Here is a 115,343-nt window from a genome sequence, read left to right as displayed (position 1 = left end):
TTAAAGGTACTTCTATTTTTAATAAAACTTATCCAAATAGCCAAAACTGCTAAATCACAATTCTTAAAACCAAAAGGCAAATTTATGCGTTATCGTTAGTTATATTTTTTTACGAAGGCGATAATGCAAAGTTTTACAAATAATTTTCTTTCTTTTTTAAAAGTAATAAAGAGTTGAAAACTACTTTTTTGAATATTACCCATTATAAGGTATCGAAGTCAATTGACCAGTTTAAATCTGGATTATACCACAACTGCCCTTGGGTAACTTCTAACGGGCAATCAAAATTATTGGTGTACAATGCTCCTGTTCCTAATCCTTGTGGCATCGTATTATTTTGTAAAAAAGTCCATTGTGCAATTGCATTAAGTCCAATATTGCTCTCTAAAGCTGACGTAATCCACCAACCAATATTATATTTTTCTGCCAATGTTATCCATTCCTGAGTACCACGAAAACCTCCTATAAAACTCGGCTTCAAAATGATGTATTGCGGTTTTATCTTTTGTATGATTTTTTCTTTATCCTCTAAAGTAAAAACTCCTATTAACTCTTCGTCTAATGCTATAGGAAATGGCGTTTTTTTGCATAAACCAGCCATAGCCTCAATATTATTTTGTTTTATTGGCTGTTCTATACTATGTAATTCATATTTATCTAGTTGACTTAACTTATCTAAAGCTGAATCTAAACTAAAAGCTCCATTGGCATCTACTCTAATTTCGACTTGTTCTGGGCTAAAATGACTACGAATAAAAGCTAATAATTCAAGTTCTTTCTCAAAATCGATAGCACCAATTTTAAGCTTTATACATCTAAAACCAGTAGCTAATTTCTCTTCTATCTGTTGCTTCATAAACTCTGGCTCTCCCATCCAGACCAAACCATTTATTGCTATCGATTTTTCTCCAGTTGTAAAGCTTGAAGGAAACAGTAAAAAAGGAGTTTCACTATCCAAAGAACGGAAAGCCATTTCTACTCCAAATTGTATTGAAGGAAATGCTAATAAGGCTTCCCAAAGCACTTTTTCACCAAGATGTATGTTACTACATGTCCATTGTAATTTTTCTTCATAATCATCACGATCATCTGCGCTTAAACCTCTAAGGATCCCACATTCTCCTATTCCTTTTTTATTATCTTTTTCAATTATAATAAACCAGGTTTCTTTTTCATTCATTACGCCCCGTGAAGTTCCCGATGGGCGTTTAAAATTGAGTGTGTATTTATGATAAGTTGCTTTCAATGTGATTTTTTTTTAAAACATATAATCATAATTTACTTCTTAAACATAAAAGTTATTTAAGTAAATTAAGCTATTGTCTTATCCATAAATGATTAATTAAAAAGGTCTAAAACTCTATCGAAGTTAGCAGATGGTAAATTTGCTTTTTTAAAAACCGCAAAATCAAGCTTTACTTTTTCTATCCAACTTAAACTATCGGTTACATTTTGTGTCTGATATTTTTTATAAATAGCTTTAGCATCTTTATAATCACCATTTACCAAATAGGCATGAGCTAAATTGAGTTTTAGCTGCAATTCTGTCTCATCTAATTTTTCACCTTCTTTCAAAAACTTAAGTGCCTTTTCGTATTGCTTGGTTATAATATAACAATATCCAATTGAACTATAATCTAGCGCTGTAGCTTTCTTGTCTGTAATTATTGTATGAAGTAAAGCTATTGCTTCACCATATTTTTGGCTTTTAATAAGTTTAGAGGCCTGACTTCTTAAATCACTATAAATATTTTTTGAAATATTAGTATCACTATAACAGGAACTTCCATAATCTTTATAGGCTTTGATTTTTTCCATTGCCAATAATTTATCAAACTCTGTATAACGATATTGCTTTTGGATTTTTTCAAGAATACAAACACAAAAATCATCTGAATTAGCCATTTTTTGTGCCAAATTTGAGGTTTTACATTGGCTAATGATTTCTTTCTTATTCTCCTGATTCCAACCACGGCTTAGTTTTACATCAACCCAAGGCACCACTTCTAGAACTACTTTTTGTTTTAAAAGCCAATTTTTGCTCTCGAATCCAAACCAAATTACATTTGTGTTTGACTTCAAACAACCTAACTTGTCTAACGATAACCGTTTTGCATCTTTACTTATTGGTTCTTCTTGGGCATAACATGCCTTATCTGTTTTACCGCTTTGAACATAACTTTTAGCTGTTGCCTGATCGGTAAAAAGTGCATACTTACACTTATCATCACCTGATATCTTGGACATTAAAAATACTGCTCCAGCTGAACCTTGACTAATTCCCGTAGGATCTGGAATCGATTTTAATACCGACACTAAACTACTTGTTAATTGTTGGTTTTCATCCAATAGCGTTATTCTATAAACCACTTCGGTTGTTCCTAAAGGTAAATCTTCGGTTGAAATAATTATTCTGTCGCGGGCTGGAACGATTATTTCTTTAGTGGTTGATCGTTCTTTATCCCAATAGCCTTCTTTTTGAGCAAAAGCTGAATAAAATGAGCTTATTAAAAGTACTAAAACTAGAATTCTAGAATTCTTTCTTGCCATAATTTTTAATACCATATTACTTAATTAATATGTTTTCTGTAAATTTAATCCAATCATAATCAGGAATAGTCTTATCTATATAATAATCTGGCTGAATCCCTTTTCTATCAATTTGCATATCTGGAATTCTTAGACTTTTTGAGAGTGAATATCCGAGTTTTAAATCTTTGCATGGAGAATCAACAAAATACATATTAGAAATATCCAATACTCCTTCTGTTGTTGTCCCGAAAAGCTTAACTTTTTTACTTTGTTTTGCTGCTAATAGAAATTCCTCTGCTGTACTTCCATTATTTTTATTAATAATGATTGCAACATTTTTTGGGTTATCATAAACACGATCTAATTTATACTCATCAACTGTATTTTCTTGTAAACTAACATATTTACCAATGTTAGCATTCAGTTTTTCTAACCCTTTCCTAGCCCATTCTTTATCCCCTGCTGACCAATCTGGGTCTGCCATAAAATCTTCCATTCGTTTATTATTCTGCACAGTAGATAAAAATTCAACACCAACTGTTCTAATAGGATTCGTATATAAATATGGAATTATTTTTTGGAAACTGGCATCTGAACCACCTCCGTTATTTCTTATATCAATTATTAAATTTTCTCTTGAAAGAATTAAACTATTGTTAGCAATAAGTATGCTATCAATCATTTTTTTATTAGAATAATTAAATGTTGGAATTCGCAATAAAATAGTTTGTTTCGAGATCTCTTTGAGGTAAGGTTTTTGAGTAGTTAGCGATTCTATATAATCATTTATTAATGGAGTATCTTCTAAGTTATTTGGGAAGGTTCTTACTAATGAAATAAAACCAATTTTCAATAAATTTTTTCCAATAAGTTGTACATCATTAAATTTTTGAACAGAGTAATCTCCCATATAATATACAGCATTATATGTTTTATCTAAATTCTCTTTAATCTTAAATTTTACTTGATACTGCTTCCATTTTGTTCCTTCTGAATTTAAAATGTAACCAATATATTCATCATTTCTTTTTACAACTCCAATAGTATAAGCTCCAGAAACCCATATTCCCTCAAAGCTAGGCTGTACAACTCTTAATAAATTATCCTTTAATACATCTTCCTTTATTTCTACTTTTTCCCAATTTTTCCCAACCTCTGGATCAACCTTACTAACTGTTTTTTTAATATTTTCCTGATTTACAGATAGTGATAAATGTCCCGGTCTAAAAAAGAGTAACCAATCAGAAAGTACTTTTCTACAATCATCCAGCTCTTTTATTTTTTTTACTTTCTTGACAAAAATACTATTGTGATTTTTATATTCTGTCAATCCTTTTTCATCAATGACGTACTGAAAACCAGCGTCGTTTTCTTCAAACGTTTTCTTTAGCCAATAAAAATTATCTTCACAAGAACATTTTTGTGCATATGAGCCATATGAAACAATAATCAAAATAAATAAAAGTACTTTTCTAGAATTCATGCTTTATTGATTAAATATATATTTTTAGCTATATCCTTAATAACTATTAGAGACTACTATATCTTTTCCTAACTTCTTTAGCTAAGAAAGAGATAAAGCATATAAGCTGGTTACTAATAAAATGAACCAACGAAGTGAACAACTTCTATCCCTTAAATTACATCAGGATAACAAATACCATTCCGTTTATAATTCAATAGATTCTCCTATCTCAAGAAGCATTAAGTCTTTTCCTTTATCAAAAAACTTACGAATTGCTTCATCATGATTAATTTTAATATATCCAAAAGTATCAAAATGATACCCTAAAATTTTATCACATTCTATAAAATCTGATGCTATAATTGCATCTTCAACATCCATGGTAAAGTTATCTCCTATTGGCAAAATAGCTAAATCTAGCTTGGTACGCATCGGGATTAACTTCATATCCATTGTAAGTGCAGTATCTCCTGCTATATAGATGTTTTTGTGTTCGCCTTCAATTACAAATCCTCCTGGGTTTCCTCCGTTACTACCATCTGGAAATGAACTTGAATGTATCGCATTTACATATTTTACTCTCCCAAAATCAAATTGCCAGCTTCCTCCGTGATTCATTGGGTGAGCATTCAGTTCTCTTTGAGCAAAATAACTCGCAATTTCAGCATTAGAAACGATTACTGCTCCAGTACGTTTAGCAATTGCTTCAGCATCAAGGATATGATCTCCATGGGCATGCGTTAACAAGATATAATCGGCTTTTAATGTGTTACTATCGATATGTGAAGCCATTGGATTCCCCGAAATAAAAGGATCTACCAGAATGTGCTTTCCTCCTACTTCGATTCCTAATGAGGCATGACCGTAAAATGTAATTTTCATATGGATATAAATTTTAAGTTTAACATATTTATCTTCCTCCTAAGAAGAGATTTACAATAATGTCTGAAATTAATGAAATCATACACAAAGTCAATAATACTGAAAGTAAAAATGTACTTAGTGCTACTCTTTTTAATTCGGGATCTAATAACTTAGGTTCTTTATTTTTAGAAACTACCATTAAATGTTTTGTTAAAGGTATATAGGCTAACAAAAATAAGTATTGATCAAAATGATAATCGCTTAAAATAGCAAATACTACTACCGAAACCATTGCTCCAATAATTAAAAAATAATGGTATTTTTTAGCAGCCTGACCTCCCATTTTTACCACAATTGTGTTCTTTCCTGATTTTCTATCTGAGGCTTCGTCGCGCATATTATTTAGGTTTAAAACCCCTACACTCAATAATCCTATTGCTACTGCTGGTAAGATTAAAAGTGGATCTACTTCTTTTGAATATAAAAAATTCACTCCTAATGTACTTACTAATCCGAAGAATACAAATACAAATAAATCACCAAATCCTTTATATCCATAAGCTGAATTTCCTACTGTATAACGAATTGCTGAAATAATTGCTGCAATTCCTAACAATAAGAAAAAGATTGAATACACAAAGTTTGTTTCGCCAAAAGCAAAATAAATCAATGTTATTGCTGACAACAAAGTCAACATAGCAGTAATTATTATAGCTTTTTTCATGGCTTGTGGTGTTATTACACCGCTTTGTATGGCACGTTTAGGTCCTATTCTGTCTTGGTTATCGGTTCCTTTTACTCCATCACCATAATCATTGGCAAAATTGGATAAAACCTGTAATCCAAGGGTTGTTAACAGCGCAAAACCAAAGATTTTCCAATTAAAAACCTCTGTTGGCGTATAAACGTTTTCTGTGGGATTTGCCAAAGCATACATACTACCGACAATAATCCCTGAGACTGATAAAGGTAATGTTCTTAATCTAGCGGCTTCAATCCAATGTTTCATTCTGATTTTTTATTTAGTTTGTTTCAGGTTTCATGTTACACGTTTCAAGTTCAGAACCTGGAACCTGAAACCTAAAACATTTTTTAAACTTTTTTATTTATGGTAACCATTTGTTTTCGCCAAAATTAGGCTTTCTTTTTTCTAGGAAGGCATTTCTACCTTCTTTTGCTTCTTCAGTCATATAAGCCAAACGAGTTGCTTCTCCTGCAAAAACCTGTTGCCCAACCATACCATCATCTGTAAGGTTCATAGCAAATTTTAGCATTTTTATAGATGTTGGAGATTTTTGCAATATCTCTTGTGCCCACTCATAAGCTGTATCTTCTAGTTCATCATGAGGAATTACTGCATTTACCATTCCCATATCCATTGCTTCCTGAGCTGAGTAGTTGCGTCCTAAGAAGAAAATTTCACGTGCTTTTTTCTGCCCTACCATTTTGGCTAGATAAGCTGATCCATATCCACCATCAAAGCTAGTTACATCAGCATCTGTTTGCTTAAAAATGGCATGTTCTTTACTTGCCAATGTCATATCACAAACTACATGCAAACTATGTCCGCCACCTACTGCCCAACCTGGAACTACTGCAATAACAACTTTTGGCATAAAGCGAATTAAACGTTGTACCTCTAGAATATTTAAGCGGTGTTGCCCATCCTCTCCCACATATCCTTGATGTCCTCTTGCGTTTTGATCTCCTCCACTACAAAAAGAATACACTCCATCTTTAGTCGAAGGTCCTTCGGCTGACAATAAAACTACTCCTATCGAAGTGTCTTCTTGTGCATCGTAGAACGCTTGATATAATTCGGATGTTGTTTTTGGGCGAAATGCGTTGCGAACATTAGGTCTATTAAAGGCTATTCTTGCAACTCCATTACATTTTTTATAGGTTATATCTTCAAATTCTCTGACAGTAATCCAATCCATTAGATGCTATTTTTAATTAATTATAGTGTAAAAATAAATCATTTTTTACACTTTAGGCTATACATTTTTAATGAAGTCATTCCTTAAACAATTTTACTCAAATGTTAAAACTTGTTTTAAAATAAAAAACGATATTGTTTTATAGTGTATTTTGTTTTTTATTTTTATCTTTACAATCTATTAATCAATGCGATACACTATTTTCAGTACGCATTTAAGATTGATTTTCTTTCACTGATTTATTAACCTAAAAAATGATTTTTTGAGAAAATTTAAAAAATTTGTCGCTCATTTTTCTATGGTTTTAAATTTAAAAACCCTAGACCATGAGCAAATGAGAATAGCATTTGTCGAAATTGCAAAAAAGAGATAGTAACACCTACGGTTAACGAGGAAGATTTATTAAGCTACTCTAAGAATGAGTGTACATTATAGTTTAATCATCTTTTAAAATATTAAAAAATAAACCAAAGGTTCTGCCGTGAAATTAATTTTAGCATATACGTATTTGTTATCCTTATTTCCAGACAAACCCATCTGAAAAAGTAATAAATCACACGCAAGAAGAGTTAGTACAGTATTTATATTGTGTGATTCTATTCACTTTTCGCGATGACAGTAGATTTATTTTTATTTTTGTTTTTTTTAATTACAATTTTTTTTAAAACTAGAATAAAAAGAGAAAGGCTAATCATTACGATTAGCCTTTCTTGTTGTATTATTCTTTAACTAAATAGATTCCGTCTTCTTTAATCTCGATTAGTTTCTCTCTATAAAGTGCTCCAATAGCTTTTTTGAATGTTTTCTTACTCATTTTAAGCACCGTTTTAATATCTTCAGGATGTGAATTATCTGTAAGTCTTAAAAAACCACGACTCGCTCTTAATTCATCCAAAATCTTATCAGCATTTGGCTCGATACTTTGGTATCCTTGCACTTGCAATGAAACATCAATTTTATTGTCGGGTCTTATGTTTTTAATATAACCACGCATACGGTCTCCTGTACGAATAGCATCATCATAAACCTCATCTTTATAAAGTAACCCTTTATGTTTCTCATTGATGATTACATTGATTCCTATTTCAGTAATATGCGAAACAATTAAATCTACCTCTTCTCCTTTTTCAACTGTTAGGTTATCATTATTCAAGAATTGGTTTGTTTTACTAGAAGCTACTAAACGATTGGTTTTTTCGTCCATGTATAAATAAACCAAATAACGCTTTCCTTTTTCCATAGGACGCGCCTGTTCTTTAAATGGAACTAGAATATCTTTTTCCATTCCCCAATCCATAAAAGCACCAATCTGATTGATGTAGTTTACTCGTAAAAGTGCAAACTCATTTAGTAAAATATATGGTTCTAATGTTGTAGCAACCGGACGCTCTTCGTGATCTAAATAAACAAAAACAATAAGTTCTTCGCCTATTTCAAATTCATTTGGAACATATTTGTTTGGTAATAGTATGTCATGAATTCCTTCTGGATCTTTTTCTGGGTTACCCAAAAACAATCCTACTTTGGTATCACGTAATATAGTTAGTGTATTGTATTTTCCTATTTCAATCATCTTCTTTAAAGTTCTGTATTGCTATCTAAGCAAGTTTCTAAGTTGCAAAGGTACGAAGTTTGAATCTACCAAGGAAAAGTATTTATGAAGGATTCTTTATGTTAACTTTTCTAATCGTTTTGTTTTTTAATTAAACTTGAGATTATATTAATAAACTACAAATAAATGAAACCATAATCTCTTATTTATATCTTTACATTACTATTTCTTTCCCCTTTTATACAATCTCAAACAAATAATAACGATCCTGAAGCAAACGATGACGATTCTGGAGTTGTTGCAATAGACCTCAATTAACTTTCATTAAAAAAGCGCCTTTTGGGCGCTTTTATTATTTTATAATGAGATACTATTTATAAACACTTTCTTTTTTAAAGTGTTTCGTTAACAAATAATACACAACTGCTCTATATTTATTCTTGTTTGAGCGTCCATATTGTTCTAATACAGCATCGATTCCAGCATCTAAAGCTGGTGTATCTGGCAAGCCTAATTTCTTGATTAAAAAATTATTCTTTACGGTATCCAATTCCGATTTTTGCGTTCCTGCAACCGTTGCTGCATCTGCATTATATATTGACGGGCCACAACCAATAGTCACTTTTGTCAATAAATCCATATCTGGAGTTACACCACATTTGTCTTTTAAATCAGCAGCATACTTTACAATTAATTCGTCTCTTGCACTCATAAATAAAATTTTAATAGTTGATTAATAGTTGGTTTATACTCTCAAATTTAAGCTTTTATTCTATATATCGTGTTTATTTAAGACAAAAATAAGTTTACAATAATTCTTTAAAAAACTGAAGCAATATTTTGTCGTTTTCAAATGTTGGTGTGAAAATTTCTAGAATTGCTGGTGCTCCGTTTGTATTGTACAATGATTTTAATCCCAATTGTAATGCATTTTCATCATCAGCCTTTATATAAGTCATTTTAAACATTCTTGCCATATACTCGGCCGTTAAATGATGTGATGTTTCAAAAAAGGTATTAAACACTGGTTGCTCCTGATGTCCTGGCAAAATACGGAAGATTCCTCCTCCCCCATTGTTTACGATTATAATTTTAAAATCATTCGGAATATAACTATTCCATAAAGCATTACTATCATACAAGAAACTAATGTCTCCTGTAATAAAAACTGCTGGCTTAGGATTGCCTACTGCGGCTCCTATAGCTGTTGATGTACTACCATCGATACCACTCGTACCACGATTACAGAAAACATCTATCGATGAGTCTATGTCGATTAATTGTGCATATCGAATAGCCGAACTATTACTTATTTGTAATTGACTGTTTTTTGGCAATGATTCAATTACTTTTTCGAAGACCTTAAAATCTGAAAATGGAATCTTTCCTAAATATTCCTGTGCTCTTACTTTTCTTAAATCATTTATTTTTTCAATTTTTGAAAAGTAATCACTTTCAATAGATTCCGTTTGAGGCAAAAATGCTTCGAAGAAATCATTTGGATTTGTTTTTATATGATTTGGTGAAGCTCCAAATGTATCATACGCTCTTAACGTATCTATATGCCAATGTTGCTTTGGTTTGTACTTTCGTAGAAATGCTTTGATGCGTTTAGAAACTATCATTCCTCCAAAAGTGATTAAAATTTCTGGTTGGAAATCTTCAAAATCTGCTGGTGTAAACGGCGTAATTAAAGTATCGATACTATTTACAAAACTCGGATGATGCAAGTTAGATGTTGTTTCGGTTAAAACAACTACTGATTCATCATTGGCTAATCTTTCAATTATTTTTTGATTAATAGTATGTGGCTCATTTACTCCTACAAGTACCATCTTACGAGTCGATTTATTCCAATCAGCAACCATATTAGCTATAGCTGCTATTGCTTCTGACTGGTTTTCTTTTACGTAAGTGTCTATTATTGGGCTAACAGTAAGTTCTGAAACTGTTTCGTATAGCGGTTCTTCGAATGGTGCATTAATATGTACTGGCCCTTTTTGTATTCTGGCTGTATCTATTGCTTCGTTGATTTTCTTATCATTTTCTGGCGAGACATCTTCATGCAAATTAGCATTATACAAGGAGTGATTGCTATATACATTTTCTTGTCGAATGGTTTGCCCATCACCTATATCTATTTTACTTTGCGGACGATCTGCTGAGATTACAATTAACGGTATCTGGCTATAAAATGCTTCTGCAAAAGCGGGATAATAATTTAGCAATGCTGAGCCAGAAGTACAAACCAAAGCTGTTGGCTGATGGGTTTGCTGAGCAATTCCTAATGCAAAAAATGCAGCACATCTTTCGTCTGCAATACTATAACACTGAAAGGCTGGGTTACTAACAAATCCTATGGTTAAAGGTGCATTTCGCGACCCAGGAGATATAATTATATTGGTGATTCCTTTTTCTAAACAAATTTGAATGATACTCTGTGCAAGTGGTATTTTGGGGTAAATCATTTTTTCGAAATTATAAAACACAAAGTTAATGAGTTCAGACATGATTTAGGGTATAAATAACAATATATTACCATCTACTTATAGAAAAAGGAAATATATTTGTAAAAATTGTCTTTAATAAAACTGAAGAATTATGCGCTTTATTTATCTATCGTTACTCCTACTTTTTATACATACAGGAAATGCTCAAAATCAATTCATTCATGATGACATTTCATACAAAGATGCTTTAGTAAAGGCGAAACAAGAAAGCAAACCTGTATTTATTATGCTTTATGCTAATTGGTGCCCGCATTGCAATGCTATGAAGAATGGTACTTTAAAAGATGCTACAGTAATGGCTTTTTTAAAAGACAATTACATTTGTGTTTGGAAAGATATTGATAAAGAAGAAGGGCTTGCTTTAAAAACTAAGTTTGACACTAAATCATTACCTAGTTTTTTAATTGTTGATTCTAATGAAACTGTTTTATATAATTTGAAAGGCGAAATAAAAACTGTTGCATTCTTAAACGAAATCAAAAACGCTTTAAATCCTAAAATGCAATTGCCTTATTTGGAGTCTGTATTCATGGCTGACCCAAGTAATCCTAATAAATGTTTGGCATACTTGACTACATTGAGAAAAGGTCGTGAAAGAGTCGATTTATCCAAAGCCACTCATACCTATCTTGCCACACAATCGGATGCTCAATTACTTACTGAAATAAACTGGCGTATTATTGCTAATGGCGTAAGTGATATCAAATCACATGAATTTCAATATGTATTGCAACATCAAAAGGAATTTGGAAATGTTGTTTCTCCAGATCGTGTAGAGAAAAAGATAATTAATATTGTAACTGAATTACTTCGTCCTTATACTGAAAGTCTTGATACCATTAACTATTACAAACAAAGAGAAATTGCCAAAACGATCCGTCTTCAAAAAACTGATTCTCTTATTTTCTCTTATGATTTAACAATTGCTGAAAGAAGTACCAATTGGAAGTATTATAACAAAACTGCTTTAGATGGAACTCAAAAATATGTATGGAATAGTCCAAATACTCTTAAAGAAATTGGACAAGTTTACCTAAAAAACATCACTGATACTGAAAGCCTTAAAAAATCTATCGAATGGGTAAAACGTTCATTAGAACTAAATGATGCTTACGATGGTAATTTATTATTAGCGCGTCTTTATATTAAAGTTAAAGACAAAAAATCAGCTTTAGTTTATGCTAAAAAGGCTAAAGCTATTTGCAAAGAAATGGATTGGGACTCGAAAGATGCTGATGTTTTATTAGCCGAACTTAAATAAAACTACAAATAATACAACTCAATATGTCTGTTACAATTCGACCAGCAACTTCTCAGGATTTAGTAAAGATCCTTGATATTGTTAACTATTCTATTTTACATACCACTGCAAATTACAGCTACGAAACTCAGACGATCGAAGTTCAGAAAAAATGGTTTGAAGATAAAAACTCTAAAAACTTACCTGTTATTGTTGCTGAGCTGGATGGTGAAGTTATTGGTTTTGGCAGTTATGGTCCGTTTAGAGAAAAAATTGGATATCAATACACTATAGAGCATTCTGTTTATGTAACTGATAATATAATTGGGAAAGGTATTGGCTCTAAATTATTGACTGAATTAATTCGCCTAGCCAAAGAGCAAAATTATCATGTTATGATTGGTGCAATTGACGCTGATAATGCCGGAAGCATTAAGTTTCATGAAAAATTTGGTTTTGTAGCAACTGGAACTATCCGTGAAGTAGGTTACAAATTTGATCATTGGCTTGATCTGATTTTCATGCAGTTAATACTTAAATAAAAATTTACATTTAATAATACGGTGCCTAATTAATGTAAGCGTCTGAATAAGTATGAAGTGCCATTTGAAAGTTATTTATTAATTCTTCTCGTGAAGCAGAAATATCCAATAAACTAATATCATCAATATTTTTAAATTTGCACAATACTTCTTTATTAAAACTACAGACTACAATAGGCACCCCTTTTCTTTGCAATTTAATAAAGTCAAATAAGTCCTCTCCTGAATAAACAATGAAAAAAATAAACGAATATTCCTCTTGTATATTGTCAAAATTATCTTCTGGACTAAACTTTTTATAGACTTTAAAATTAATATCTTTTCCAAATTGCTTTTTCAAAAATCTGGAAAAACCATGTTGATTATCATATACTAATACCTCTTTTGTCTCCATTTTATTTACTTACTATTCCCCATTTTGCAATTAATTCACTTGCTCTTTATTCCCTTTTAGAAAAGATACAAAATAACCGATTTCTTTTAGGAGAATATGTTTAAAAAACAACAAATTAAGACATATTTTAACCGTTAAGTGATTTTTCAACAAACAACAGTCGGAAAAAATCAAAATAAATACGAATTATTCATTAGCATAATACAATTTAAAAAGTAGCCTTAATGAAATCATCAGAAGGTTTTCTTCCGAATTGCTGAAAATACATTGAAGTAAAATAACTTAATTTGTCATAATTTAATTCATGTGAAATATCTATGAGGGAATCAAACTTTCCGCTTTTAAGCAGTTCATTGGCAAGAATCATTTTTTCTCTTAAAAAGAAATGATTTGGAGTACTAATAAACATTTTTTTGAACAAAGACATATATTTTGAGACTGACATTCCTGCCATATCAGCTAAAAATTCGATTCCAGGAAATCCTTTATATAGATTTTCTAATAAATAATCTTTTGTAGTATTTAAAACTTCAGCTTCTTTTTCTGGCACATAATGAAGCATGGGTAATGGATTTGAATAACGATCAATAAATGTTGCCAATAGCCTAAGTGCAACTCCCCGCAAATATATTTCGAAAGCTGGATCTAGGAAAGACTTATTTTTTATAGCATGCATAATAACCTTGCTTTTACTATCAATATGATCATAAAAGAAAAGCGTATTTTTTCCACTTTTTATTTTACGCTTATTTGAATCTCTTATAACGCCATTTGCAACTGTAAATTTCAATAAGTCTTTGGCTACCAATAATCGCATAGCAAAAACCCGTTCTCCTACAACAGGCTGAAAAACATTATCAATAGCGTTGTCAAACACACCCAAACCTAAATTAGCTTTATATCCAATTTTATGCTTTATCCCCTGAACATGAATCAAATTCATTTTATCACTAAAATCATAATGAATTATATATAAGTCATCTTCTGATTTGATTCTTTTTATCAGAATGGGTTCTTTAAATATTAAATCCCAAATTACAACCGAAAGCCCAGGCATAACTTCTGTATAATAAAAACCGCCATCAGCAACATCTTTAGGCATCTGTAAAAACTTATCTTCAATTAGCGCTGCTCCTAACCTCTCAATAAGTTGTTTTGCAAGTTCTTTTTGCCATACAGATGTTAAAGTATATGTGTGACTAATTTCTATCATTACTGTAATTGTTTAATAAACTCTTTTGGTGACATCCCATAAAAATCTCTAAATTTTGCTGTAAAATAGGAATTGTTAGTAAAATTTAATTCGTTCGAAACTTGGGTAATCGTCAACTGTTTCTCTATCAAAAGACGTTTAGCTTCAATAAGTTTATTATTAAGAAAAAAAGAATTTGGAGTCATTCCGGTAATCTTTTTAAATAATTTTTTATATTTAGTCTCTGACATATTTGCCTCTTGCGCTAAAAAAACAATACTTGGAAAAATCTGATTTAAATTTTCAATTAAATAGGCTTGAGATTTTATAATTCCTTCTAAATCTTTTTCATTAACTCTATCAACTACAATTTCATCAAGGACCATCTTTTCAATATATTCAGCCAAAAGATTTTGTACAACTCCTTTAAGATGAAGAGCAAAAGACTCCCCTTCTAACTTTTGAGAGCGCAAATTCATCAGAAGATTATAACTTTCATTACTCATTCTGGTAAATTTGACGATCGTATTTAATTTAGAATCTAAAATTTCTTCCGCATGCATTTTTATTGATGGGTTATTTTCTAAATATCCTTTTATTACTTCTTTTTTAATAAAAATATTTAGGGCAAATGTCTTACTTCCTGGTTTAACAATATAATCAGAACTTAATGTACTATCAATAATAACTAAATTATAATTCCATCTACCAATTGGATTCTCTCCATCGCCTAATAATAAAACAGCCTCTCCTTCAGTAAGATTATAATACATCCCTATAAAGTCATCTGTTTTGTTTTCTTGTCTGAAGTGAATTTCTGAATGGTATAAAACATCTATATAAAGTACTGAAATTCCAAAGTCACAACTCAAGAAATACCTTTCTCCTGTATGAATATAATCTGGAACTATGATAAAATTACTATCAACTCTTCCTTCCAATTGTATCGCTAGAGGTTCTACCCAATCTAACTCCACTCCATAATGATGTATAATTTTTTTCATAAATATTGTTTACAAGCTTTTTACATAATACAAAACAAAATTATCATGTATTAAAGTAATCAAAAAAAACTGTTCAATTAATGGTAGTAGTATTGTTTTTTGCTTTTATTCTCTAGAAAATTTTAGAGTGCAAAATGAAACAATATTTATGGTTTAATACGTTAAAAAAATATCAGATTAAGACATTTCTTAAACACATAACAAATCTTTATTAGCCATAAATTAAGTTATGTTTCGTAAATGTATAAATTATCTATATACGTATTACAAAAAATGAATATACTAATACAGGTTATGTTTCAGAAGGTATTTTATTAATAAAAAAAGCGATTTCCAATATCCTGAAAATCGCTTTTGAATTAGTTTTTTTGATGAATTAACTTTTAATCCAATTGATTATCTCTGGATCTGTTGGTACCGTTTTAGGATGAATTACTTTTACCAATTCTCCTTTTTCATTAATTAGATATTTCTGGAAGTTCCACTCTACTTCTGAGTCTTGCAATCCATTTTTAGATTTTTGAGTCAAAAATTGATATACTTCGTTCATATCATCCCCTTTTACTGAGATTTTGTCCATCATAGGAAAAGTTACACCATAGTTTTGCTGACAAAAAGCACCAATCTCTTCATTTGTTCCTGGTTCTTGTGATGCAAAATTATTTGCAGGAAACCCAACAATTACAAAACCTTTATCTTTATATTCTTTGTAAATAGCTTCTAAATCTTTGTATTGTGGTGTTAATCCACATTTTGAAGCTGTATTTACAATCATTATTTTTTTCCCTTTTAAAGAAGCAAAATCAAATGGATTCCCTGATAAATCTTCTACTTTAAACTGATAAATAGTTTGCTTTTCCATAGTGCTTTCACTTTTGTTATTTTTATTTTTCTTTGTTTGCGCTTGATTCTGACAACTGAATAAAATCATAGCACCGCAGAATAGAAACAATAATCTTTTCATAATTAAATTTTTTATAAAATTAATCAAAATTGATTTACCTGATTTCATTCTTCACTTTATTTTATGATTGAACAATTGTTAATTAACCAAAGAAGCCTGATGCATATAAACATCAGGCTTCCTTAACAAACAAATTAAATTATTATCATTAAAACTTTCTTTTACAAAGGAGCCTTTAGCTATATACTCCTTTTGCAAAACCATAAAATTAGGAAAGAGGCTTCCAAATTCGTTCCTTCATCTTTTACCTCTAGAAGCAGGCTAAATATTATCCCCCATATTTGCCTTTATTGTTCTAAAATCTCATTAGAATGGAAACCTATCTCCCTATTCAATCAATTATTCAAGTCTAAATTATCCCCCATTCAGACTATCATAATGTACATATACGAGATTAGTTTACGCATGGTTTTAAAAAACATAAAAAAAGTTAATATATTATACTTTATATACTTATAAAAGCATTCTGATTATAAATAAATTACTATTTCTTTAAATTTTTAAATTATATTTATACCAGCTTTAACAATATTTATAGTTTTTTAAAATAAAAAAGACAAATTTGTTCACCCTAAATCTACAAAATATGAGTCAAGACGAATTATTGGTATTAATTTATAAGAAAGATGAAAAAGCTTTTACCTATCTATACGATATGTATTCTAAAAGTTTATTTGCCGTTATCAATGTTCTTATAAAAAACAGAGAAGAAGCTGAAGATGTACTTCAGGAAGTATTTGTGAAAATCTGGAAAAACATCGATACTTACCACGAAAGCAAAGGTCGATTTTATACTTGGATCCTTAATATTGCTCGAAATTCGTCTATTGACAAACTTCGTTCTAAAAACTTTAATAACAGTCAAAAAAACCTTTCATCAGATAATTTCGTACATCTATTAGACGACAGTAATAAACTCGTCAACAAAATCGATACTATTGGAATTCATGAGTTTGTAAAAAAACTCAAACCAAAATGTATTGCGATAATTGATTTATTATTCTTTAAAGGATATACCCAACAAGAAGCTTCAGAAGAGTTGGCGATACCTTTAGGAACTATAAAAACGCAAAACAGAAACTGTATTAATGACTTACGAATTTATTTGAAATTATAATGGAAACAAAAGAATATATAGAATCCGGTATTTTAGAGCTTTATGTTTATGGATTACTTAGCGAATCTGAAAGTATGGAAGTAGCTGCTATGGCAAAAAAACATGTCGAAATTAACAATGAAATTATAGCCATCGAAAAAGCAATTGTAGCACTATCTTCTAGCTTTTCACCTTTTCATTCGGTAGCTAATTTTGAAAAAATTAAAGCGAAACTAGAACTTAAACATGGTAAAGTTGTCGATATGAAGCCAGCTTCTACTTGGTCACAATATGTAGGTTGGGCCGCTGCTGTACTCTTCTTACTAGGTTTTGCTTACCAGTATGTACAACTCACTCAAACCAAGCAAGCAATAGCGATTGTTGGGAGTGAAAAAGACAAATTGAAAAATGATTATGCACTTTTAGATCAAGAAAATAAAGTTACTGCGCAAAGCTTGGCCATTGTAAGAGACATAAAAAACACTGGAGTTACCCTAGGTGGACAAGCTGTAGCACCTCAATCATATGCTAAAGCCTATTGGAATAAAGATACCAAAGTAACCTATATTGATGCTGCTGGTTTACCAAAACCTCCAAAAGGAAAAGTATATCAAGTATGGGCACTTAAACTTAGTCCAGTACTTACACCTACAAGCATTGGTTTATTAAGTGATTTTGATTCTAATAGTCAAAAATTATTCAAAGTAGAAGATACTGGCTATGCTGAAGCTTTTGGAATTACTCTTGAACCTGAAGGCGGAAGCCCAAGTCCTACAATGGATCAATTGTACACTTTAGGAAAGGTATAAAAAATAACCTATCACAAAATTAAAACGCATATTTAAATAAATTAATATGCGTTTTTTATTATTTTAAAATTCCATTCAACCAATACTAAACCAATTCAATTTATGAACAGTACTTTAATTTTAAGAATTGCCGTAGCTATTATTCTACTTACTCACAGTGTTTTTGGAATATTTGATAATGGCATTAATGATTTTGGAAACCTCTATTTAAACCAAATTGGGTTCGCTCCTCTTGGTGTATTCCTCGCCTGGTCGATAAAGCTATCACATATTGTTGCAGCTGTTCTTCTGCTTGCTAATAAGTACATCAACTTTGCTGCAATTATTACTATTTTAGTACTTATTATGGGAATTATTTTAGTTCATTTTCAAGAAGGCTGGTTTGTTGTAGGTGGTGGCAGAAACGGAATGGAATATAACTTTTTATTGATTTGCGTATTATTAGCAATTATGTTTCCAAATGGAATCATTAAAGGTTCTGAGAAATAAAGTCTTCTTCTTAAGGTACAAAGAGGCAAAGTTCCGATAGGTATCAGAACTTTGTAACTTAGTACCTCAGAACCTTTAAGAAAACCTTAGTAACTTAAAAAAAATATAAAATTCTTTTTTTATAAAAATCTATATCGTAATATTGCAATATAAAAATATAACCATGGGAGCTACTAAAACAGATTTCTTTACTGACAATCAAAACGAACTGGCTATTCTGGCAAAAGCACTAGGACATCCTGCAAGAATTGCCATTATAGAATATTTATTAAAGGTAAATGCATGCATTTGCGGTGATATTGTAAACGAATTACCACTTTCCCAGCCTACCATTTCTCAACATCTTAAAGAGCTTAAAAATGCTAATTTGATAAAAGGAAGTATCGAGGGAAACGCAATTTGCTATTGTATTAACGAATCTGGATTTGAAAAAATCAAGGTCTTTTTCCAACATGTTACAGCACATTTGGAGAAAAGAAATAATGAATGCTGTTAAATATTAAAAATAAAAACTATGAAACTTTCAGAAATTAAAAACATTTTAAAAACTGTTGAAGCTATTAATTTTCAGCTTCCAAATGGGAATTATGTACCCGAGTATTTTCACGTTACCGAAGTTGGTTTGATAACCAAGAATTTTATAGATTGTGGAGGAACGGTACGTAAAGAAACGGTTGTAAACTTTCAGCTTTGGGATGCTAATGATTACGAGCATAGATTAAAACCTCAAAAACTGGTTCATATTATCGAACTTTCAGAAAAGGTTTTGATTCCGACAGCTATCGGAATGGAAGATTTTGAAATTGAAGTCGAATATCAAGATACTACTATCGGCAAATACGATTTAGACTTTAACGGTAAAGATTTTCTTTTATTAAATAAACAAACGGCTTGCCTTGCTATGGATCAATGTGGAATTCCATCGGAAAAACAAAAAGTAAATCTTTCGGATATATCAAATCAATCTAAATCTTGTACTCCGGGCGGAGGCTGTTGCTAATTTTTTAAATATCTTAAATATGCGCACACTCTTTCCTGAAATCGAAAACACAATTGGTTCTTTTGATTTTAAAAATATTCCTCCTGAGCGTAAAAGTATTTTGCTTCCTTTGATTGTCTTTATACAAAACAGAGTGAATACGCTACAAGAAATTAGACTTCATTTTATTTGCACTCACAATTCGAGAAGAAGTCATTTGGCACAAGTTTGGGCTCAGACCGCTGCGGCATATTTTGATATAAAAAATGTTTCTTGTTATTCAGGAGGGACTGAAGCAACTGCTTTATTTCCTGTGGTAGCTAAAACGCTAAAAGAATCGGGTTTTAAAATAGAAATTATTTCGGAAGGCAAAAATTCCATCTACTCAATAAAATTTGCTTCGAATAAACATCCCATTATTGGTTTTTCTAAAACCTATGATGCTAGTTTCAATCCTGAGAATGAATTTGCAGCTATAATGACGTGTTCGCAGGCCGATGATGACTGTCCGTTTATTGCTGGTGCTGAAAAACGTATTCCAATTACGTATGATGATCCGAAAGCATTTGATAATACACCTCAACAATTCGAAAAATACCAGGAACGCAGTGCACAAATTGCTACCGAAATGTTTTATGTTTTCTCACAAATAAACAAATAATATGTCTGCTAACACTTGCGTCCCAACAGCCGAAAGAAAAAAGCTTGGTTTTCTAGACCGTTTTTTAACACTTTGGATTTTTCTTGCCATGGCTATAGGAGTTTCCATTGGTTATTTTATTCCTTCTAGCGGAGATTTTATTAATTCTTTTTCTAGCGGAACGACCAATATACCCCTCGCAATTGGATTAATATTAATGATGTATCCTCCATTGGCAAAAGTTAAGTACGAACTCATGGGTGAAGTTTTTAAAAACATTCGCATACTGGGTGCTTCTCTATTTCTTAATTGGATTGTAGGCCCTTTTTTAATGTTTGGCTTGGCTTTATTATTCTTAAATGGTTATCCTGAATATATGATTGGTTTAATCCTAATAGGATTAGCCAGATGTATTGCGATGGTTGTAGTATGGAATGACCTCGCTGATGGAAATCGTGAATACGCAGCAGGTTTAATCGCACTTAACAGTATTTTTCAAGTTTTACTTTATAGTGTTTATGCTTGGTTTTTTATTACTGTTTTACCTCCTTATTTTGGTTATACTGGTTTTAATATAAACATCTCAATTCTTCAAATTGCCGAAAGCGTTAGTATTTATTTAGGCATTCCTTTTGCACTTGGTATTGGCAGTCGCTATATCCTTATTAAGCTAAAAGGAATCGTTTGGTTTGAAACTAAATATATTCCCAAAATTTCACCTATTACGCTAATTGCATTATTGTTCACCATCTTAATCATGTTCAGTCTAAAAGGAGAATTAATTGTACAAATTCCAATGGATGTAATACGAATTGCTATTCCACTGATTCTTTATTTTGTAATAATGTTTGTATTTAGCTTTTTTACTGGCAAGTATTTTGGTGCTGACTATTCTAAAGCTACTGCAATTGCATTTACTGCTACTGGAAACAATTTTGAACTTGCAATTGCTGTCGCCATTGGTGTTTTCGGTATTAATAGTGGACAGGCTTTTGCTGGCGTAATCGGACCTCTTGTTGAAGTCCCTGCCTTAATTGCTTTGGTTAATGTTGCTTTTTGGTTTAAAAAAGTTTCTTTTAAAAACTCAGAGGTTTAAAGTAACAAAGGCATCTTTTAAAGTGCTGAGGTACTAAGCTACAACGTTCCGATAGCTATCGGAACAAAGGCTGTTTAGCTGGTGTGTATAACTCTTTGCAATAATGCTTTCTAAACTTTGCGTTTAATTTCACATTTAAAAGCAGACACAATCTTATCATCCTAACACAGAAAAGATCTCCCATTGATACGATACAGTTTGGAGAGCCATTACTACATCAATTTACTATTTTCGAACTTTCGTTTCTCAATAACTGCTACAGATTTATATTGATTGTTTAATCATGAAAACGAATACCCTAGCCCTGATGGAAACGGCATCCTTTTTATTTTTTCTTTAAAAATAAAAAGATATAGTGTACAGCAGGAAGTAGCTACTAATTCAAAATCTTAATTTACAACAAGATTCATATAACCATACTGTTACTAAAACTTATAAAACCTACTTAGGAGGGAAAAAGTTAAATAAAAAAAGGTTCAACTTTTTACAGTTGAACCTTTTTATGTGAACTAATAATTTATTATTTTTTATAATACTTGCGGTATTTTGGATAAGTTACAGCTCCTATCAGTGTAATTGTCCCCAATGAATACCATATCCAATCTAATGAATGTGCTTCTCCACTTGCATAAGAGTGTAATCCTACCAGGTGGAAGTTTACTCCATAATAAGTAAATAAGATTGAAACAAATGCAAACATACTCATTAGGTTAAAAAACCATTTTCCGCGTAAAGCTGGTACAAAACGAGCGTGAATTACAAATGCATAAACCATAATACTAATTAATGCCCAAGTTTCTTTTGGATCCCATCCCCAGTAACGTCCCCAACTTTCATTGGCCCATTGTCCTCCTAAGAAGTTTCCTATACTTAGCATAATCAAACCAATAGTTAACGCCATTTCGTTGATGTATGTAATTTCTTGAATATTTAAATCCATCTTGGCTTTGTTGTTCTTGTTGGTAAAGAAAATCAATAACAACGATACAAAACCTAATATCATTCCTAGTGCAAATGGTCCATAACTAGCAACAATTACTGCTACGTGTATCATTAACCAGTATGAGTTAAGAACAGGCTGTAAATTAGCTATTTCTGGATCAATCCAGTTCATGTAAGCAGCCATTAAAATCATTGCAGTTACAAATGCAGATGACGCAACGGTTAATTTTGATTTTCTATCAAAAGCCAAACCAAAGAACATTGTTGCCCAGGCCACATAAACAATAGATTCATACGCATTACTCCATGGTGCATGTTCTGCAATATACCAACGTGCTATTAATCCTACTGTATGTAGACCAAATAGAATCCCAATTATTACATGGAAAACATTTATCGTAATGCGCAACGATTTTTTCTCAAAGAATATATTTACAATAGTAAAAATGAACATTAAAATAGAAGCCGTTATATACCAATACGGAAGCTTCTTGAAAACATCGTATTTGTTATACAATAACTCTGATGTAATTTTCTCTTCGCTTGGTCGAACTTTACTTCCAAATTTCTTTTGGAATCCGTTGATACTTTCCAGCAATTCATCAGCTTGTTTAAAATCTTTTGTAATCGAAGCATTATTTAAAGCTGCAAAATACATTGGTAAAATTTGCTTCACATACGTTTCGTCCATTCCTTTTAAACCAGCATTGCTAATCTCTAAGTATGAAATCCATTTATTGCCTGGATCATTTGGTATAGGGAATATTTTTAATATACTTCCGCTTAAAGCCGATTCCATTAGGTTTACCTTTTTATCAGTTTCTATAAAATCTTTCTCAAACTGATTCGGGTTTGCCGCTTTATAAGCCGCATCTAAATAAGGTGATAATTTATAGTTCCCTTTCTCGTCAAAGAATTTAATAAATGGAGCGAAGCCTGCATCTTTATCGATTCCGATAATTTTACGAATACTATCATTTCCTGACTTAATGTATATAATCGGAATTTCTATCCAAACCTGAGCGTATTGTGTCATTGACAAAAATACCTGATCAGAATTCATTCCGTTATACGTATCATCATGACTTACTTTTCTCAATAATTCTGATGAGAAAGTATTAATAGGCTTCATTCTTCCACCTGCATCCTGAATAATCAAACGACCAAATTTGGCGGCATGTTCTTTTGGTGCTTTATAGATATTAATTAATGAATCAAGTTGTTTTTGACTTGGTGGTCTCGTAACATGATTTGCATGATTCTTTGGATCCTTTGTTTCTGCTGCATGATTGTGGTCATGGTCTTTTGCATGGTCATGATTAGGATCAGTACTATGTGCTGCATGATCATGGTCGTGGTCGTGATCGTGGTCATGTTGCTCTTGTGCAAATCCGTTGAAGCTCAACATTAAAACTAAAATAGTAATAAATTTTGCTTTTTTATTTTTTACTTTTTCTAGTTTGCGCTTTAAGTCAGCAAAACGAGAATGTTTAGTAAACATAATTGCCATTAGACCAAAATACAATAAATAATAACCGAAATAAGTAATGTTAGTTCCCCAGAAATCGTGGTTTACTGATAAAACTGTTCCTTTTTCATCTGGATCAAATGAAGATTGGAAGAATCTATATCCTCTATAATCTAATACGTTGTTCATATAAATTCTAGCATCAAATGTTTTAGTTGAATCTATAACAGTAACTTTACTTTCAAAAGAAGAATAACTTTTCTCTGTTCCTGGATATTTTTGAGCTATAAAGTCATTCAATTTAACCTTGAATGGCAGTATATAAGCTTTACTTCCATAGAAGAAAGTATAATCAATTTTTCCAATTTTAACTGTTTTAAAATCTCCAATTCTACCTTTTGATCCTAATAACGTTACTTCTTTTTCCTGACCTTCAGCTTTTAATGTTACTGTCAAAGCATCTTCATGTGTTTTAGCTTTGTAATCATTATTAGATTCATAAGCAATAACTCCTTTTACAGCTGGATCTGGAAAAACAATACGGATATCTCCGATGCTATATAATGAACGCATCATTAATGGCTGTACATTATCCTTGGTTACTTTTCCTTTGAATTTATCAGCCATACGCATAAAATCTCCTTCAAAAGGGGTCTGAATCGTATAAGCTTCACCAGTTGTATTAATATTAATAGCTCCTTCTGTGGGTTTGTTTAATGCAAATAAAACATTATGTATGTTTTGCACTTCGCCATCTTTAAGGAAATGTTCTTCACGTCCACCTTCACCAGCTTCAACTAATTTTAAATATAAAATTCCGTTAGCATCTGGTTTTATAACTTCTTTGGCTCCCATAATATAGTCCTTATATTCAACCTCAAATGGAGTTTCATCAAATTTACCTGAAATACTAAAATCGTTATTAGCTACTGGAGATAATAGTAAATTTTTCTCAAAAACACGGCGTTTCATTTCGCCCTTAAACTCCCCATCTGCAAAAACAGTAAGAAATGTTTTGTCTGAATATACCTGATTTTCGGTAGCGCCTTCACGAATTGGCATCATTCCTTCATAACTAATATAACGTGTTATAAAAGCTCCTAAAAGGATGAAAATGAAAGCCAAATGCAATAGTAAAGTTGCCCATTTTTCTTTTTTATGTAATTGATATCTTTTAATATTTCCAAAGAAATTAATTAAGAAGAAAACCATTATGACCTCGAACCACCATGAGTTGTATATAAAAATTCTGGCTGTGTCGGTATTGTACTTACTTTCTATAAAGGTCCCGACCCCCATTGCAATTGCAAATGTTAAAAAAAGGACAGCCATTAATCGTGTAGAAAACAAAAAGGAGAATATTTTTTTATCCATTACTAAGGAATTACATTTTATAAAGTGGCACAAAAGTACTTAAAATTGTTGACTCAAATATTCGTGTTTTTGTTAATTAAATCCAAAATAAAGCACTTCTACCAAACCTAAAGAATTATTTTTCTTACTAAATTCATTTTATCAACGAACTTGGCTACTTACTGGAGTCCTTTAAAAAAAATTGCTAATTTTGCAATATGATTAAAATAACACTTATTGGATCTGGAAATGTATCGCAACATTTAATAAATGCTTTCGCAAAAAACAGTGCGATTGAACTTATCGAAGTATATTCCAGAACCAAAAAAGAAATAGCTCCACTACTCGATTCTAATAAAATTGTAACTGATCTTGCTCTTTTAAAAGAAGCCGATTTGTATATTATTGCCGTTTCTGATGATGCAATATCGATAGTTTCTGAACAATTGCCTTTTAAAAACAAACTAGTAGCTCACACTTCTGGAACTGCTTCATTACAGGCAATTAATACAAAAAACAGAAGTGCTGTCTTTTATCCTTTACAAACATTTACAAAGAATAAAGAAGTCGATTTTAAAGTGATTCCGCTTTGTTTAGAAGCCGAAAATAACACCGACTATTTGGTACTTGAAACAGTTGCTAAAAGCATTTCGGATGCGGTATATTCCATCAATTCGGAACAACGCAAAGCATTGCATGTTGCAGCTGTATTTGTAAATAATTTCACTAATCATTTATATCAAATCGGACAGGAAATATGCGAAGAACATCAGGTTTCATTTGATATATTAAAACCTTTAATCGCCGAAACTGCCAATAAAATTAATACGCTTTCGCCTATTGAAGCTCAAACGGGTCCTGCAAAACGCAATGACATTACAACAATCGAATCACATTTGAGTTATTTATCAAATGAAAATCAAAAAAAAATATACACATTACTAACAAAATCTATACAAAATAATGGCAAAAAGTTATAAAGAAATAATGAACGACATCACTACTTTTATTTTTGATGTTGACGGAGTACTTACTGATAGTTCTGTTTTTGTAACCAATGAAGGAGAAATTCTTCGTACGATGAATATCCGTGATGGTTATGCTATGAAAGCAGCTGTAGAAAGTGGGTATAATGTATGCATTATCTCTGGCGGAAGCAATGAAGGCGTGCGTGTACGATTACGTAATTTAGGAATTACAGATATCCACTTAGGAACTCCAGATAAAGTAGCAACCTTTAAAGAATATACTGAGAAATACAATATTAATCCTGAGCAAGTTTTATACATGGGTGACGATATTCCTGATTATCATGTAATGAAATTAGTAGGATTACCAACTTGTCCTCAAGACGCGAGTCCTGAAATAAAAACAATTAGTCGTTATATCTCACACGTAAAAGGAGGAAAAGGCTCAGCGCGTGATGTAATCGAACAAGTTATGAAAGTACAAGGAAAATGGATGGAACACTTTAATGGGAAACACGATTAATTTAATTGTTGATTGTGAATTGTTGATTGTGAAATGTTAGATGAAAAGATTTAAGATAATCTTTTATATAAAATATCGCCTTTCTAAAATCTTTACTATCTAGAACCTTAACCACTTAGTACCTCAGCACCTAGTAAAAAAAATGAAATACCTCAAACTCATTCGTTACCAAAACCTATTGATGCTTGCTTTTATGCAACTATTATTCCGTTATGGATTCTTAAAATTGCAAAATATCCCTTTGGCACTAGCCCATTGGCAATATGCGTTATTGGTTTTAAGTACTGTTTTAATTGCAGCCGCTGGATATGTGATTAATAATATTTTTGATCAGGAAACCGACTTAATCAATAAACCCGCTGATGTTGTAGTTGGTAAAAGCATTTCTGAAACTGCAGCCTATAATATATACGTTGCTCTTAATATTAGTGGCGTTGCTATTGGTTTTTACTTATCGAATGTAATTATGAGACCTGGTTTTGCAACAATTTTTATTCTGGTCGCGGCTAGTCTTTATTTTTATGCTACAACCCTAAAGCAAATTATGATTTTAGGCAACATTATTGTTGCCCTATTATTGTCTTTTAGTGTTATAATAATTGGTGTTTTTGATATATTCCCTGCTACTGATGCTGAAAACAGAGCACAAATGGCAAGTATGTTCTCTATCCTTTTTGATTATGCTGTTTTTGCTTTTATGATTAATTTTATGCGAGAGATTGTAAAAGACATCGAAGATGTAAACGGAGATTATAACCAAGGTATGAATACATTGCCTATTGCAATTGGCACTAGCCGAACAGCCAAAATTGTTTTTGCACTTTCAATTATTCCAGTTGTTTTTTTATTAATCTATATCAATAACTATTTTGTAGCCTACAATCTTTATATCGCTACGTTATATGCCTTTATATTTGTACTTGCTCCACTATTATATTTCATTGCTAAAATAACAACTGCAAAAACAAAAAAAGAGTTTCATAATTTGAGCTCTATTTTAAAATGGATTTTATTCTTCGGAATTCTATCAATTTTAATCATCAATCTTAATATTAAATACAATGCTTAAGCAAAAATTAGAAAAATATACTTTAATACTAGCTTCCGGTTCTCCAAGACGTCAGCAATTTTTTAAAGACTTAGATTTAGATTTCGAAATCCGATTAAAAGATGTTGAAGAAATATATCCTCTGGAATTAAAAGGAGCTGAAATCACCGATTATCTAGCCGAGTTAAAAGCAAATGCGTTTGAAGGGCAATTAAACCCAAACGAAATCCTAATTACAAGCGATACTATTGTTTGGTATAATGATAAAGCTTTAGGTAAGCCAAAAGATGAAGAAGATGCTTTTAATATATTAAAATCACTATCAAATACGACTCATGATGTAATCACTTCTGTGTGTTTTAAAACCAATGACAAATCAGTAATTATAAACGATACTACAAAAGTTACCTTTACTGTATTAAGTGATGAAGCTATTTTATATTATCTAAAAAATTACAAACCATATGATAAAGCTGGAGCATATGGCATTCAGGAATGGATTGGTTTTGTAGGCGTTGCAAAAGTAGAAGGCTCTTATACCAATGTTATGGGCTTACCTACACACAAAGTTTACGAATATTTAAGTACATTAGATTAAAATAATAAATTACTATGATGTCTTTCTTCACCGATTATGCCAAAGAGATATTTGCAACAGGAATTCTTATTGCAGTAACAATTTCTACAAGAGTCATTGTTACTCAAATAGTTCGAAAATATGCTAGAAAAGAACATTTTTTAGAACATCGAACCATTTTAATAATTAAGTATATTCATTTACTCACCAATATTTTATTTATAATAGGGTTATTTATTGTTTGGGGAGTCAAAACTGATGATATTTTCCTTACTGTATCTTCTATAGCAACTGTTATTGGTGTGGCAATGTTTGCACAATGGTCTATTTTAAGTAACATTACCTCAGGAGTTATTTTGTTTTTTTCTTTTCCATTTAAAATCGGAGATTCTATCAAAATTCATGATAAGGATTTTCCAATCGAGGCCGAAATTGAAGACATAAATGCTTTTCACGTAAGTTTAAAAACTAAAGAAGGAGAAAAAATAATTTACCCTAATAATTTACTTTTACAGAAAGGAATCTCAATTATACCAGCTCGTTTTGAGGATAAAGAGTTTTTTGACTAAAAACGAAATATGTTAAGTCATTTAAGCGAAGAGTTTCAAAACTTATATTTATTTAAATGGCTTATATGTCTGTACTTTTATGGGAATTTTATAAGCTAATCTTAAAAATGTAGAACGTAAAAAAGTAAATAAACATAACATTTGTTTAACTTAGTTTTTATTAGTCGTAATAAAAGCTTTTAATCTCAATAAATTAGTTATGGAAACAGTTAAATTACCTTTTTACGTAAGACTAATGTGTGTTTTAATAAGCATAATTTGTATTGGCTTTATATTTTTTATTGGTAAAGATATTCTAACATCAATACTATTAGCTTTTCTATTTTCGGTACTATTACTACCATTATTCACATTATTAAATATTAAGTTGCGCTTCCCCCATTTTCTAGCATCTATAGTCACCGTTATCATTTTTGTATTGATTATAATTGGAATACTTACTTTTATATCTTATCAGATTAGTGATATTGCCAATGACTTTTCTGTAATTAAGAAAAATGCCATTTCAGTTTTTAATGATTTTCAAAACTTTATTAAAGCAAATTTTAATATTAGTACTGGCGAACAAAAAAAGTACATTGAAAATGTCACTTCTGATTCAGTAAAAAATGGTGGCGAAAAAATAAGTACTGCTTTGGGCTCTCTCTCCGATGTTCTTTTAGATTGCACTATAATCCCTATTTTTATTTTTCTGTTCTTACTATATAAGAAACATTTTATTCTATTTTTAGCAAAATTATTCAAGAAAGAACATCATAATAAACTAAAGGAAATTCTAACTCAAATAAAAGTATCCATAAACAATTATATTGTTGGCCTCATTATAGAAATGCTTGTTGTTGCTGTATTAACTAGTTTAGGACTTTATATTATTGGTGTAAAATATTTTATTTTGTTAGGTCTTATCACAGGTATTTTAAACATGATTCCATACATCGGAATCTTTATAGCAGGTGTATTAACAGTTTTAGCATCATTAACTGGGACTCCTGGAATATCAATTATTTTAGGAATTCTTATAGTAAATATAATTGTTCAACTAATCGATAATAATATTCTCGTACCTTTAATTATAAATACTAAAGTAGAAATAAATGCGCTCTTCTCTATTGTTGGAATCATTGTAGGTGGCGGAGTTGCAGGTATATCTGGAATGTTTTTAGCAATACCATTATTGGCTATTCTTAAAATAATATTTGACAGAATTGAGTCTCTTGAGCCTTGGGGATATCTGATCGGTAATGATTTGCCAAAAAAATTTAACTGGAAAATCAAAAAGACAAAATTAAAAGAATAGAATACCGTTTTATGTACTATCTAAATGAATTTATAAACATTACACTTTGATAATAAAACTATTTCAATATAAAACATTACTGTTACTTATTATGGTATGCTTTTGCTATACAAGCTCATTTTCGCAAGTAAAAGAAACTAAAAAAGACAGTACTGAAATGTATTCTAAAATTAAGTCCTATACTAAAAAACATAAATTCACAAATTTCTTTCATCGCCTTGTATTTAGATCTACACGTCCAAGAAAAAATGACGAACAGATCAAAAAAGTAGATACAACAAATTACAATGGAAAGATTATACGCAAAATTAATATTATAGTACTAGATCCTTTTGGATACTCCGAAAGCGATTCGACTATTACACCTAGAAATTGGGGAGAAAGAACTGGAAACAAGCTTCACCTGAAAACAAAAAAATTCGCAATCCGCAATTTATTATTATTTAAAAAAAATACTCCCTACGATGCCTACAAAGTACAGGAATCTGAGCGTATAATTCGATCTCAGAGATATGTCAATACAGTAAGTATCAAAGAGCAATTAACAAGCGTAGCATCAGACTCAGTAGATGTTACCATCCGTGTGCTAGATTCTTGGAGTTACATTCCAAAATTTTCGATTTCGAGTAGTCAGTTTGGCATAGGACTAAAAGATAAAAACTTTTTTGGAACAGGTCAACAATTAGAATATAAGTTTATCAATCGGATTAGCGATGGAAAAAATGCAAACAATTTTACCTACACAGTTCCTAATATTAGAAATAGCTTCATTAATGCAACTGCAAAGTATAATATCGATTTAGATAACAACTATAATAAAAGCATAGCTATAGAGCGTCCTTTCTACTCTCCTTTAACCAAATGGGCAGGAGGAGTTTATTTCGGGCAACAATTTAGAAAAGACACCTTACAAGGTCCTGATTTAAAATATGCCTTTCAGAATTTTAAATTCAATTCACAGGATATCTGGCTCGCAAAAGCATTTCCTATTTTTAAAGAAAAAGAAAGAAAAACGAACTTAATTGTATCTGGTCGCTTATTAAATGTAGATTATACCGAAACTCCCACTCCAGAATATGATCCGGTAAGTTTTTATTCGGATGAGAAGTTATTACTTACCGGAATAGGAATCAATACCCGAGAGTTTGTTAAAGACAATTATATATTTAGAAATGGAGCTACTGAAGATGTAGCAACCGGTAGAATCTTTGGGATAACAGCTGGCTACCAATACAAAAACACATTTTGGCGTTCTTATGTAGGCGCACAAGCCTCATTTGGAGATTACCATAAATGGGGATATCTGAGTGCTGATTTTGAGTTTGGAACCTTCTTTCATCAATCCAAAACATACCAAAGTGCATTTGTATTTGAAGCCAATTATTTTACCAATCTTGTAAAGATTGGAAATTGGAAATTAAGACAATTTGTTAAGCCTGCATTAATTATTGGTGCCAATCGAGAAAATTCTATTGGTGATAAACTTAATATAAATGGAGACAATGGTTTACAAGGCTTTAACAGTGCACTATATGGTACTAGCAAAATGGTATTATCATTGCAAACACAAACTTATGCTCCACATGCGTTATGGGGATTTCGTGTGAATCCGTTTTTTAATTATACTGCAGCAATATTAGGAGGACCCGGAGATGCAATGATGAGAAACAAGGTTTATTCTAAAGTAACTCTGGGGCTTTTGATAAGTAACGATTATTTAGTTTTTAGTTCATTCCAGCTTTCAATCTCTTATTATCCATCAATCCCTTTTGAAGGAGATCGAGTTTTTAAAACAAATACATTTGAAACTACCGATTTTGGATTACAGAATTTCGAATTGGCTAAACCTAGATTAGTTGATTATAAATAAAGAACAGAATATTCTCATATCTTATATTTTTTTTACAAAAAAACAATACATCATAATCTACTACATATCAAGGCTTTTAGCTCTAATCCATTAAATTTCACCTTTTGTTGCTATTCAAAAATCGTATTGTGGCACAACTTTTGGTTTTTACAAATCAGATGTCGAGATAATCAATCATTTCAACATTTAGAATAAGAATAAGAATCCCAAAACCCCAGAAAAAATGAAAACGCTAAAAATTATTACTTTCGGAATATTTCTTTTTATTTCAAGTACCATTCATTCTCAAGTTTCAATAAACGTAAATATTGGTTCTCCACCACAATGGGGACCTGTAGGATATACTGAAATGGAATACTATTATTTGCCAGACATTGAAGCATATTATGATGTTCGTGCTACACAATTTATTTATTTTGGTGGAGGAAAATGGATTAGATCTAGCCGTTTGCCTAGACAATATAGAAACTATGATTTATACGGAGGATACAAAGTAGTTCTAAATGATTATCACGGTAGAACACCATATGTTTATTTTGACAGACATAAAGGTAAATATCACAAAGGATATCATGGTAAACCTCAAAAAACTTATGGCTATTACAAAAAAGATCGTCACGATCATTACAAAAAAGATCGCCATGACAAGCACGATAAACATGATAGAGATGACCATGATAGAGACGATCATGATAGAGGGCATGGTAACGGACATAGAAGACATTAAACATCATTTTATAACTTAGAGAGAGTGCCTTTAATTAGGCACTCTCTTTTTTTATTAAAATATTTAACATCTTTACAACTCGTTAACAACTACTGGTTTCTATTATTACTATTTTTGAAAATAATCCTTAAATTAAATAATTCTCAGATGCACGAACTTCGTTTAAAAATTATTCTTTTATTTCTTATCAGCTTTCAAGCTAGTTTTGCACAAAAGCCACAAAAACCTAATTCTGTTGAGATTTACAATCAAATAAAGAAAGTAAATTTCTTAGGCTCGGTACTTTACATAGCTGCACACCCCGATGATGAAAACACTAGACTAATTTCTTATTTATCTAACGAAGTAAATGCGAGAACAGGATATTTGTCTTTAACTCGAGGCGATGGTGGCCAAAATTTAATTGGTCCCCAATTAAGAGAATTATTAGGTGTAATTAGAACCCAAGAACTTATTGAGGCTAGAAAAATTGATGGTGGCGAACAATTTTTTTCACGTGCCAATGATTTTGGTTACTCCAAAACTCCAGATGAAACATTGACTATATGGGATAAAGAAAAAGTTCTAGCAGATATAATATGGAATATTAGAAAATTTCAGCCCGATGTAATCATCAATCGCTTTGATCATCGTACTCCTGGTACCACTCACGGACATCATACAGCATCCGCTATGCTAAGTGTTGAAAGCTTTAATTTAACCAACAATCCTAGTATATATCCTGAACAATTAAAATACGTAACCCCTTGGCAACCTAAACGTCAATATTTTAATACCTCATGGTGGTTTTATGGCAGTCAGGAAAAATTTGAAGCCGCTAATAAATCAAAATTCACAACATTAGAAACAGGTGTTTATTATACAGGAATAGGGAAATCTAATCAGGAAATTGCTGCATTGAGTCGTAGTCGCCATCAATCTCAGGGATTTGGTAGTACAGGAAGCCGCGGTCAGGATACCGAATATTTAGAACTCATTAATGGCGATGCTCCAAAAGATTCAGCTACTATTTTTGATGGAATTGATACCACTTGGAACCGTATTAAGGGCGGAAAACCTATTGGGGAATTAATTAGTACAATTTTATCACAATATAATTTTAACAACCCTTCAGCAAGTATTCCTGACTTGATAAAAGCATACACAATGATTCAATCGTTGGACGAAAAACATTGGAAGCTCATAAAATCAGAAGAAATTAAAAAAATTATAGCCGCTAGTTCTGGCTTATATCTAGAAGCAGTTGCACAACAACAAGAAACTATACCAGGAGGCACTGTAAACCTTAAATTAGAAGCTATTAATCGTAGCACTGTTCCTATGCAATTAGTAAATGTAACAACTTTACCAGATCACAAAAGCACACCACAAAACATAGATTTAATCAATAATAAAGATCAAAAATTTGATTTAAAAATACAATTACCAAGCACAATTCCCTTTACTCAACCGTATTGGTTAGCTGAAAAAGCAACTACAGGGATGTATACCGTTTCAAATCAAGAAAATATTGGAATTCCAGATATTATTCGTGATGTGAAGGTTGTTTTTAACATCAAAGTAAACAATGTTGAGATTCCGTTTGAACGCACTGTGGTTTATAAATATAATGATGATGTAAAAGGAGAAATGTATGATTTCCTAGATATTGTTCCAGAAGTAACTACTACAATCCTTGAAAAAGTATTGCTATTTAAAGATACTCAAACAAAAACTGTCGCAGTAAAGATTAAAGCTGGAAAAGATGCTGCAAATGGTAATTTACAATTAGAGTTGCCCAAAAGTTGGATGATATCGCCAAAACAAATTCCTTTTAGCTTAGCAAAAAAAGGAATGGAGCAAACTGTTTATTTCGAAGTTACTCCACCTGTTAATCCTGAAAATGCTACACTAAAAAGTGTTGCAATCATGAACAACAAACGCTATGATAAAGACCAAATAATAATTGATTATAACCATATTGCTAAGCAGCAAGTTTTATCTACATCTGAAGCCAAAGCAATACGATTAGACTTAAAAACAAATGGTGATTCAATTGCTTATATCATGGGAGCTGGTGACGAAGTACCAAATAGTCTGGCACAAATGGGCTATAAAGTTACCATCTTAAAGCCTGAAGAAATTACTCCTACACGACTTGACGATTTTGATGTAGTAATTACAGGAGTTCGCGCCTATAATACTATTCAGGCACTTTCTAATAAACAAGTTGTACTTTTTGATTTTGTTAAAAATGGAAAAACAATGATTGTACAATACAATACCGCAGGTGATGTTGTAACTGATAGTATTGCACCATATCCTTTAAAAATATCGACAGATAGAGTAACCGAAGAAAATGCTCAAGTTACCTTTTTAGCGCCAAATCATCCAGTTTTAAGTACGCCAAATAAAATTACGACTAAAGATTTTGAAGGCTGGAAACAAGAGCAGGGATTGTATTATCCAAATCAATACGACAAAGCTTTCACTCCTATCCTATCCTCACATGATAAAGGAGAATCGCCCAAAAAGGGCGCTTTATTAGTCGCTCCATACGGAAAAGGATATTATATTTACACTGGTTTAAGTTTTTTCAGAGAATTACCAGAAGGAGTTCCTGGAGCCTATCGATTATTCTCAAACATAATCTCATTAAAACAACCAGTACAAATCCCAAATAAAGAAATTAAGAATTAAAGCTTTTTAATATGGCAACGAAAAAAATAAAAACATGGAAAAAAAGCTACACCTATGTGCTAGTAGCCAACGCCATTTATATTCTAGTTTTTTACTTAATAATGCAATTATACTCATAACATATGCAACTATTTGATTGGGTTATACTCATCGTTACACTTTTATTTATTGTTGGTTACGGCTCATGGAAAACCAAAGGCAGTAAGAATGTTGAAGAATTTATTTTAGGAAATAACGAAACTCCTTGGTACACTGTTGGACTTTCGGTAATGGCAACACAAGCAAGTGCCATTACATTTTTATCGACTCCAGGACAAGCTTACCATGACGGGATGGGTTTTGTACAGTTCTATTTTGGATTGCCAATTGCGATGATTGTTATTTGCGTCACCTTCATACCATTATATCATAAATTCAAAGTCTATACTGCTTATGAATTTTTAGAGAAACGATTCGATTTAAAAACTCGCTCTCTTGCAGCAATCTTATTCTTGGTTCAACGAGGTTTAGGAACTGGATTAACCATTTATGCCCCTGCAATTATATTATCGGCACTATTAGGATGGAATCTTACTTTAATGAATGTGATGATTGGAGTATTAGTAATTATCTATACATTTTCAGGAGGAACAAAAGCAGTAAACGTTACCCAAAAACAACAGATGTTTGTCATCATGTCGGGAATGTTTATTACCTTTTTCCTAATATTACATTACCTGCCAAATGATATGACTTTTACCAATGCTATGCATATTGCTGGAGCAAATGATAAAATGAATATCGTGGATTTCTCATTTAATCCTGAAGAAAAATATACCTTCTGGAGCGGAATTACCGGTGGGTTCTTTCTTGCCCTCGCCTATTTTGGAACGGATCAATCGCAAGTAGGTCGTTATTTATCTGGGAAGTCAGTTAAGGAAAGCCAAATGGGATTAATCATGAATGGACTTTTAAAAGTCCCTATGCAATTTTTCATTCTACTTACTGGAATAATGGTTTTTGTATTCTTTCAGTTTAACCCAGTTCCATTAAATTTTAATCCGAACAACAAAGCTATAATCGAAAAATCTGCGTACAAAGACGAATACCAATCTTTAGAAAAAAAGCTTACTGTTCTTTCTGAAGATAAAAAAGTGATTAACTTATTATACATCGATCAGTTAAATCAAGATTACGACAATCCAATTCTACGAAAAGAATTAGTAACACTTTCCAATAAAGAAAGAGACTTACGCGAAAGAGCGAAAGAAATCATCTTAAAAGCCGACAGCAATAGCGAAACAAATGATAAAGATTATGTTTTCTTCCATTTTATTCTAAACTATTTACCAAAAGGATTAATCGGATTGTTATTAGCAGTAATACTTTCGGCAGCTATGTCATCTACCGCTTCGGGACTAAATGCTTTGGCATCGACAACAGCAATCGATATTTACAAGCGTAATCTTAAAACCGAAAAATCAGACAAGCATTACCTCTATGCAACTAAATTTTTTACTTTATTCTGGGGAATAATTGCTATCCTATTTGCATGTATAGGAACTTTATTCGAAAATTTAATTCAACTGGTAAACATTATTGGTTCTATATTTTACGGAACTGTTTTAGGGATATTTCTGGTTGGTTTTTATATCAGACGTGTGCAATCAAAAGCAGTGTTCTATAGTGCACTTATTAGCCAGATTACCATTTTTATAATTTTTTATTATGCCATCTGGATTTACCCAAGTGGCCAAGAAAAACTAGGTTATTTATGGCTTAACTTTATTGGTGCTATGTTAACCATTTTCTTGTCCACGTTAATGCAGCTTACTATCTTCAGAAAACAAAAAGGAATAGTAGCTTAACAAATATCAAATTACTACAAACGCTGTAAGACATAAGTTTTACAGCGTTTTTTTATTTTCATCATTATAAACTAAACATACAAAAGAGCAGAAATAACCATTATTAATAAATTCTATTTAGAATAACATTAACTACTTAAGTACAATTATTTTCTGACACAGAAACATAGTTAACCAATATCTAAAAAAGACGTTTAGCATAAAATAAATCATATAAGGCTATATGATATATTTTTTTGGATTCCTTGTCTGATTATCAATATTAAATGTTTTTATATACGTTGAATACCATTTTTACATATGCCACTTAGAAGCTTAAAATAGAATTAAAAGATTGTTAGGCTCTGAAAAAGACATAAAAAAAACCATTTTGAAATAGTATCAAAATGGTTTTTTTAGTAATCGAATAAAATATTATTTACTCCATTCAGAAATACTGTCTTTATTCATTTTTACGTAATCCTGATTTTTAGCAGCTTCTGAAGCAACAAGCGAAATTTTAGCTGTTTCGATAGCTCCTTTTTTGTCTCCTTGTTTTGCTTGGATTAATGATTTAAGTCTGTAGAAGTAGAAAGGTTTATCTGCACTTAATTCAATTGCTTTATCAACATATTCTCTTGCTTTAGCAATATCTCCGCCTTTTGCTTGAAAAGTGTATTGTGCAGCTGCAAAATAATCATTTGATGATGGTCCAGCCAATACTTTTTTGATACTTTCTGAAGCTAATTTATCTGTAGGAACTTCAAACTTTACTGATACAGAAGAATTTTCCCAAGCAATATCAAGAGTACCTGAATTAAAGTCTAAATTATTAATTCCAATTGTGAATGTTTGAACTGCTTTATTTAAAGCATCTTCTTTTACAGTAGTTTTTAAAGCTACATCAGCATCATTCCAATTTTCTGGTAATCCCCAGTTGTCTGTTTTTGAATAGAAAATAACATCCCAGCTTTCAATTCTTGGAACAGTAAAGATAGCATATTTCCCTTTTTTCAACGTTTTACCATCAATTACAACATCATCGCTAAATGATATTACTGAATTTTCGTTTGCTCCCGTTCTCCATAATTTACCAAACGGAACCAAATTTCCAAATACTGCTCTACCTCTAGCGCCTGGTCTTGAGTAAGTAACTTCTACATCTGTTAAACCAACAATCTGGTTTACAACCGCTTTTGGACTCGCTTGAGGAGTTTTTATTTGTGCTTCTGCAACAAATGGAGCAATAACAATTGCTAAGGCAATAAGTACTTTTTTCATTATTTATAGTTTTTTTTGTTTTCCCAAAATTACGAATTCGTTCAATTCAAAATGTTAATAATTACCTAATAGGAGCCTTAATTTGCACTATTTTCTCAAAGTTTAACTCATCAAAATGATTAATAACAATATCAGCATCTGATAAGTCCTGCATTTTTGAATGTTCGCTATTGTATCCCACACAAAATATTCCCGCAGCTTTTGCAGCTTTGACACCATTGGTACTATCTTCTATTATAATACAATCCTCTTTTGGTGCTTTAGACAATGAAGCTGCATGCAAGAATATAGCTGGATTAGGCTTAGATTGAGGAAAGTCTTCTCCGCTAACAATATCAGTAAAATATTGATGTAAATTAAAACGTGTAAAAACACGCTCAATAGTCACTTTTGAAGCTGACGACGCCAAAATTAATTGCATGCCATTGGCATATAAATCCTTAATTAAATCCTCAACACCTTCTAGCAACAATAAATCTTCTTTAGTATCAAAAGCATCATTAAAAATAGTTCTTTTTCTCTGAATCAAATCTTCTACATCTTGCTCTATAGTTGGAAAAATATTCTTTAGAGTTTGAAAAGTATTCCGTGTCGAAAATCCAGTAAACGATGCATAAATCTCATCGGTTACATGAATACCTAATTCCGAAAATTGTTTGTGATATGCATAATAATGCACGGGTTCTGTATCTACAATTACACCGTCCATATCGAAAATTACTGTTTTAATCATTTCTTTCTTTTTAAGGTACTAAGATTCTGAGGCTCTAAGAGGCAAAGGTTCTAAGTTTTTTTTATATTGTGAAAATACTTTGTATTTAGATTATATACTATACGCATTCTTAATACTGGTACTCTAAACGGTGACTGAATACTATTTCTTTAGCAGATAACGAATTACCGTTTCGGCAGCATATAAACCAAATAATCCTGGCATATAGCTATTTGTTCCATAAAATGATTTTTTAAAATTAGATCCATCAGTCATTTTTAAACTTGCCTCATCCTGAATCTCTGAAGAAAAAACCACTTTTAGTTTATCTATTTTAGCTTCTTTTAACCTTTTACGAATTGTTTTAGCAAAATAGCAATTTACAGTATTAGATATATCAGTAACTTTTACTTTTGCAGCTTCCATTTTTCCTCCAGCTCCCATGCTACTAATTATTTTAATATGCTTACGCTTAGCCGCAATAATCAAATTTAATTTTGGAGTAACACTATCGATACAGTCCAAAACATAATCAAATTCTTCGGTAACTATCTCAAATGCACGCTCTGGTGAAAGAAACTCCTGAACACGTATTAATTTTAATTCTGGATTAATATCCATCAAACGATCGCCTACGATTGTAACTTTTGGCTGTCCAACAGTCGAGTGTAAAGCTGGTAATTGTCTGTTTATATTGGTAATATCTACTACATCTCCATCTACGATTGTCATAGTTCCTACTCCTGCTCTTGCCAAAAACTCAGCAGCAAAAGATCCTACTCCACCTAATCCAACAACAAGAACATGTGAATTTTTAAGATTATCTAATCCTTCTTTTTTAAATAATAATTCGGCTCTTTCAGTCCACTCTGCCATATAATTTTGTTTAAAGTTTAATGTTATTAAGGTTTTAAAAATCTGAACCTTTTTTATTTATTAAATACTGTTTTATAATTACTAGCAAGTAATTGCTGTAATTCATCAACTGTACTATTTTTATATTTTGCTGCTATCGCATACACTATAGCTATAGATTCATCGACTGTATCCGTTTCTAGAAAAAAACGGTTATTAGGAATACTTTTAAAAATAGTTTCTAAATGAGGATTCCTGATTAAATGTTTTCCAAAAGAAAGATAAAATCCATTGTCTAAAAGTTGTTTCGCTACTTGCTCATTTTTAGAAAAACCATGAATAATCATAGGAACTGTAATTCCTAATCTTTTCTTCAAAGCAATCACTTCCTGAAATGCTGCTACACAATGTACCACAACAGGTTTTTGGTGTTTTTCTGCCAAAAGTAATTGCCTTTCAAAAACAGCTACTTGTAATTCAAACGGAACTTCTGTTCGTTTGTCTAAACCACATTCGCCAAGAGCCAAACAATTTTCGGCAGTCATTTTTTGATTTATAATTTCCAGATCAGCTTCAATTCGTTCCTTTACAATATACCAAGGGTGTATTCCGATAGAGTAAAAAGCTACGCTTTCGTCAAACTCATTAGGATATTGATTGACTATATCCAAAACATCTGGACGATTTGCTGATTTATGTGTATGGAAATTTAAAAATTGCATTAATCATGAAACTTTTTAACACCTGCTTCTATTGCCACGTTTAAATCGTTCTCTAAAGGTACAATTGGGCAAGAATATTTATGGTTATAAGCGCAATACGGATTATATGCCTGGTTAAAATCAATTACAATTGTATTTCCTTTTGGGATTTTTAAATCAATGTACCTTCCTCCTATATAAGTTTCTTTTCCAGAAGTTAAATCCGAAAAAGGTAAAAATAGATGATCTTTGTATTCTTCTTTTTTAGAAAGGTCAATATTTCGATATACATTTAATTGTAAATCAACTCCATCAATAGTAAAATATACCGTTCCATATTTTATATACATTGGCTTTCTTGCTGTAGAAGTTTTCATCTCAAAAGGTTTCTCTTTTTTGGCTTTTACAAATTTAGCCACGACAGCATATTTTTCATTTATTGGATAAAAATCTAATGTCTGGAAAGTTTTTAAATCTTCAGGAAGCAACGGACTTGTTTTTGCATCTGCATATTCGCTATTAATTGTCTTTTGAAAATTTTCGGCAGCAACACGATCAAATTTTTCTTGAGCAAAGCCAAAGTTAAATACTAAAAGGGCTAAAAACAGAATTAGGTTTTTCATCTTATAAATTTTAGCAAAAATAGTTTAAAAGTAACAAAGCAACAAAGACTGTAAGTTACAAAGTTTTATAACTTTGCACATATAACCCATTTATAATGCTAATCAACGCCTTTCAACGCTATATAAACAATTTTAGAGGATTTTCTAGAGAAATTTGGATACTTACACTTGTCACGTTTATTAATCGTGCTGGAACAATGGTTCTACCGTTTTTATCGAAATACTTAAAAGAAGACCTTCAATTTTCATACAATGAAGTAGGCTGGATTATGGTCGCTTTTGGGTTAGGCTCTATGTTGGGTTCTTGGCTTGGTGGTAAGCTATCAGATAAAATAGGCTTTTACAAAATAATGGTATTTAGTTTATTTACCAGCGGGGTCTCTTTATTCTTTTTACAATACATAACGACTTTCTGGGCATTGTGCTTTGCAATGTTTAGTATTATGGTCATCGCCGATATGTTTCGTCCTGCAATGTATGTTTCGTTAAGTGCTTATGCCAAACCCGAAAACAGAACTCGTGCCTTAACATTGGTACGCCTTGCAGTAAATCTCGGTTTTGCTGCTGGTCCAGCATTAGGAGGTTTAATTATTATGGGAATTGGTTATAAAGGATTATTTTGGGTGGATGGTGCTTCTTGTATTGTAGCAATTTCAATTTTTGCATTACTGGTAAAAGAAAAGAAAAAACCAGTTCATGACAGTAGTCACGATATAATAAGCGAACCTAAATCAGTGTTTAAGGACAAAATATTTTGGGCGTTTTTATTTGTAAGTTTTGCAACTGCTATAATTTTCTTTCAGCTTTTTACAACGCTACCATTATATCACAATGAAAAGTTTGGCTTAAGCGAATTGCAAACAGGATTATTAATGACACTAAATGGACTTATGATATTTTCACTCGAAATGCCAATTGTGAGCTACTTAGAGCGAAATGCTATTCATAAAATAAAGATAATTATCTATGGTACTATATTAATGGCTTCAAGCTTCTATTTATTATTAATTAATGTTTGGGCTGGAATACTTGTATTTGCAATGATTATAGTTTCTCTTGGCGAAATATTAGCCTTCCCTTTTTCTAATGCTTTTGCTTTAAGCAGAGCGCCACGAGGTCAAGAAGGACGCTATATGGCTTTATATACTATGAGTTTTAGCTTGGCACATATTATTAGCTCCAAAGTAGGTTTTGAATTTATTACCCGATTAGGATATCAATATAATTGGTTCATAATGGGAACTATTGGGCTAGCTGCAACCATATGTTGTTTTTGGATTCAGAAAGAATTACAAAAAGAAAACAGCATTTTATAACTACACAAAAAAGCTTCTAAAAGCAAACTAAAAACCTGTTAAACAATATTTTAAACCAGAAATACGTTTCTAATACGACTTCTTTACACTAGACCGTAACTAAAAAAATAGTTCAATAACTGCTTTTTTAGTTGTGCAACTATAAAAATAGTTGTACGTTTGATTTAAAATTAGAAAAATGCAAAAGTTAACCAACAAAGAAGAAGAGATAATGCACATTTTATGGAAGCTAAATAAAGCATTTGTAAAAGAAATTCAGGCTGAAATTACTGAGGATCAACCGCATTACAACACGCTATCGACTATTGTACGAAACTTAGAAGAAAAAGGTTTTGTGGCTCATACTCCATTTGGAAACACACATCAATATTATCCTGTAGTAACTTTAAAAGAGTATAGCAAACGTTTTATGAATACGGCAATTGACAATTATTTTAATAGCTCGTATAAAAATATGGTTTCTTTTTTTGCCAAAGAAGAAAAAATTTCGGCAGACGAATTACGTGAAATTCTAGAAATGATCGAAAACAAAAAATAATAATTTATGGAAGCAATTTTCATCTATATTCTTAAAACTAGTGGACTAATCACCCTATTTTATTTGGCGTATTATTTTTTATTGCGAAAAGAAACTTTTTTTAATAGCAATAGATGGTTTTTATTAACGGGATTAATCACCTCGGTTGTATTGCCTTTTATAGTTTATACTAAAACAGTTTGGATTGCTTCTACTCCAACTTCATATATCAATAATTATCAAATTTATACTCCCCAAAATAATCCGGATGTATCACTTGTTGATTGGAATTTTGCTTTAATTGCTATTTATGGTATTGGATTCTTGGCTCTATTAATAAAATTTGCTTTTGATTTCTATAGTTTAAATTCTGTTTTAAAGGGCCAAAAAATAAAACAACAAGCTGATTTTAAATTTATTGACATAAAAGAAAACATCGCTCCTTTTTCTTACTTTGATTATATCGTGTACAACTCATCATTGTATAGCGATTTAGAACTAAAGAGTATTATTGAGCATGAAAAAGTACATAGTGAGCAAAATCATACAATAGATGTTCTGGTATCAAGAATCTTTTGCATATTATTTTGGTTCAATCCCATTGTTTGGCTTTATAAAAAATCTATTCTACAAAATCTTGAATTCATAGCAGATAGCGAAGCTGCACAAAAAATATCCGACAAAAAAGCATACCAATACACGCTTTTAAAAATAACAACACATGAGAATTGTGTTGCAATCACCAATCATTTTTTTCAATCATTAATCAAAAAACGAATCATTATGTTAAACAAAAATCAATCAAAAAAGAGAAATTCATGGAAATACTACGTTGTAATTCCAGCACTTGTAGCTTTTGTACTTTTATTTCAAGTTGAAATTATAGCAAAAGAAAAGGAATCCATCAAGAATGAAACCCTGAAAACAGATCCAATAGAAGAAATAACTGATGTAGATATTTACAAAATTAAAAATAGCGCAACAGATCAGGAATTAAAAGTAATGGCCGAAAAACTAAAACAAAATCACAATATAGATGCTGTTTTCTCAGATTTAGAACGCAATTCCGAAAATTTGTTAAAAGCTATTAGAATAGAGGTAAAAAGAGGCTCTGAATTAAACCAGACCTTTCTCTTGAATGAAAGTAAAGCAATTAAAAACTGCGGAATTATCGTAACGACATACAAAAATGGCTCTAAAAAAGTTGCCTTTACTACTGATAAAAAAGTTGAGGATAAAAAAAGAGCTAAAGAACTTAAGAATGAGCCTAAAAATAATAAAAGCTCGAGTGTCTTTACTACTACTTCAACTACCACTAGTGATAACAATGTTGCCATTACTATTAATAATGATGATAAAGATGCTCATGATATAGCTATTCAATTAAAAAATGATGAAAATGCTAACAGTAGCAGTTTTACGAGTATTAAAATTAATAAAAATGCTAATTCAACTAAGGCAAACACTGACACAAAAACTGAAACTACCATCAAAATATCTTCTCCAAAAAAAGGAAACTCAAAAAAATCCGAACAATTAATAATTATAGATGGTATTATAGTTTCTGATATAAGTCTAGATGAACTTGATTCGAAAAATATCAAATCAATGAGCGTATATAAAGGACCTGATGCAATAGCTAAATACGGAACTCAGGGAGAAAATGGTGTAATTGAAATTGTAACCAAAAAATAACATTCCAGATTGCATCTAAAATAAAACTAAAAACATGCAAAAGTTAACTAACAAAGAAGAAGAAATAATGCATATTTTATGGAAGCTAAACAAAGCATTCGTAAAAGAAATCCAAGCAGAAATCACTGAGGATCAACCGCATTACAACACCCTATCGACTATTGTACGAAACTTGGAAGAAAAAGGCTTTGTAGCACACACCCCTTTTGGGAACACGCATCAATACTATCCTGTAGTAACTTTAAAAGAATATAGCAAGCGCTTTATGAATACAGCAATTGATAATTATTTTAATAGTTCGTACAAGAATATGGTTTCTTTTTTTGCCAAAGAAGAAAAAATTTCGGCCGATGAATTACGTGAAATCTTAGATATGATAGAAAACAAAAAATAATAATTTATGGAGGCAATTTTCATCTATATTCTTAAAACTAGCGGACTAATCACCTTGTTTTATTTAGCGTATTACTTCTTATTGCGAAAAGAAACTTTTTTTAATAGCAATAGATGGTTTTTATTATCGGGATTAATCACATCGATTGTATTGCCTCTTGTTGTTTATACCAAAATAGTTTGGGTTGCCCCTGTTCGTACAAATTTTACTTTACCTATAAATAATAATGTTATACAAACAATTCCTGTCGAACAGAGTTGGTTTGATACTCATTTAAATTTGTGCTTGGTACTATTGTATGTTTCAATCATCTCTATATTATTATTAAAGTTTGCTTTCGACTTTTATAGCTTAAAAAGAGTTATTAAAGGACAAACCATTCAAAATCAATCCGATTTTAAGTTTGTGGATGTTTCAGAAAATATTGCTCCATTTTCATTCTTCAGTTATATTGTGTACAACTCATCACTGTACAATTCTACTGAACTAGAAAACATTCTTGAGCACGAAAAAATTCACAGCGAACAAAATCACACCACAGATGTATTGATATCAAGGATATTCTGTATTGTATTCTGGTTTAACCCAATTGTTTGGCTTTATAAAAAAGCCATCATGCAAAATCTGGAATTCATTGCCGATGTTGAAGCCTTGAAAAAAATAGCCGATAAAAAGGCCTATCAATACACACTTTTAAAAATAACAACACACGAAAACTGTGTTGCAATCACCAATCACTTTTATCAATCATTAATCAAAAAACGAATCGTCATGTTAAACAAAAATCAATCAAAAAAGAAAAATTACTTAAAGTATGCCTTAATACTTCCCGCATTAGGAGCATTTGTATTCCTATTTCAAGTAAAAGTTATTGCACAGGAAAAAGAACAAAAGGAAGTAAAAGAAGACATTATTGTAAATACAAAATCTGATCCTAAAAATGTATTTGTATACAAAATTAAAAAGAATACAACAGATAAAGAATTAGATGAAATTGTACAAAAATTAAAAACAAATCATGAAGTAATCATTGCATTCAGCGATATAACAAGAAATTCGACTAATGAATTAACTGGAATACGTGTTGACATAAAAAGAAAAAATGGTAAATCGCAAATCATGCAAACTAGTGGCAATGAAGCCATAAAACCTTTTGGTGTTGTTATAATAAAAAACGAAGATGGTACCGAATCTATTAATTTACAAACTGGTAAAGATATCCATCAGCCTGTAACTATGAGTGAAAGCTCAGAAGAAGATGAAAGTTATAATACCAATGAAGATTTTCCTATACCTCCAACGCCACCAACACCTCCGGATACTCCTGAATTTCCTGAAGGACCAATGCCTGTTGCGAATATTGACATGTCAAAAATGCCAAAACCTCCTGTACATCCAAAAGATATAAATGATGCAAAAGCTATGCAAAAATTCAACAAAGAAATGGCTGAATTTAATAAAAAGATGGAAGCTTTTAAACCAAATATGTCTGCTTACGAAAAAGAAGTAGAAGCTGTAATGGCAAAGCGTGAAGCGATTTATGAAAAAGAAATGGCCAAATTCGACATTGAAATGAAAGAATTTGATTTAGAAATGAAGCAATTTGATCTAGACATGAAAAAATTCAATGTCGAAATGGCAAAATTTGACAAGGACATGCGAAAATTTCAAAAAGAAAGTAAATCAAAATAAGAAAAAAGAAACTATCTTTCTTTAATCTGTGATGAAAAATCATACACACATGCATTATTCCTTAATTGTTACTATGAAAGAAGCATTTTTAATTTCAGTATTTCTACTCATCTTCAACAGCTGTTTTGGTCAAAAAGCAGCTGTTAATCAAAACGAAATAAAACAAAAAATCGATAGCTATATTAATGAAGTAATCAAAATAAATGAAATCCCTGGTGTAGCACTAGCAGTTATCAAAGACGGAAAAGTTATCTACGAAAAATACTCTGGAAAAGCTTCTTTTGAGGATAATAAAGCAGTAGATAAAAACACTGCTTTTAAGATTTTCTCTACAACAAAATTGATAACAAATGTTGGAATTTTTCAACTTATCGAGAAAGGAAAATTATCTCTGGAAGACCCGATTTCTAAATATCTTGATAATCTCCCAAAAGAATGGCAAAGTATAAAAGTGAAGAATTTATTAACTCATTCATCAGGCTTACCAAACATCGTAATGTTTGAAGACATTCCGATTACATTATCCTATAATGAAAAAATGGCACTGTTATCAAAGAAACCAATGGAGTTTGCAACTGGAAGTGAATACAATTACAATCAAACAAATTATTTGTTCCTTACCAAGATAATAGAAAAAATAACAGGTTTGTCGTTTGAAGAATACATCATGCAAAATCAATTCCCAGGAGTTAAATCTGGAGTTTATTTCTCCTCTAATTTTGGTGAATCGGTGCCTAACAGCGCATTTAGGTATAATTACAATAGTAAAACAAAGGAGTATGTAAAACAAACCTCAAATAGTGGTGCTGATCTCCATTCGGCAAATGGTCTAAATATTACTCTGCAAGAATTTATTCGTTGGAATGAAAATTTAGATAAAAATACTTTCTTAAAAAAAGAAACAAAGTATTCAATGTGGGAACCATTTAAATACACTAATAGTACTCAAAATTTTGGATATGGTTGGGATTTTTACCCTGTAAACAAAATCATCTCGTATGGTTTTACAGGCGGAAATGAAACTGCTTTTAGAAAGTTTACTAAAAACGATTTAACTATCATTTTTTTATCTAATGGTCACAAATATGGCAATTTATCTGTACAGTCTCAAGTAGTAAATCATGTAGCAGGAATTGTAGATAAAACCTTAATCGATGATTACTTACTGGCTGACGAAAAGATAACACAGGATTTTTTGAAATTAGACTTTACCAAAGCGGAGCAAAATTATCTTGCCCTAAAAAAGAATCATCCTGAGTGGAAGTTTGAAGACAGATTAAACGCTATTGGCTATACATTGATGAATTACGAAAGAGTAAATGATGCTATAAAAGTTTTTGAATTAAATACAAAAGAGAACCCTAAATCAGGAAATGCATTTGATAGTCTAGCCGAAAGCTACTTTAATAACGGTCAGATTGAAACCTCTAAACAGGCGTATCAAAAAGCGCTGGAGCTTTCGCCAGAAAATGCAAACGCCAAAGAAATGTTGGCTAAAATAGATAAACTACTTGCAAAATAGTATTTAAAACTTAATTAAAATTCAATAAAAAGGGCTTTGTATCACTACAAAGTCTTTTTTTATATCTTTGAAAAAAATCCTACTCTTATGTATAAAATTCTAGCTCAGATAAATAAATTGATTTTATCCAGTTTTACAAAACAAGGACTTGATATAACAAAAGCAAAGAAATGGCAAATGGCTATTATTGGTTACCGCTATTTTGTTACAGCACGCGCTTTAGGATAACATATATTATTCATTAAACACAAAAAAGTCCTGTACAACATACAGGACTTTTTTTGATTATTGGAGCAATCGGGTCTAAATATTAACTTTTAGGCAACAACACTGTATTAATTACATGAATTACACCATTAGATTGATTCACATCTGCAATAGTAACTTTTGCTTTATTTCCGCTTTCGTCACTTATGTACAAATCTTTTCCTTTCATCCAGGCTGTTAGCGTTCCTCCACTTACTGTTTTAAGCGAAGCTTTACCGCCACCCATTTTTATAGCTTTTGCGATATCGGATGCATTCATTTTACCAGCTATAACATGGTAGGTTAAAATGGTTTGTAATTTTTTAATATTTTCTGGTTTCAACAATGTTTCAACTGTACCTTTTGGCAATTTATTAAATGCCTCATTTGTTGGCGCAAAAACAGTAAATGGCCCTTTACCTTCTAAAGTTTCTACTAAGCCCGCTGCTTTAACCGCAGCTACTAATGTAGTATGGTCTTTTGAGTTGACTGCATTCTCAATAATGTTTTTGTTAGGATACATTGCTGCTCCACCAACCATAACTGATTTTTGAGCGAAAGAAGTTGCTCCAAATACTAATGTAAAAATTACTGCTGTTAAAATGTTTTTAGTTTTCATGACTTAATTTTTTAGTTATAAAAGCATTTACGACATAACATCCTATTTGGTTTTTAATATTCGGAAATAAATAAAACAAAGATGCTGAAACTCCATAAAAACCTACCAAACAAAGAATTAACATCTATTAAAAACATCTTATTTGACTGTTATATTTTGTTTCTGGTTTCAAATTCTGGACTGAAAACCGAGGCCGATAATCCTTTAAAAATTAGCAAAAAAAAACCGAGTCATTTCTGACTCGGTTTTTCATTATTGTTTAAAGAAGAATTATTTTACTTCTTCAAAAATAACAACACTGATTATCAATTAATTACACAGCAATGATACAAATATGGTACAAAACAGCTATTTTATTTCAGGAAACAAGATATTTCCTTTCTGAAAGCCAATCATTTTAAACTTTATTAGACAGACTTAGTTTCTGAATAAACTAAGTTTTTTTAATTAGAAAGAAATTCTCTCTGATCATTAAAAAGGAAACAGCACCTCCTATCTTTTTATCTCTTCTAAAATCTTACTGTTATATTCATTATGCTCTATCAGCACCGAAACATAGTGATGCAATAAAAAGGATGTATCATTCCAAGCAGAGCCATATTATCATCTTTAACAGGTTAAATTGATCTTCATAGGTTTCAATCCTGCTCTCCCCACGAAAAGGGGAAAAGAAGTGAAAAAGGCTACTTTATCAATCTTTTCAAAAAACCCGAAAAACGTGCTAAAACCTGCAAATCCAAGGATTCGCAGGTTTTTTGCTTTTAAAACACTTTTCAATCTTTATAAAAGTACTCAAAAGTTTTGTGGCAAAATCGTGGCACATTTGGGTGTCTGCAAAATGTGCCACAGAATTGAACCTAAACACTTGCAAACACAGGGGTTAAAGAGGTTAACGACTTGTTTATTTGATGCTATAATTCTACATTTATTAATCTAAAAAGTTGAATTATGTTAGAAAGCAGCTTTGGGTTGGTTTTCTTTTTGAAAATCCCCCGCAATGAAAGTAAAATTAGAACAGTTTATCTTAGGATAACTGTGGATGGAATCCCTAAGGAAACCTCTACCAAACGCAAGTGGGAAAGCGCCCGCTGGGACCAGAAAACCGAAAGAGCAATCGGTACAAAAGAAGATGCAAGATCCCTTAACTTTTTTCTGGATGCACTGATTTTAAAAGTCAATGAATACAAAACAGAAATTATGTACAGCGGTAAACCAATAACCTCAGAAAAAATCATGGATTACGTACTGGGAAAAATTACTCCAAGAATTAAGCTATTGGAGGAATTTCAAAAGCACAATGATGAAATGACTGCCCTCTTAGGCAAAGGATATGCAAAAGGAACACTAGACCGCTTCACTATTACTAAAAATCATTTAACAGCTTTTATCAAATTCAAATTTAATAGTACAGATCTTGAATTCACAGATCTTAATCTTGAATTCATAAAAGACTTTGAATTTTACCTCAGAACAGTTCGAAATTGTAGCAATAATACAACGCTTAAATATATTGCTAATTTCAAAAAAAATGTAATCCGTGCCATTGATAAAGAAGTTATCCTAAAAGACCCATTTAAGAACTTTAAGAGCCGAAAAACCAAAATAATAAAGAAACCTCTTTCCACTCAGGAATTATATGAATTGGAAAGACATTATTTTACCACAGACCGACTCAATGTAGTTAGAGATGTATTTGTATTTCAATGTTACACAGGACAAGCATACATAGACGCGTTTCAACTAAAAAGAACGGATATAAAAAAAGGTATTGATGGGAATTTATGGATCATGTCTGAAAGACAAAAAACGGGTTCTCCCACTAATGTTCCATTATTACCCCAAGCGCTAAAAATAATTGAAAAATACAAAGAACATCCCCTCTGTTTACAACGAGGTACCGTTTTACCAGTATCTTCCAATCAGAAGATGAACGAGTATCTGAAAGAAATTGCCATCCTATGCGGATTTCCTTTTACTCTTAATACACATATGGCTCGCCGTACTTTTGGAAGTACTGTGACATTAAACAATAATGTCCCCATTAATGTAGTAAAGGAAATGCTAGGACATGCATCTGTAAAGCAAACGGAAGCTTACGCCATTACTGAGCAGGCAACCATTGGACGAGAAATGTCACTACTTAACAAAAAACTAAATAAAACTAGCAAAAAAATGTCCGACTCAGACTTGGCCATACTTAGCAGATTGGAGAAAGAAATAAAAGAAATTAAAAAGAAATATAATATTTCACCATCCTAAATCATGAACTAAAAATACAAATAGGTACTGCAAAAGAAAGGGGTTATCTCAAAAATTGAGATGCCCCCTTTTCATATAATTCAACTTCGCTTCTATAACCTGGATGATAAGAAGGATAGTATTTAATATACCCAAGATGTTGGAGATCCTTAAAATATTTATGGTATGTGGGAATTGTATTTATATGAGACAATTCCATAATCTTACTACGGCTCACATTGATTCTCTGTCGCTGTCTCTGTTTATATCCCAAGCTAAGAATTGCCATTAAAATTACCAGATGCCATACAGTAAGCCTTGAATCATCCATATACGTAGATATCCAACTCATGATTTGGTCTTCACTTGGCTCAAGGGTTCGGTTCATCACTAAAAAGTTTTTGAAGATCTGCCTTATTGTAATAATACGAGCCCAGAACTTTTTTGAACCGTACTTTCCCAGTAACTCTTAGATTCTGCAATGATCCTGCAGACATATCCATCATTTTTCTCACTACCTTACTTTTCAGCCATTCAGGGTTTAGTAATTCTGTTTGCGAAGAAGTGGTCTCTTTAATCACTACACGTATTCTATCCAATAACTGTAGACCAAACTGTCTTAAATCGTCTTTTGTTACAATTTCTTCCATAATACATTTTATAAAATTATACATCAATACAATCTTCCAGCAAAATAAAATACACCTTGCTCCTCCTCTTTCTATTACGACTCGGTTCATACCTAATATATCCATACTCGTTTAATTCCCGTATGCATTTATAATATGTTACTGGTCCTGTTATTTTTGCAATCTCCATAATTTCATAACGATACACCTCAATAGGATTAATAAACCCCATACTTGTTCTATATTGTAGTAATGCAGCATATATACCAATATGAGTGATACTTATTCTGTAATCTTTCTCTATTGCTTTAAAGAAATCACATAAAGGTTGTAGTGTTTTCATTATTTCCAAGTTTATTGACTTACATGCAGTCCATTTCGCCTGGAATGATTCATCCGTGGCGTCTCACTTACTTTTTGTATTTGCCTTACAGTTTCCGTCTTTTTATCACCCAAGGCTGTTGCAAGTGTAATTTTCCTCGAGTGACCATCATAAATGTTTACAGATTTAAACTGAGGATTTGCTTCGATGTAAAACTGATGTTCTTTTCCGTTTTTAAGTAAGGTCACCAACTCTCTGTTCCCTTGCCTTAAGGCATCTTGTAATTTACATGCATTCGTTTTATTTGACAATTCCTTTAAGGGCAGTTCCTGTAAAGCACTTTCTAGACTATAACCATAACTGGAATGAAATTCCTTGATACGATGATCGCCGCTGACGTCTTTATCATTAAGGTCTAGTTGTCTCCAAGATCCTTCCTTTTGAATGGCTCGTCCCGCTAATAAATTATATGCCTCTGTTACATTAATAGAATTTTCGTGCTGTACTTTGAAGTATTGACTTCTATTTTCTTCAGGGTTTGATTCGTTTTGAAAAGTGGTTTTATAACCTCCAAATTGATACCGTCCACTCTGGTCTTTTGCAAAAGATAATTCATGATACAGACGCTCCTTTTCATTGACATAATAGGAAATTGGAATAGTAAATTGTTCCTGACCTTGTTTTAATTGCTGTTCAATATGACTTGACAAATCTTTAAAACCAATGCGCTGCACCTGATCATACAGCGCTTGATTGTTCTTTTGCTCTTCTTTCACATCATTTCGTACTGCAATTTGATCTATAAGTGGTGCAACGACCAGTTTACGAATAAGGCGCACTAATAAATTAGGATACAGTTGTTTTAATATCTTGTTCTTTTCTTGCTTGAGCATCTGCAAAGCAAAACGTTCCTCAATATTTTTAGTCCCTTTATACTTTGTTCCAATGCGTTCGTAATGATGTAATTTTTCTTTAATCAACGATCTATTGTTGGAAAGACTGAAATTAAACAGTTTACTAAAACGCTCTTCCCTAGAGCGCCACTGGTTTAATTCCATCTCTACTCTGTTAACAGGAAGAGATTCGTTCATGATTACATGGATTGACTTTTCCTTTTTCTCTTAGCTTCCTTTGGTGCTTCAGGACCATCGTCATCAGCACTTGGATTTTGCCTTTTTGCGCCCTGTTTTACAGAAGCATGCTCTGTTTCGGATTGCTTTTCCTCTTTGGAATGCCGATTATCAATGCGTTGCATAGTAGCATCATACACATTAATCGTTTTGAATTGTGGACTAGCTTCAATATACTGCTTGACTTCTTTACCCTCTTTTAAGAAAGTAGCAGATTGCAGGTTTCCCTTTTTCAAAGAATCCACTAGGTCTTCTTTGTACTTGGGATTTTCCAGTTCCTTGATTGGATGTTTGGCTAATGTTGCTTCCAAATCATATCCATAATTTTGATGGTATTGATTTAATTTAAAGTTTCCTCCAGCATCATTCTGTTTAAAATCCATTTGCAACCAGGAATTGTATAATTCTCCTTCTTTATTAGTAAGATCCTTATTTACAGACCTCCCTTCCATAAGATTAAAAGCCTCCTTCATGGTTATATTGTTGCCTTTATTGATATAAAAGGTTTGCTCCAAAGCTTCTTTTGAATTCTCTTTTTGCAATTCTACTTTATAAGAGTTAAAAAAGTACATATCACTTTGGTCGGATTTTTTAAAATTCAAGGTAGCAATGGCAGTATCTTCGCCATATTTAACTGTATGATTCAAGGTGAAATTGGGTTCTTCTTTCTGTAATTTTTCTTTTAATTCATTCTCCAGTGTTTCACCGAAACCGGTGTACTTAATCTGGTCTTTTAGGTATTCAAAATTTTTCTCGTTCATGACTCAATATTTTAAATGATTACTACTTATAATTTAGAAAGTACAGTAACCTGTACCAGCTTTGTGTTCTTAACATGCAGTTCAACATGCCTTCCACCATTTTGTTCCATGAGTTGTATCGCTAAGTATTTTTTCTCTGGAATGGTGAATTTTGGTAAAGCAAATACAAAGGTGTTTTCTGCTTCACCTTCAATTTTAACTACATTGTTCAAGATATAGATTGGAGTGATTTCGATTTCTTGTGAAGCCGTTCGTTTTACTTTTTTGGTATCACGAATAAAAAAACGTAACTCGTCGATATCATAATTGATTTTGGAATTGTTTGTTATTTTTATCCTGTAATACATCACTTCATCACGAATAAAAATTCCGTTGAGGCTAAAGTCAATATCGTAGTTGCTTTCTTTTTCCCCCCTTAGTTTATTCTTGCCATAAAAAGCTAATTTGGAATATTCTTGGACATCTTGTTCATTTCTAACTTCATTAGAAAAATAAACCTCTTGCACTCCCGATTTTGTTTTGTTTAAACTGAGGTTCAATTGTGGCGATTCTTCATTATAGTTCAATACGAAAGAATATAATTTTCCATCAGCAGTGATCACAGTAAGATTGGTTTGGAAAAATCCTTTTTGTGCTGCTTTGATTTGAAGTATATTCTCAAGACCCTTTGCTTTCTGTACTAGTACATCCTGACTTCCCTTGTCGACGCTTTTAATAGCAAAAGGAAACACAATATTGGTCGTTTTTGAATACGCTATTAGCAAAGAATCTGACTCAATTTTAGAGATATTATTACTATGTCTCTTTTGTGCAAATACACAGATGCTCAGAAATAACAGATAGCCCAACATTAATAAATTAAAATTTTTCATTTGTTTAATTTTTAGTTTTTAATTCGACTCTTTTTGTTTTTCATCTCGAAGGAGAACTTGATAACCCGCTTTCACAACTACTTTGACCATTTTTACTTTTTTACTCAGCAGACTTTTAGCAGCTTCTATTCCAGCTCCTGCAGCCTGTGAACCCCAAGAATCATCTAATGAGGCAACACCCAAAGTCTGCATAGAACGGTCAGCAGATGCTTTGGCAACATCACGGTTAATGGCTCCTGGAATATAAATCCCGATAAGTCCATCCATATCATAGACTGACAAATCAACAGGGAATAAGGAATTGTTATATCTAATACTATTTATCTTAATGGTCAACCTTTCTCCTTTTAAAGAAGCTACTCCAAACATGAAATTGTTCTTTGGGATTTTAATACCACTTACAAAAATGTCATTCATGAGTCGGAACTTTACATTAGCTCCATTTACAATGGTTTGTGTTTCATGAATGACAGCTTTCACAGTATTTTGCATTACATCTGCATTTTCTGGTTCATCCAAAGAATAAAATCCATTATTTCTTGATTCAGCAGTATTTAATGATTTGTTTTGTAAAGACGAAACTGGATTATCTTCTTCTCTGGTAGAAATGGAGAATACTTGTCCTCGCTGAATTTCGGATGCTTTTCTTAATTTTTCCTGAATCCTATCAGGATGCTGAATGTCTAATATACTCTCCAGCATCCCACCGAGTTGCTGCAATTCCGGATCCGGGTTATCCTGTCCACTATTCATAGATTTCATCATTTGTTCCAGTCTGTCCACATCGTTGGAATGTATTGCTGGTTCATCTATTTTTGCGTATTTCTTGTAATCCCTATTTTGAACTGGAACTGATACAGGTGCACTAATTGCTTTTTGAAGGGCTTCTAATTTTTGATGTATTTTCTCTTCGTTTGGGTCACGATGCACTGATGTATTTAGACCCACTCGCCTTTTTCTAACAGCAATAGCACTGCTATCTTCTGTAGAATCAATTTGAAAAGACTGACTCAGATAATTAGGGTCTTTCTTGATAAGCTCATCGAGCTTAGCAGAATCAAGGGTTGCCTGATCGTAGTAATTCATCTTATCTAATGCAAGTCCATCTTTGAGGTTCGCATTCGGCAATTTTATATTAAAACCTTTTGGCTGTGGCTCTGCAACATTTGCAGCATCTATTTTTCCACCACCTAATGCCCAAAATATAGCAGTTAAGAATGGTAAAACTAATACTGGTAATACCAATAACATCTTACGTTGCTTTAGTACTTTTTGTGATTTTTCTTTCTGTTCCATGATATCAATTTTCAAAATTTGAATTATAAACGTTTTCTACTACTGCTAGACTGTCCAGAATTCCGGGACGGTGTTGTACAATACTGTCATATATTTTTTTTCCTGTTGGACTGCGCCCCAGACTATCCAAATACTTCCTGAATTGTATAATTTTTACAAATTCAGTTTTACTCCTGATTATTCCATTTAACGGGATGATCTCTTTCTCTAAGGGTATTGAATTGTTTGGTTTCGTAATTGGAATTACAGTAATATTTTTAGTAGTATTATTTGAAAAACTAGTCACAATCAAATAGATGCTACAACTACCAGTTATCACAATAAAACAGAACAAAATTACTATCCAGTTTAGTCGTGAAAAATGTGATGTCCTTTGCTCCAACCAATGTGCACACTTTTTTTGCAATCGCAGATTCGTTTCATCAAACTTTTGCCATAAACTATTTCTTCTATTAGAGGATTTCATAATCAGTAGTTTATCATTTTCTGTTTTCGGTACTTAAATCCCGATTCTCAATCGTATTCCAACGCTCGATCAAAAAGCCATGTGGGTTATTATCACTTCGCGATACATTACGAAGATTACCTTCAGTAATCAGACTTCGATAAGCAATGCTGGTAGTACGTATAATGTTTTGGGTGGCATAACATCGAAATTGATAGGGATATTTATTGGTATCAATAGTTATGCTATCAACTTTTATCGTTTGGCTAACATTACCCGATATGATACCGGAGTAATAGCCATTCTCTTTTAAATCATCGTAGATTCGTTTCGCACTATCATCTGCTAGATAAAGTGCCTTGGTGACGTTGCTTTTAATCACTTTATCGTCTGGATCAAGAGTGAAGAAGAATTGATGAAATGTCTTTACATGATCCCGTGCTTCAATAGGTATATTATCTTTTCGATCCGAAGCATAGGCTTCCAGTGCTTTACCATTAGCTAAGATGTAAACTTTATTCTGCATTTGTGATACCAGTGTAAAACTCTTGTAAAGCGAAAAACAACTAATTAAAATGCTACCTATAATTACCAACATCGTAAAGCCACGAACATGCCGAAAAGCAGTGTCTATATTTTTCATTTTACTAAACATGATACTTTTATTTAGAGATTATGAATTGCCTTTTAATTTATTCCCCATATAGTTATCCTTATCTTTAAAGTAAGGAGAAGAGTGACTAGAACTTGACATACTTTGGGACACTCGTCCAGCGGCATTGCCCATTGCATCTGCCGCCATACCAGCTCCTTGGGAAGCTGTACCAATCGCTGAACTAGCAGAGTTACTAAAGATGCTTGTTACTTTTTGTCCCAATGCGCCACCACCACCTGCATGAACAATATAATTAGCAACAGAGGGTACGGTAAAATAGCCCACAATGCCAATAATCATAAATACCAGATAAGCAGCATCGGTACTACTAAAAAAAGTATCTCCCTCTTCATTTACTTGTCCGATATCAATTTTTATCATATTCTCTTGAATTTTACCTATGATACTTCCAAATATATTGGCAACGGGAAGCCATAGATAGATATTAATGTACCTCGCTAACCAGACTGTAAGAGTATGTTGGAAACCATCAAAAACTGATATTCCAAAAACCAGTGGCCCTAAAATAGACAGCACTACCAATTGAAAAGTTCGAAGTGTATCGATACACAGTGAAGCCGCTTCAAACAAAACTCGTAACACTTCACTCATCCATTCCTTTACCGAATGTTTGAAATTATAAGAAGCTTTAGACATGGCAAATTTGACATCATTACCAAGACCACTAAGCATTCCTTCTTTAGTAGGATCCTCAGTAGGATGAGTATATTTGTACCATTCTGCTCGATTACCTTCTCCTGTTGAACCCACATACATTTTCCAGGGATCAGTTCCCTTGAGTGCTTCTTCTTTTTCTTTGAGTAATCGTTCAATAGCTTTATTAGACCCTTGCACCATAACAGCAGTTGCCGTTACAGTAGGTTTCATCACTCCATTAATCATATACAATACCGAAGGGAAAATCATGATACAAAACCCTATCACAAAAGGACGAAAGAGCGGATAAAAGTCTATAGGTTCTGCGCTAGCTATATGTCTCCACACTCTAGAGGAGATATACCAAATAGCGGCAAAACCAGCAAGTCCTTGTCCTACTCCCAGTAGGTTATTGCATAAAGGCATCATCTCATCATACAACTTTTCTAATACGCTACTCAGGCTGTTCATATCGTCCGCGATTCCCTGTGCCTGGCTAACAAAAGGCAACAAAAAACCTAGCGAAACAAATAATGCTCCCTTATTTATCTTTATCATAACAATGAATATTTAGTTATCTATTATACATGCTGCGCATTGTATTTACATCATTACGCTCCTTAGCACGTTGCAAAGCCAGTACTATAGTATTGTTGTTGAAGTTTCTGAGGAACATAAGCTTGTCCTGCATATCTGCATATATTTTGTCAATGGATGCTAATCGTTCGTCATCTGACATTCGCATTTTATTTGCCGTGATGACTGTAGTAAGCTCGTCAAGATTTCTAAGACTCTGTTTGAATAAATTATCGTACACTCTTTCTAAGTAAGCGATTTCCTCAGCATTGAAATTTTCACTGTCTCTAAAGCGACCAAAGGCGGACTTATATTCTTTTACCAATTGCATCTGATAATTGACTATATCTCCAATACGCCTATATTTCCGTACCGTGGGACTAACTTGCATAAGCGCATCAAGAAATGTCTCATGAAGACTAAAATTTCCTTTAGATAAATCGTTGACTGTATTATACCCCCCACTGAGCATTTCATACCCCTTTTTCATATCCTTAAAAATCTGTTTGAACTGAGTCAATTTCTCTATGTTCAAAATCAATTGTTGGATTTCCTGTTTTTGGGCAGTTACTTTGGAAGGGAGCAATAAAACAATAAATGCAACTCCTATAATCAGTAAATTTTTCATGGTATATCAATTTATGCCATGCAAAACACGGCTGTTTTTTACTTCTTTCAATTCCTTAGCTTTTGATAAAGCCATCAGTTTAGTTTCGTTACCAAAACTTTCTGAGAAAGCGTAGTTATCGAGCATGTTTTGATAGATGGTATCAATACGTTTGATTCGCTCATCGTCTTTCAACTCTAATTTTCCGTCCAAAACAATTGTCAATAGTTCATCCATATTAGTATCACAATCCTCAAATACCCTCTCAAATACCCTCTTAATATAATCAACCTCATCTCCATGAAATAAATCATCCTGTTGGATTTGCTGATATATCTTATTGGAATTCTTTATGATTTTTATCTGAAGTGCTATTATTTCTGCAACCTTAGCATACTTTTTTATTTTTGGGTTGACACTCTTAAGTGAAGTGAGATAATCCTTATGAAGATTAAATTCTCCACGTTTAAAATCATTAATAGCGCCTAGTCCCTTTTTGGCTACTGAATAGCCTTTTTGAGCATAGCCTATATACACTTGAAGCGCTGCAATTTGTTGTAAAAGCATCCTTTGCTGTTTTGCCTGTGCCTGAATATTACCAGTAATGAGTGTGGCAAAAAGGAATAATAAAAATATCTTTTTCATGATTTTTTTATTTATTACGGAATTCCGTAAAATTTCTTAACCGATTTAACATCGTGTTGTGTTTTGGCTCTTTGAAGACTCAGCAAAATATTCTGTCTATTAAAGAGTATCAGGTCATCATAATTGGCATCGATTTGATCTGCTACAGTATTAATGATTTCTATTCTTTTGGCATCACTCATCTGGGTAGTAAAAGAATCAAGGACTAAAAATATTTGATCAATATTTTTCAAACTTTCATTTAATATCCCAGAATACACTCGTTGCATATATTCCAGTTCGTTGACATTAAAATGAGCATCTTCCTGAAACAAGTTCCAGGCTCTTTCATATTCATCGACCAAACGAATTTGTTTTTGGCTAATATCTTTGATGCGCTTATAATACGTAATAATAGATTTGACTTTTGTCAGTTCCTCATAATAATTCTTGTAGAGATCCTTTTGTTTTTGCGTCCAATCAGAAATCTCTTCCAACTTCAATTTGGATAAAATATTTTCTATTTTCTTCTGTGCATTCTGTAACCAGATTGTTTTATTTTGCAGTTTTTGTATTCTAAGATCTATCGCCTTAATTACCTTTTTCGCGACCGCTTTTACCATCTCTAAAATTGGTATTGTTGCTATCTTTTCTGCTGGCCGTGCAAGAGTGCTCATCAGTAAAAAGCACAACAGGCAAATCGTCATGTTCTTTTTTGTTTTCATAATTAGTATCGTTTAGTTGCCATTCCTCATATCCATAGCAAGTGCTGCAATTCCTTTTTTGATATCACCATCAAACTTTTTAGCATATGCCTGCACTTTTACTTTTTCAGTTTCTTCGGTGGTATACGCTAAATACTCTTCGAGAGATACCTCTGTGCGGTATACTTTAGATTGCATTCCTCCCAGTGAAATAAATACTTCTTTGTACTTTTTATCAGGATCATTCGCCTTGTTGACAGAAAGTACGAGTGCCTTCTCTTTTTCAGTTAGTCCCAGTAATTCTTGTATTTGTTCAAATTTATTTTGATACTTACTCTGATCTAATAATATCTTACAATCACTGTTATTGATAATGGCTTGCTTTACTACTGGTGAAGAGATAATATCCTCTACTTCTTGAGTAACCACGATGGCTTCACCAAAAAACTTTCGAACTGTCTTGAACAAATATTTTATATATTCGGCCATACCCTCCTTGGCTATAGCCTTCCACGCTTCCTCAATGAGTATCATTTTTCTAATACCTTTTAGTTTACGCATCTTGCTAATGAATACTTCCATAATAATGATGGTCACCACTGGAAAAAGTATCGGGTGATCCTTAATATTATCGAGTTCGAAGACAATAAAACGTTCTTTTAACAAATCCAGATTTTCGGTAGCATTAAGCAGGTAATCAAATTCTCCTCCCTTGTAATAAGGACGTAGCACATATAGGAAATTGTTCACATCAAAATCTTTCTCCTTCACCTTATCACCTTCCAAGATGGCTACAAAATCAACTTTCAGGAATTCATAAAAGCTATCAAAACAAGGAAACAAATCAGAAGTACTGTCTAATTTTTCATAGTACAATTGCAACGCATTGGAGAGTGCTACATACTCACTTCGATTGAAAGTTTCATTATCTTTTTTCCATAAAGCCAATAACAACGTTTTAGTACTTTCTTTTTTCTCTGTGTCAAGTGTATCACCTTCACTAATATAAAATGGATTGAATCGAATTGGGTTCTTTTCATCATATGTAAAATAATATCCCCCCACCATATCGCATAATCCTTTGTAACTGTGTCCCACATCAACAAGTACAACATGTGTTCCTTGCTCATAGTAACTCCTAACCATATGGTTCGTAAAAAAAGACTTTCCACTTCCTGATGGTCCTAATATAAATTTGTTTCGATTAGTACAAATTCCCAACTTAACAGGTTCGTCACTGATATCCACATGAACAGGTTTTCCTGTCAAACGATCTCCTAGTCTAATACCTATTGGACTAAGAGAAGAACGATAGCCAGTCTCTAGATTCAAAAAACAAGTCGCTTGTTCGGTAAACGTGTCGAAGGTGTCGTTCATGGGGAAATCTGCCTCATTTCCAGGAATGCCTGCCCAAAATATTTGCGCCGCTCCTACCGTTTCTTGCTTAGCAGTGGCATCCATCTGTGCCAGTGCTGAAGAAACTTTATTCTTCACGTCTTTTAGTTCTTCCTTGTTATCCGTCCAAACCAGTACGTTAAAATGGGCTTTTACAGGGAGTCTTTGTTGGCCGATGGCCTCATTAAGAAAGTCATTAGTAGCATCACGTGCAATAAGATTCTCTCTGCTATACGCCGATAAAGATTGTAACCGCAGTCTTTTACTCTCTAATTTCTGTAATGTCTTTTGAAAATCCTCTATGAAAATATATTGGTTATAGATATGATTACACGATAACAATTGACCAAGCGTGGAAGCAAATCCAATACTAAACTTAGTTTTATCTGTCGAGTACCTATCATAATTAATTCGAGAACCACATAGAGCAGGCAAGTCAGTGGCATCACCTAGAGTATAAATTTGGCAATGCTTATCGCCAACCTGCAAACCATCATCGAAAGCAATATCCTTATAAACAAATGAGTTTGCTACATCAGACAGAAAACAGTACTTTTCTATGATTCCTATTTTTCTGCTGTGGCTTTTTAGGTCATTATTTCCCAGACGAGTTAGTTTTACAAAACCACTGTCTTCCAATATGCGTTTGAATTGTCCCGTACTATCAATAAAATCCTGGCGTAATTGCGCTTTTAATGTTTCTTCTGGAACTATAGAAGTTCTCAGTAAATTGGAAAATAAAGAACTGGACGTTTTCCTTCCTGCTGGTTTCTTTGTCAGGAAAATATAACACGAATGATCCAGAAATGGACGCTCATTAAAAAAACGCTCACTGCTTCGGGTCAGGAAACTGGAATCTTCACTTGTGAAATCCGGCTGGAACTTACTATCTATAAACCAGTCCTGTTTGTGGAACACACTAAACTTAGGAAGCAACTTTATGGCTTTGAGCCATGCCTGATGGAATGCCTCATATTCCTGATCCGACAACGTAAATATCTCAGGTAATTCTGCTTTGAATACGACTGTCACATCTCCTTGCTTGGAAAGAATACAATCATGCTCTACATCCATAATCGGTAAAATATCATCTATCATCTTTTCCACCATCATCTTTCATTTACCTGTTTCCATTTTTATCCCTATGCTATTTTTCCATTTTGAATATTTTTCTGCTCTGACATTTCACCGCTTTAGGAATCTGTCGTTTTGCTAAGGCTTTCATCATTCCGTGTTCCCCATATTTCTGACTCATCTTATATATTTTCAGAACCCATAATGTCCCCGAAATACCAATAATTCCGATACAGATAAATGAAGGCAAACCTGCTATATATAGGATTGCAAATAGTATCATTAAAGCAATCACTCCCCCTCCCAAATACCAGATATATTGCGCTTTTAACCCTTTAAATTCTATGCTTTGGTTAATTCCTTTGTTAATTTGATATACACTATTTGACATGGCCCAATACACTTAAATCCCAAAGAAGGATTTGATTACCGTAGCAACTACTACCAAGAAAACACAACTACCAAACCATGCCGCTGCAACTTTACCTGTGTCAGGATCTCCAGCATTCCATTTCTGATATACCTTCACTGCTCCTATGAGTCCTAATATTGCTCCAACGGCATACATGAGTTCAGTTCCTGCATCAAAATAACTTCGTACTTGCTGATTGGCCTCGTTAATTCCTGCAAGTCCATCTTGAGCATAGACCTCATAGCTTATTACCATAAGGATTTGCACTAGAAGCGTACAGATAACAGATGATTTTTTTCCAATAAACTTTCTCAAATTCCAGTTCCATTTTTTCATTGCTCATTATTTTTAAAGTTTAAAAATGCTGATAAAACGGAGGAGATTGCCGTTGTCACAATTCTTCTTTCATGTCACATAAGCCATACCGCACAAGGATGGACAAGAGTATTTCCTCCGCTATGTTGTTTAATTTTTCAATTCCATAACTCTTCAACTTCTGCCTGAGTAACAGATATAACATCTAGTGTTTGGCATTTTGTTACAATAAATTCACTCACAGAAGAGCGAAACGCAGAATCCTTTACAGAGGGATATTGCTTAAAAAACAGCTGGATGTAGTCAAGTACTTCTTGTTTGGCGAGTTTTCTTTTTCTTGCATCTGCAATAAAGTTTTTTAGTTGTTCCACAAGAGAATCAACATCTTCAAACGTAGCGTCAAATTCTCCAAACGAAGATTGGTCTAAAGTCATTTGAGGTGGGTCCTGATCGTTTAATTCAGATTGGAAGTCTCCATACTTTAACTCCCCTAATCTGCGAAATTGAAGTTTTCGCTTTCCTGCTGTAATGCCTTTGAGTTCTTCAAGGTAAAATCGGAATCCAACAAATAAATACCAACTTACTACTAACAGCACAACTACAAGTATGTAATTGCCCCATGAAATGTTTGTAAACATACGCTCATCATTTTATCGTTCTACATTAGTTTCTCACAATCCCGATAAATAGAAATTATTCCAAAGCAGGATTTTCATCATTTTATAGAACAAAGAAACAATAGACAATAAACTACTACAAGTCCAGTTTTTTGGTGTACCCTAGTTGTACCCTGCTGTACCCTCAATAAAATCAAGAAGAAAAAAAATAAAAAAATATCAAAAAAATAAAAGCCTCCCGATTGGGAGGCTAATTTGATGATAAAATCAGCTATTATAAAAACAGTTCTTTATATTCTCAAGGGAAGCTTTTTCATGTTTTTAAATTATTACAGCCTTCATTAATATTGTTTAATCTGTTTAATCATTCGTTCCAATGTTTCAATTGCTATCTCCTTATCTCTTTCTTCGGCAACATAAGCTTTACTTCTCATGGAATCATACGAAAGATTTACTTTATTTGGTGTGGAAAGGAAAGGAACAATTGTTTTAAATAAATGATTCATTGATTTTGAAATAAGAATTTTTAATTCGTCTGATGCCCTAAGTATGAGCGCTGTCTGATCTGTGGAAAGTTTGCATAAAACCTTATTCGAAGGACTATTCACTAGAGTAAACCTATCTGTTTTTCTTTCAATGATTGGAAAAGGTGTACCTAAATAGTTTGAAAATCTAGATTCAACAAAGGTTATTAATTCATCTAGGCATGAAATTAAGGTAGCTGTAACTTCTTTTAAGTTATCCTTGTGCAAATCATTACTCCTATTTATTTCTGTTATTTTATCTAAAAGAAATAACAAGGTAGAATAATAATTCCCTACCAAAATTTTAATATGTTTCTCGTTAGTAAGTGAAAAAACCTGCACAGTAAACTGTGACTGAATCAAAAAAGTTTGTTGAGTGGCTTTCTTAATAATCGCTCGTGATTGGATTGGAGTAATCATACTAAGATCCACTTTATTAGGATTAAGGGTTGAAGTCACCGTTAAATCCATCCATTCTAAAAGATACGTTTGAGTCATTTTTTTTACTTTTACTTAGTAAATATTTCTCCCGACTTGTAATCGACAGTACTCTAAATCAATACTTATAGAACATTCTTAACCCAGTCAAATCATGTTTATATTCAATGGGAATTTAATTGTAACCGATACTCGGAGGGTGACAGGGAAGTATGCCTTTTAAAAAATGTACTAAAAGAAGAATAATTATTGAACTCTAATTCATCAGCGATATTGAAAATTGTTATTTGCGAATTTTTCAATAATATTTTCGCTTCAATAAGCAATCCTTCACAAATGAGATCTTTAGCTGTTTTGTCCGTAATTTGTTTGACTATTCTATTTAAATACCCTGGGCTGATGCAAAGAGCATCTGCAAAAAATTGCACACTATGCCTTTCTTTACAATGCAAAACAATATAGTTTATAAATTGCGCTACTAGAAGTTCTTTCCTTGTTATACCATGCGCTTCACAATCACGGTACTTATTATAAATGATTTTAATCTCATATAAAAACAGGTTAAAAGAGTTTTTCATTAGTTCATTATTATAAATGGAATAGGTTATGTTTTTGTTTTTAAGATCTAGTAGTTTAAAGAGTTGTAGCACTAGTTTAAAGTCAATAGTATTAAGGGTAATACTTGGATAATTTTTGGTATTAAAAGCTGAAGAGAAAGAAGCTTGTTGTGTAATCATGATGCATACTTGTAATAATTCATTCCTATCGATTAAATTACATATCGTATTCTTAGGTATGTAAACTAAATCATGGGCGCTCAGTAATAGAATTTGATTATTTATTTTCAATTTTAAATTCCCTGAACGAACTAGCAGCATACTAAAATTTGATGTTTTAAAAGGGCGGTTTACCTCCCAGCCAACATATTCTTTAAAAAAAGAGACATACAGTCCTTTCATATCAGATCCAAAATTACTATTGATAAAATCTTTAATCATGTGTGATAAATCTAAATGATACAATAAAAATATTTGCTAAGATTACATTCTATATCCTTACGATAATTATATGATATATTAGAATAAACAATTATCTCATTATAAAAAATGCATTACGCTGAGATAATTGTTTTTTTGTGCTCAATTTGAAATTATCAATTAACAATCAGATTATTTTGAGCAATACCTGCCACTAGTGCCATAATCACTGGAGACAAATTGATATCAAGAGCTCCAACAAGACCACCAATATGATTGCCTGCAGAGCTATCCCAATCTCTGTCTTTTTTCTTTTCATAGTAGATTGAATACCTTGCAATCGACGCTGTAGTTAATATAACCCTCCTATCTTCATTGTTTAGTAAGTCATTCAATAGAATCTCAGATTCATAGGTTGTTATAAATTCATAGATATCTTCGTATGGATTAGTCTTTATTAGCGCTAAAGAATTTAGTAATGTTGCGATTTTTGCTTTGGCAGGTACCGTTAATACTGAATTTTCGATAATGGCGCTACCACTACTTTGTGGGTTAATAAGTATTGTATTAATGATGTTGATTGAAGTTGGCGCACTACAATCCTGAACAATATTAAAGGTATTTGAAAGCCCTATCAATTGTATTTGCGCCATAATATCCTCAATTAATGTATTACCAGAACTTGTCGCTAAATATATTTCTAAAATCTCATTGTGCAGCCTTCCTGCACTATCATAAGGATTTGTATTGTTATCTGGCCCCTGTAAAGTCATTTTAGGCTTTTTAAAATTGACTTTTTTATTCGTTCTCAAATCATCTACAGTTCCTTCAGGAGAACAGGAAATAACAATAAACGGAAAGATTAAAATTAATAATACTGTCTTTTTCATAATTCATGGTGTGTTAAATATTACCAAGCAACTTTATATTGCCCAATTCATTGCACCCGGGTAAGCAGAACTTCATTTGGCACGATACCAAACTTTTTGCTTTTTGAATTCGAAGCAAATCTATTAGGAGAAATCAACCCTTGCAAGAGATTACTTAAGGAATTCCATTACTTACAATATGGATTTACATGAAATCCACACATATTTAAAACAAATAAACATCTATTAATCAATTCTTTATACTATTTTTAAAATCAAAAAAACTAGTAATCACATACCTTTTTTAATACAGGTCTTAAAGATTTTTCTGGTAACTCATCAATCCCAATATCTACATACTATGGCTGTAACATATATTATTCTATTACTGTTCTGGGCGACATCAACCTGCATAGCACAGAAAAAAAACACTCACATTCCTGATTCTTTGTACAATAAGGAATATACATATCTGGACGAGCAAATTGATATTTTTAAAAGAAATCCATCCAAAGCAGCTGTATATGTACATTCTTATTTGGCTAAAGCCAAAGCAGAAAAGAATTGGAAGGAGATGGTATTGGGCTATAAAAACTATTTTTTGCTAAAATCTGACGAAAATTATAAATTGGTTTATGCCGATAGTATGATTTACGCTGCCAAAAATTCGAAAGATAATGTACTAATTGGATCTGCATACCTATCAAAAGGAATAGTCTATTATGCCGAAAAAGAACATAAGGCTGCCCTTGATAACTATATTATAGCAAATAATTTTATAACAAAGACTAGTGACCCTTACTTGTTTTACAAACTAAAGTACAACATGGCACTTATTAAATATTATCTAGGTTCATATGATGAAGCTATAGTATTGCTTAAGAAATGCATAGATCATTTTAAAGATAACGATGATCGAGCATATCTTAATTCGCTCCATTCCCTTGGATTAGTAAATAATAGATTGGGGAATTATGGTTTGTGTAGCGAAATAAATAATACAGGGGTAACACAAGGAAAAAGGCGTAATAATACAGAGGTTGAACCCTATTTTATTCACTCCGAAGGGGTCAATCAATATGGCAAAAAAAATTATGCTATGGCAATACGAACAATTCAAAAGGGGCTCATTGGTATTCGTAAGAATAAAGATTTTTCTAATGAAAGTGTAGGTTACTACTATATCGGAAAAAGCTATTGGGAATTACGTAAAACAGATCAAGCAATACATTACTTCCGAAAAGTAGACAAAAGCTTTGATGATAAGGGTTATATTCGTCCTGATCTACGTGAAATGTATGAAGTTCTAATAGACTATTATGTTGCAAAGAAAAATCCCGAAGAAGAGCTATATTATGTCAATAAATTACTTAAAGTAGATAGTATTTCTAATAGTACTTATAAGTACCTAACTGGAAAAATGCATAAAGAATATGATACCAAAAAGCTATTCGCAGAAAAGAAAAAACTTGAAAATTCTTTCAATAGAAAAAAATCCACAGAGCTAATTTTCATTTCAGTTATTGGGCTTCTTATTCTTTCCTCCTCCTATTTGGTATACAGAAATACCCGAATTAAAAAGAATTACAAGAAAAAATTTGCAGAATTAATGTTTAAAAATGAAAACACTAAAGACAATGTGGTACAAAATAAAATCCCTTCAGATACTCTAAACATCAATCCTGATACAGTAGCTGGAATACTTAAGCAATTAGAAAAATTTGAGCAAGACAAGAAATTTCTGGAACAAGATTGGACATTAGTAAAACTCGCAGCAGCTTTCGACTCTAACACTAAATACCTATCTAAAATAATTTATTTCTACAGAGACAAAAAATTTGTGGAATACATCAATGATTTAAAAATTGATTATCTAGTCGAACTCCTAAAAACAAATAGAATCGTACGAAAGTTTAGTAATGCGGCATTAGCTGAAGAAGCTGGTTTTAGTTCAACACAACGTTTTACAAATGCTTTTCTACAAAGAATTGAAATCTCCCCTACCTTTTTTATTAAAGAATTAGAAAAACAGCAATTGTGAAATTAATTGCATATCATTTATGTAGTAAGAACAAAAAGGATATTTTTGAGTTTTTAAATTAAAAATAAAATCATGAAAGATCTAGTATCAAAAATCTATGCAGAATTCGAAACTTTTAAAACAGAATCAGAATCACTAATTGAAAAGGTGTAAAAGCGGCTGGACCAAGAGCGCGTAAATCAACTTTAGAAATTGAAAAACTATTAAAAGAGTTTAGAAAAGTTTCTGTAGAAGAATGTAAGAAATAAGTTCATTAAAAAAATAAACCTTGCTTAATTAAATTAAACAAGGTTTGTTTCTTATTCTTCAATTATAAACAACTACAATTTATTTATAATCTTATTTTTCTAGAAAAAAATAACTGCAATTAAGAATACCACACCTACTAGTAACAAAATCATAGATAACAGCATGATTATTTTCTCAATAAAAGTAATCACGGTTGCACGTTCATAACTTTTAAAGTGTTGCAAGCCACCCTCTCCTCTCCGATTAAACCTGCGTCTATTTATGATATAGCGAATAACTAAACCTGAGACCAATAGTAAAACTCCAATAGTGATTACTGTAATATTTGATTTATCTATTCTCATATTCTTTTTATAAAATTAAAACGCTAGCCTAGTTTTAGATAAAATTTTATTTAGAACTTCGAAACACTCTCCTAATATTTAAATTTCAGTACAAAAAAAGATGACCATAGCACTTTATCTAATCTGAATTTTCATTTTTCAAATCAATATCAAAATCTAATAATCTTTTGGGCTGCACATTAAGTCCTTTTGCAACTTTTAAGAAAGTCCTAAACGTAATATTTGTTTTTCCTAGTTCAATTTTATTAAAGTCACTATCATCAATACCAGTGTGAAATTCCATATCCCCTAAAGTTAAGTTCCTTGCTTCTCTTTCTATTTTTACTCTTTTACCAAATTCCCTTAGAAAATCATTAAATATATTATCCATAGTATTATTTCTTTTGACAAGTGAATTTGCCAATATTTAACATAAAACTTATGGGGATATATCCCCATAATCATTTTATTTGTTATATTTGTATAATCATTACGATTTGTAATGTATTTTTGCGATACTTCATATAAAAATATTTGAAGCATTCGCTTTGAATCTTGCTTAGAAAAAACTGGACACTTTTTTAGCGCGCAAGATGATAAGTGCAAATGCCTACGCTTATAAAAGGGCGTGGGCTCGCTTATTCGCGCGCAGGTAGTCCAGTAAATCCTTCTATGCAATAAGTTGAGTCCCACGTTTCTTTTTTATAAGAAACTTTATACTCAATTCTTTTCAGGGCGCACTTTCTTAATTTCGATGTTTCGCAACTAGTTATTATTGTTTAACCAATAAACTTGCGTGCCTATGATTCAACGAAACTGGTAGTCGATACCATAACCTACACAACTTAACGCATAAAAAATGGCCCTCTACTTCGTCACCAAACTAGTATAGAGGACCGTAGCAAACAAAACAAACGTTTTACTTAACTAACCCAATATTATGAATAATTATTCATTTTACAAGGGTAGTAAGGCTCTTTATTGCCTGTTTTTTTTCGGGTGTTTCTTGTCTTTTACCCCTGTTCTAGCAAAGAGTTCCCTGCGGCAACTGCAGTCCAACTCCCAACAAAATCTAGTAAAAGGTATCATTACTGATGGTACTAATCCTTTACCTGGTGTCACCATTGCCTTGAAAGGTAAATCCAATTCTGGTACAATTTCCGATTACAATGGACAGTATAATATTGCTGCAGCTGTTTCAGATACTTTAATAGTTTCTTTTGTAGGTTTCAAAACCGTTCTGGTCCCCATAAAAGGGCGGCAAACCATAAACATAAGCTTAGAGTACGACACCATGACACTACAAGAAGTCCAAGTCAACGCAGGTTATTATACCGTAAAGGAAAGCAAGCGTACGGGCAGTATCTCAAGAATTACAGCCAAGGATATCGAAACCCAACCTGTGACGAATGTTCTAGCCACTTTACAAGGACGTATGGCTGGGGTCAATGTAACCCAGACCACAGGAGTCCCTGGTGGAGGATTCGAAATCCAGATACGAGGACAAAACAGTATCCGATCCGAAGGAAATAATCCTTTATATATTATTGATGGTGTCCCCTATGCTTCAGATCCCATCGGTTATGGACAAACCTCAACAATCTTCCCTACTATTACTAACCCATTAAACAGTATTAATCCAGATGCTATTGAAAGTATTGAAGTACTAAAAGATGCTGATGCCACCGCCATTTATGGTTCACGTGGGGCCAATGGTGTGGTTCTGATTACAACAAAAAAAGGAAAAGAAGGTAAAACTAAAATCAGCTTCACAGCATCCTCAGGAGCTGGAACTGTAACCAAGTTCATGAAACTTATGGATACTCAGCAGTATCTAGCGATGCGTCGGCAAGCTTTTGCCAACGATGGGATTACTACATATCCAGCCAATGCATATGATGTCAATGGAACATGGGATCAAAATCGAAATACGAATTGGCAAAAAAAGATAATCGGTGGTACTGCTGTAATAACAGATTTACAAGGAACTATCACAGGTGGTTCACAATTCACACAGTTCTTATTCAGTGGAAGCTATCATACTGAATCTACAGTTTTTCCAGGTGATTTTTTATATAAAAAAGGAGGAGCGCAGTTCAGTCTGAACCATCAGTCCTTAGACAATAAATTCCGTTTCATATTTTCAGGTGGATACACTGCTCAAAACAACGATCAACCAGCTTTTGATCTTACGTCTGAATCAAGGTCACTCCCACCCAATGCCCCAACTTTGTACGATACAGCTGGTAATCTTAATTGGGAAAACGGAACTTGGGACAATCCTTTGCGAAACCTACCAGCACAGTATCTATCCAAAACCAAAGATCTTCTAGCAAATACAATCGTCTCTTACGAAATAGCACCTAGCTTAATATTGAAAAGTAGTTTGGGATATTCTGACTTACAACATATAGAGAGTCGCACCAATCCATCAACTATTTACAATCCTTCATTTGGATACACTAGTGCCAATTCAAATTTGTTTCTCAACAATACCAAACGAAGCTCTTGGATTATAGAACCACAAGTTAATTGGGAAAAGGAATTTGAAGGTGGCAAGTTAGGAATTCTCATAGGTGGAACCTTTCAACAACAAACCACTTCGCGTTTATTTCAATCTGGAACAGGATTTAGCTCAAATAGTCTAATTAACGATCTTGCTTCTGCAACTACACGCCAAGTTGCCCTTAGTGATGAAACCATATATAAATACCAAGCCTTTTTTGGTAGAATCAATTACAACTGGAAAGATCGTTACATTGTAAACATAACTGCGAGGAGAGACGGTTCAAGTCGTTTTGGACCAAGAAACCAATATGCCAATTTTGGTGCGGTTGGCCTAGCCTGGTTATTCTCTAATGAAAACTTTCTAAAAAAAAGCTCATGGTTGAGCTTTGGAAAACTTCGTGGTAGCTACGGAACTACAGGTAGTGATCAAATTGGAGATTACCAATTTTTAAACACTTATAACTCTTCGGGTGTCAATTATCAAAATATCATAGGATTACAACCAACTCGTTTATTTAATCCCGACTTTGGATGGGAAATCAATAAAAAATTGGAAGTAGCACTAGAGCTAGGATTTTTTGCGGATCATGTTTTTCTAACTGGAGCATGGTATCAAAATAAATCTTCTAATCAACTCGTAGGAATACCACTACCAGGAACAACTGGTTTTACTCAAATACAAGCTAATCTAGATGCAACTGTTGAGAATACAGGATTAGAATTCACCCTACGAACCGTTAATTTTTCTACCAAATATTTTAAATGGATAAGCAGTCTCAATGTGAGTATCTCTCGCAATGAGCTTCTAGCATTCCCGAATTTAAAAGGTTCAACTTATAGAAATACATACCGTATTGGAGAACCTCTCAATATTCAGTTGGCATATAAATACATTGGACTTGATCCAGTAACTGGAATATATCAATTTGTTGATCAGAACAATGATGGTGTCCTATCGGCTCCTGATGACAAGCAAACTGTAGTAAATCTTAACCCTGATTATTTTGGCGGATTACAAAATCAATTGAGTTATAAAAACTGGAAACTAGACTTCCTCTTTCAATTTGTGAAGCAACTCAATAAAGATAATCTAGTAGGACTCGCCGGGTTGATGACCAATCGTCCAGAAAGAATGATAAATAGCTGGAAGCAAGTTGGCGACACGGGACCTTATCAAATTTACAGTGCTGGGTACAATTCTGCTGTTGTTACCGCACAATCTCGATATTCAGGAAGTGATGCAGCTATTGTAGATGCATCATACGTTCGACTTAAAACAGTTGCCTTAAGTTATGACGTTCCTTTAAGTTCTAAAGCAGTACAATGTACTATTATGCTCCAAGGTCAAAATCTTTTGAGTTTTACTCCCTACAAGTATGGAGACCCTGAGTTTAAAAGTAGTAGTTATCTCCCTCCACTTAAAATTATTACTGCTGGAATTCAACTAACTTTTTAATCTATTAAAGTATGAAAACGATATTTAAAAAAAAGTACTACTGGTGCATAGTTAAAAAAATATTCTTTTTAAGTTTTACTTTTTCTATGCCTGCTTGTGATTCTTTTCTGGAAATAGATCTTCCAAAATCACACCTTACAAACACAAGTGTATTTCAAGACTATACAACTGCAAATGCAGCTATGGCAGACGTCTATTCCAAGATTCGGGATAAAGGACTACTTACTGGAACCTCATTTGGTATTTCAAATCAACTAGGTAATTATGCAGATGAGCTTACTTTTTATGGCTCATCTACTAATACTACTTTAGGATTTTATACCAATACCCTCTTACCTTCTAATAGTACTGTAGCTCAGTTCTGGAATAATTCCTATAACCAAATTTATGCCGCCAATGCAGTTCTGGAAGGTGTTAAAACATCTAATTTTAATGAACAAGAAAAGGCACAATTAGAAGGAGAAGCTCTTTTTTTACGTGGGCTACTTCATTTTTATTTACTGCAGCTCTTTGGTGATATTCCATATATACAAACTACCGACTATAAGAGTAATAGTATTGTCTCGCGCAAATCTAATGAGCTTGTGTATACACAAATTATAACGGATTTAAAAAATGCAGAGAGATTACTTTTACCGTCTTACCCTAATGCAGAGAGAGTACGTCCTAATTCTTTTGTTGTAAAGTCAGTTTTGGCAAGAGTTTATCTATATGGAGGTATGTGGGATGATGCCAACAAAATGGCTACAGTAGTAATAGAAAACAATAGCTTATATGTATTTGAAAATTCACTTAATAAAGTGTTTTTAAAAAATTCTACAGAAACAATCTGGCAATTTATGCCTGCTGTAGCAGGAAAAAACACAGATGAAGCCACAATTTTTATTTTCACTTCAGGACCTCCTCCACTCGTAGCACTAAGCGAATCTCTCATGAATTCCTTTACGGTGAGTGACCTAAGAAAGACAAATTGGACAGCACCAGTAACTAATGGAACTAAAACATGGTATTATGCCTTTAAGTACAAAGAATCTAAAGCGTCTACTACTTCAAAGGAATACTCTATAGTGCTACGTCTAACTGAACAATATCTTATTCGGGCAGAAGCTCGAGCTCAACTAGGAGATCTCATTGGAGCGAAAGAAGATTTGAATAAAATAAGAAAACGAGCTGGCCTTTCTAATGCAACAGTAAACTCAAAAGAAGAAATATTAGAGTCTATACTTCAGGAAAGAAGAAAAGAGTTTTTTACCGAATATGGACATCGTTTTTTTGATCTCAAACGCACTGGTAAGCTTGATACTGTTTTATCCACAAAACCAGGCTGGAACATAACTGATAATCTTTTACCAATCCCAGAGAGCGAACTAACACTCAATCCAAATTTAAAACCTCAAAACCCAGGTTATTAAATTCTAATATCAAACACTAAAATGAAAGTACAATTCAAAACAACAGTAGTGTTGCCATGGCGAAAGCTATCCTTTTTTTTAATTTTTATTTTGCAATTAGTTGCCTGCTCCCTTTGGGGGCAGGTATTGCAAAAAAAAACGTTAACTAAGGATGATTACCCAAAATGGGGGCGATTAAGTCTTGAAAAATTGACTCCAAATGGACAATGGATTAGTTATACTATCTCGTATAAGAATGATGTTGATACTCTTTTTATAAAAAACACCAAATCATTAAAAACACATGCTTTTCCTTCAGGTAACGCAGGGGATTTTATAACTCCAGATTGGTTTACCTACCAAACTACCAAAGGACTTCACTTAGTCTCTTTAAATAATGGTAAAGAAGAAATCATAGCCAATGTAATCCAATATGTCTACTCTCCAATAGCAAAACGTCTTTTAATTCTTATAAGTGAAAAGAAAAAAGAAAATATCTTGATTATTCGCGAACTCAATGAAGGCAAACAAGAACATATTGTAGGGGTGAATGAATTCTTAATGGATCCAACAAACCAAATGATACTGTATACTATTACTACTGGAAATCAACATACTATTAACCTCTTACAACTTTCTTTAAAAAACAAAAAAACTGTATTATTAAGTGGTCCGAGTTCTTTTAATAATCTCGTATGGCATATAAAAGGAAAGGCAGTCGCTTTCATGCAAAAGTCCCTTGGAACATCAAATAATACTATTTTTTATTATAATCTTTCCAATAAAAAATTATACTATCCCAATCAAAAAAAGCAACTTAGCTTTCTAGAAGATTCCTTGTTTATTGCTACAACAACCTACAATTTAAAAATTTCCGATGATATGCAAAGAGTTTTTTTTGCAGTACAACGAAAGTCCAAATCAAAAGACACGTTAAAAGACTCTGATGTCCAATTGTGGTATGGGAATGCAAAATGGGTTTATCCAATGGAAGAAAAACGAAAATTAACCGAAGGAACTTATCTTGCCCTATGGAATCCACAACAGGATCGTTTCAGACTCATTTCTAATGATACCTTACCACAGTTTATGCTAAATGGAGATCAAAAATATGCTATACTGTACAATACACAGCAATATGAACCGCAATATGCTTATGAAGGCCTTAGAGATTTTTATCTTGTAGATTTGACTACTGGTAAAAATACTCTAATTTTAAAAAAACATTCTGGACATAAAAAACATACCATCCCATCACCTACTGGGAAATATATAGCGTACTTTCGAGAAAAAAACTGGTGGATCTATGACATTGGAAAAGAAACTCATACTAATATTACCAAAAATATTGGACACTCTTTTTTTCAAAATGAAAAAGAACACCCAGGACATGCTAGTACGTACTCAAACTTAGGCTGGACTCCAGAGGATAAAGAAATCCTATTGTGTGATGAATATGATATCTGGGCAATAACCTCAGATGGGCTAACAGCAAGAAGATTAACTCATGGTAGAGAAGACCAAATACAATTTCGATTAGCGGGCTATACCAAAATTATTCTTGGGAAACCTAATTATTCAGGATGGATTCTTAATACTATTGATTTCAATCAAGGATTAATACTAGAAGCTACTCAAAAAAATAGGCCGTATGGTTATTATAGATGGTCACCTGGATCTAATGAAAAACTAGTATCGTCTACCAATACCCACCTAGATCAACTAATAAGAACTACCTCTGGTGATGCATTCGTATATAGAGAACAACGTTATGATCTTTCTCCCCGATTAATGTTACAAACGCATCCCCATAAAGCAACAAGAGTATTAGTAACAAGTAATTTACAACAACAAATATTTCATTGGGGAAAAACAAAACTAATTCAATATAAAAACGCAAGAGAAAAATTATTGCAAGGTATATTGTATTATCCAGCAGATTACAACAATAAAAAAAAATATCCGATGATTGTCCATATTTACGAGAGATTGTCCCAAGATCTTAATAAATACATCAATCCTTCCCAATTCAACGATGTCGGATTTAACATCTCCACATGGACAACACAAGGTTATTTTGTACTCGCCCCTGATATCTCATATGAAATTGGTAAGCCTGGAATATCAGCAACTGATTGTGTTGTTTCAGCAACAAATGAAGTAATAGCACGAGGTCTTGTTCTACCAAATAAAATCGGGCTAATTGGACATTCTTTTGGAGGATACGAGACGGATTTTATTATCACACAGACCAATCTTTTCGCCGCTGCTGTAGCTGGTGCCGCGGTAACAGATCTCACAAGCACATATCTAACGATTGGTGGAGATTCTGGAAGGCCTGATATGTGGCGTTTTGAAAATCAACAATGGCGTATGGGAAAGTCACTATTTGAGGATCAAGCAGCCTACGATAGAAACTCACCCATCCTTCATGCAAAAAATATCACTACACCATTACTTTCTTGGACTGGTGGCAACGACAAACAAGTGAATTGGAATCAAAGTATAGAATTCTATTTGGCATTACGACGTCTAGAAAAAAAGCATATCATGTTACTTTATCCCAAAGAAGGACACAACCTTACCAATAAAAAAAATCAAAAAGACCTTTTTATTCGAATACAACAATGGTTTAATTATCATCTCAAAGATTCTCTCCCCGCTCCATGGATAAAAGCAGGACTGAAATAATAATTTACACTAAGTAACAATGCAGTTCTTTTTAGAACTGCATTGTAGTTTAAATGATATTTTAAGCGTCAGCTTTATGGGCGATATAAAATTATCGGACAAGTAGTTCCATCTAGTCCAAACGCTTGTGGGCTTTCATCATCATCCTCAACTAGACGGCACACTTCATCAAATTCATCAGAACATTCTACAGGAACACTACAAGGAGTCCCCCCTATTGGCGTCGCATAGCCATCTATTTCATCGTCTATTATAGCGTCACTTTGCATCGATGTGGTTAAAAACGCACCTGAAATTGCCAATACAAAAACTGCAACTGGCATCATCTTTTTTAAAATTAATGTTTTCATAATAATATAAATTAATAGTTAATTTCGACCTACTTTTTTCTACAGGTGTTCGATCTAATTCCTGATACTAGCGCTAGTATATCATAACATGTATCAGAGTTTTGTTCCAACCACACGTTTCATTTCATTTTTTAGTTTTTCATTCAATTGATAAATCACCAATTTAGTATCAATAAGAGCATATACATGGGTTGGAGTCACCAAAAAATTCCGAAGCTTTTTACCATCAACTCCATATACATGAAAACTAAACAAATAGCCTTTCTTATCAAGATCATATACATCAATTACCGACGCCTGTTTCCAGACTTCTTTTTGTTCATACCTCCCAGGAACATTGGAATTAACAAAAAGGAGATGTTTACAAACACTACTATTTGCATTTACACTTAAAGTGGGTATCGCCATCGCTTGCTCCGTTTCCTTCTTCAGATAAGCTACCTTTATTTGCGCACGTGATACGGTATCAATAGTATTGCCCCGATAGTCCAGCTTTGCATTTTTATCAGCTACTATATATTCGTTCCTATAACTATAGATGTAAACAATTCGTTTCAATTCTTCACTATAATGCAACATCCCATCGGTATCAAAAACACCATCAATTTGCTTTTGTAATAACTGAGGTGCCATTATGTTTTTTGATTGATCTCCTGCTTTGAAAACGCCAAGAATATTACTACCACTGATTTTACTAATACCTCTAAAAACAATTGTACTACTATCTACTGGTGTACCAATACTAAAATAAGGAGGTTTGGGGCTTTGCAATTTCGCCTTCCAATCCGTAATCAGACCACTAAAAACAGAAGGGGTTCTACCATCTAGTATGTAGAAAAATGGAGGACGAACAGTCATTCTGATAGATTTAAAAGAAAAATTATCACGCTCAAGTGCAACATTAATTTTTTGTTGCTGTAGTTTACTATCAATGGATAATAAATATAGTGGAACGGTGGAATTTCCAAGATATAATTTACCATTTCCTGCTCCTGCAAAGTAATACGAATTGTACTTTAAATCTATAGTATGTGTTAGCGTAACAGGATGGTGTGGATAGCGACGGATAAAAGGATTTTTGTGGTACATGATTTCTTCTGAAGAAAGAAATAAAATGATGACAGCAATACAACTCAATAAGAAAGTCAAAGCTAACTTAGCAGGATATGAAAAAAGTTTTTTTACCTTTATTCCTGGGCTACTTTGAGAATGATTCAGCCATAGTGCGAGTCCTGCCAATACCACAAAAGCTAAGTTAAATAAAAGATGTTCTTGCCAACTCATTTTTTCTAATATTCCACCACAAGAACAAGGCAAAAAGGAACTGTAATTAAGCATGATAAAAATATAAGCTGTAAACATACTCATCAAACAAAACCCTGCATAAAGTGCCTTAATTCTGGTCTTGGAAAAAAGAAGTAATATCGCTATCAAAAATTCAACAATAAGTACCGCCCACGAAATCCAACCCGCAAAGGCACTTAGTAGAGGAGATTGCCCAAGTTCTACCTTGAAGTTTTCAAAATCAAGTCCTTTGTTCATGGCGGCATAAACCAATAAAAAAACATATAATAGGCATACTATTTCTAAAAAAACTTTCCTTGCATTTTTATATACTCTCATAGGGGCGATGATTAAATTGATAAATACAATTACAAATTTATACGCATCAAAATCAAAACAGCATATCAAAATCAAGCCAATAGTTTACAAAAACACGCCATTTTCATCAGATGGAAATAGCGTGTTGAAATTGAATTACGAACAAAAATAGGATTGGATTATCAACAATCTCTCCTATTGTTTTGATTCACTCGTTAAGATCGAAAGTTTTTCTCTGAGTTCGATAAGCCCTGCTTTTTGCAAACATTCTTCTCCAAATAATCTTAATTCTTCCAGATTTTCTTCTTGGATACTAGACATGAGAATTGATGGTTTAACATTGTCTTTAGGGGATAACCCACACTCAATTATATGATTTAATAACAATACATTTTTTCGTGAAATTTTTAAATCAAGCTTCACTACCTCATTCATACCAGGGATACTAAGTACAGTATCTACAACCTTGGCTACATCATTTGTTGTCATAATATTCACGTTTTAAATTAATATTTTATCTGTGTAAAGGTATAAAGCTACTCTTTAAGTATCATGGCTATAATATGTTCATGATAGGTTGAATCCAACTCACTTACCTAGTTTTGTATCTAAAATAAAATAACCTCTAAATGTATGATAGGCTTTTAAGCTACACAGAATTTAAATAATAGCTATTTTTTTTTCAGTTAGAATTCTTCATAGAAAATTTAAGAAGCTTAAAAACGATAATGCAATGACACTCCTATCTTGAAAAAGAACAACCAAAAACCTTCCTTTTAAACAGTCAGGATTTTGTTGTTTTAAAATTGGTGCAATGCTTTGAAAGAGCACGGTTGTTTATGGCACATTGGAGAGCAAATTCGGTTTTTTAATTACCTCTCTACAATGGTTTTAAATTTTAGGCAGTGTGGACTTTCCTCGATTACTAAGAATAAATGATTCTTAATAAGCCCTGAAGATTTTATCGGGCTGTAAGGATTTATTTCATAGTTATTCGATAAGCTAAAATTGACATATCACAGATTATAAAAAGAAGGTATAGAATAGAACAGTGTTTTGAAATTCTAAAAAGATTGGAATCTCCCAAAGATATTTAAAATAGCAAAAAGATTGCCACGTTCCTGCAATCAGCAAGATGTATGGTTGTCGGACAACCAGATCTTGCTGCCCCATACTCGGAACTCGTGGGCAGAGAAACTAAAAGGATAAAAAAAGAGTTTGATAACAATGATGATGAAAGATGATGGAAAGAGAAAATTCAAACAGAACACGCAAGATTACTTTGCGACTGACAGTGGAAGAATATATGAAGATTGAGCAGAAATGGAAAGCTAGTACCTGCCGTAAGCTTAGTGATTATTTACGTAAGCATCTATTCGACAAGAGTATTACAACTATTTGCAGAAATCAATCTTTGGATGATTTTATAGAAGAAACAATAGTACTTCGTAAGGAGTTAAATGCTATTGGAATTAACTTAAATCAGACAGTAAAAAAACTGCACACATTGCAGCGAATTCCCGAATTTAAAACCTGGATTATTCGTTATGAAATCGAGAAACAAATCTTTAAAAGTAAGATAGATTTGATTGAAAAACACACCTCTAAAATAACGGACAAATGGTTGCAATCATAAAATCAACCCATTCAGTCCGCAGTGTTTTTTATTATAATGAGAACAAAGTAAAAATGGGTGTTGCTGAATGCATTGCAGCTGGAAATTACCCTAGTCACATCGATAAAATGACGGAGACTATGAAGCTAAATCGCTTTATAAAACGAGCAGAATTAAATGAAAATGTAAAATGTAATACGCTACATATATCATTAAATTTTGATCCATCTGAAAATCATTCCAAAGAAAAACTGATAGCTATTGTAGACAGTTATATGGAGAAAATCGGCTTTAGTGAACAGCCTTATTTGGTATATCAACATAACGATACAAAACATCAGCATTTGCATGTAGTTACTGTAAATATCGAAAGGGATGGAAAACGAATTGACTTGCACAATATAGGCATGAGAAAATCCGAACCTGCAAGGAAGGAGATAGAAGAACTTTTTGGATTAGTAAAAGCTGAAGGAAGAAAAAAGGAAGAGGAATTCACTTTAAAACCTATTTCAATGGGAAGCATTCAATATGGAAAGATTGAATCAAAGAAAGCTATATTTAATGTTCTTAATACGGTTGTGAATCATTATAAATTTAATAGCCTTACAGAACTCAACGCAGCCCTTAAACAATACAATGTAATGGCTGACCGTGGTAGTGAAAACTCAAGAATGTTTTTAACTAGAGGTTTGGTCTATCATATATTAAACGCAAAAGGTAAGCCAATAGGTGTTCCAATTAAAGCGAGTAGTTTTTATACGAAACCGACTTTGAAATCTTTAGAAGAGAAATTTAAGAACAATGAGACTAGAAATATGTCGGATAAATCAAAAGTGAAACTTGCTATTGATATGGCATTGTTACGAGAACCTATATTGCCATTAACCGAACTAGCAAGACGATTGGAAAAAGAAGGCATCAGTACTGTTTTTAGAAAAAGCACAGAGGGTTTACTTTACGGTATAACCTATGTTGACCACACGACAAAAAATATTTTTAATGGCAGTAGCTTGGGGAAACAATACTGTGCAAAAGCTATTGAAGAACGATGCGGATTAAAAGTTGCTGGTGAAGAAAAAAGAAATCAGATTTACGAAAAGCTTCGTTCTAAAGAATCACTAATTACTGTTTTGGAACAACAAAAAAACACATTGACAATTCCTGATATGGTAAAAGCATTGGATGTCCTAATGCAGGAAGAAAAAGAATATGTTGCAATGTTACCAAAATTAGATAAGATTATTGATAATTTAATGCAGTCAGAACAGGTAATTGATTACTTACCGTATCAATTGAAAAATAAAAAAAAGAAACAAAGGAGAAAGCGATTGTCAAGGTAATGTTAGAAATTAAGGTAGTGTTTCACTAAGATGCACAGTTAGTGAGACATTACCGTAAATTTAAAGGTGCAGAAAATTATCTTTAAATTGTCACAGGACACTGACCTATAAATACTAATATATTTCAATGTTTTTTATTGTCTATCTTCTGTTTTAAAACTAATCATAATATCTTTTCTCTTTGACCAATCACAAAGTACCCAACCTTGTGTTCTAAAGAAGTCAGAGATCTTATTTTCATTTGTTAAACAAATGTTTTTAATATTCAGCAATAATTCACTTAAATTCATGCAAATAGTTTCTTTTTTATCAACTGTTTGTATTGTAATTGAATTAATTTCTTTGTTGATTTCGTTGCTCTCAGGCATTTTTAAAGTGATATTAAATCCATAAGCAATACCACTTACGAGTGTTTTTGGTGTTACAATTCCAGTATCAAAATTTTTATGATACCAGACCAAAATTCCGTAGAACGGTGATCTATTTTCAAACATTGACTCATCAATTCGTTCATGTAAATGTTGAATAGTATTTCTAAAGGCATTTACATCTAATATGCTATCGAGAATTTTGTGATTACTTTCTGAAGGAAGTTTTTGAAATAATTTAATTAGTCTGGAACTATGATCAATAATTGCCCATGCACGTGAGAAAATTTCAGATATATTTTCTTTAACAACATCTTCTTGTGATAACTCATGAAGCTTATTTTCTAATAATGTATAATCTACTTCTAACATTTCAAAAGTAATTCGAATTGCGTCGAAAATCAATCTTTGATATTCATCCATTTGTAGAGGAAGCATTTTAAAAGGTGACCTCTCAGAAAGTATTTTCATATTTAATTAGTTATTTTATTTATAATTAATTCTAATAAATCATTTTAAATATAGCCTTAAGCACTTATTGTATTCTCATGTCATACTTGTTATTATCTCTCAAAAATTGTTTTAATTCAGGATGAAAAGCCACAACTTTTTTGTCAATATAATCCTGGATGAAAGGCGCAATTTCATATTGACAATCTTCAGGTGGAGTTAGACCACATTCCAAATGATCAATCATATCAGTTGAAGCTATTAACGCAGCTTCAGTCATAATTACAAGAACCAAAAATAAAGTAATTATATATGATGTTCTGATATTTATATTTTTCAAATATATGTCTAAATTCTGATTACATTCCCTTATTAAATTATGAGATGTGAACTGAATTCCATTGTTATGAACATAGTCGTTAAGTTTAGTTCTCAATGTTTCCCAATAATGCTCCAAATTATAATTTTCAAGTGTTTTAGTAATGTGATCATTTTGCTTTAAATATTTCATATAATTTTCAAAGCTTAATTTCATTTTAATCTTGTTCGGAAGTTCTGACACTGTATTACCAAGCCATGCTTCAACTGCTTTTTCGTCACCAGTGAGATTAGAATCAAATTTTAAATCTGATATTGAATTTGTTCGATTATTTACAACATCCAAAATATAAATATATAGGATCAAATCATCTCTTAGCTTGCGAATCAAGGTATTTGCGTCAGCAAAACTCCCAATTGAACAACACAATTTAATACTCTTTAATGTCTGAACTGAATTATCTAACAACGTTGTACTAATGTTGTGAATTTTTTTATCCGTAAAAAAGTAAATCATTCTCCCACTAAAAGATATGAGATCAGAAAAATCATCAAGAAAATCAATATTACTATTAAATTCTTTAGTAAAAATTTCAAATGATTTTGTATTTCCAACTATGTTTTCACTAAAATTCATTTCATATATTTTTTTGTCATTGTAATCAACTCACTTCACTACAATGAAATTTTTAAAAATGCCTTCAATAATACATCTCAAAATCTCTCACATATCAGTTGCGTTTTAAAATGTATCAAGTAAACTTTGAATAATATTAACGGATTTTTTATCATGAATTAGTGTATTAAAACATTTTGTACAAATAAAATTTTCAATTTGATAAAATAATTCTAAATCCGCTCTTTCAATTTGATTATTATGTTTGCAAACAGGACATTTAAATATTAAATGATTATAAAAATGCTTTAAAATTTTTTCATTCTTTTTCTTAGTTGAAATATTAGCAAACTCAGTAAAAAATAGGTAGGCAATTATTCGACGAAACTCTTTTATAACTTTAACTTGTTTGTTTTTATTATCCTGTAAAAAATTAAAAGCTATTTCATCGATTACAGAGACTGCATAAAATAATAAATTAGGTACAACAAAATAATAATTTTCAAAATAGTTATTCATATCCTCTTTTATAGAAAAAACGAAATTTAGATTTTGTTCAGTAGTTCTATAATTTTTATCTTTTGTAACAATATGTAAAGCTTGATTAGTAGAGCTGTTTATTCCTGACTCGAAGGATTTGTTATATCTTAAATCATAAATCAAATCAACATCATAAAAATGATTAAATTTAATATTACTTATAGCTTTTTCAATAATTTCTTTTTTATCAATTTTAGAATTACTTGGATCATATTTTTCCGGATTACCATCATGAAAAAATCGTTTAATAAAATCCGTTCGATCTACCAATAATTGCTCTAAAATAAATAATTCATCTAAAAAAGGTTTTCTTAATAGAGAATATGCCACAGTCATTTTACCCCGTTTAGCACAATGTAAAGACTCAAATATGAAATTTATAAGATCTGATGTTACAGCTAAAAAAATATGCTTTGAGATTATTAATTCAATTTCATGATTTAAATCATTTGCCTTTAAATAATCTAAAACATGAATATCTCCCGCCTTTAATTCATCGATAATTTTTTGATGATCTTGAGGTATTATTTCGGTTTTAAGAAGGTTTTTATAATTTTTCTCTATATAAATTTCTGTAATTTGGTCATAAATTACCGCACATAAATCATTTATTTTTTGATACTTTTTTGGGATAAAAACTTCTTCTCCTTCTTCAATGGATAATGTTAATCGCATATATCTCTCAAATTTTATTTACGTGTCAAGTCTATTATTATCACTAAAATCTATTTTCCTCTGCAAACTAGTAACTAAATGCTTATCATTAACTTGAGAATGCAAAAAATTGATACTTTCTTTGCTATGTACCTCCTTAGGGTTTCTTTTCCCACCGTAAATACCTATTTGTTTATCAAATTGATTATCTTCGATACTAGCAAGTATTAACCTGATTTCTTCACAAATTAAGACATATTCAATCGATAATTCTCCAATATCCCTTGTTTTTAAATCTGAAATAATATAGCGATGTACCATTTTATTACGATCATTATATAAATATTCTAATTTATCAAATATATCTTGATTTATAATTGCTAGCTCTTTTGCTTGTTTATATATATGTCTTTCAAATACAGGTTTATCATTTTCTTCTTGGTATAATAATCTAATATCAATTTTATTTGTGTTAGACATTAATTGTTTTTTCATAACAATTGCTAGACGCAAGTAAGCATCTATTTGATTCGCTAGAATTATTATAATTTCAATTTCAGATTTATTTTTATAAGCTATATTTAATAAATCAAAAGACGCCGCAAGGGAGGACATAAATTTTTCATATTTATCAATTTCTATTGCTTCTTCTCTCCATTCAGATGATAGCAATTTGAGACTCTTTAATGCTTTTCTAACTTTAACCAACTCTTCTAAAATCTTTTCTGATTTTTCATTGTTAGTTTCATAAATATATTTGGACATAAACAGATGATCATCAACCACAGCGTAAAATAAATGCATATTGAATCCACCTCCATCCATTCTTCTTTGAACAAAATTAAGATTATCCTTGTTGTATTTTTGTTTTCTTATCTTTTCAGAAATACTCTTTTCATTTTCAGAATAAATACTAATCTGAAAACAACCTACTGTCTCTTCATAAAGTTCAAAACAGTATGGTGATTCTTCCTTGTCTCCAACAGCAATATTTTTATACTGCCATTCTACAGGTAATTCTATTATAAACTTTCCTTCTGGATGTGTAAAATATTTTATCATTTAATAAATTGTTAATTGAAAAATAACCAGAGTATTTTAATTACTAAAAATTAAACACTTTTTTAAAAAATTTATTTGAATAATTCTCAAATATACAGTAAATAAATATGTTTTAATTTAAATACAATTTATAAACAAAAGACAATCTAAATAATTGAAATGGTATGAGATACTTTCAAAAAAAAAAGACTGATTTAAAATCAGTCTTTATTACTTAGGGGGACGAATAAATCTTACTAAAGCAAAGTAGAGGAAGTACCCGAACCCCTTTCTGTATGTTTAATTAATTTTTTCTACTTTTATACAAAAGTAATACATTAATAAGTAAATGCAAAATATAAATCTTAACTACTCAACTAATAACTTAGAAAAATTGTTTATAGAAAAATCTATTGAATCTTTATACCAAAATTCAATAGATAGTTATAGACTTAGGTTGCATAATCCAAAAACACTAATTGAAGAATTAATAACTGTCACACAATCATCCATAAATGGTATCCTCACTAATAATGATTACGTAAATTATACATCTAAAGAACTGAAGAAAATATTAAGTGAGAATAATGACGAATTAAAATTCGTAAAGATTAACAAAAAACATTACACAGGTATTTTAGAAAAAGCTGATAGGAAAAATTACAAATTAATTATACAATCAAGCAAGTTAATTTTAAGGGATAATCAAGAATACTGCTCTAATATATTTAATAAAATTAAATCAATAACTGAATCATATTCTAGTTTTTTTGACGAAGAAAACAATTTTATTGAATCGAAAAAAAAGGTATTTGATGATTTAAAAAAGGACTTAATTGTCTTAGGCGATTACCTCTATATTGAATTACTTAGTAAAGGTTTTACCAAACAGTATCTTTACAAAACATTTCAGAGTATATTTATTTACAATAGTAATACCCCAACATTCTCAGATAAAATAGCTGTTTTTAAGTCCATAATAGACAAAGCAGATGAAAATTTCACTGTTATATTTTTAATTAATGATAATTCATTTCAATTTTCAGAATTAAAAAAAATTGACAATTCTTATAATTTAATTGATAAAAAATATAGGCGAATCAACAAAACTAAAATTTCAGATGAAGTTTATAATTTTTTAGAAAAAAACAAAGAAAAAATCCTTATATCCCTTGATTTCAAAAGTAAAGATTATTTCAAAGCAATTCAATTAGGAATAAACAAGCTATCTAAAGATTTAGACATTTATCATCTAGGATATAATAATAAACATTTCAAAATTGATGCACAATGCGCCACAATTGGAGAAAAAGAGCCTTTAAAAGCATCTATTAGTCCTAGCAATTTCCAAATTGATGGTTACTTTAAGAGCGATTCTGATGTTTTCGCAGATCTGTTGCAAAAAATAACTACTATAAAAACCAAAAGTATTGATCCTGAAAGTTTTGACAAAATCCTGAGTGCTATTAGATATTACAGGACTGGTAGTGAATCGCCTGAACTGGAAACAAAATTGTTAAATTATTGGATTGGACTGGAATTTATTTTTACTTCTTTCAATTCTGACGAAAAAACTATTGATAGAATAAGAAATTATTTCCCTAAGTGTCACAGTTTAATCTATGTAAAACGCAACTTATATGATTTTCATAGATCTTTGAGAAGACTTGGATTAAAATCCAATATTATAAACTACAATGATGATCTAAAATATTTTATTGATCATAATAGTTATAACACAATCAACAATAACACTAATTCTGAGCTACTTAAGTTTAGAACTGTTTTTTTTAAGAAATGGCATGAAGAGCCAAACAAAATTGAAGATGTTTTAAAAAAGCATCAAGATAATCTAACATGGAACATCACGAGATTATATCGTATCAGAAATGAAATAGTTCATAACGCCGCAATAAAAAATGGAATCCACACACATATAGCGCATCTAAAATATTATTTATCCTTTACCTTAAATTCAATTTTAAATTTTATGTCTGATGTTACTGTTGATGTTAATAATGATGGAAAAGTATCAATTGAAGACTATTTTATTACACAAGAAATTATATTGGGGGCGTTGAAAGGAGAAAAATTAGAAAAATTCTTAGAAATTGACAATCCCAATGAAATTTTTCAGTAAATATGAATCAATAATAGAGACTCAATCAATTCTTTTTAGACAAACTGAAACATGATACAATTTGATATATATAGAGATGCTACAAAAGAAATTTATGCAGATGACATACCTGAATTTTGCGCTTCTGAATACTGGGGTAATTTAAGCAACAAGGTTTCTTTTGTATTCAGTAGATTAGATTATCTTAACGATATTTTAGTTTCGATATGCGAAAAAGTAGCGCTTTATAACATTAATTTTAAAAAGAGAAATGGCTTAAATAACAAAAGGACAGTAATTACTCCTTACATTGAGATAATACATGTAATGTCAGATTTGCGAATGATAATCGATGAATTAATAGCTTTGTTGTATATAGTTGAAAAAAGAAAGGAATTGGGAGACTATCCATGCAAAATAGAAGTAGAAAGCATTGGTAATTTATTAGGAAAATGGAATGAGAACAAATTTGAAGATGTGAGTTTTTTTCTTGATTATAAGGCTCTTTTAAAAAATGTGAATGACATTACAAATACTTATAAACATTCATTCATTAATGATCATATACTATTTTATAGACAACTTGAAAAACCGATAGTTTATGCTGTAAGAAATTTTAGTAAGGAATATGATCGACAAAAAAATAAATTGCTTGCCATACCATTAGAAGATATAGTGAACGATTTTAACACAATGTTTAAAAAATATAATTCACTATTAAAAGAAATGACATATGAACAAATTGTAATTGATTTCGAAAACAAAAAGAAAATATAAATACACTAAAATTAAAAAAGGTAGTTTACTCCTCAGGTAAGAAAATGAGCGTTTCATGAAGTCTTTTACCTGTTTTATTTTCCTTATAGATATCAACAAGTAATCAAACGAAAGCTTTCGACTAAACGAATATACCTTTTTAAAAACGTTTTTACTAAATTTGCAACTGATTAGAGATTGTGTTAAGCAATATCATCTTTAATAATTGCAATTTATTTTTCAGTTAAACTCCCATAAAATCATAGACTCCATTGAAATATCATTACATTTCTACCGGAATTTCATTCAACGTTTTATCAACATATAGCTTTAAGAAATCAAATTTCTAAAGTTTTTTTTCAACGTTTATATCATACTTCATTGCATTGTTGAGCCCTGTACATTCATCAGCATTTTGAAAATTCTCACAAGTGGTAATATTGGCACTTCTTTTAAATATCTACATTATTAAAGATAAGTTTAGTTCTTCAGACATTTCCAGCAATCATAAAAGAAGAGTCAAAAGAATTATGAACAGAAAAGCATTTACTAATAAAAAAAGAAAAATAAGTTCAACAGTTTCAGCATTATATTATCTCTAGCTGTTAAAAACTCTTTTACGTGATGTGCATTTGTATTTTCTTTTTTAAATAGTCGAGTGTTAATGGTTCTGTGTAATCAATTTCAATTAGTATTATTCCAAGTTGGGCACAAAGTTGCTTTTTTCTTGCGTCACGTTTTCGCAATCTTTCAAATGCTTTATCACCACCCCAAGCTTTGATTGGATAAAAATGTTGTTGCCCTTGATATTCAAAAGCAATATTTTTGCTAGGCAAATAAATGTCTAATTCTAAATTATCTAGCCAATACGGTCGTATATTTCGTTCAATCGTGCAAAAAGGAAACGCATTAGAAACTAAATGAAATAAAATTGTTTCACTTACCCAACCTTCTCCAATTTTCCTAAAACCAAATTCTGTTCTAGTTTCATTCTCAGGTAACTTCTCTAATTCTTTGTAGCATTTAACTGCTAAAATTCGTTCTTCTTCGTTGTCAAAAGTTGGATTATCAATGAATATTTTTTTTGATAGCTTTAGCTTTTCAACAATTTCTGAAGGACAAATTTCAGAAATAAATGTGAAGTTTCTAAAACCTAATTTTAGTGATGCCAACTGGATGTACCAGCCGTAATATTGTTTAAAATTCCCTCCATACATTTCGTGACACCACCTTAAAGTTGGTGTAGCCATATTACAACGATGACAAAGTTTAGGCAGGAATTTAAAAATATCATCAATACGCTTTTTAGGTTTTATTTTTTTTGTTAAATCATCTGGAAAAGGTGGTTTCCAAGGAATATCAGTTATTTCCTTTTTGTCATCTGAAAGCGAATCTGTCAATATAAAGTAGTTGATTAAAGCTTGCTCAGAACACGAACAAATATATTGTTCACTATTTTGTTTCTCCGAAAAAGAAATAAAAGTCCCGTAATGTTGTGGGTAATGAACATATGGTAATGGCAAACTTTCCAACTGAGTAGGAGAATGCAAAGCAACTTCAGGAAGTTCAACAATTTTATTAGCAATATTCCTTGTAGTTTTATTTTTGTTCATTTTGCATATCAGTTAACATTCTTGTACTTATGAATGATGTAGACTTTTGTAAAATACGATGAAAAAGGGAAATTATTTTGCCTATTCTATTTGAATTAAAGTTCATGAATCAATTTTCCACTTTCCTTTCTTAAACTTCATGTGTTGAGATATTATTATCTTCTTATTTATACACCAACCATAAAATGGCATCAATGCAACTCTTTTTAGTTCTTTAAGTAATAAGTTGACTTTTTCCTAAGCGAATATAATAACTATTTTTACTACAAATCATTAACCCTTTTAATATAAATAAAAATGATTCGTCACTATTTTATCATCAAAATTTTCTTTAAGTTCAGCATAAAATGGTTCGTAAACAGCTTCGCAAAGAACATCATTTTATTATTGATTTTCTTCAGCGATAAAAGCTTCGGATTTTTAAGCTAGGTACAATTTTAAATATTTAAATCTTCTAGTATTATGCCTTGTTACTTTTATTTAGTTTTATTATTTTCGGTAAAAAAATTTGCTTCGCAAGGGCATTCTTTTACTATACCTGTCGAAGAAGTAGAGTGCCATCACTGTAAATCTTGGGAACAATAGTAGCAAGAATGATTTTAAGAGTAGCGTTCCACCTTTACTCTTTTTAGTATATTGCTAACATCTCTAATTTTCCATTTTTAAACCAAATTTGTAACCCAGACTTTCCACCATCTGTCTTCGAATATGATTTAGATATGTCGGTTTCAAAGTCTAGATAATATTTACTATTTAAAATATTTATACACTCCTGTTCTGACATCCCTATAAAAATACCTTCGTCAGAAACTGCCTTGAAATTTTCTTTGATTAAAATCTGATTAACAGAACTCATAGAAATGTCATCTCGGGTAAATAAAAATTCTAGACCAAGTTTATTGTATTTTACAATTTTATTTCCTCCTGTATATTCGCCGTTATATTTGTCAAATTCTAATTTTGTAATATCAATATAATCAGGCTCTCCTATAATGGATTTAATGTCATTAAAAGAATTTACTTTAGGTTGAATTCCATTTATATCACTAAACAATGAAATGGACTGTATAGGGTTATTAACTTTTGTGTCCTCATGCGAAGAGGTAGAAGATAATGTGTCTACTGCTTGAGAAATATCATATTCAAACGCAGATTCTTTATGTACTGTTGGTGTGTCGCTTATTTTATTAACATCTTTTTTAGGTTCTTTAAAACAAGAAGTTAAAGTGGTGCAAAATATTAAAAGTGCAAATTTTTTAATCACGATAATTTAATTTTAAAAGTTGTGAAAAATAGAGAAATTAAAAACAAGATTAAAGAAATAAATAATCCATATTTAAAATCCTTGAGTATAGCTTGAGTATAGTAATAGCTTTTCGAAGAATATTTATTGAATTCTGTACCTGCATAATTTAAATCGTATACATCAAAACCATTTCCCTCTGTCTCGACTAAATTACCAAAATAGGTTTTATACGTTATTTTAGAAACTTTTGTTGTGGCAGGTATTTGATATTCTAAATAAGGTCTCCCTTGTTCATCATATTGTGGTGGCGAATCAGCTAAATAACTAAATGTCCCTAAATGCTCTATACCATATAAAGCAGAAAATCCTATTATGATAGAAATAAAAATGTTTCTAATTGTCGATTTCTTAATCTCTATTGTTTTATTCATTATACTTGAATTTTAACTTAAAAATATTTTAGACTTTTCTGTTTTTAAGTAACGTTACGTCTGTGTAATAAGGCATAACTTGTAATATGTCTGACTACGCCCGATTTATCTACCCTAAATTAGGTCGCTATGTCTGACAATTGTCAGTATTATTTCTTTTCAAAAATAGGATTTTTATTTCATAAATCATCAAACGGACTTTTTATTTGATGAATACTTTTCGTACTAACAAGGGTGTAAATTTCGGTGGTCTTACTACTTTGATGACCTAATAATTCTTGAATATACCTTAAATCAGTTCCGCTTTCAAGTAAATGTGTAGCGAAACTATGGCGCAACCAATGTAAACTTACAGGTTTTGTTATGTCAACTTTTTTTGAGTGCTTGTTTTAATACACTTTGCAAACTTTTTCTGAATAGGGCTCACCAGGATTTGCACCTTCAAACAAATAGGTTCTGGGTTTAAATAAGACATACTATTCCCGAAGCATTTCTAAAATTTTAGGAGATAAAGGTGGAATTCTGTCTTTTTTCCCTTTGGAGTTTTTAAGCAATATAATATTTCTTTTAGAATCGATATGAACAGGTCTAAGCGCTAATAATTCGCCACAGCTCAAACCACAGCTATAAATCAAACTTAGCATCATTTTGTGTTTAATGTTGCTATGTGCATTCAAAATCAATTTCACTTCATCTTTGCTCAAAACGTTAGGTAATTGTTTAGATTGCTTTGGTCTGTGAATTTTAGCTATTTCAATCTTTGTTTCTCGAATGGTTGTAAAATATAGCTTTATAGCATTAACTATTTGGTTTTGATAAGATTCCGAAAGATTATTTTTCAGTATATACTCGTTATTATAGACAATCACATCTTCATTAGAGATTCCGGAAATGGGTTTTTCCCGCCAGAAAATCAAAAACGATTTCAATGCTTCACTATAAGTATTTACTGTGTTTTCGCTATAGCGTTTGGAACGAAGCCATTGTTTAAATTTCTCAATTTGCTCGATAGCTTCTTCTGATGCAAAACAATGAACTAATGCATCCAAATGAAACCGTTCTCTGTTTTCAAACGTATCTGGAAGATGCTAAAGCCCTAAAGTATGACTCCATCGAGAACCTTCCAGTTTCTTGATACGTGCTGTCAATTCGGCATTTTTTTCAAAATAAACAGCAATTCATTTTTCTTTTCTATGAGTGATAATTTTTGCTTCCCAATTCATAGTTATGCAATTTTAACTACTAAAATAATAAATTAAGATCAATTTCAATATGAGTATAAAGACAAAAGAAGAGAAATAAAATAAGCTACATTTTTGTAATTCGTGCAATTATCAATTCCTTTCATAGTTTTATATTTTAATCATCAAAGCGTTTAATTTTTCTTCAAACATATTATAGTGATCTTTCACAATTAAAATTAGCTAATCAAACGGCTCTTTATTCTTCTTAATCTTATTTAATTTCGTCACAAAGTTCGGGAATCGCCTGCGGGCGCTAGCAAAAAATTCCCCCATAAATACAGGAAAAAATTCCTGCTTTATTGCGTTGCTTTTTGCGCTTGCTAGGCGATTCCCAGTGGAAGTTCCATAATTAATTTAAAATATAGAAATTATGGAAACTTTAAATCAAAACTGGCAGACTGTATCTGAAATTGAACTGATCTATAAAACGAAAGTAAAAAACTCTGAAAGACCGCAAATCAAATCTTCTAAAGACGCATACAAACTGGCTCTTTCAGCTTGGGATTATAATAAAATTGAACTCTTTGAGCAGTTCAAAGTATTACTTATGAATCAAGCTCAAAAGGGACTTGGAATTTACGAAATCTCATCTGGAGGAATTACAGGAACTATAGTGGATCTCAGATTAATATTCACAGCAGCTCTTAAAGCCAATGCAACATCTCTGATAATGATTCACAATCATCCTTCAGGAAACCTCACAGCCTCTGAAGCCGATAAACAAATAACTCAAAAAGTAAAAGAAGCTGGAAGACTTCTTGATATTACATTACTGGATTCATTAATTATAACTACCGAATCCTATTATTCTTTTGCTGATGAAGGCGCTTTGTAAGCGCCTTTAAAATTTAGGATAATCTCGCGACGATTACTAGAAGTCATGTTTTTATTTTAATTATTCCTCATGAAATTAACAATTTAATTATATTTACATAATTTATTTAAATAATTTATTATGGAAATAGAATTACTAGATATTCCAACGGCAGAATTACTCGAAAAATTTGGAGCGGGAAAGGCAAAACCTGGCTCTGGAAGTGCGGCAGCATTTCAAGGAATGCTTGCTTCGAAATTGCTAATAACAGTTATAAGCTTAACAAATAGACCTGCTTATCAAAAATCCTTTAGTCAAGTGTTACCTAAGTTATTAGAGTATCAAGATGAAATAGAAAAAAAAGTTTTCCCTGAACTTTGCCAACTCTTTGCACATGATGCTGTTGAGTTTGACAAGGTAATCGAGCTTAGGACACTAAAAAAAAATGAAAAGGATCCAATAATCCAAAATCAGTTGAGACGACAATCGTTAGAACAAATGAAAGTTGCTATAGCAATTCCTTTAGACATTTGTAATTTGTCAATAGAGCTTTGCGAAATAGCGAATTATGTCTTCGACAATGCATTTAAAGCAGCGAGAGGCGATTCTCATGTCGCTTTTAGTAGCGCTGTTTCTGGTCTTGCCGGTTCTTTAGCAATAATTCGTTTGAATCTACTTCAATTCGGAAGCGATGACTTTCGTTACTGTGAAGATATTCGATCAAAATTAGTCGCTCTTGATGTCGATTATACAAATTATAATTTGTTGGCAACATCAAAGATTACTATACTTCAGAGAGAATATGACAGGAAGTTGCCATTTTATCTTGAGTTAAACGATTTAATAGACAAACTTAAGAGCATAATTAATCCAACAAATTCCCAAATCGAAGAAGGAATAAGAGAATTCCAAAATCTTGTTTGGAGACATAAAGATATAATTTGGAAAAAACCACCAACAAGTTCTGAAGAAATTTTAAACCCAGAACGCATTTTCAAAGATGTATTATGCTACGATTTCGTCCTGAAACATGAATTTGGTATCAAAGATGAATTTGGAAAAGTGCAAGAATTGATGGGATTTATAGACCAAGAAAAAAGATTGGTAGTCATTTCCTCAAAGCTGCCGATTGAAGTCCAGAGATTCACCGCTGCTCATGAACTAATTCATGCCTTGTTTCATGTACAATCTGAAAGACACCGCGAACTTCCGCAGGATAGATATACTCCTTACGAGCAAAGAGATCCAGAAGAAAAAGTTGCTGATCGTGGCGCAACTTATTTCTTATTACCGAAAAAAGAAATTGTTAAGAAGTTCGAGTTAAGATTTGAAAGTTTGCCTTTCCTTGTAAATGAACAAACAACTTTCAACTTAACTAGAGGTAATGTTTCTGATTTAAGAAAGAAATATAGAAATCGGAGAGAATTATCCAGACGTTTGGCTACAACGGAGTCCTACAATGGCGTACGATTCAACTCTTTAGCTGACGAATTTAAAGTCTCTACCGAAGCCATGGCTATCCGCTTAGAAGAATTAGGTTTAGTCCTTTATTGATTAGCTGAATTCAACGTCAACGGTTCAACGATTTCTCCTAAATTATTTAAATGTGTGACGGATTTACAAACAAAAAGAAGAGAGAAGTGAAGATACATTTGTTATTAACACTTTTTTAATTTTTTTCAATCGTTTATTCAAAGAGAGTATTCTTTTCTTTTTTCAAATAGATTATCAAAATATTTCAAATTAAGATTAAGATGTGCGTTCTACAATACTACAATAATCTTCAATAATCTGGTTAGATATTTGAATGGTTCCCGCTACTAATTGGAATCTTGTTGAACTTATATCTTCCTAGCGGGAACAGGACTCTAACCTAGTTCTGTCTAAACAAGCTCTTAAACTGATATAGTATCCTTTCGAGTAATCGTAAATCTTCGGTAACAATTTCGGCGCTACCTTTCATTTCTTGCTGAAAAGGGATCTTCTTATTATACGATGTTTCTAATCCTTTAGGAAGTGATATATCCAGCAGTAAATTCCCGTCTTTATCCGGAATAAGCGAAATGTTTTCGACCTTACCTCTAATTACACCAAACTCTCTGTCTGGAAAATTAAACAATCGAATATTAACTTGTTGTCCTAGTTTGATTTTTCCTGAATTCTGTGCCTTTGCTTTAGCTTTGCCAATATATCCTTTTTCGGTATCTGGAATAATCGAAAAAACATTCTCTCCAGAAGTAATTGTTTGATTCTCTGTCCATACTTGCAAAAAGGTAACTACACCTGGAATTGATGATCTTAATGTATAAGCTAATTCCCAATCTTTAATTCCTTTTTTTAACTGATAAAAAGATTGCATTAAGTTACGCTCTAAATTCACTTCTTCTTTCGTTCCGCTTATTTTAGTTCCTTGACTTGATCTTGAGTTTTCTATGAGAGATGATTTTAACTGCGATATCGAAGAAAGCAGACCTTTATAATTCTTATCTGCCTGAAGATAACTCAACTTTTTATTTTCTAGATCTTGTGTCGAGATAACTCCTTTTGCATATAAGGCTTCAAAACGATTAACATCATTTTTTTGGAGTTGTAATTCGCTTTCGTTAATACTTTTTTGCTGCTGCAAAATTGTCAATCGCTCTTTAACCTGGGTATGTTCTGATTTTTGGGCATTATTTTCAACCTGATAAGGCTGTAAGTTTTCATTAAGTTTCCACGCTGCATAATCCTTTTGAAATACTCCATAAGCACTTTCCATCTCTCCAAACTGCATATTATTTAAAGAAGCAAAAGGGAATTCTTTATTCCTATCGTTTATATTAAAATTGTCTACTATGTTTTTTAGAACAAAGACATCTTTATAATTAGCTGAATTTTCGATAATTGCTAGCGGCGTATTTTTAGGCACTCTTGCTTTATCTTTTACCAAAATTGCTTCGATTCTACCTGTGGTTTTTGCTACCAATTTCTCAGGTGGAATGGATGTTGTAATACTTATTTCTGTACTTACAACATCTGGATATTTAAGAAACCAGGAAACAAAAAACAGCATGCATATTATTGCAAAGATTAAAACCGTTCCCCATCGTATCATCCAATGTGGCACTCTTGTAAGGATATCTTGTACTTCTTCGCTTCTTAATTCAAATTTTGTATTGTCTTCTGCCATGTTTTAATTTCCTAATTGCAATTGATTACGAACCAATTCAAAATAATTCCCTTTTTGTTCTACTAATGCGGAGTGACTTCCTATTTCGATGATCTTTCCTTTGTCTAAAACAACAATTTGATCCGCATTCATCACCGTACTTAATCGGTGCGCAATTACTACAACTGTTTTATCCTTAAAGAAGATATCCAGTTTGCCCATAATTGATTTTTCATTATTGGCATCTAATGCTGATGTTGCTTCATCAAAAAACAACATTTCGGGATTTTTATATACTGCTCTCGCAATTAATAATCGTTGTTTTTGTCCTGTACTCATACCAACTCCCTCGGATCCTATTTTGGTATTATAACCAAGAGGCAAACTAGATATATATTTTTTTATATTAGCCACATCGGCAGCGTATACTAATCGTTCTTTATCTATTTTATCGACCCCAATGGCTATATTATTAGCAATTGTATCACTAAAAATAAATCCTTCTTGCATGACTGCTCCAATGTTGTTACGCCATGCTTTTTGCGAGATGTTTTTGAGTTGTGTATTTCCTAAGTTAATTTCGCCATTATTTGGCTCATAAAACTTGAGCAATAATTTCATTAAAGTAGTTTTTCCGCTTCCGCTAACGCCTACAATTGCAGTTACTTTATGTGCAGGAATTATCAAATTTAAATCATCTAAAACTGGAATATCCGACCCTAAATAGCGATACGATAAATCTTTGATAATTATATCACTATCCTGAGGAATATCTTGGGTTTGATGTACTTCTTGCTGTACCTCATCTTCTTTGTCATGAATTTCGGACAATCTTGCCAACGATATTTTGGCATCTTGTACTTCTCGCACGAACTCAATAAGTTGTGTAATCGGACCATTTAAACTCCCTACAATAGAACTTATGGCTAGCATCATCCCAAGTGTTATCTGACCATCGATTACTAGTTTTGCCGAAAGGAAAATGATAAAAATATTCTTTAATTCATTAATTACAGATGAACCAATTGTTTGGGTTTGCTCTAAAACTAATCCTTTTATAGAAACTCTAAACAATCTTGCTTGTACATACTCCCAACCCCAACGTTTTTGCTTTTCGGCATTATGCAGTTTTATTTCCTGCATTCCGTTTATAAGCTCCATAACCTTACTTTGTTCCTGACTAACTTCTGAGAATCGTTTATAATCGAGCTCTTCTCTTCGTTTTAAAAACAAAGTTATCCAACCGAAGTATAGAATGCTTCCTGCAAAGAACACTAAGAATATCTGAAGATTATAATAGGCTAGAACTCCTCCCATAATAATCATATTGATTACTGAGAACAATACATTTAATGATGATGTGGTAAGGATTCTTTCTATACGACGATGGTCGTTTATACGTTGCATAATATCTCCTGTCATTCGGACATCAAAAAACGAAATTGGCAAGTTCATTAATTTGATGAAGAAATCTGAAATTAAAGAAATATTTATCCTGGTAGATAAATGCAATAATATCCAACTCCTGATAAGTTCTAACCCTGTTCTTCCTGCAAAAAGAAATAATTGTGCAAACAGAATTAAATAAATAAAATGAATGTTTTGGTTTTGTATTCCTACATCGACAATACTCTGGGTAAGAAACGGGAAAATAAGCTGTAATAAACTACTAGCTAATAAACTTATACTTAACTGGATTAGGAATGATTTATAACGCAAGACGTATTGCGATAATAACCCAAATCCTAAACCTTTTTTATCTTCTTTATCAAACTCGGATTGAAAAAATCTTGGAGTGGCTTCTAATAATAATGCAATTCCTTCCTGAGTAGAATCATCGGCATTATTTCCTATCCAAAACTTAATAAAATCTTTCTGATTATATTCTATCAATCCAAAGGCTGGATCAGAAATATAATAAAGCCCTCTCTTAATTTTATAAAGCACAACATAATGATTTTTATTCCAATGCAGAATACAAGGCAAACTAATTTCTTGCATTGATATAATGGAAAGTTTTACTCCTAAGGTTCTAAAGCCAATATTTTCGGCAGCATCGCTTAATTTTAATAAATTGCTCCCAACTCGAGTAGTTTCAGCTTTATCCCTTAGTAATTGTATATCTATATTTTTTCCGTAGAACTTAGAAATTATTTTTAAACAAGTTGGCCCACAATCTTTTATATCAACTTGCTTATAAAACGGAAAATCAGTCATTTATTAATTGTTTTTAAGTACGGTTTTGAGAATTATTAATATCACTGCGCTTGATTTAAATCAATTAAATCTTCAATAAAGAAATCCAAATCTGCGATTTCATATAAATCTGACGGGAATAAATGATTATTAATGGCTATGGCTGGCGTGAAATTAATTTCATTTTTATTACACCATTCTTTTTCAATTATAAAACCTTCCGATTTCTCTAATAGGGTATCTTTGGTTTCTTCTAAAATCCATTTATCTTTATCATTACATTCAAACATACCATTCATTTTTTGCAGAAAAGCTTTCTCCCCTTTTGATTTGTAAATATTGAGAAGATAATTAGATATTAAGAATTCAACATCATTTACATCATCATAAAAAAGATAGAACCGTATTGTTAAAGCGATTTCATCGTAATGTTTTTGAATAATTTCATTTAAAATAAGATGTGTTTTTCCACATTCATCACATAACGGATTTATTACTATTGTAATATTTAATTTAGAATCTTTATTACCAACGACTATCTCTTCAATTTCAGAATCAAATAAGGTTAAAACTTTACCACTGCTTAACGCCGAATGAAATAAACTGAAATTTTGTTTAAATTTATTGTGCTTAATTTTGATGTCTTTTAACTCCTGCCTTAGATAAACTTGTTTTTTGTAATAGTTAAAACCGATGTATGAAAATAAAGATATAACTAGAAATGTATAAATAGATTCAATAGGGAATTGCAAATCTCTATTTGATATATACCAATTCGTTATAACTATCTGAGCTAATAATGTTACAATAATTATCATGCATAAAGGACACCATTTTTTAAGCACCCTCAATTGATAAAACAAGGAATAAAAAATTAGAGGTATTGTTAAAATATTTAATATTGTTAGCAGTCCACTACTGTTAATATCTAAATATTTCATCATACATGTAGTTATTGCCAAAGAGAAAAAGTAGACTAAACTAAGATCACTTAGTTTAATTTTTTTAAAAATTACTCCTCCTTTAGAATTTACAACTTCCTCGCAATTACTTTTTTTAAATGGGGTACAAATTTTATTTATGATGTCAAATTTATATCCTACTTCACTTGAATAAATAAGATAACTTATTAATAAACCAAAAAGACTGAGAATAAAATAAAAAAAATAATATAATGAAGGATTAAGTTTTATGAAAAAATAAACCAAAAAAATAAAAAATGAATAATGAATGAATGCTTTAAAACTAAAAACGACCTTATTATAAAGAAATGGCAGGTAAGGTTCTTTATCATCAATCAAAATAACCAAAGAACACCAATGATCAAAAAACTCTTGATAACTGACAGTTCTACTTACGCTTTTGCTGAACCTAATTTCAATACTATCTGATTTATTCTTTGCTATAACCAATGTGTTTTTGTTTTGCAAATCCACAACCATAGTTAGAAAAGTATCGGGTAATTCGTCAAGTCCTATTTTGTTTTTTTCAATCTCATAAATTGAGCTTCTAATTTTTAGCAAATCTAAAATTTGAATAATTGAAACAATCCCAGGAAAATTAGAATTACTCAAAAGATTTATCTCTAAATAATCTTCATCAATATAGACATTAGCATTCTCTAAATAGGTCTTAGTCAAATACAAAAAGTTCTTTATCTCATTATTCATATTACGATCCAATTGTTTTAATCCTTTTGTATGAGTTTATTACCATCTGTATTAATATAACAAGAATATATCGCTCCAGTCTGCTCTTTTATATTTTAAGGATAGTAACACTAATCCAACGCCGCAGATTCCATTTAAAAGATTTTCCTTATCAATTGTATAGGTTTTATCTAAGTCCTGACGAAATTTAGGGTAATAAATTGGAGTGTTAATACTTAATTGTGTTTCAATATTTTTTAGTAATTCCATTTCCCAATAGACTAAACTATCTTCAATACTCTGGCTCGGAAGTAATTCATTAAACTTGTAGAGAAAATAAGAAATACCTGAGATACCATGACAAAAGCCAGTATCAAAAAAAGAATAGTCATTAAAATGAACTAATCCTGAATCGCTAATTCCTCTATTTAAAATTAGATTAATCATTTCCTTTGATTCCTCTTCTACTTTTTTACTTTTTAGCACTTTACTTGTATACATCAAAGCATATGCAATACCTAAATCACCGTAACACCATGCTAATCTAGAATGTGAATTTAATTTTTTGGATATTGGATAGCATACACCATAAGATGACATGTTTGGCACTTTATTCTTAAATTTTTTGAAGCTTCTTAAAATTCCATTAATCATTTTTATAATTAAGGGATTTTGATACCCCAATTCTTTGAGGCGAAGTAAAAACAATAGTATACTCGGTAATCCATGAGCCAGTCCTAGATTTACTTTTTCACTATCTAATTCATGCCAATAAATTAAGCCATTAATCTCAACTTTTGTCTCGTATAGTTTTTCAACTATTCCATTTACTAACTCTACTACAAATAGTTCTTTACATCTATCTGAGTTTATTAAATATTGTATTTTTCCAATACTTCCATAAAGTAAATCATAATTATTATTAGTAATATTTAATCTTATAGACTGAATTAAGTAAGAATCTAAATCTTCAATAAGCTCTTCACTTTCAATGATATTGCATTCTTTCAAATAATGTATTACCCAGCCAATTCCATCAAAACCTTCCAATAGACCAGTAGGCAATTCGAAATCAGAAAAAACCTCGAAAAGTTTATCTAATAATATAAGTGATTTTTGTTTATAAATATTTTCTCCAGAATAGTTGTAATAAGTTGCAAAAAACAAGAGAGCTCCCAAGTCTTGTTCAATGACAGGATTTTGCATTTTTACAGCTTTATTATAAAGCACTTCTTCAATTTGGGAAAGAACAATCTCAATGTTTTTCATTTTATTTCTTTGTAGAAATGGCTGTTAACTTTTACATTAACAACCATTTGTATATTAAACGAAACTACAAATTAGCAGTTACCTCCAACAGTTCCAGCTGATATGTCAATTCTTCCTGAATCACAACAATCTTTACCTCTTGCAGAACCTCTTGCACAACTTGCAAGACAGAATCCCTCTGGTCCACCACCATTAATTTTTTTCATTTCTGCTTGATTTAACGCAGAAATAGTTTTCTTGTTTAAATTTAATTTTTTCATTATAAAATGTATTAAAATAATTGCCTACTCTAAGTCAGGATTTTCGGCTTACTCCTATGTTATTTTTATTTATATCAAACTTATCCCTGGCTAATTTTCCATCATAATACCTAAACAAGAAATCGTATAAAATCCACTCATGTATTCTTTGTTTAGTTTGAAAAAGTCGATTGCAATGCATATGAATAAAACTATCAATTGTATTATTAAAACGAAATGATGAATCAATAGAATTCCCTTTATCGACAATGCTTTTGATAAAATCTTTACTTAATTCTGTATGTTGAGCCATAATTATGTCAAAGTAATTATCGCTATTTTCAAGAGTTGAAATTATCAAAGCCCTAGCTTCTCTATACTTTTCATTTAATTGCTTATTAGTATATTTATTTGCTCCAAATTCTAATGAAAAACCAGTTTTTAGTGATTCAAATAAACCTCTCTTTTCTGATAAATTAAATCCACAATCATTTAAAAAGATATCAATATATTTCATTCCCAGAAGCCATCTTTCTTTAGTATCTAGACTATATTCAATAAGCTTCAAATTAAAATCACTATTCAAATAAAAAAGAGATTCTGATTCTTCGATGGTATAAGTTCCATACCGTTCAAGCTCTCTTTTATAAGTGTCAATTTGAACTTTATGAATCGCTTTAGTATCCATATGAAACTTTAATTCATGATATAATAGTTCACTAATTTCAGTAACAAATTTTGTGTTTTTAAGCTGAAAGCGCACACGCAAATGAGGCTCTGGATCAGCATAACGGATAAAAAACCATTTGTCAATATAATTTCGATCTATGAAAATCTCTATTAAAGGTTTTAAAATGTTTATCAAAAATGTATCACTGGTTTTATCTCCTAAATAAAACTTGTAGTACATCCATTCACTACCTAAAATGAAATTTCTTGTGATATTATTCTTCAAAATAAGGCACGTTTATTAGTTTTTATAAAAGGAAAAAATTAACTCATTTGTAAACGAATAGCTGTTTCTTTTAACAGCAGAGTTATTAGTGTCAAATAGAAATTCTTTTAAAACTATTGAATCCCTTCTTTTAATTATCGAAACAAACATTTCAATATATAAGTCGTTTTCCAAGTTGATTAATAATTCGTTGTCACCATCTGCTAATAGTACTTTATTAGGTATTTTTTTTAATTTGAAGTAATCTTTAACAGAATCGATGCTTGTCATTTTAGTAAGGTCTGCTTTTCGTATTTTCCATTCCCCTAAGGAGATAATAATATTTTTATAGACCACTCTTGGAAGAAAATCTTTATCTTTAATCGTTGTATTCCATTTAAAATTAATTGACTTTCTTTGATCCTGTGTTTGCATATCACACAAAAAATTATAAATAGGTAAGGAATTATGCGAATAATTATGAGCATTTGACAGCATTGGTTTCACCTCCTTGTTTAATTTCTTTGATTTCAGAATAACCTTACTATTGTTTACTGATACATATAGATCATTTACTGATATTTGATTATCTATATCCAAAGTACTACTTGCTAAATATGGTATTTCATAATCCCTTACAGAAGACCTATGAATAATATTTCCTGTTCTTGATTCTGGTAAATGAACAATTTCAGCCAAAACAGTATTCTCATTTATTCTGTTTTCATAATCCATTATATTATCTACATACCCTTTGAAAGTATCACTTAAGTAACTGAACCTTCCCAATAGTCTTGAAGCAGAAGAACCACTGGCAAAATCTAAAAAAATTAAAGGCTTTTCTGGATTTTCGATAGAAAAAATGCTAGTCATTACCGATATTGTACTTGGTAAGTCATGCCAGTCTTCTTTCAGATCTTTTAAATCTTCGTCTGTTATTTCAATAAACATCTTTTTGTCTTCAATCGCTCTGATATATTTATTAAAAATAATTCCATCAATTACACTCCATTTGTATTCTGTACCTTGTGATTGATTACTATAATTAATAAATAAATCATCTATTAAAGGGGATACAACACTGCTATTATTAATGCTATTCCCATATCCAATCCCCGTCTCGGTGTCAAGTGCTATACTAAGTGGGATCTCTTCAGTTTCATATCTTGAATGAAAAGCTATTTTAAAATTCTCTAAATTTTCATTTCTATGAAAATTAGTTAACATATTAATGACTTTAAGTCCTTCATTAACCGAATTTAATACACTCTGATGAATTGAATTTTCTTTACAGCTTATCAATAAATCTTTTTGTACTAAATATTTTTCATTTGCATTTTTATTTTTTAATAATAGTAACTTATTCAATTCTTTGTATAAATCAAGAAATAATGAGTTGCCTCCATTGTCGATTTGCAATAAAATACCTCTAATCTTTTTTGCCCATTCGCCCCAATCTTCATCAGCACAATTGAAAAAATTAGTTGTTATTTTTTCAAAAAAATCAATTCCTGTAACATTTGGATTTAATGAACTCACCAACACCTGGTTATCTATTAATTGGTGAATAAAATCTAATCCAATTTCTAGTGTGATGTCATCTTCTACAATTGATTGAGCCAAAGAATTAATTGTAGCTCCATTTTTAGCTATCTCTATGATTCGATCTAAGTACTCTGAATTATCTATTGAGATTGTAAAATGTTTTCTTTCAGAATTTATATACGTATATTCCACATATCGCAATTCGACACCTATTTTGTATAAGCTTGTATTTGGGTAATAAGTAAGATTCTCTCTAAATTGCATATCAAGTTCTATATTCTGAATAAGAGAGCATAAATAATTCATATCTATCCTTGATTTTTTAACATGAGAGTCATATCCATTTACTTCTATTTTATTAGTCAATCCAATTGAACCAATAGAACAGCCACTAAATAATCCAAAAGGAGTACATCTGTATCCCATCCTTGAAATGTATTTTAGCAACGAATTTTCTATTCTTTTAGAATTCTCTATTTTACCTCCATTAAGATATTTTATCATTTCACTATGAAGTTCATGCGATGCAATGTAAATAGCTTCAGATATAAATGGAATTTGCAATAACTCTTTTAAAGTTTCAACTGATAAAGTTTCAACTTCATTCATCGCCAATAACGGAGTCCTCAATATGAACTCATTAAAAGGACTGTAGATTATTTGTTTTTTCATTACAATAACTATATTACTGAACCTTTTTAATCCAGATTATGATTTGATCTAGAGCTAAACTATCTATTTCATATAAATGAAAGTTCATTCCTTTTATCTCATCTTGAGTCAAATAATGATTAAGATTATTAAAAAGTCTTATTTCAATATTTTGATTGTTAAAACTTTTCAAAAGATTTATATTGGATATTGGATCAACTGATTTATCGTTACTCCCAATTATATAAAATGTAGGTATCTTAAGATTTTTATAAGTATCTTCGTAATCCTTTTTTAACAGATCCAGAGATGCAGGAAAAGAAATATACCACTCAAATTGTTTTTTCTTATACCCCTTTTCACTTAATGAAATCTTGATTTTCTCTCTTAATAATTCATTAGTGTCACTTTTATTCTCCCTAACGATTTCATGAATTAAGCCCATAACCTGGAGTTTAGTTTCCAAATCTGAAAATTGAAGATTCTTCTCTTGTAAATTCGTTCCCGTTTGTAATTGATATTTTAAAAAAGCACCATGCTTCTCAACAGGAGTTGCCCATTGGATTAAAAAATCAACATTCATTCCTTTTTCTATCGCCCCAATACTTGCTAGACCTCCTTCACTATGCGCAATTATACCAATTTTTTTATCCTTCAAAAATGATATCCCTCTGATATAATTCATTACAGAAAAAACATCATTTATCTTATCTGATATACAATAAGAAACCGTATTATATTTACCTTCAGATTTCCCAACGCCTCTTTCGTCATATCTAAAAACAGCAATATTATTCTTTAACAATTCCTCCGCTAAAACATAATGGCTGTTTCTAGTATCTTTACCTGAACCTGGTATGATAACTACTACCTTATTAAACTCTGCTTTAGGACAAATTAAGGTTCCATAAAATTTTATTTTTTCGTCTGTCTGTTGGAACTCAATTTCAGTAGAATCATACTTTTCTATATCTGCTATTTTTTTCTCATACTCAAAAATATCTTGTGAATATCCTGATGTGTAAAAAAATATTAATAATATTAATATTCGTATTTTCATGAAATAATCAGTGTTTTAGTCATTAATATTGGTTTCAAAATAAACTGAGAATAGGAGTACTTTTTAAAGACAGTAAAATGATGAAATAAATATATTTTGTAATATTTACTTCTAATTTTGATTATCTAAGGCATATTTGAGGTGCTTTTAAATATGTGATTATTCATATTAATTTTTAAGCAAAAAAAGAATATTTCATAAGATTTCAGAAATATTATATTATCATCAAATAATACAATATTATCCTAAATTGTAAAATATTAAACAAAAAATATATCACATCAAGAATAGAACTCACCTCTTAAAAAGAATAATGCAACAGTTACTATTAAACAAGATGAAGATTAATGGAAAGAATTTTAAACCTTGTCCCTCTTCTTGTGTATATTATAAAACCAATTAAACGATTGATACTTAACACAACAAGAGATAGAACTATCCTTTTGTTAAGAATCAGTACATAAAAAATATTGTCCTTTATGTATAAGATTTTAATTTCGATATTCTATTAATATCTGACTGAAATACAAATAGTCCCTTATCATGTACATATTATGACCATCATAATAATCCAAATACATATTACCTTTGGAAAACACTTCAGAACCATCCATTGACTACTTAAAGATAGAGGTGTAAATCGGGAAATGAGAAAAAAAATCTCAACAGGAACCCGAACCATGGTTCTACTTTTATACTGTCTCAGCATTAGAATTTAAAGAGATTTGTTTTTGTAGTCTGCTCCTTTAAGTTAGACAAGTAACACACAGAAAAATTAGGACTATGCAGACGGGAGAAAACGAACAGGCGCTCAGAAAGATCTTGGACATGACAAGACTAATTAGCATTACGCTTTTAGGTATTCATTTCTATTATTACTGCTACGGAGCTTTTCGGCAGTGGCATCTAGTTAGTGGATTCGCAGATACAATTTTGAGCAATATTTATTATACAGGATTGTTTAGTAATTTTCATAAATCCAAACTCTTTGCATTGGGATTTTTAATAATCTCGCTAATTGGAGCCAAAGGACGAAAAGAGGAGAAACTGAATTACAAAACAGCTTTTGCTTATATAATTACGGGGATTCTGATTTACTTTATAAGTTACCTTTCACTATACCTGAAAATAGAATTAGTCCTGGTGACTATTATCTATATGACAATCTCTTCCAGTGGCTTTCTTCTGGTACTTACGGGTGGTACATTATTATCCAGAATTATAAAAAACAGGCTCAACAGCAAAGATATTTTCAATACTGAAAATGAAACTTTCCCACAAGAAGAAAGACTTTTGGAAAATGAGTATTCCATTAATCTGCCAGCCAGATATCATTTAAAGGATAAGATAAGAGACAGTTGGATAAACATCATAAATCCGTTTCGGGGTTTACTAGTTTCTGGCACTCCTGGTTCAGGGAAATCATATTTTGTAATACGTCATGTAATTACCCAACACATTCGTAAAAAATTCACCATGTTCGTCTATGATTTCAAGTTTGATGACCTGACTAGAATTGTCTATAATAGCTGGCTTAAATACAGACACGGCTATCCAATATTACCGCAGTTTTATGTTATTAATTTTGATGATCTCACCCGAAGCAACCGGTGTAACCCATTAGATCCTTCAGCCATGAGTGATATTACTGATGCTTCCGAATCGGCACGTACCATTTTGCTAGGTTTAAACAGAGAATGGATAAAAAGACAAGGAGATTTCTTTGTAGAATCACCGATTAATTTTCTCTCAGCCATCATATGGTATTTAAAAAAATATAAAGACGGCGAATTTTGTACGCTTCCCCATGTAATTGAACTGATGCAGGAAGATTACGATAGTCTCTTTACCCTCCTTAGAACTGAAAAAGAAATCGAAGTGCTTATTAATCCTTTTGTCAACGCATACCTTAATAACGTAATGGACCAGCTGGAGGGACAAATCGCATCGGCAAAAATTGCAATGGCAAGATTATCTTCTCCGCAATTGTATTATGTTTTATCAGGTAATGATTTTACTTTGGATATCAATAATCCTGAGGAACCTAAGATTGTTTGTATGGGCAATAACCCACAGAAAATTCAAATTTATGGAGCTGTATTATCACTATACGTAAACCGATTGGTAAAACAAGTAAACCAGAAAAACAAACAGAAAAGTAGCCTGATATTTGATGAATTCCCCACCATCTACCTCAACAATATGGATAGTTTGATTGCTACTGCCAGAAGTAATAAAGTGGCTACTTGTTTGGGAATTCAGGACTTTAGTCAATTGCGTAAAGATTACGGACGAGAACAGGCAGATGTGATTATGAACATTACAGGAAACATAGTCAGCGGACAAGTTACAGGAGATACTGCCAAACAATTATCGGAACGTTTTGGAAAGATTATGCAGGACAGGGAAAGCCTATCCATTAATAGTGGAGATACTTCAATTAGTCGTTCCAAACAATTGGAATCTGCAGTGCCACCATCCAAAATTTCCGGACTTAGTTCTGGTGAATTTGTGGGGATGGTAGCTGATGATCCTGATTGTAAGATTGAACTCAAAACATTTCACTGTGATATTGTGAATAACCATAAAGCATTGAAAGAAGAACAGGATAATTATGTTGATATTCCTATTATTCGCAAAGTCGACAATTCCATGGTCCAACGCAATTATTTACAAATCAAAAAAGACGTTAAGGATATTATTTATTCTGAAAAAGAAAGACTATTAAATGATTATGAACTAAGACATTTAGTAATTAAGAAGTGAGAAATAATGTTACAAGAACAGTTTACAGACATTACAATTTAAAAGTCAAAACTAACAGGGAAAAGACTTAGACTCAATGCATATGCTATTGCTTTATTATGGCTATTCTTGCGTAGTAAAATTTCCTTGCTTGCTCTTCTCTTTTACCATTTCGCTATTTTCACTATGTTTGTATAGCATAATTATCTAGCATAGAATTGCTATTTTGCATTACAGAAGCATAATCTAGCTCAAGTTAAAGTAGTATAATCCTTTTTAACTAATACACACCAAACAAACTAGTATGACCGAAAAAACAAAAAATATAGTTGCTATTGAAGCAGATTTATTCCATGAGTTATCTCAACTTGTTGAACATAGTCAGCGGCAAGTAATTATTCAAAATAATAGTGTTTTAACTTTACTGTTTTGGCAAATTGGATTTCGTATAAATGAAACCATACTACAGAATAAGCGTGCTGAATATGGAAAACAAATTGTGCCGACACTGTCGGCACAATTGGAAAATAAGTATGGTAGAAATTTTACCGAAAAAAACGTAAGACGAATGCTGCGTTTCGCAGAACAATTTAAAGACAAGCAAATTGTAGCAACATTATCACAACAATTGAGCTGGTCCCATTTTATAGAGTTACTACCTCTGAAAAAAACAGAAGCCAAATTATTCTATGCGCATCAAGTAATCGATCAGTTAATGAGTATTAGAGATTTGCGAAAACAAATTGGTGCTAAAACTTTTGAGCGTACTGCAATAGCAAATACGCAGACAGGTCAAATAGAAAGCAACTTATCAAGCACCTTCAAAGATCCTTATTTATTGGATTTTCTTAATTTAGGTAATGCCTATTTGGAAAAAGATTTAGAACAAGCAATCTTATACGATTTAGAAAAATTTATTCTCGAACTTGGTAAAGGATTTACATTTGTAGAACGTCAAAAAAGAATGATTATAGATGGTGAGGATTTTAATTTGGATTTACTTTTTTATCATCGAAAACTAAAGCGATTAGTAGCAATCGAATTAAAATTAGGAAAATTTCAAGCCAAGCACAAAGGCCAAATGGAGTTATACCTAAAATGGTTAGACAAGTACGAAAAAGAAGAAGGTGAAAAAACACCAATCGGTTTAATCCTTTGTGCCGAAAGTAGCAGAGAGCAAGTAGAGTTACTTGAAATGCATAAAGACGGGATTATGGTTGCCGAATACTGGACAGATTTACCACCTAAAAAACAATTCGAGGAAAAAATACACTTCCTTTTAAATGAAGCAAAAGAAAGAATAGAAAGAAAAAAGTTGATATAGAGATAGAAAATAAGCACGTAACGAATCATTAGAATAAAGAAATAAAAACAATGCTTTTCACGGAGACATATCTAGCTTAAAATAAAGAAGATATACTTATTATTGAAGTGTAAATTCCAGTGCTATTTGCCCCCAATTTGAAAATAGTTTTTTAAGTAACTCATACAATTAGAAAAAAGGGTTACCTAATCAAAAGAATTTCTCTCAGCAGTGTGGAGCGTTTTGATAGTAACTGGTATCTGAATACAAGACACCTCTTTCTGATAAAAATACTATTACAAAAGTTGCATGAATTGTTTATCAATAATGCATAAGACAATAATAATGCTAGTATGAAATAATACATTTTTTTATGATTATTAAAAACATTAAGCCTTATTCTTTAGTTCCAGAACATCTCTTTTTAATTCCAAAAGTAACTCTTTCATGATTTGAGTTTCTGATAACTCCTGCTTTTTATCGGTACGTCCGATATTACACTCATATTCCCATATTTCAAGAATATCCGAAGCCTTTACTTCGTAATTAGGATAGTAAGGATTATCGGATGCTAAAACCAGTGCATTTTTTTTGTTTTTATTCAGGCGTTTATACACCATGCCTTCGTTTTTAGTAATCAGAATATACGTTTTACCATCGAGCACCTCTCCCAGCCTTTCTACATAACGACCAATGATAATTGAACCATCCTCATGTGGTGGCATGGAGTCCCCTTCCACAGGAAAGCCTCGGTGTTTCCCTGGCCCTAAAAAAGGCAACGCCATTTGTTGCAGACTCTCGATATATTCAGGATCTCCATACCCATTTAAATAGCCTGCTTTAGCTTTTTGGGTCACGATTTCCACAAAATCATTTCCTGCTGTATCAACGGTAATGGGCAACAGTAATCTGTTGTTTTCTAATTTTAGTAAATCATCCATCGGGATTTTTCGAACATCTACAGAAAGTAACAGATCAATACTGATTTTATAATAATGCGCTATTTTCTTTAGAATTTCATATGGCGCTTCAGAGGTGCCATCTTCATATTTGGCATATCTCCCCCTTGTAATTAAAAGACTCTCAGCAACTTTTTCCTGAGAAATTTTTCTTTTTGCTCTAAGGCTTCTGATGTTGTCGGAAAATAAAGACATGCTTATATTGTTACAATTTGTATCAACAAAGATAAGTATTTTTGATATAATCTGTACTAATTTTGCTTCGTATAAAAGAAGAAGATTATGGGAAGGTCAATTGTACATATCGATATGAACACATTTTTTGTATCCTGCGAAAGGTTAACCAATTCTGAGTTAAATGGTGTACCACTGATTATTGGAGGTGGGGATCGTGGCGTGGTTGCTTCTTGCTCCTATGAAGCCCGTACTTTTGGCGTTCGATCCGCCATGCCAATCAAAATGGCACTTCGCCTTTGTCCACAGGCAAAAGTGATGAAAGGTGATATGGAGCTTTACTCCACCTTATCACATACCATTACTGAGATAATTCAGGAGAAAGCTCCCATAGTAGAAAAAGCAAGTATTGATGAATTTTATCTCGATATCACCGGTATGGATAAATTCTATGGCAGTTACAAATGGACCAATGAACTCGCTCAAACCATTACCAAAGAAACAGGATTGCCACTGACTTTTGCTTTATCAGTAAATAAAACAGTTTCAAAAATTGGTACTGGAGAAGGAAAACAAAAGCAAAATTTGGAGATTCCTGAGCATATGGTACAGCCCTTTTTAAATCCTTTATCTATTCAGAAGATTCCAATGGTCGGTGATAAGACTTTTCAGCTACTTTCAAGAATTGGGATTAGGACCATTCAAACACTCTCTGAAATGCCTTCAGAGGTTTTGCAACAAATGATTGGAAAAAATGGTACAGAACTCTGGAAGAAAGCCAACGGTATTGATAACAACCCTGTGGAACCTTATACGGAGAGAAAATCAATATCAACCGAACATACTTTTTCACAAGATACCATTGACATTATAAAACTCAAACGCATCCTGGTTGGTATGGTCGAAAAATTGGCCTTCCAACTGCGCTCTGAGCAGTGGCTTACCTCAACGGTAGTCATCAAAATACGCTACGCTAACTTTGATACCGAAACCAAACAATGCCGTATCGCCTATACATCTGCCGATCATACGCTGACCAAAAACGTAACCGATCTCTTTGATAAACTCTACCAGCGCCGGATGCGACTTCGCCTGATTGGGATTCGGTTCAGTGGACTAGTGCGCGGCACCTATCAGATTAATCTCTTCGAGGATACTGAAGAAATGCTTTCCTTATATCAAGCTATGGACAAAATGAAAAGTCGTTACGGCTTTGATGCCGTTATGAGATGCGCTGGAGCGAGTTTTAAACCCAATACGAAAAATGAAATTTTAAAACGTAAGGTCTAAAATTCAAAATATACCTTTTAGTAAGTACAATTTTTTAAATACAATAGCTGATGTACCTCAATTGTCATTCTTTTCATTCCCTGCGCTATGGTACCATACCACTTCAGGAACTGATACAACAGGCTGTGGCTTGCAATGTAAAAGCAATGGCACTCACAGATATTAATACCGTAACAGGAATTTATGATTTTATAAAAGCTTGTAATGAGGTTAATATCAAACCAATTGTGGGTATGGAATTGCGCTGTGAAGGTCAGCTTCGTTATATCGCCTTAGCCAAGAATCGTTCTGGACTAGGTCAAATGAATCGATTCCTTACCGATCATAATTTTGATGGAACATCCCTTCCCTTTTCTGCACCCCAATGGGAAGATGTCGTAGTTATCTATCCCCTAGAGAATGTACCCGAAATTTTAAATGAAAACCAGTACATCGGCATACGCCCCGAGCAGCTCCCCAAACTTTTCCATGCCCAGTGGAAAGCCCTGTTGCATAAAATGGTTATCCTGCAACCTGTTACTTTTCGAACCAAAAGAGAATTTAATTTACACCGCATCCTTCGGGCTATTGACATTAATACCTTACTATCTAAACTTACACAGGAGGATGTATGTAAAACTTCCGATGTAATGATTCCCTTGGAGCAATTACTAGTACCATTTATAGAGTACCCAGAGATTATAGCCAACACTCAAAAAGTAATGGAAGACTGTAATTTTGAGTTTGATTTCAAAACACCCAAAAATAAAAAATTCTATACCCAGAGCAGAGAAACCGATATTGCCTTGCTTACCAAATTGGCTTTTGAAGGGCTACTGTGGCGATATAGTGCTGAGGATCTGGTCGCTCGGGCACGTGTCGAAAAAGAATTAAAAGTAATTGATGAATTACAGTTCAGTGGCTATTTTCTAATTACCTGGGACATCATTCAGTACAGCAA

The 115,343-nt window shown here is 31.8% G+C and carries 100 protein-coding genes and 2 pseudogenes (1 of these 102 running past the window's edge); 42 read left to right on the top strand and 60 right to left on the bottom strand.

Going from position 1 to position 115,343, the window contains the following annotated elements; translation table 11 throughout:
* Window positions 1–202 precede the first annotated feature (202 nt).
* The 9 genes from LPB87_RS06900 to menD form a co-directional block, all read right to left on the bottom strand.
* Complete coding sequence (locus LPB87_RS06900; protein ID WP_230605421.1) at window positions 203–1,246, bottom strand: o-succinylbenzoate synthase; 1,044 nt, start codon at window positions 1,244–1,246, stop codon at window positions 203–205.
* A gap of 92 nt (window positions 1,247–1,338) precedes the next feature.
* Window positions 1,339–2,550 (bottom strand): tetratricopeptide repeat protein, encoded by a 1,212-nt coding sequence (locus tag LPB87_RS06895; protein ID WP_230605420.1) that lies wholly within the window; start codon window positions 2,548–2,550, stop codon window positions 1,339–1,341.
* A gap of 16 nt (window positions 2,551–2,566) precedes the next feature.
* Complete coding sequence (locus tag LPB87_RS06890; RefSeq protein ID WP_230605419.1) at window positions 2,567–4,015, bottom strand: S41 family peptidase; 1,449 nt, start codon at window positions 4,013–4,015, stop codon at window positions 2,567–2,569.
* A gap of 186 nt (window positions 4,016–4,201) precedes the next feature.
* Complete coding sequence (locus tag LPB87_RS06885; RefSeq protein WP_230605418.1) at window positions 4,202–4,879, bottom strand: metal-dependent hydrolase; 678 nt, start codon at window positions 4,877–4,879, stop codon at window positions 4,202–4,204.
* A gap of 28 nt (window positions 4,880–4,907) precedes the next feature.
* Window positions 4,908–5,870: a 1,4-dihydroxy-2-naphthoate octaprenyltransferase gene (menA, locus tag LPB87_RS06880; protein ID WP_230605417.1), complete on the bottom strand. Its 963-nt coding sequence runs from the start codon at window positions 5,868–5,870 to the stop codon at window positions 4,908–4,910.
* 97 nt (window positions 5,871–5,967) lie between these two features.
* Complete coding sequence (locus tag LPB87_RS06875; protein WP_129538227.1) at window positions 5,968–6,801, bottom strand: 1,4-dihydroxy-2-naphthoyl-CoA synthase; 834 nt, start codon at window positions 6,799–6,801, stop codon at window positions 5,968–5,970.
* Between the two features lie 718 nt (window positions 6,802–7,519).
* Entirely contained in the window at window positions 7,520–8,374 is an 855-nt protein-coding gene (locus tag LPB87_RS06870; protein WP_230605416.1) for a S1-like domain-containing RNA-binding protein, read from the bottom strand.
* A 349-nt stretch (window positions 8,375–8,723) separates the two neighbouring features.
* On the bottom strand, window positions 8,724–9,065 hold the full coding sequence (locus LPB87_RS06865) for a DUF2853 family protein (RefSeq protein WP_129538225.1): 342 nt from the start codon (window positions 9,063–9,065) through the stop codon (window positions 8,724–8,726).
* 94 nt (window positions 9,066–9,159) lie between these two features.
* Window positions 9,160–10,821: a 2-succinyl-5-enolpyruvyl-6-hydroxy-3-cyclohexene-1-carboxylic-acid synthase gene (gene menD, locus LPB87_RS06860; RefSeq protein WP_230605472.1), complete on the bottom strand. Its 1,662-nt coding sequence runs from the start codon at window positions 10,819–10,821 to the stop codon at window positions 9,160–9,162.
* A gap of 133 nt (window positions 10,822–10,954) precedes the next feature.
* Between menD and LPB87_RS06855 the strand changes: the two genes are divergently transcribed.
* Together LPB87_RS06855 and LPB87_RS06850 are read left to right on the top strand one after the other, a co-directional pair.
* Entirely contained in the window at window positions 10,955–12,124 is a 1,170-nt protein-coding gene (locus tag LPB87_RS06855) for a thioredoxin family protein (RefSeq protein ID WP_230605415.1), read from the top strand.
* Window positions 12,125–12,147: 23 nt separating this feature from the next.
* Window positions 12,148–12,645 carry a GNAT family N-acetyltransferase gene (locus LPB87_RS06850; RefSeq protein WP_129538223.1) on the top strand — a complete coding sequence of 166 codons (498 nt, stop codon included), beginning with the start codon at window positions 12,148–12,150 and terminating at the stop codon, window positions 12,643–12,645.
* Window positions 12,646–12,670: 25 nt separating this feature from the next.
* Here LPB87_RS06850 and LPB87_RS06845 read toward each other — a convergent pair whose 3' ends face one another.
* The 4 genes from LPB87_RS06845 to LPB87_RS06830 form a co-directional block, all read right to left on the bottom strand.
* Window positions 12,671–13,039, bottom strand: coding sequence for a hypothetical protein (locus LPB87_RS06845; protein ID WP_230605414.1), 369 nt, complete (start codon window positions 13,037–13,039; stop codon window positions 12,671–12,673).
* A gap of 208 nt (window positions 13,040–13,247) precedes the next feature.
* Complete coding sequence (locus LPB87_RS06840; RefSeq protein WP_129538221.1) at window positions 13,248–14,252, bottom strand: AraC family transcriptional regulator; 1,005 nt, start codon at window positions 14,250–14,252, stop codon at window positions 13,248–13,250.
* Window positions 14,252–15,235, bottom strand: a complete 984-nt coding sequence (locus LPB87_RS06835; RefSeq protein ID WP_230605413.1) for an AraC family transcriptional regulator — start codon at window positions 15,233–15,235, stop codon at window positions 14,252–14,254. The genes LPB87_RS06840 and LPB87_RS06835 overlap by 1 nt, the downstream gene beginning before the upstream one ends.
* Before the next feature lie 376 nt (window positions 15,236–15,611).
* Complete coding sequence (locus LPB87_RS06830) at window positions 15,612–16,199, bottom strand: glutathione peroxidase (RefSeq protein WP_230605412.1); 588 nt, start codon at window positions 16,197–16,199, stop codon at window positions 15,612–15,614.
* Window positions 16,200–16,785: 586 nt separating this feature from the next.
* On the opposite strand from LPB87_RS06830, the gene LPB87_RS06825 reads away from it, so the two are divergent.
* The 7 genes from LPB87_RS06825 (at window position 16,786) to arsB (ending at window position 21,308) form a co-directional block, all read left to right on the top strand.
* Window positions 16,786–17,316, top strand: coding sequence for a sigma-70 family RNA polymerase sigma factor (locus LPB87_RS06825; RefSeq protein ID WP_129538217.1), 531 nt, complete (start codon window positions 16,786–16,788; stop codon window positions 17,314–17,316).
* Complete coding sequence (locus tag LPB87_RS06820) at window positions 17,316–18,104, top strand: anti-sigma factor (RefSeq protein WP_129538216.1); 789 nt, start codon at window positions 17,316–17,318, stop codon at window positions 18,102–18,104. Before LPB87_RS06825 ends, LPB87_RS06820 begins: the two co-directional genes overlap by 1 nt.
* Before the next feature lie 102 nt (window positions 18,105–18,206).
* Window positions 18,207–18,593: a DoxX family membrane protein gene (locus tag LPB87_RS06815; RefSeq protein WP_129538215.1), complete on the top strand. Its 387-nt coding sequence runs from the start codon at window positions 18,207–18,209 to the stop codon at window positions 18,591–18,593.
* Between the two features lie 163 nt (window positions 18,594–18,756).
* Entirely contained in the window at window positions 18,757–19,089 is a 333-nt protein-coding gene (locus LPB87_RS06810; RefSeq protein WP_129538214.1) for a metalloregulator ArsR/SmtB family transcription factor, read from the top strand.
* 18 nt (window positions 19,090–19,107) lie between these two features.
* Window positions 19,108–19,593: a DUF6428 family protein gene (locus LPB87_RS06805; RefSeq protein WP_230605411.1), complete on the top strand. Its 486-nt coding sequence runs from the start codon at window positions 19,108–19,110 to the stop codon at window positions 19,591–19,593.
* A 19-nt stretch (window positions 19,594–19,612) separates the two neighbouring features.
* A complete protein-coding gene (locus tag LPB87_RS06800) occupies window positions 19,613–20,233 on the top strand; it encodes a protein-tyrosine-phosphatase (protein ID WP_230605410.1) in 621 nt (206 codons plus the stop codon).
* A gap of 1 nt (window position 20,234) precedes the next feature.
* Window positions 20,235–21,308: an ACR3 family arsenite efflux transporter gene (arsB, locus tag LPB87_RS06795; protein WP_230605409.1), complete on the top strand. Its 1,074-nt coding sequence runs from the start codon at window positions 20,235–20,237 to the stop codon at window positions 21,306–21,308.
* 520 nt (window positions 21,309–21,828) lie between these two features.
* Here the strand turns inward: arsB and ccsA are convergent.
* A complete protein-coding gene (gene ccsA / locus LPB87_RS06790) occupies window positions 21,829–25,092 on the bottom strand; it encodes a cytochrome c biogenesis protein CcsA (protein WP_230605408.1) in 3,264 nt (1,087 codons plus the stop codon).
* 197 nt (window positions 25,093–25,289) lie between these two features.
* Between ccsA and LPB87_RS06785 the strand changes: the two genes are divergently transcribed.
* The 10 genes from LPB87_RS06785 (at window position 25,290) to LPB87_RS06740 (ending at window position 37,176) form a co-directional block, all read left to right on the top strand.
* Window positions 25,290–26,051 (top strand): Rossmann-like and DUF2520 domain-containing protein, encoded by a 762-nt coding sequence (locus LPB87_RS06785; protein WP_230605407.1) that lies wholly within the window; start codon window positions 25,290–25,292, stop codon window positions 26,049–26,051.
* Entirely contained in the window at window positions 26,035–26,562 is a 528-nt protein-coding gene (locus LPB87_RS06780) for an HAD-IIIA family hydrolase (protein ID WP_129538208.1), read from the top strand. Before LPB87_RS06785 ends, LPB87_RS06780 begins: the two co-directional genes overlap by 17 nt.
* A 142-nt stretch (window positions 26,563–26,704) precedes the next feature.
* Complete coding sequence (locus LPB87_RS06775) at window positions 26,705–27,631, top strand: geranylgeranylglycerol-phosphate geranylgeranyltransferase (protein ID WP_129538207.1); 927 nt, start codon at window positions 26,705–26,707, stop codon at window positions 27,629–27,631.
* Window positions 27,624–28,208: a Maf-like protein gene (locus LPB87_RS06770; RefSeq protein ID WP_230605406.1), complete on the top strand. Its 585-nt coding sequence runs from the start codon at window positions 27,624–27,626 to the stop codon at window positions 28,206–28,208. Before LPB87_RS06775 ends, LPB87_RS06770 begins: the two co-directional genes overlap by 8 nt.
* A gap of 17 nt (window positions 28,209–28,225) precedes the next feature.
* Window positions 28,226–28,756, top strand: a complete 531-nt coding sequence (locus LPB87_RS06765) for a mechanosensitive ion channel domain-containing protein (RefSeq protein WP_129541033.1) — start codon at window positions 28,226–28,228, stop codon at window positions 28,754–28,756.
* Between the two features lie 199 nt (window positions 28,757–28,955).
* On the top strand, window positions 28,956–30,053 hold the full coding sequence (locus LPB87_RS06760; RefSeq protein ID WP_129538205.1) for an AI-2E family transporter: 1,098 nt from the start codon (window positions 28,956–28,958) through the stop codon (window positions 30,051–30,053).
* Between the two features lie 157 nt (window positions 30,054–30,210).
* The gene (locus tag LPB87_RS06755) at window positions 30,211–31,923 is read left to right on the top strand and encodes a hypothetical protein (protein WP_230605405.1); all 1,713 of its coding nucleotides are present in this window, start codon (window positions 30,211–30,213) and stop codon (window positions 31,921–31,923) included.
* Window positions 31,924–32,146: 223 nt separating this feature from the next.
* Window positions 32,147–32,650, top strand: a complete 504-nt coding sequence (locus tag LPB87_RS06750) for a hypothetical protein (RefSeq protein WP_230605404.1) — start codon at window positions 32,147–32,149, stop codon at window positions 32,648–32,650.
* Window positions 32,651–32,797: 147 nt separating this feature from the next.
* Window positions 32,798–35,329 (top strand): PIG-L family deacetylase, encoded by a 2,532-nt coding sequence (locus LPB87_RS06745; protein ID WP_230605403.1) that lies wholly within the window; start codon window positions 32,798–32,800, stop codon window positions 35,327–35,329.
* Between the two features lie 122 nt (window positions 35,330–35,451).
* Window positions 35,452–37,176 (top strand): sodium:solute symporter, encoded by a 1,725-nt coding sequence (locus LPB87_RS06740; RefSeq protein ID WP_230605402.1) that lies wholly within the window; start codon window positions 35,452–35,454, stop codon window positions 37,174–37,176.
* Window positions 37,177–37,590: 414 nt separating this feature from the next.
* On the opposite strand, the gene LPB87_RS06735 is transcribed toward LPB87_RS06740, so the two are convergent.
* The 5 genes from LPB87_RS06735 to LPB87_RS06715 form a co-directional block, all read right to left on the bottom strand.
* Window positions 37,591–38,436, bottom strand: coding sequence for a DUF2911 domain-containing protein (locus LPB87_RS06735; RefSeq protein WP_129538201.1), 846 nt, complete (start codon window positions 38,434–38,436; stop codon window positions 37,591–37,593).
* A gap of 61 nt (window positions 38,437–38,497) precedes the next feature.
* Window positions 38,498–39,169, bottom strand: a complete 672-nt coding sequence (locus tag LPB87_RS06730; protein ID WP_230605401.1) for an HAD family hydrolase — start codon at window positions 39,167–39,169, stop codon at window positions 38,498–38,500.
* Window positions 39,170–39,310: 141 nt separating this feature from the next.
* Window positions 39,311–40,024, bottom strand: coding sequence for a tRNA threonylcarbamoyladenosine dehydratase (locus LPB87_RS06725; protein WP_129538199.1), 714 nt, complete (start codon window positions 40,022–40,024; stop codon window positions 39,311–39,313).
* A gap of 53 nt (window positions 40,025–40,077) precedes the next feature.
* A complete protein-coding gene (locus tag LPB87_RS06720) occupies window positions 40,078–40,725 on the bottom strand; it encodes a TatD family hydrolase (RefSeq protein WP_230605400.1) in 648 nt (215 codons plus the stop codon).
* The gene (locus LPB87_RS06715) at window positions 40,725–41,327 is read right to left on the bottom strand and encodes a DUF1684 domain-containing protein (RefSeq protein WP_230605399.1); all 603 of its coding nucleotides are present in this window, start codon (window positions 41,325–41,327) and stop codon (window positions 40,725–40,727) included. The genes LPB87_RS06720 and LPB87_RS06715 overlap by 1 nt, the downstream gene beginning before the upstream one ends.
* 95 nt (window positions 41,328–41,422) lie before the next feature.
* Between LPB87_RS06715 and LPB87_RS06710 the strand changes: the two genes are divergently transcribed.
* The 7 genes from LPB87_RS06710 to LPB87_RS06680 all read left to right on the top strand — a co-directional run bounded on the left by LPB87_RS06710 (window position 41,423) and on the right by LPB87_RS06680 (window position 48,691).
* Window positions 41,423–42,643 carry an MFS transporter gene (locus LPB87_RS06710; protein WP_230605398.1) on the top strand — a complete coding sequence of 407 codons (1,221 nt, stop codon included), beginning with the start codon at window positions 41,423–41,425 and terminating at the stop codon, window positions 42,641–42,643.
* 178 nt (window positions 42,644–42,821) lie between these two features.
* Complete coding sequence (locus LPB87_RS06705) at window positions 42,822–43,181, top strand: BlaI/MecI/CopY family transcriptional regulator (RefSeq protein ID WP_129538195.1); 360 nt, start codon at window positions 42,822–42,824, stop codon at window positions 43,179–43,181.
* A 6-nt stretch (window positions 43,182–43,187) separates the two neighbouring features.
* Window positions 43,188–44,855, top strand: coding sequence for a M56 family metallopeptidase (locus LPB87_RS06700; RefSeq protein WP_230605397.1), 1,668 nt, complete (start codon window positions 43,188–43,190; stop codon window positions 44,853–44,855).
* A gap of 34 nt (window positions 44,856–44,889) precedes the next feature.
* On the top strand, window positions 44,890–45,249 hold the full coding sequence (locus LPB87_RS06695; protein ID WP_129538193.1) for a BlaI/MecI/CopY family transcriptional regulator: 360 nt from the start codon (window positions 44,890–44,892) through the stop codon (window positions 45,247–45,249).
* Between the two features lie 6 nt (window positions 45,250–45,255).
* Window positions 45,256–46,941: a M56 family metallopeptidase gene (locus tag LPB87_RS06690; protein WP_230605396.1), complete on the top strand. Its 1,686-nt coding sequence runs from the start codon at window positions 45,256–45,258 to the stop codon at window positions 46,939–46,941.
* A 31-nt stretch (window positions 46,942–46,972) separates the two neighbouring features.
* The gene (locus LPB87_RS06685; protein WP_230605395.1) at window positions 46,973–48,463 is read left to right on the top strand and encodes a serine hydrolase; all 1,491 of its coding nucleotides are present in this window, start codon (window positions 46,973–46,975) and stop codon (window positions 48,461–48,463) included.
* Window positions 48,464–48,550: 87 nt separating this feature from the next.
* Window positions 48,551–48,691 carry an SsrA-binding protein gene (locus tag LPB87_RS06680; protein ID WP_230605394.1) on the top strand — a complete coding sequence of 47 codons (141 nt, stop codon included), beginning with the start codon at window positions 48,551–48,553 and terminating at the stop codon, window positions 48,689–48,691.
* 82 nt (window positions 48,692–48,773) lie between these two features.
* Here LPB87_RS06680 and LPB87_RS06675 read toward each other — a convergent pair whose 3' ends face one another.
* Window positions 48,774–49,328, bottom strand: a complete 555-nt coding sequence (locus LPB87_RS06675) for a fasciclin domain-containing protein (protein WP_230605393.1) — start codon at window positions 49,326–49,328, stop codon at window positions 48,774–48,776.
* A gap of 948 nt (window positions 49,329–50,276) precedes the next feature.
* On the opposite strand from LPB87_RS06675, the gene LPB87_RS06670 reads away from it, so the two are divergent.
* Window positions 50,277–51,587 (top strand): site-specific integrase, encoded by a 1,311-nt coding sequence (locus tag LPB87_RS06670; RefSeq protein WP_230605392.1) that lies wholly within the window; start codon window positions 50,277–50,279, stop codon window positions 51,585–51,587.
* Window positions 51,588–51,937: 350 nt separating this feature from the next.
* On the opposite strand, the gene LPB87_RS06665 is transcribed toward LPB87_RS06670, so the two are convergent.
* The 19 genes from LPB87_RS06665 to LPB87_RS06575 form a co-directional block, all read right to left on the bottom strand.
* Complete coding sequence (locus LPB87_RS06665) at window positions 51,938–52,216, bottom strand: DNA-binding protein (protein WP_230605391.1); 279 nt, start codon at window positions 52,214–52,216, stop codon at window positions 51,938–51,940.
* A gap of 16 nt (window positions 52,217–52,232) precedes the next feature.
* Window positions 52,233–52,538: a hypothetical protein gene (locus LPB87_RS06660; RefSeq protein WP_230605390.1), complete on the bottom strand. Its 306-nt coding sequence runs from the start codon at window positions 52,536–52,538 to the stop codon at window positions 52,233–52,235.
* An 11-nt stretch (window positions 52,539–52,549) separates the two neighbouring features.
* Window positions 52,550–53,608, bottom strand: a complete 1,059-nt coding sequence (locus LPB87_RS06655) for a hypothetical protein (protein WP_230605389.1) — start codon at window positions 53,606–53,608, stop codon at window positions 52,550–52,552.
* A gap of 2 nt (window positions 53,609–53,610) precedes the next feature.
* On the bottom strand, window positions 53,611–54,408 hold the full coding sequence (locus LPB87_RS06650; RefSeq protein WP_230605388.1) for a hypothetical protein: 798 nt from the start codon (window positions 54,406–54,408) through the stop codon (window positions 53,611–53,613).
* 26 nt (window positions 54,409–54,434) lie between these two features.
* A complete protein-coding gene (gene traN / locus LPB87_RS06645) occupies window positions 54,435–55,280 on the bottom strand; it encodes a conjugative transposon protein TraN (protein ID WP_230605387.1) in 846 nt (281 codons plus the stop codon).
* An 18-nt stretch (window positions 55,281–55,298) separates the two neighbouring features.
* Window positions 55,299–56,576, bottom strand: a complete 1,278-nt coding sequence (gene traM / locus LPB87_RS06640; RefSeq protein ID WP_230605386.1) for a conjugative transposon protein TraM — start codon at window positions 56,574–56,576, stop codon at window positions 55,299–55,301.
* 4 nt (window positions 56,577–56,580) lie between these two features.
* Window positions 56,581–57,042, bottom strand: a complete 462-nt coding sequence (locus LPB87_RS06635) for a hypothetical protein (protein ID WP_230605385.1) — start codon at window positions 57,040–57,042, stop codon at window positions 56,581–56,583.
* A 13-nt stretch (window positions 57,043–57,055) separates the two neighbouring features.
* Window positions 57,056–57,664 carry a conjugative transposon protein TraK gene (traK, locus tag LPB87_RS06630; RefSeq protein ID WP_230605384.1) on the bottom strand — a complete coding sequence of 203 codons (609 nt, stop codon included), beginning with the start codon at window positions 57,662–57,664 and terminating at the stop codon, window positions 57,056–57,058.
* 30 nt (window positions 57,665–57,694) lie between these two features.
* The gene (gene traJ / locus LPB87_RS06625) at window positions 57,695–58,891 is read right to left on the bottom strand and encodes a conjugative transposon protein TraJ (RefSeq protein ID WP_230605383.1); all 1,197 of its coding nucleotides are present in this window, start codon (window positions 58,889–58,891) and stop codon (window positions 57,695–57,697) included.
* 16 nt (window positions 58,892–58,907) lie between these two features.
* Window positions 58,908–59,537 (bottom strand): TerB family tellurite resistance protein, encoded by a 630-nt coding sequence (locus LPB87_RS06620; RefSeq protein ID WP_230605382.1) that lies wholly within the window; start codon window positions 59,535–59,537, stop codon window positions 58,908–58,910.
* A 6-nt stretch (window positions 59,538–59,543) separates the two neighbouring features.
* Complete coding sequence (locus LPB87_RS06615; RefSeq protein ID WP_230605381.1) at window positions 59,544–60,161, bottom strand: hypothetical protein; 618 nt, start codon at window positions 60,159–60,161, stop codon at window positions 59,544–59,546.
* A 14-nt stretch (window positions 60,162–60,175) separates the two neighbouring features.
* A complete protein-coding gene (locus LPB87_RS06610) occupies window positions 60,176–60,865 on the bottom strand; it encodes a conjugal transfer protein TraI (RefSeq protein ID WP_230605380.1) in 690 nt (229 codons plus the stop codon).
* Between the two features lie 12 nt (window positions 60,866–60,877).
* Window positions 60,878–63,337, bottom strand: coding sequence for a TraG family conjugative transposon ATPase (locus LPB87_RS06605; protein ID WP_230605379.1), 2,460 nt, complete (start codon window positions 63,335–63,337; stop codon window positions 60,878–60,880).
* A gap of 49 nt (window positions 63,338–63,386) precedes the next feature.
* Entirely contained in the window at window positions 63,387–63,704 is a 318-nt protein-coding gene (locus LPB87_RS06600; protein ID WP_230605378.1) for a DUF4133 domain-containing protein, read from the bottom strand.
* A gap of 12 nt (window positions 63,705–63,716) precedes the next feature.
* Window positions 63,717–64,061 (bottom strand): DUF4134 domain-containing protein, encoded by a 345-nt coding sequence (locus LPB87_RS06595; RefSeq protein ID WP_230605377.1) that lies wholly within the window; start codon window positions 64,059–64,061, stop codon window positions 63,717–63,719.
* Between the two features lie 137 nt (window positions 64,062–64,198).
* Entirely contained in the window at window positions 64,199–64,636 is a 438-nt protein-coding gene (locus tag LPB87_RS06590; RefSeq protein ID WP_230605376.1) for a hypothetical protein, read from the bottom strand.
* Between the two features lie 362 nt (window positions 64,637–64,998).
* Complete coding sequence (locus LPB87_RS06585; RefSeq protein ID WP_230605375.1) at window positions 64,999–65,679, bottom strand: hypothetical protein; 681 nt, start codon at window positions 65,677–65,679, stop codon at window positions 64,999–65,001.
* A 104-nt stretch (window positions 65,680–65,783) separates the two neighbouring features.
* Window positions 65,784–66,617 (bottom strand): AraC family transcriptional regulator, encoded by an 834-nt coding sequence (locus LPB87_RS06580; RefSeq protein WP_230605374.1) that lies wholly within the window; start codon window positions 66,615–66,617, stop codon window positions 65,784–65,786.
* Between the two features lie 155 nt (window positions 66,618–66,772).
* Window positions 66,773–67,486 carry a hypothetical protein gene (locus tag LPB87_RS06575; RefSeq protein WP_230605373.1) on the bottom strand — a complete coding sequence of 238 codons (714 nt, stop codon included), beginning with the start codon at window positions 67,484–67,486 and terminating at the stop codon, window positions 66,773–66,775.
* 340 nt (window positions 67,487–67,826) lie between these two features.
* On the opposite strand from LPB87_RS06575, the gene LPB87_RS06570 reads away from it, so the two are divergent.
* Window positions 67,827–69,506 carry a tetratricopeptide repeat protein gene (locus LPB87_RS06570; protein ID WP_230605372.1) on the top strand — a complete coding sequence of 560 codons (1,680 nt, stop codon included), beginning with the start codon at window positions 67,827–67,829 and terminating at the stop codon, window positions 69,504–69,506.
* 72 nt (window positions 69,507–69,578) lie between these two features.
* Window positions 69,579–69,754, top strand: a pseudogene (locus LPB87_RS06565) (histone H1).
* Between the two features lie 463 nt (window positions 69,755–70,217).
* On the opposite strand, the gene LPB87_RS06560 reads toward LPB87_RS06565, so the two are convergent.
* Entirely contained in the window at window positions 70,218–70,469 is a 252-nt protein-coding gene (locus LPB87_RS06560; protein ID WP_230605371.1) for a helix-turn-helix transcriptional regulator, read from the bottom strand.
* Window positions 70,470–71,018: 549 nt separating this feature from the next.
* Between LPB87_RS06560 and LPB87_RS06555 the strand changes: the two genes are divergently transcribed.
* Genes LPB87_RS06555 through LPB87_RS06545 form a run of 3 tightly spaced genes read left to right on the top strand, consistent with a single transcriptional unit; the run spans window position 71,019 to window position 78,124 of the window.
* Window positions 71,019–74,042, top strand: a complete 3,024-nt coding sequence (locus LPB87_RS06555) for a SusC/RagA family TonB-linked outer membrane protein (RefSeq protein ID WP_230605370.1) — start codon at window positions 71,019–71,021, stop codon at window positions 74,040–74,042.
* 11 nt (window positions 74,043–74,053) lie between these two features.
* Entirely contained in the window at window positions 74,054–75,454 is a 1,401-nt protein-coding gene (locus tag LPB87_RS06550; protein ID WP_230605369.1) for a RagB/SusD family nutrient uptake outer membrane protein, read from the top strand.
* 21 nt (window positions 75,455–75,475) lie between these two features.
* Window positions 75,476–78,124, top strand: a complete 2,649-nt coding sequence (locus LPB87_RS06545; protein WP_230605368.1) for a prolyl oligopeptidase family serine peptidase — start codon at window positions 75,476–75,478, stop codon at window positions 78,122–78,124.
* Between the two features lie 74 nt (window positions 78,125–78,198).
* Here the strand turns inward: LPB87_RS06545 and LPB87_RS06540 are convergent, their stop codons facing one another.
* The 3 genes from LPB87_RS06540 to LPB87_RS06530 form a co-directional block, all read right to left on the bottom strand.
* Window positions 78,199–78,474: a DUF6520 family protein gene (locus tag LPB87_RS06540; protein WP_230605367.1), complete on the bottom strand. Its 276-nt coding sequence runs from the start codon at window positions 78,472–78,474 to the stop codon at window positions 78,199–78,201.
* A gap of 93 nt (window positions 78,475–78,567) precedes the next feature.
* Complete coding sequence (locus tag LPB87_RS06535; RefSeq protein ID WP_230605366.1) at window positions 78,568–80,097, bottom strand: MauE/DoxX family redox-associated membrane protein; 1,530 nt, start codon at window positions 80,095–80,097, stop codon at window positions 78,568–78,570.
* A 174-nt stretch (window positions 80,098–80,271) separates the two neighbouring features.
* The gene (locus LPB87_RS06530; protein ID WP_255673093.1) at window positions 80,272–80,565 is read right to left on the bottom strand and encodes a hypothetical protein; all 294 of its coding nucleotides are present in this window, start codon (window positions 80,563–80,565) and stop codon (window positions 80,272–80,274) included.
* A gap of 751 nt (window positions 80,566–81,316) precedes the next feature.
* Here LPB87_RS06530 and LPB87_RS06525 point away from each other — a divergent pair.
* Window positions 81,317–81,712: a plasmid mobilization relaxosome protein MobC gene (locus tag LPB87_RS06525; protein WP_230605365.1), complete on the top strand. Its 396-nt coding sequence runs from the start codon at window positions 81,317–81,319 to the stop codon at window positions 81,710–81,712.
* The gene (locus LPB87_RS06520) at window positions 81,697–83,031 is read left to right on the top strand and encodes a relaxase/mobilization nuclease domain-containing protein (protein ID WP_230605364.1); all 1,335 of its coding nucleotides are present in this window, start codon (window positions 81,697–81,699) and stop codon (window positions 83,029–83,031) included. Before LPB87_RS06525 ends, LPB87_RS06520 begins: the two co-directional genes overlap by 16 nt.
* A 134-nt stretch (window positions 83,032–83,165) precedes the next feature.
* On the opposite strand, the gene LPB87_RS06515 is transcribed toward LPB87_RS06520, so the two are convergent.
* The 4 genes from LPB87_RS06515 to LPB87_RS06500 form a co-directional block, all read right to left on the bottom strand.
* Window positions 83,166–83,870, bottom strand: coding sequence for a hypothetical protein (locus tag LPB87_RS06515; protein ID WP_230605363.1), 705 nt, complete (start codon window positions 83,868–83,870; stop codon window positions 83,166–83,168).
* A 64-nt stretch (window positions 83,871–83,934) separates the two neighbouring features.
* On the bottom strand, window positions 83,935–84,804 hold the full coding sequence (locus LPB87_RS06510; protein WP_230605362.1) for a hypothetical protein: 870 nt from the start codon (window positions 84,802–84,804) through the stop codon (window positions 83,935–83,937).
* Between the two features lie 105 nt (window positions 84,805–84,909).
* Window positions 84,910–85,998: a hypothetical protein gene (locus LPB87_RS06505; RefSeq protein ID WP_230605361.1), complete on the bottom strand. Its 1,089-nt coding sequence runs from the start codon at window positions 85,996–85,998 to the stop codon at window positions 84,910–84,912.
* Between the two features lie 18 nt (window positions 85,999–86,016).
* Complete coding sequence (locus LPB87_RS06500) at window positions 86,017–87,039, bottom strand: hypothetical protein (RefSeq protein ID WP_230605360.1); 1,023 nt, start codon at window positions 87,037–87,039, stop codon at window positions 86,017–86,019.
* Window positions 87,040–87,367: 328 nt separating this feature from the next.
* Between LPB87_RS06500 and LPB87_RS06495 the strand changes: the two genes are divergently transcribed.
* Both LPB87_RS06495 and LPB87_RS06490 read left to right on the top strand, forming a co-directional pair.
* Window positions 87,368–89,158: a hypothetical protein gene (locus tag LPB87_RS06495; protein WP_230605359.1), complete on the top strand. Its 1,791-nt coding sequence runs from the start codon at window positions 87,368–87,370 to the stop codon at window positions 89,156–89,158.
* A gap of 51 nt (window positions 89,159–89,209) precedes the next feature.
* A complete protein-coding gene (locus LPB87_RS06490; protein WP_230605358.1) occupies window positions 89,210–89,914 on the top strand; it encodes a hypothetical protein in 705 nt (234 codons plus the stop codon).
* A gap of 596 nt (window positions 89,915–90,510) precedes the next feature.
* Here LPB87_RS06490 and LPB87_RS06485 read toward each other — a convergent pair.
* The 4 genes and pseudogenes from LPB87_RS06485 to LPB87_RS06470 form a co-directional block, all read right to left on the bottom strand.
* Window positions 90,511–91,506 (bottom strand): hypothetical protein, encoded by a 996-nt coding sequence (locus tag LPB87_RS06485; protein ID WP_230605357.1) that lies wholly within the window; start codon window positions 91,504–91,506, stop codon window positions 90,511–90,513.
* A 628-nt stretch (window positions 91,507–92,134) separates the two neighbouring features.
* Window positions 92,135–92,770: a hypothetical protein gene (locus LPB87_RS06480; RefSeq protein ID WP_230605356.1), complete on the bottom strand. Its 636-nt coding sequence runs from the start codon at window positions 92,768–92,770 to the stop codon at window positions 92,135–92,137.
* Window positions 92,767–93,183 carry a hypothetical protein gene (locus LPB87_RS06475; protein ID WP_230605355.1) on the bottom strand — a complete coding sequence of 139 codons (417 nt, stop codon included), beginning with the start codon at window positions 93,181–93,183 and terminating at the stop codon, window positions 92,767–92,769. Before LPB87_RS06475 ends, LPB87_RS06480 begins: the two co-directional genes overlap by 4 nt.
* Window positions 93,184–93,362: 179 nt before the next feature.
* Window positions 93,363–94,232: pseudogene (locus tag LPB87_RS06470) on the bottom strand (tyrosine-type recombinase/integrase).
* Between the two features lie 565 nt (window positions 94,233–94,797).
* Between LPB87_RS06470 and LPB87_RS06465 the strand changes: the two are divergent.
* A complete protein-coding gene (locus LPB87_RS06465) occupies window positions 94,798–95,262 on the top strand; it encodes a JAB domain-containing protein (RefSeq protein ID WP_230605354.1) in 465 nt (154 codons plus the stop codon).
* 120 nt (window positions 95,263–95,382) lie between these two features.
* Window positions 95,383–96,795 carry a cyclodeaminase/cyclohydrolase family protein gene (locus tag LPB87_RS06460; RefSeq protein WP_230605353.1) on the top strand — a complete coding sequence of 471 codons (1,413 nt, stop codon included), beginning with the start codon at window positions 95,383–95,385 and terminating at the stop codon, window positions 96,793–96,795.
* 319 nt (window positions 96,796–97,114) lie between these two features.
* On the opposite strand, the gene LPB87_RS06455 is transcribed toward LPB87_RS06460, so the two are convergent.
* The 8 genes from LPB87_RS06455 to LPB87_RS06420 all read right to left on the bottom strand — a co-directional run bounded on the left by LPB87_RS06455 (window position 97,115) and on the right by LPB87_RS06420 (window position 107,932).
* Complete coding sequence (locus LPB87_RS06455; protein WP_230605352.1) at window positions 97,115–98,410, bottom strand: HlyD family efflux transporter periplasmic adaptor subunit; 1,296 nt, start codon at window positions 98,408–98,410, stop codon at window positions 97,115–97,117.
* Window positions 98,411–98,413: 3 nt separating this feature from the next.
* Window positions 98,414–100,606: a peptidase domain-containing ABC transporter gene (locus tag LPB87_RS06450; protein ID WP_230605351.1), complete on the bottom strand. Its 2,193-nt coding sequence runs from the start codon at window positions 100,604–100,606 to the stop codon at window positions 98,414–98,416.
* A 41-nt stretch (window positions 100,607–100,647) separates the two neighbouring features.
* Complete coding sequence (locus tag LPB87_RS06445) at window positions 100,648–102,255, bottom strand: vitamin K epoxide reductase family protein (protein ID WP_230605350.1); 1,608 nt, start codon at window positions 102,253–102,255, stop codon at window positions 100,648–100,650.
* Window positions 102,256–102,306: 51 nt separating this feature from the next.
* Window positions 102,307–103,503, bottom strand: coding sequence for a lanthionine synthetase LanC family protein (locus LPB87_RS06440; RefSeq protein WP_230605349.1), 1,197 nt, complete (start codon window positions 103,501–103,503; stop codon window positions 102,307–102,309).
* Between the two features lie 71 nt (window positions 103,504–103,574).
* A complete protein-coding gene (locus LPB87_RS06435) occupies window positions 103,575–103,763 on the bottom strand; it encodes a class I lanthipeptide (RefSeq protein ID WP_039115017.1) in 189 nt (62 codons plus the stop codon).
* A gap of 34 nt (window positions 103,764–103,797) precedes the next feature.
* On the bottom strand, window positions 103,798–104,697 hold the full coding sequence (locus tag LPB87_RS06430; RefSeq protein WP_230605348.1) for a thiopeptide-type bacteriocin biosynthesis protein: 900 nt from the start codon (window positions 104,695–104,697) through the stop codon (window positions 103,798–103,800).
* Between the two features lie 15 nt (window positions 104,698–104,712).
* On the bottom strand, window positions 104,713–106,893 hold the full coding sequence (locus LPB87_RS06425; RefSeq protein ID WP_230605347.1) for a lantibiotic dehydratase family protein: 2,181 nt from the start codon (window positions 106,891–106,893) through the stop codon (window positions 104,713–104,715).
* A 13-nt stretch (window positions 106,894–106,906) separates the two neighbouring features.
* Window positions 106,907–107,932: an alpha/beta hydrolase gene (locus tag LPB87_RS06420; RefSeq protein WP_230605346.1), complete on the bottom strand. Its 1,026-nt coding sequence runs from the start codon at window positions 107,930–107,932 to the stop codon at window positions 106,907–106,909.
* Between the two features lie 783 nt (window positions 107,933–108,715).
* Here LPB87_RS06420 and mobC point away from each other — a divergent pair.
* Together mobC and LPB87_RS06410 are read left to right on the top strand one after the other, a co-directional pair.
* A complete protein-coding gene (mobC, locus tag LPB87_RS06415) occupies window positions 108,716–110,698 on the top strand; it encodes a conjugal transfer protein MobC (RefSeq protein ID WP_230605345.1) in 1,983 nt (660 codons plus the stop codon).
* Window positions 110,699–110,981: 283 nt separating this feature from the next.
* Entirely contained in the window at window positions 110,982–112,001 is a 1,020-nt protein-coding gene (locus tag LPB87_RS06410) for a PDDEXK nuclease domain-containing protein (RefSeq protein ID WP_230605344.1), read from the top strand.
* A gap of 368 nt (window positions 112,002–112,369) precedes the next feature.
* Here the strand turns inward: LPB87_RS06410 and LPB87_RS06405 are convergent, their stop codons facing one another.
* Complete coding sequence (locus tag LPB87_RS06405) at window positions 112,370–113,134, bottom strand: helix-turn-helix domain-containing protein (protein WP_230605343.1); 765 nt, start codon at window positions 113,132–113,134, stop codon at window positions 112,370–112,372.
* 87 nt (window positions 113,135–113,221) lie between these two features.
* On the opposite strand from LPB87_RS06405, the gene dinB reads away from it, so the two are divergent.
* Window positions 113,222–114,403: a DNA polymerase IV gene (gene dinB, locus LPB87_RS06400; RefSeq protein ID WP_230605342.1), complete on the top strand. Its 1,182-nt coding sequence runs from the start codon at window positions 113,222–113,224 to the stop codon at window positions 114,401–114,403.
* A 50-nt stretch (window positions 114,404–114,453) separates the two neighbouring features.
* On the top strand, window positions 114,454–115,343 hold the 5' end (the start) of the coding sequence (dnaE, locus tag LPB87_RS06395; protein ID WP_230605341.1) for a DNA polymerase III subunit alpha. It continues 2,167 nt past the right edge of the window; only the first 890 of its 3,057 coding nucleotides appear in the window; it begins with the start codon at window positions 114,454–114,456; its stop codon lies off the right edge, out of view.

The sequence above is a fragment of the Flavobacterium sp. EDS genome (assembly GCF_020991525.1).
GTDB lineage: Bacteria > Bacteroidota > Bacteroidia > Flavobacteriales > Flavobacteriaceae > Flavobacterium.
Note: the sequence above shows the minus strand (reverse complement) of the source record. Positions and strands in the feature narration are given on the sequence as shown.

Bases quoted from the DNA above. Each gene is read 5' to 3' on its own strand.
- LPB87_RS06445 (WP_230605350.1), bottom strand. From the start codon at position 102,255: ATGAATAATGAGATAAAGAACTTTTTGTATTTGACTAAGACCTATTTA.
- LPB87_RS06800 (WP_230605410.1), top strand. From the start codon at position 19,613: ATGCGCACACTCTTTCCTGAAATCGAAAACACAATTGGTTCTTTTGAT.
- LPB87_RS06610 (WP_230605380.1), bottom strand. From the start codon at position 60,865: ATGAAAACAAAAAAGAACATGACGATTTGCCTGTTGTGCTTTTTACTG.
- LPB87_RS06730 (WP_230605401.1), bottom strand. From the start codon at position 39,169: ATGATTAAAACAGTAATTTTCGATATGGACGGTGTAATTGTAGATACA.
- LPB87_RS06855 (WP_230605415.1), top strand. From the start codon at position 10,955: ATGCGCTTTATTTATCTATCGTTACTCCTACTTTTTATACATACAGGA.
- LPB87_RS06550 (WP_230605369.1), top strand. From the start codon at position 74,054: ATGAAAACGATATTTAAAAAAAAGTACTACTGGTGCATAGTTAAAAAA.
- LPB87_RS06510 (WP_230605362.1), bottom strand. From the start codon at position 84,804: ATGAATTTTAGTGAAAACATAGTTGGAAATACAAAATCATTTGAAATT.
- LPB87_RS06655 (WP_230605389.1), bottom strand. From the start codon at position 53,608: ATGAACGAATCTCTTCCTGTTAACAGAGTAGAGATGGAATTAAACCAG.
- LPB87_RS06505 (WP_230605361.1), bottom strand. From the start codon at position 85,998: ATGCGATTAACATTATCCATTGAAGAAGGAGAAGAAGTTTTTATCCCA.
- LPB87_RS06685 (WP_230605395.1), top strand. From the start codon at position 46,973: ATGAAAAATCATACACACATGCATTATTCCTTAATTGTTACTATGAAA.
- LPB87_RS06460 (WP_230605353.1), top strand. From the start codon at position 95,383: ATGGAAATAGAATTACTAGATATTCCAACGGCAGAATTACTCGAAAAA.
- LPB87_RS06450 (WP_230605351.1), bottom strand. From the start codon at position 100,606: ATGACTGATTTTCCGTTTTATAAGCAAGTTGATATAAAAGATTGTGGG.
- LPB87_RS06585 (WP_230605375.1), bottom strand. From the start codon at position 65,679: ATGACTCAAACGTATCTTTTAGAATGGATGGATTTAACGGTGACTTCA.
- LPB87_RS06810 (WP_129538214.1), top strand. From the start codon at position 18,757: ATGGGAGCTACTAAAACAGATTTCTTTACTGACAATCAAAACGAACTG.
- LPB87_RS06875 (WP_129538227.1), bottom strand. From the start codon at position 6,801: ATGGATTGGATTACTGTCAGAGAATTTGAAGATATAACCTATAAAAAA.
- LPB87_RS06805 (WP_230605411.1), top strand. From the start codon at position 19,108: ATGAAACTTTCAGAAATTAAAAACATTTTAAAAACTGTTGAAGCTATT.
- LPB87_RS06785 (WP_230605407.1), top strand. From the start codon at position 25,290: ATGATTAAAATAACACTTATTGGATCTGGAAATGTATCGCAACATTTA.
- LPB87_RS06425 (WP_230605347.1), bottom strand. From the start codon at position 106,893: ATGAAAAAACAAATAATCTACAGTCCTTTTAATGAGTTCATATTGAGG.
- LPB87_RS06675 (WP_230605393.1), bottom strand. From the start codon at position 49,328: ATGAAAACTAAAAACATTTTAACAGCAGTAATTTTTACATTAGTATTT.
- LPB87_RS06490 (WP_230605358.1), top strand. From the start codon at position 89,210: ATGATACAATTTGATATATATAGAGATGCTACAAAAGAAATTTATGCA.
- LPB87_RS06745 (WP_230605403.1), top strand. From the start codon at position 32,798: ATGCACGAACTTCGTTTAAAAATTATTCTTTTATTTCTTATCAGCTTT.
- LPB87_RS06705 (WP_129538195.1), top strand. From the start codon at position 42,822: ATGCAAAAGTTAACCAACAAAGAAGAAGAGATAATGCACATTTTATGG.
- traK (WP_230605384.1), bottom strand. From the start codon at position 57,664: ATGAAAAATATAGACACTGCTTTTCGGCATGTTCGTGGCTTTACGATG.
- traM (WP_230605386.1), bottom strand. From the start codon at position 56,576: ATGGAACAGAAAGAAAAATCACAAAAAGTACTAAAGCAACGTAAGATG.
- LPB87_RS06535 (WP_230605366.1), bottom strand. From the start codon at position 80,097: ATGAGAGTATATAAAAATGCAAGGAAAGTTTTTTTAGAAATAGTATGC.
- LPB87_RS06680 (WP_230605394.1), top strand. From the start codon at position 48,551: ATGTATAAAATTCTAGCTCAGATAAATAAATTGATTTTATCCAGTTTT.
- LPB87_RS06545 (WP_230605368.1), top strand. From the start codon at position 75,476: ATGAAAGTACAATTCAAAACAACAGTAGTGTTGCCATGGCGAAAGCTA.
- LPB87_RS06555 (WP_230605370.1), top strand. From the start codon at position 71,019: ATGAATAATTATTCATTTTACAAGGGTAGTAAGGCTCTTTATTGCCTG.
- LPB87_RS06435 (WP_039115017.1), bottom strand. From the start codon at position 103,763: ATGAAAAAATTAAATTTAAACAAGAAAACTATTTCTGCGTTAAATCAA.
- LPB87_RS06895 (WP_230605420.1), bottom strand. From the start codon at position 2,550: ATGGCAAGAAAGAATTCTAGAATTCTAGTTTTAGTACTTTTAATAAGC.
- LPB87_RS06495 (WP_230605359.1), top strand. From the start codon at position 87,368: ATGCAAAATATAAATCTTAACTACTCAACTAATAACTTAGAAAAATTG.
- LPB87_RS06575 (WP_230605373.1), bottom strand. From the start codon at position 67,486: ATGAAAAAGACAGTATTATTAATTTTAATCTTTCCGTTTATTGTTATT.
- arsB (WP_230605409.1), top strand. From the start codon at position 20,235: ATGTCTGCTAACACTTGCGTCCCAACAGCCGAAAGAAAAAAGCTTGGT.
- LPB87_RS06755 (WP_230605405.1), top strand. From the start codon at position 30,211: ATGTATTCTAAAATTAAGTCCTATACTAAAAAACATAAATTCACAAAT.
- LPB87_RS06725 (WP_129538199.1), bottom strand. From the start codon at position 40,024: ATGGCAGAGTGGACTGAAAGAGCCGAATTATTATTTAAAAAAGAAGGA.
- LPB87_RS06455 (WP_230605352.1), bottom strand. From the start codon at position 98,410: ATGGCAGAAGACAATACAAAATTTGAATTAAGAAGCGAAGAAGTACAA.
- LPB87_RS06440 (WP_230605349.1), bottom strand. From the start codon at position 103,503: ATGAAAAACATTGAGATTGTTCTTTCCCAAATTGAAGAAGTGCTTTAT.
- LPB87_RS06665 (WP_230605391.1), bottom strand. From the start codon at position 52,216: ATGGAAGAAATTGTAACAAAAGACGATTTAAGACAGTTTGGTCTACAG.
- mobC (WP_230605345.1), top strand. From the start codon at position 108,716: ATGCAGACGGGAGAAAACGAACAGGCGCTCAGAAAGATCTTGGACATG.
- LPB87_RS06465 (WP_230605354.1), top strand. From the start codon at position 94,798: ATGGAAACTTTAAATCAAAACTGGCAGACTGTATCTGAAATTGAACTG.
- LPB87_RS06650 (WP_230605388.1), bottom strand. From the start codon at position 54,408: ATGAACGAGAAAAATTTTGAATACCTAAAAGACCAGATTAAGTACACC.
- LPB87_RS06735 (WP_129538201.1), bottom strand. From the start codon at position 38,436: ATGAAAAAAGTACTTATTGCCTTAGCAATTGTTATTGCTCCATTTGTT.
- LPB87_RS06750 (WP_230605404.1), top strand. From the start codon at position 32,147: ATGAAAACGCTAAAAATTATTACTTTCGGAATATTTCTTTTTATTTCA.
- LPB87_RS06840 (WP_129538221.1), bottom strand. From the start codon at position 14,252: ATGATAGAAATTAGTCACACATATACTTTAACATCTGTATGGCAAAAA.
- LPB87_RS06710 (WP_230605398.1), top strand. From the start codon at position 41,423: ATGCTAATCAACGCCTTTCAACGCTATATAAACAATTTTAGAGGATTT.
- LPB87_RS06870 (WP_230605416.1), bottom strand. From the start codon at position 8,374: ATGATTGAAATAGGAAAATACAATACACTAACTATATTACGTGATACC.
- LPB87_RS06720 (WP_230605400.1), bottom strand. From the start codon at position 40,725: ATGCAATTTTTAAATTTCCATACACATAAATCAGCAAATCGTCCAGAT.
- LPB87_RS06715 (WP_230605399.1), bottom strand. From the start codon at position 41,327: ATGAAAAACCTAATTCTGTTTTTAGCCCTTTTAGTATTTAACTTTGGC.
- LPB87_RS06540 (WP_230605367.1), bottom strand. From the start codon at position 78,474: ATGAAAACATTAATTTTAAAAAAGATGATGCCAGTTGCAGTTTTTGTA.
- LPB87_RS06740 (WP_230605402.1), top strand. From the start codon at position 35,452: ATGCAACTATTTGATTGGGTTATACTCATCGTTACACTTTTATTTATT.
- LPB87_RS06660 (WP_230605390.1), bottom strand. From the start codon at position 52,538: ATGAAAACACTACAACCTTTATGTGATTTCTTTAAAGCAATAGAGAAA.
- LPB87_RS06530 (WP_255673093.1), bottom strand. From the start codon at position 80,565: ATGACAACAAATGATGTAGCCAAGGTTGTAGATACTGTACTTAGTATC.
- LPB87_RS06595 (WP_230605377.1), bottom strand. From the start codon at position 64,061: ATGAAAAAATGGAACTGGAATTTGAGAAAGTTTATTGGAAAAAAATCA.
- LPB87_RS06845 (WP_230605414.1), bottom strand. From the start codon at position 13,039: ATGGAGACAAAAGAGGTATTAGTATATGATAATCAACATGGTTTTTCC.
- LPB87_RS06765 (WP_129541033.1), top strand. From the start codon at position 28,226: ATGTCTTTCTTCACCGATTATGCCAAAGAGATATTTGCAACAGGAATT.
- LPB87_RS06635 (WP_230605385.1), bottom strand. From the start codon at position 57,042: ATGAAATCCTCTAATAGAAGAAATAGTTTATGGCAAAAGTTTGATGAA.
- LPB87_RS06865 (WP_129538225.1), bottom strand. From the start codon at position 9,065: ATGAGTGCAAGAGACGAATTAATTGTAAAGTATGCTGCTGATTTAAAA.
- LPB87_RS06405 (WP_230605343.1), bottom strand. From the start codon at position 113,134: ATGTCTTTATTTTCCGACAACATCAGAAGCCTTAGAGCAAAAAGAAAA.
- dinB (WP_230605342.1), top strand. From the start codon at position 113,222: ATGGGAAGGTCAATTGTACATATCGATATGAACACATTTTTTGTATCC.
- traN (WP_230605387.1), bottom strand. From the start codon at position 55,280: ATGAAAAATTTTAATTTATTAATGTTGGGCTATCTGTTATTTCTGAGC.
- LPB87_RS06820 (WP_129538216.1), top strand. From the start codon at position 17,316: ATGGAAACAAAAGAATATATAGAATCCGGTATTTTAGAGCTTTATGTT.
- LPB87_RS06885 (WP_230605418.1), bottom strand. From the start codon at position 4,879: ATGAAAATTACATTTTACGGTCATGCCTCATTAGGAATCGAAGTAGGA.
- menA (WP_230605417.1), bottom strand. From the start codon at position 5,870: ATGAAACATTGGATTGAAGCCGCTAGATTAAGAACATTACCTTTATCA.
- LPB87_RS06775 (WP_129538207.1), top strand. From the start codon at position 26,705: ATGAAATACCTCAAACTCATTCGTTACCAAAACCTATTGATGCTTGCT.
- ccsA (WP_230605408.1), bottom strand. From the start codon at position 25,092: ATGGATAAAAAAATATTCTCCTTTTTGTTTTCTACACGATTAATGGCT.
- LPB87_RS06605 (WP_230605379.1), bottom strand. From the start codon at position 63,337: ATGATAGATGATATTTTACCGATTATGGATGTAGAGCATGATTGTATT.
- LPB87_RS06525 (WP_230605365.1), top strand. From the start codon at position 81,317: ATGATGGAAAGAGAAAATTCAAACAGAACACGCAAGATTACTTTGCGA.
- LPB87_RS06515 (WP_230605363.1), bottom strand. From the start codon at position 83,870: ATGAAAATACTTTCTGAGAGGTCACCTTTTAAAATGCTTCCTCTACAA.
- LPB87_RS06850 (WP_129538223.1), top strand. From the start codon at position 12,148: ATGTCTGTTACAATTCGACCAGCAACTTCTCAGGATTTAGTAAAGATC.
- LPB87_RS06410 (WP_230605344.1), top strand. From the start codon at position 110,982: ATGACCGAAAAAACAAAAAATATAGTTGCTATTGAAGCAGATTTATTC.
- LPB87_RS06500 (WP_230605360.1), bottom strand. From the start codon at position 87,039: ATGATAAAATATTTTACACATCCAGAAGGAAAGTTTATAATAGAATTA.
- LPB87_RS06830 (WP_230605412.1), bottom strand. From the start codon at position 16,199: ATGAAAAGATTATTGTTTCTATTCTGCGGTGCTATGATTTTATTCAGT.
- LPB87_RS06615 (WP_230605381.1), bottom strand. From the start codon at position 60,161: ATGAAAAAGATATTTTTATTATTCCTTTTTGCCACACTCATTACTGGT.
- traJ (WP_230605383.1), bottom strand. From the start codon at position 58,891: ATGATAAAGATAAATAAGGGAGCATTATTTGTTTCGCTAGGTTTTTTG.
- LPB87_RS06815 (WP_129538215.1), top strand. From the start codon at position 18,207: ATGAACAGTACTTTAATTTTAAGAATTGCCGTAGCTATTATTCTACTT.
- menD (WP_230605472.1), bottom strand. From the start codon at position 10,821: ATGATTTACCCCAAAATACCACTTGCACAGAGTATCATTCAAATTTGT.
- LPB87_RS06475 (WP_230605355.1), bottom strand. From the start codon at position 93,183: ATGAATAAAACAATAGAGATTAAGAAATCGACAATTAGAAACATTTTT.
- LPB87_RS06695 (WP_129538193.1), top strand. From the start codon at position 44,890: ATGCAAAAGTTAACTAACAAAGAAGAAGAAATAATGCATATTTTATGG.
- LPB87_RS06600 (WP_230605378.1), bottom strand. From the start codon at position 63,704: ATGTCAAATAGTGTATATCAAATTAACAAAGGAATTAACCAAAGCATA.
- LPB87_RS06700 (WP_230605397.1), top strand. From the start codon at position 43,188: ATGGAAGCAATTTTCATCTATATTCTTAAAACTAGTGGACTAATCACC.
- LPB87_RS06890 (WP_230605419.1), bottom strand. From the start codon at position 4,015: ATGAATTCTAGAAAAGTACTTTTATTTATTTTGATTATTGTTTCATAT.
- LPB87_RS06560 (WP_230605371.1), bottom strand. From the start codon at position 70,469: ATGGATAATATATTTAATGATTTTCTAAGGGAATTTGGTAAAAGAGTA.
- LPB87_RS06580 (WP_230605374.1), bottom strand. From the start codon at position 66,617: ATGATTAAAGATTTTATCAATAGTAATTTTGGATCTGATATGAAAGGA.
- LPB87_RS06825 (WP_129538217.1), top strand. From the start codon at position 16,786: ATGAGTCAAGACGAATTATTGGTATTAATTTATAAGAAAGATGAAAAA.
- LPB87_RS06620 (WP_230605382.1), bottom strand. From the start codon at position 59,537: ATGAAAAATTTACTGATTATAGGAGTTGCATTTATTGTTTTATTGCTC.
- LPB87_RS06760 (WP_129538205.1), top strand. From the start codon at position 28,956: ATGGAAACAGTTAAATTACCTTTTTACGTAAGACTAATGTGTGTTTTA.
- LPB87_RS06770 (WP_230605406.1), top strand. From the start codon at position 27,624: ATGCTTAAGCAAAAATTAGAAAAATATACTTTAATACTAGCTTCCGGT.
- LPB87_RS06690 (WP_230605396.1), top strand. From the start codon at position 45,256: ATGGAGGCAATTTTCATCTATATTCTTAAAACTAGCGGACTAATCACC.
- LPB87_RS06670 (WP_230605392.1), top strand. From the start codon at position 50,277: ATGTTAGAAAGCAGCTTTGGGTTGGTTTTCTTTTTGAAAATCCCCCGC.
- LPB87_RS06420 (WP_230605346.1), bottom strand. From the start codon at position 107,932: ATGAAAATACGAATATTAATATTATTAATATTTTTTTACACATCAGGA.
- LPB87_RS06835 (WP_230605413.1), bottom strand. From the start codon at position 15,235: ATGAAAAAAATTATACATCATTATGGAGTGGAGTTAGATTGGGTAGAA.
- LPB87_RS06780 (WP_129538208.1), top strand. From the start codon at position 26,035: ATGGCAAAAAGTTATAAAGAAATAATGAACGACATCACTACTTTTATT.
- LPB87_RS06485 (WP_230605357.1), bottom strand. From the start codon at position 91,506: ATGAACAAAAATAAAACTACAAGGAATATTGCTAATAAAATTGTTGAA.
- LPB87_RS06570 (WP_230605372.1), top strand. From the start codon at position 67,827: ATGGCTGTAACATATATTATTCTATTACTGTTCTGGGCGACATCAACC.
- LPB87_RS06520 (WP_230605364.1), top strand. From the start codon at position 81,697: ATGGTTGCAATCATAAAATCAACCCATTCAGTCCGCAGTGTTTTTTAT.